Raw genomic sequence first — 115,343 nt, forward strand, 5'->3', positions numbered from 1 at the left:
CCGTAGGGGCCGTAGGGGCCGTAGGGGCCGTAGGGGCCGTAGGGGCCGTAGGGGCCGTAGGGGCCGTAGGGGCCGTAGGGGCCGTAGGGGCCGTAGGGGCCGTAGGGGAGGGTGCCATAGCTCGGGGCTGCGGGCGCCCGTCTGGGCGGCGTCTAAGAGGCCGGGAGCTGCTTGCCGTAGTCGACCGTGTCGCCCGGGGACGGCTCGGTCAGCGGGAAGTCCTTGCCCCACTCGGAGAAGGCCAGCGTCCCCGCGCCGCCCGCCCGCACCAGACGCAGCGGATAGGGCGTGCCCTCAAGGGAGACGTCCAGGGTCCCCCCGGAGCCGTTGCCGCCGGTGACGCGGATCGTGCGGACGCCGGACTGCTCGTGGTGGCCGTCCTTCGCCAGGGCGCCGTGCAGGGTCAGGAGGCCGTCCAGGAGGAGGTTCTTGTCGGTGAAGCCGCTGAACCGCTGGTAGGCCGGGTCGCCCTGGGGCACTTTCACGTACTTGCCGCCCAGTTTGCCGCCCGCCCCGGAGTCCGCGTCCGCGCCGCCTCCGCTCCCGGGCTCGGCGTGCTTCCAGAACCCGGCGTCCGCCTTCAGGTAGAGCTTGCTGCCCACTCTCAGCAGCCCGAACGTCCCGCCGCGCGAGGTGACCGAGCCGGAGCCGCCGCCGGACTTCAGACGCATGTCGAGCCGGTACGAGCGGCCGTTGCTCACCACGTCGCCGGACAGGTGCACGGCGCGCGCCGCGTCCGCGGCGGCCCTGGTCCTGGACTGGATCGTGCCGGCGGGCAGTGTGCCCACGCCGTTGGTGCCCGCGTCCGGATCGTCCGCCGAGCACCCCGTCAGGGCCGTCGCGGCGGCCAGCGCGCACACCGCGCCCGCCAGCACGGCCCGGCGGTCACGGCCCTGGGCAATCGCAGTCACAGGCAGGTCGCCTTCCTGACGGGGTCCTGAACGGCGTACGGCAGCGTACCGGGGCGGCGCGCGGGCGGCGGAGCCAGTCCGTCCGGACCCCTCACCAGGGCGTATCCGAACCGGACGGGCTAGCCTGAAGCGCACCTGGGCGGGCAGGGGGGAAGAGCGGCCGCCAGTCCTGCGACGTGCTCCGGGCGTCTTGGGGCACTCGCACCACGCGAGGCACACGACGCCCCGCGCAGACCGCCGGGCTCGCACGCGGCGCCGAGCAGCAGACCGAGCACGCCGAACAGCGGACAGAGCACAGAGCACAGAGCAGCAGCACCGAGCGGCACCGCGCACGAGCAAGAGCACCGGGCAAGAGCACCAGGCACCGAGCACGCAAAGGAGGGGCGGCCATGGCAGCGGGCACCCCCCGCATCTTCGTCTCCCACCTGTCCGGAGTCGCCGTCTTCGATCCGTCGGGCGACCAGGTCGGGCGGGTGCGCGACGTGGTCGTCATGCTGCGGGTCGGCCGCCGGCCGCCGCGCGTCCTCGGACTGGTGGTCGAACTGGCCACCCGGCGCCGCATCTTCCTGCCCATGACCCGGGTGACCAGCATCGAGTCCGGCCAGGTCATCACCACCGGCGTGCTCAACGTGCGGCGCTTCGAGCAGCGGCCCACCGAGCGGCTGGTCTTCGGCGAACTGCTCGACCGCCGGGTGACGCTGGTGGAGACCGGCGAGGAGGCCACGGTCCTGGACGTGTCCGTGCAGCAGCTCCCCGCCCGCCGGGACTGGGAGGTCGACCGGGTCTTCGTCCGTAAGGGCCGCAAGGGCGGCGCGTTCCGCCGCAGCAGGGGCGAGACGCTGACCGTGGAGTTCTCCGCGGTCACCGGCTTCTCCCTGGAGGAGCACGGGCAGGGCGCGGAGAACCTGCTCGCCACCTTCGAGCAGCTCCGCCCCGCCGACCTGGCCAACGTGCTGCACCACCTGTCCGCCAAGCGGCGCGCCGAGGTCGCCGCGGCGCTGGACGACGACCGGCTCGCCGACGTCCTCGAAGAGCTGCCCGAGGACGACCAGGTCGAGATCCTCGGCAAGCTCAAGGGCGAGCGCGCGGCCGACGTCCTGGAGGCGATGGACCCCGACGACGCGGCCGACCTGCTGAGCGAGCTGCCGACGGAGGATCGGGAGCGGCTGCTGGGTCTGATGCAGCCCGCCGACGCGGCCGACGTGCGCCGCCTGATGTCGTACGAGGAGCACACCGCGGGCGGTCTGATGACGACCGAGCCGATCGTGCTGCGCCCGGACGCGACCGTCGCCGACGCGCTCGCCCGCGTCCGCAGCCGGGACCTCTCCCCCGCGCTCGCCGCCCAGGTCTACGTCTGCCGGCCGCCGGACGAGACGCCGACCGGCAAGTACCTGGGCACGGTCCACTTCCAGCGGCTGCTGCGCGACCCGCCCTACACCCTCGTCAGCTCCCTCCTGGACGACGACCTCCAGACGCTCGCCCCGGACGCGGCGCTGCCGGTGGTCGCCGGGTTCTTCGCCACGTACGACATGGTCGCGGCGCCCGTGGTCGACGAGGGCGGCTCGCTGCTGGGCGCGGTCACCGTGGACGACGTGCTGGACCACATGCTGCCGCAGGACTGGCGGGAGACGGAGTTCCACCTCGCCGAGACCCCTGAGAACGCCGGGACCCCTGAGAACGCCGGGACCGGCGGGACCGGCGGGAGCGCTGACGGGCAGGCCGGCGAAGGGGTGAGGGCCCATGGCGGCTGAGCGCGAGAGCACCCGCGAGCGGACCCCCGCGGGCGCCACCGCGTCGGGCCGGCCCCGGGCCGCCCGCCTGGACCAGCCGCGCCCGGCGCGCCGTCGGCTGCTGCCCACGTGGGACCCGGACGCCTTCGGCCGCCTCTCCGAGCGCATCGCGCGGTTCCTGGGCACCGGGCGGTTCATCGTCTGGATGACGGTGGTGATCATCCTCTGGGTGGTGTGGAACATCACCGTGCCCCGCCACCTGCGCTTCGACCAGTACCCGTTCATCTTCCTGACCCTGGCGCTGTCCCTCCAGGCGTCCTACGCCGCCCCGCTGATCCTGCTGGCGCAGAACCGGCAGGACGACCGGGACCGGGTCAATCTGGAACAGGACCGCAAGCAGAACGAGCGGTCGATCGCGGACACGGAGTACCTGACCCGGGAGATCGCCGCGCTGCGCACGGGCCTGGGCGAGGTGGCCACCCGGGACTGGATCCGCTCCGAACTCCAGGATCTGATCAAGGAACTGGACGACCGGCACGCCGTCGACGGGCACGGGCGCCGCCCCGGGGTATTCCCGGCGGACCGGCCGCACGGACGTGACATGGACGACCGCTGACGGGGGTCCCGGGGCCGCTCCCGGGAGCCGTACCATCGTCCTTATGGCTACGGAAGACGCGGTGCGCGAGGCGCTGGCGACGGTTGACGACCCCGAGATCCACCGCCCGATCACCGAACTGGGCATGGTCAAGTCCGTGGAGATCGGCGCGGACGGAGCGGTCGCGGTCACCGTGTACCTGACGGTCTCCGGCTGCCCGATGCGCGAGACGATCACGCAGCGCGTCACCGACGCCGTCGCACGCGTCGAGGGCGTCACCCGCGTCGACGTCTCGCTGGACGTCATGAGCGACGAGCAGCGCAAGGAGCTGGCCAGCGCGCTGCGCGGCGGGCAGGCCGAGCGCGAGGTCCCGTTCGCCAAGCCGGGCAGCCTCACCCGTGTCTACGCCGTCGCCTCCGGCAAGGGCGGCGTCGGCAAGTCCTCGGTGACGGTCAACCTGGCGGCCGCGATGGCGGCCGACGGCCTGAAGGTGGGCGTGGTCGACGCCGACATCTACGGCCACAGCGTGCCGCGCATGCTGGGCGCGGACGGCCGCCCGACCCAGGTCGAGAACATGATCATGCCGCCGTCGGCGCACGGCGTGAAGGTCATCTCCATCGGCATGTTCACCCCGGGCAACGCCCCGGTCGTCTGGCGCGGACCGATGCTGCACCGGGCGCTCCAGCAGTTCCTCGCGGACGTCTACTGGGGCGACCTGGACGTGCTGCTGCTCGACCTCCCGCCGGGCACCGGCGACATCGCCATCTCCGTGGCCCAGCTCGTCCCGAACGCCGAGATCCTGGTCGTCACGACGCCCCAGCAGGCCGCGGCCGAGGTGGCCGAGCGGGCCGGCGCCATCGCCGTGCAGACCCACCAGAAGATCGTCGGCGTGGTCGAGAACATGGCCGGTCTGCCCTGCCCGCACTGCGGGGAGATGGTCGACGTCTTCGGCACGGGCGGCGGCCAGCTCGTCGCGGACGGCCTGACCCGCACGACGGGCGCCACGGTCCCGGTCCTCGGCTCCATCCCGATCGACGTCCGCCTGCGCGAGGGCGGCGACGAGGGCAAGCCGGTCGTCCTGACCGACCCGGACTCCGCGGCGGGCTCGGCCCTGCGCTCGATCGCGGGCAAGCTCGGCGGCCGCCAGCGCGGCCTGTCAGGCCTGTCCCTCGGCATCACCCCGCGCAACAAGTTCTGAGGCCCCGCAGGCGTTCTCCAGGCCCCGCACGCGGAGCCCGGGAGGGCCGGGGCGGCGTCCACGCGGACGCCGCCCCGGCCCTCCGCCGTGTCAGGCGTACGCGGCGATGTCCTCGACGACGGCGAAGCCGAGGCCGTAGGCGCTCATGCCCCTGCCGTACGCCCCCAGGTGGACGCCCTGCGGCGTCGTCCCGGCGAGCACCCAGCCGTACTCGGACTCGCGGTAGTGGAACGAGGCCGGCGTCCCGTCCACGGGCAGCGAGAGCGCCGACCAGTGCGCGCCGGACAGGTCGTCGGCGAGCACCCACGCCGTCTCCGTCTGCTGCTCCAGCCAGTCGTCGCGCAGGGCGTGGTCCATCTGGAGGGGCCAGGTGACCGACAGCAGGCCCACGCCCGCCAGCCACGCCGCCGAGGAGACCGAGGTCGCCTCCAGGTGCCCGGTGCCGTCGGCGAGGCGCCGCTCGGGGCTGGCGGCCACCGTGACGACGACCGCGAACTTCTCCTTGGGGTCGTCCGGGGAGCCGGACACGTACTCGTTGCGCACGGAGGGCTCGTCGCCGTGCCCGATCGAACCGTGCTCCACGGAACCGTCGGCCGAGGCGCCGACCTGCATCAGCCAGCGCGGTCCGGTGAACGCCTCGTCGAGGCCGTACCACGGGAAAGGCGCCGGCAGGTAGCCGTCGACCGTGGCCCGCGCGGAGGAGAGGCGCTGCCCGCCCTCCGCCGCCGGCCCCTGTGCGACCGCCCTACTTCTCGTCTCCATGTACCCGGACGCCTCCTCGCTCTCGTCGGACCGGGGCAGCCCGCCCCCCTTCGGGCGTACGCGTCCGGTCCGCACAACAACTCGGCAGCATATCCACCCCGGCCCGGTCAGCCGGGAAAGCACCCGGCGCGCGGGGCGCGGGAGGCGCCGGACGGGTTATGTGGCGTCCGCGTCGTAGGGCGGGCGCTCGTCGCCGGGGCCCTCCGGCCTCTTGGTCATGTCGACCCGGCCTCCGGAGGGTCCGGGGGCCGACGGGGAGGCGCCGTCGCGGCCGTGCACCGCCTCCGTGACCTCGGCCATCTCCCTCTTCAGGTCGAAGCCGTTGCGGATCTCCTTCAGCCCGAAGTCGTCGCTGTCCATCTGCTTGCGCAGGAACGTCTTCGGGTTGAGGTCCTCGAACTCGAAGTCCTTGAACTCCGGTCCCAGCTCCCGGCGGATGTCGTGCTTGGCGCTCTCCGAGAACTCGCGGATTTTCCGGATCGTGCGCATGACGTCCTGGATGACCTTCGGGAGCTTGTCCGGACCGAACAGGAGCACGGCCAGGACGACGATCGTCACCAGCTCGAGCGGTCCTATGTCATTGAACACCTGAAGCTCCTTGCGATGTCCGTGGTCCTCGGCCCTCGGGCGGTCCGGTCTGTGCGGGTCTATCCGTGGTCCGGGCCGCCACCACGGTACCCGGCTGAGGCGCCCGACCGGTACCTCCCACGGTGTCGCACTGCGTGTACACGCCGGGTTCGCCTGCCGGGCGCCGCGGGGGCGCGGCCGGGCGGGGGCGCGGGGACGGCCTCGTACGCCCCCGTACGCCCCTCCGGCCGCCCCAGCGGTGAGCCTGGGCAGGCGGACCCGCCGCCGGGCCCGGTGGCGTGTGCTCGGCCTGGCGGCCGCGCCTGGGCTCCCCAGACGCGCTCTGGCTGGCGGGCCCGGTGCGCGTGGGCTTGGCCTGGCGGGCGCGCTGGGCTCGCCAGGCGCGCTCTGGCCGGCGGGCGCGCTCTGGCCGGCGGGCGCGCTCTGGCCGGCGGGCGCGCCCGATCTGGCTGGGGTCTCGGCCCGGCGGGAGTACCCGGCCCGGCGGGAGCGCTCGGCTCGATGAGCGCGTCCAGCTCAGCGGGCGGGCGCGCCCGATCTGGCTGGGGTCTCGGCCCGGCGGGAGCACTCGGCTCGGGGGGAGCACTCGGCCCGGCGGGAGCACTCGGCTCGATGAGCGCGCCCAGCTCAGCGGGCGTGCTCGGCCGCCGACGCGTGGGCGGGGGGGGTGAGGGCCGCCGAGGAGACGCGCGTCCGTCACCGGCCGCTGCTCGACGAGCCCAGCACGAGCGTGATCCTCCGCTCGACGCCCGCACGCTTCACTGTCAGCTCCAGGCGGTCGCCGGGGCGGTGCGCCCGGGTCCGGGCGATCAGTTCGTCGCCGGAGCGGACCCTTTGGCCGTCCACCGCGGTGATCACGTCACCGGCCTTGACGCCCGCCTTGTCGGCGGGGCCGCCCGGCGTGACGGAGGCCCCGCCGCCCGCCTTGCCCCCGACTCTGGCGCCGTCGCCCGTGTAGTCCAGGTCGAGGCTCACACCGATCACGGGGTGGCTGGCCCGGCCGGTGTTGATCAGCTCCTCGGCGACGCGCCTGGCCTGGTTGACCGGGATCGCGAAGCCGAGCCCGATGGAACCGGCCTGGCCGGTCCGGAGATCGGAGCCGCTGTCGGCGGAGCGGATGGCCGAGTTGACGCCGACGACCCGGCCCCCCGCGTCCAGCAGGGGGCCGCCGGAGTTGCCCGGGTTGATCGGCGCGTCGGTCTGGAGCGCGTCGACGTAGGACACGTCGCTGCCGTCGCCCTTCTCGCCGCCGGCCGTGATAGGGCGCTCGGTTGCGCTGATGATGCCGGAGGTGACGGTGTTCGCCAGGTCGAAGGGGGCGCCGATGGCCACGACCGGGTCGCCCACCCGCACGCTGTCGGAGTTGCCGAGCGGCATCGGGGTCAGTCCGCGCACTCCGCGGACCTGGACGACGGCGAGGTCGTAACCGGTGTCCCGGCCGACGATCCTGGCTCCGGCGGTCTGGCCGCCGCTGAAGGTGACCGATATGCCGCCGCCGGAGGCGGCGGACTCGACCACGTGGTTGTTGGTGAGGATGTGGCCGAGGCCGTCCAGCACGATGCCGGTTCCGGTGCCCTCCTCGTCCGCGCCGGACACGTGCAGCGTCACCACGCTGGGCAGGGCGCGCGCGGCGATCCCGGCGACGCTGTCCGGGGCGCGGCCGGCCGGCTCCCTCCCGACCTGCGGCAGCCGTACGACGCTCACGCCGCCGTTGCGTTCCACGTACGCCCCCGCGAGACCGCCGAGCACGCCGGACGCCACCGCCAGCGCGACGGCCCCGCCGACCAGCGCCCGCCGTGCCCGCCGGCGCCGCTGCTCCACGGTGGGCACGCCGGCCCCGCTCTGCTGAAACGGGCCGACGGCAGGCAGGTCGTGCGGCACGGCGGGAGGCACGGCGGCCCAGGGGTCGTAGCGCCCCCAGGGATCGCCGGACCGCGCTCCCTCGGGGACCGCGTCGGCGGAAGCGACGGGAGCGGCAGCGGTCGCGTCTCCGGTGGGCTGCGCGGGAATCCGGGGCACGGCGTCCTGCGCGGTCGGGCGCGGCACGGGCGGGGCGGGGGCCCAGGGGCCCGGTTCGCCGTAGGGCGGGGTGTCGTAGGGATCGGGGTCGTGCAGGGGCCTCAGCGGCCGGGTGGCGGGGCGAGCGGCCTCGGGAGCGCCCGTCACGGGCTCTTCCCGGCCCGGCGGTGGGGTGTCCTCCGGTCGGCCCGGTGGTGCAGTGTCCTCCGACCGGCTCGGCGATGCGGTGTCCTCCGATGCAGGGACAGGGGGCGCCGTCGGGGGAAGGGGCCGGGCGAGCGGGAAGTCGCCTCCGTCTCCGTCCCTGTCACCGCCCTCCGCACCGCGCCCGGCACTGGGGGCGGCCGGGTCAGAGGGAGCGGCAGGGCGAGGGCGCGGCAACTCGTAGTCGCCACCGGCGCCCGCCGAGCCGCCGCCCTCGGCCCCCGCGGAGGACCCCGACTGCGCGCCGCCGTCCGGGGCGCCCCCGGCGACCCCCGCCGCGTCGCCCGACTCCGCACGGTCCTCCGGCTGGGTCGGCGCCGGGCGGGCTCGGAGCCACCGCCTCGGGCGGCCGGAGTTCGTGGGCTTGCCCTCGTCCATGTTCTCCCCCACAGATGCCCGCGGCGTGCCACGTCGGGCGGTGGCCGTCCCGCATCGTCGACGCCGCGCCCGGATGGGTGTCATGGGCGCGACCACCTGGATTCAACCAGGTTCGCGGGCCGCCGCGCAGAGGCCGCCGCCGGCCCCTGTCCCTGGACCGGGCCCGCCGGAGTTCAGTGCAGCATGCGGGAGGCGGGCGCAGTGGGCGCGGGGGCGGTGAGGGGAGCGGCGAGCACGCCGGGCGCCTGGGTGGCGGAGTCGGCGGACCCGGCGGGCAGGGTGATCGGCGGACGGGCGGCGAGCGAACGTATCAGCGGGGAGAGCAGCGCCGCTCCCCCGGCCGTCGGCGCGGCCTGCGGCCCTGCCGCCTGCTGGGCGGATCCGGCGGGCGCGGCGGGGGCGCCGGGGAGCTGGGAGGGCTGGGACACGGTGAGCGAGGTGGGCGCCGCCGGCGCCGCCCCGAACGAGCCGTCCCGGGCGAGCGGCGGTCCGGCCTGCTGCCGGCGCCGGGCGGCCTCAGAGCCCGTCGCCGCGCCCGCGGACGCGGCGGCCGGGCTCACGTTGCTGCCGGTCCCGGCGCCGCCGTGCCCCTCCGTGCTGGTGTCGCCCACCGCTCCGCTGGTCACGCCGCCCAGGGCCACCGCGGCCAGGGACACCGCGCCCGCGGCGACGAACGCGATCCGCAGGCCGCGCAGAGCCGACCGCTCGGCGTCGGGGCGGCCGACAGGATGGATGCGGAAGCCGCCGCCCCCGGCGCCCCCGCCCGGTTCCCCGGGCTCGCAGGCGTGCGGCCCGACCGGGACGTAGCCGAACTCGAACGGCGCCTCGCCCCCGACGCCGAACGCTCCCGGTCCGGCGGACCGGCCGGGGAGGCCGGGGCGCCTGCCGGGCAGCGGCCCGCCGTTCGGGTCCGGGCCGCCCTGCCCGGGGTCGCCTCCGGCGGGCAGGCCCTGGAGGCGGGCGAGGAAGCTCTCGGACGGAGGCGGCGGCGCCGTCTCGGCGAAGACGTTCTTCAGGCGGCGCTGGGCGTCGACCTCCGCCTTGCACTTCACGCAGGTGGCCACGTGCGCCAGCACGCGCTCACGGTTCTCATGGCCCAGCTCGCCGTCGACCAGCGCGGAGAGCCGGTCCCCCAGATGCTGTTCCGCGAGGCGGCTGGCGGCGCGGTCGGTTCGGGATCCACTCACGCCGTCGCGCCCCCTCCTCCCAGCGCGGGGACCCGGGGAAGGAAGCCGCGCCGCTCGGCCCGCGCCTGGGGCGAACGGTGCGCGAGCGCCTTGCGGAGCTGCGAGCGGCCGCGGTGGATGCGGGAGCGCACCGTGCCCAGCTTGACGCCCAGGGTGGCGGCGATCTCCTCGTAGGACAGGCCCTCGATGTCGCACAGGACGACGGCGGCGCGGAACTCGGGCGCGAGCGTGTCCAGCGCCTGCTGCACGTCGGCGTCGAAGTGCGCGTCGTTGAAGAGCTGCTGGGGCGTGGGCTCCCGGCTGGCGAGCCGGTCGGCGGCGTCCTCGCCCAGCGCGTCGAAGCGGATGCGCTGCTTGCGGCGGACCATGTCCAGGAAGAGGTTGGTGGTGATGCGGTGCAGCCAGCCCTCGAACGTGCCCGGCGTGTAGGTCGACAGGGAGCGGAAGACGCGGACGAAGACCTCCTGGGTGAGGTCCTCGGCGTCGTGCTGGTTGCCGGTGAGGCGGTAGGCCAGGCGGTACACGCGGCCGCTGTGGGTGCCGACGATCTCCTCCCAGGTGGGCGGAGTCCACGCCTGCCCGTCCGCGTCGCTGGAGAAGGTCGCGGTCGGGGCATGGTGCTCGGCGTGACTCGGGTCAGCAGCGGTGTCGTTCACGGATTTCGGCCTGCCCGCCGCTCCGAGGAGGCGCCGCAGCGCTCCTCCCCGGTCCCCGGGCGCAGCCGCACCTCCCCTGTCGGCTCTGGTGGTGTCCAGTGGAGCCCCTACCATAGCCACCTCGTCCGTTAGCTCCGGATAAGTGGTTTTCCGAGGAATTGGCGCGCCCTGCCACAGCTCATCCGGCTGCGCCGGTCCCCGCTCGCCGTCCTGTCCCATCCCGCACCCCCGTCACGTCCGCGGTCGCGCGCCACGGCGCTTCCACCCCGTCAAACGACCGGTCCCATCTGCGGGTTCCCGGGCCCAACGGATACAGTCACGCCCAGGCATCCACGGGACAGGAGAGGGCCATTACCGGCAACCGGCAGACGAGCTGGTCGTTCGCCGACGCCTTTGCCGCCGAGGACGACGCGCTGCACTGGGCCCGCGACCGGGCCCGTGAGGCAGGACTGCGCGCGGTCTCTCCCGGCGCGGGTGCGGCGCTGCGGCTGCTCGCGGCCGCCGTGGACGCCAAGGCGGTCGCGGAGATCGGCACCGGTACCGGGGTCTCGGGCATCCACCTGCTGCACGGCATGCGCCCGGACGGGGTGCTGACCACGGTCGACCCAGAGCCCGAGCACCAGCAGTTCGCCCGCCAGGCCTTCCGCGCCGCCGGCTTCGCCAGCAACCGGGCCCGGTTCATCCCCGGCCGCGCCCTGGACGTGCTGCCCCGGCTCGCGGACGCCGGATACGACCTGGTGTTCTGCGACGGCGACCGGCAGGAGGTCCTGGACTACTTGGACGAATCGTTGCGCCTGCTGCGCAGCGGGGGTCTGGTGGTGTTCGAGGGCGTGTTCGCGCACGGCCGGACGGTGGACTCCGGGCCGCAGCCCGCGGAGGTGCTGCGGCTGCGGGAGCTGCTGCGCACGGTGCGCGAGAGCGCGGACCTGTCGCCGTCGCTGCTGCCGCTGGGCGACGGCATGCTGTGCGCCGTCAAGCGCTGAGCCCGGTCAGGCAGTGAGCCCGGTACGGCATAAAGGCTGGTCAGGCACTGATTCCGCTTAAGCACTGAGCCCGCTCAAGCACTGAGGCTGGTCAAACACTGAGCCCGGTCAAGCGCTGGGCCCAGCCCCGGCGGCGCCCCCGGAGCACCGGACGCACCCCCGGAAAGCAGTTTCCCCGGCACCGCGTACGGCGCCGGGGAAACTGAAGAGGTATGGTCGCTCGCGCGTCAGCCGACGACCTTCTTGAGGGCGTCGCCCAGGGCGCCGGCCTCGTCCGGGGTCAGCTCGACGACGAGTCGACCGCCGCCTTCGAGCGGAACGCGCATGACGATGCCCCGCCCCTCCTTGGTCACCTCGAGCGGGCCGTCACCCGTTCGCGGCTTCATGGCCGCCATGCTCGTTCCCCTTCCTGAAACCCAGCTCACTCGTCACAGCCGACGGCGCACCGAACAGCGCGCGCAGTCCTCACCCGCAACGGCCCAGGACACACGACACCGGCATCGAACACATTGCTTCCCAGCCATTATCCCGCATCGCAGGACCCGATGACCAACATCAGTCGGCATCGCTTGGGCAACGCGCACGAGCAAAACCACCCAATTCGGGGATGTGACTGCGATACTGCGCCCCCGCGCGGACGCCTGACGCCGCCCGCCCCGCCGGAATTGTTAGACGCAGGTCACACACCGGCTCCGCGCCGCGGCCGATGATCTCCGTCATGCTGTCCTTCGGACACCGGACGTACCGAGCGGTACGTCCAGCGGCGACACCGGAGGGGATGACCCATGGCCGACACCGTGCTCTACGAGGTGAGCGACGGGCTGGCGACGATCACGCTGAACCGCCCGGAGGCGATGAACGCGCTGAACGTCGCGGCCAAGGTCGCCCTGCGCGACGCGGTCGAGGCCGCGGCGGCCGACGACGCCGTGCGGGCCGTGCTGCTGACCGCCGCCGGCGACCGGGCGTTCTGCGTGGGACAGGATCTCAAGGAGCACGTCGGGCTGCTGATCGCGGACCGGGAGCGCGGCTCGGGGCAGACGATGAGCACGGTGCGGGAGCACTACAACCCCATCGTGCGGGCGCTGGCCGGGGCCGCCAAGCCGGTGGTCGCCGCCGTCAACGGCGTGGCCGCCGGGGCCGGGCTCGGCTTCGCGCTGGCCGCCGACTACCGGATCGCAGCGGACACCGCGTCGTTCAACACCTCCTTCGCGGGCGTCGCGCTCACCGCCGACTCCGGCGTCTCCTGGACGCTGCCCCGGGTCGTCGGCCCCGGCCGCGCCACCGACCTGCTGCTCTTCCCGCGCAGCATCAGCGCCCGGGACGCGCTGGAGCTGGGCATCGCCAACCGGGTCGTCCCGGCGGCCGAGCTGCGCGCCGAGGCGGAGAAGACGGCGCGGGCGCTGGCCGAGGGCCCGACGCTGGCCTACGCGGCGCTCAAGGAGTCGGTCGCCCACGGCCTGACGCACTCCCTGGAGGAGACGCTGGAGAAGGAGGACGAACTCCAGACGCGGGCGGGCCGCTCCGAGGACCACGCCATCGCCGTCCAGGCGTTCGTGAACAAGGAGAAGCCCAGGTACCTGGGCCGCTGACGTCAGGGCAGGCGGCGCGCGACGCACTCCGCGAGATGGTCGTCGACCAGACCGCACGCCTGCATCAGGGCGTACGCCGTCGTCGGGCCGACGAAGCGCAGTCCGCGCCGCTTCAGGGCCTTGGACAGGGCCGTGGACTGCGGGGTGACGGCCGGGACGTCCGCGAGGGCCTTCGGCGCCGGGCGCCCGGCCGGGTCGGGGGCGTGGGACCAGATCAGGGCGTCCAGCTCGCCCGGGGACCAGGCGGCGAGCACGCGGGCGTTGGCGAGGGCGGCGTCGATCTTGGCGCGGTTGCGGATGACGCCCGTGTCGGCGAGCAGGCGCTCGCGGTCGGCGTCGGTGAACCGCGCCACCTCGGCGATCCGGAAGCCGGCGAAGGCGGCGCGGAAGCCGGGGCGGCGGCGCAGCACGGTGATCCACGACAGGCCGGACTGGAACGCCTCCAGGCTGAGGCGCTCGAAGAGCGCGTCGTCGCCGTGCACCGGGCGGCCCCACTCCTCGTCGTGGTAGGCCAGGTACTCCGGCGCGGACAGCGCCCACGGGCAGCGCGGCGCGCCGTCCGGTCCGGCGACCGCCGCGCCGGACGCCGGAACGTCAGCCGTCACTATGGGCGCCGGGCTCTCCGTCGTCGCGCGCTCGCTCACCGCTGGCCCTCTTGCTCGGGCGGGGCGGGACGGGCCGCGGCGGACCGGGCGCCGGCCAGCGCGGACTCCAGGTCCGCGATCCGGGCGTCGCGCTCGGCGAGTTCGGCGCCCAGCCGGCTCAGCGCGTCGTCCACGTCCGCCATCCGGTAGCCGCGGGCGGCCAGCGGCAGGCGCAGGCGCTCCACGTCGTCGCGGAGCAGCGGCCGGTCCGGCGGCAGCGGGTCGTGCAGCCGCTCGGGCGCCGCCTCCGGCAGCGGACCGGGGCCGTCGCCCCCGCCCACGACCGCGAGGGTCACCCCGGCGACCACGACGGCGAGCGCGACGACCAGGAACAGGAACATAACCATCGCTGAGGTCCCCAGGGAGTGCGGGCGTACGTGTCAGGGTCCGATCGTGCCATGCGAGGCTGACGGTTAGGGTCTCAGGCGGCCGAAACACCCGGCCGCGCGCGGAACCGCGACGCGGCACGAGGACCGCACGGACCGCGAGGGCCGTGCAGACCACGCGGGCCACGCAGACCACCAGGACCACGCGGACCACGAGCACGAGGAGAGGTCACAGGGGATGCTGAGGCTGGGCAGGCGCGAGTTCGACGCGCATGAGCCGGTGATCATGGCGATCGTCAACCGGACCCCGGACTCCTTCTACGACCAGGGGGCGACGTTCCGCGACGAAGCGGCCCTCGCGCGGGTGGAGCAGGCGGTCGCCGACGGGGCCGCGATCATCGACATCGGCGGGGTGAAGGCGGGCCCCGGCGCGGAGGTCACCGCCGAGGAGGAGGCCCGGCGCACGGTCGGCTTCGTGGCCGAGGTGCGCAAACGGTTCCCGGACGTGGTGATCAGCGTCGACACCTGGCGGGCCGACGTGGGCGACGCGGTCTGCGAGGCGGGCGCCGATCTGCTCAACGACGCGTGGGGCGGCGTCGATCCGCGGCTCGCGGAGGTGGCGGCGCGGCGCCGGGTCGGGCTGGTGTGCACCCACGCGGGCGGCGCCCGGCCGCGCACCCGGCCGCACCGGGCGGCCTACGACGACGTGATGGCCGACATCCTGCGGGTGACCGTGGGGCTGGCCGTGCGGGCGGTCGCCCTCGGCGTGCCCCGCGAGTCGGTGCTGATCGACCCCGGGCACGACTTCGGGAAGAACACCAGGCACAGCCTGGAGGCCACCCGGCGCCTGGACGAGATGACCGCCACCGGCTGGCCGGTGCTGGTGTCGCTGTCGAACAAGGACTTCGTGGGCGAGACGCTGGACCGGCCGGTCAAGGAGCGGCTGCTCGGCACGCTGGCGACCACGGCCGTCTCGGCGTGGCTCGGAGCGCAGGTGTACCGGGTGCACGAGGTCGCCGAGACCCGGCAGGTGCTGGACATGGTGGCGTCCATCGCGGGTCACCGGCCCCCGGCGGTGGCCCGCAGGGGGCTGGCGTAGGGCCCGGCGGCCTGATCCGCTGACGCGGCGCGCCGCTGACCTGGCGCGGGGCGCCGCCGGGGTGCTACCGGCCCGCCTCCTTCGACATCAGCGCGACCGCCTCGTGCACGTCGTCCGTCACGTGGAACAGGGTCAGATCCGTCTCGGCGGCCTTGCCCTGGGCGATGAGCGTGTGGGTGAGCCAGTCGACCAGGCCGCCCCAGTACGCGCTGCCGAACAGGACGATCGGGAAGCGGGTGACCTTCTCGGTCTGGACCAGGGTGAGGGCCTCGAACAGCTCGTCCAGGGTGCCCAGGCCGCCGGGCAGCACCACGAAGCCCTGCGCGTACTTCACGAACATCATCTTCCGGACGAAGAAGTACCGGAAGTTCAGACCGATGTCGACGTACGGGTTCAGGCCCTGCTCGAAGGGCAGCTCGATGCCCAGGCCGACCGAGGTGCCGCCGGCCTCGCAGGCGCCCTTGTTCGCCGCCTCCATCGCGCCCGGCCCGCCGCCCGTGATCACCGCGAAGCCCGCCTCCACGAGCCCGCGTCCGAGCCGCACCCCGGCGTCGTACTCCGGCGAGTCCACCGGCGTCCGGGCCGAGCCGAACACGCTGATCGCGGGCGGGAGTTCGGCGAGCGTGCCGAAGCCCTCGATGAACTCCGACTGGATGCGCAGCACCCGCCACGGGTCGGTGTGCACCCAGTCGGTCGGGGCGCGCTCGTCCAGCAGCCGCTGGTCCGTCGTGCTCGCCTGGACCTGGCCCCGTCGGCGCAGGACCGGTCCCAGGCGCTGCTCCTCCGGTGGACGCTTCTTGCCCTCGGGGTTGCCTGTAGCCATGTGCGCTCCCTCCGGTTGCCGTCTGTCCGCTTCAGCGTAGATCTACGCGGGTTACATGCGGGGGACCTCGGCATATCCGCCGTGCAGCGCCGCGACGCCGGGGCGGCCGAGGCCCCCGCGGCCGGGCTGTCAGCCGATCAGTCCGGTCAGCCGGTCAGCTCGTCAGCCGGTCAGCCAGCGCCGCAGCCGCTCCTCGCCCGCGAGGATCATGGCCGTGTCCACCCGCTCGTCCCGCTTGTGGGCCAGGAGCGGGTTGCCGGGGCCGTAGTTGACCGCCGGGACGCCCAGGGCCGAGAAGCGCGACACGTCCGTCCAGCCGAACTTGGGCCGCGGGACGGCGCCGACGGCCTCGACGAACGCCGCGGCGGCCGGGTGGCCGAGGCCGGGCAGCGCGCCGGGGCTGTGGTCGTCGACCACGAACTCCTCGACCCCGCAGTCCGCGAAGACCTCGCGGACGTGGGCGACCGCCTCCTCCTCCGTGCGGTCCGGGGCGTAGCGGTAGTTGACGGCGACCACGCACTCGTCGGGGATGACGTTGCCCGCGACCCCGCCCGAGACGCCGACCGCGTTGAGGCCCTCGCGGTACTCCAGGCCGTCGATGACCGGGTTGCGCGGCTCGTACGCGGCCAGCCGCCCCAGGATCGGCGCGGCGGCGTGCACGGCGTTGGCGCCCATCCAGCTCCGCGCGGAGTGCGCCCGCTCGCCCTTGGTCTTCAGCAGCACGCGCAGGGTGCCCTGGCAGCCGCCCTCGACCTCGCCGTCGGAGGGTTCGAGGAGGAGGGCGAAGTCGCCCGCCAGCCACTCCGGGCGGGCCTCGGCGACGTGCCCGAGGCCGTTCAGCTCGGCGGCGACCTCCTCGTTGTCGTAGAAGACGAAGGTCAGGTCGCGGTTGGGGGCGGGGACCGTGGCCGCGATGCGCAGTTGCACGGCGACGCCGGACTTCATGTCGCACGTGCCGCAGCCCCACAGCACGCCGTCCTCGTCGAGCCGGGAGGGGACGTTTCCGGCGATCGGGACGGTGTCGATGTGACCGGCCAGGATCACGCGTTCGGGGCGGCCGAGAGCCGTGCGGGCGACGACGTTGTTGCCGAGACGGTCGACCGTCAGGTGCGGCAGGCCGCGCAGCGCGTCCTCGATCGCGTCGGCGAGCGGCTTCTCCGTGCCGCTCTCCGAGGGGAAGTCGACGAGTCGCGCGGTCAGCCGCGCGGCGTCCAGCGTGAGGTCCAGCGAGGTGTCGGCCATGGCCTCGACCCTAACCTCCGCCCCCCGGCGCCGGCCGCCGCGCGCCGCCTCCCGGTCACCCCTGAGCGGTCGCCAACACCCGGCTCGGCGGCCCCGGCGGCCTCAAGTACCTTGTACGCGTGCCAGAGCCGTCCCTCACTCCGAAGCGTCGAGGCCGCCTCCTGAGGATCGGGGCGGCCTTGACCGTCCTGCTCGCGGTCGCGGGGTACCTCGTGGTGCAATACCTGACGGGCGGCGCGGGCGCGCCGGGCTGCAAGGTCGTCTCCGCCGACGGCCACGGCGCCTCCTACGAGTTCACCCCCGAGCAGGCGGTGAACGCGGCGACGATCGCGGCCGTCGGCACCGGGCGCGGCATGCCCGAGCGGGCGGTGACCATCGCGCTGGCGACCGCGCTCCAGGAGTCGGGCCTGCGCAACGTCGGGCACGGCGACCGGGACTCCCTCGGCCTGTTCCAGCAGCGGCCCTCGCAGGGCTGGGGCGCCCCGGAGCAGATCATGGACCCGGCGTACGCGGCGGGCGTCTTCTACCAGCACCTGGCCAAGGTCCCCGACTACGCGGGACTGCCGCTCACCGTGGCCGCGCAGCGGGTGCAGCGCAGCGGCTTCCCGGAGGCGTACGCCAAGCACGAGCCGGACGCCGCCCTGCTGTCCGCCGCGCTCACCGGGCGCGCGGGCGGCGCTCTCACCTGCCAGGGCCGTCCCGGCGCCGCCCGCGCCACCGGTCCGGACGCGGTACGGGCCGCGCTGGTGCGCGACTTCGGGCGCCAGGTGCTGGAGCAGACCGGCGCGCAGGCGGGCGGCCGCGCGGCGGGGCGGCCTTCGCCGAGCGGGTCGGCTGGGGCTGCCGGGGCGACTGGAGCTGCTGGGGCGGACGGGTCCGCCGGGGCGGACGGGCGGACGGTGACGCTTCCGGTGCGCTCCACCGCGGGCGCTTCGGGCGCCAAGGGCGGCGCGCGCGGCGGCGACGCGCGGCAGCGCGGCTGGCAACTGGCGCACTGGGCGGTGGCCAACGCCTCCGCGCTGCACATCGAGAGCGTCGCGTTCGCCGGACGGCAGTGGTCCGCCGGAGTCTTCGACGGCGGCTGGCGCCCGGCGGACGGGAAGAACGGCGACGCGGCCGGCGGCCCGGGGGCGACCTCGGTCCGCATCACCGCGGGGCGGTAACGCCCCGGAGCAGCCGCCGCACACCCGTACGGGCCGCCACTCGCCGGGGTTGCGCCCGGCGCCCGGGACGGTCGGGGCGCACGGGGTCAGGGATCCTCCCGTCGTGATCGCTCCCGCCCTTGGGAACGCGGCGCCGTAAGGATTCAGCAGGCCCACCGGGCATACGTCGTTCGTCCGTTTGTGGACCCACCTGATAATGCGACGCATTGCCAACTCTTTATGGGAGGCCGCCGCAACCTTCGCACGCTTCGAGCGGTAGTCAGTGCGTCAGTCACTGCGTCCGAGCCCGGCCGGGATCGGCGGCCTCCGCCCGAGGCGGCCGCCGCCCGCCGGGAGCGGTCGGACACGTCATCGCCCTCTCCCGTCGAAGGAGCACCATGTCCCTCCCCCTGACCCGCCGGATCGCCCGTGCCGCGCTGCTCGTCGCCGCCGGGGCGGCCGCCGGGGTCGGTGCGGCCGGCGCCGCCAGCGCCGCCCCCGAGCTGCCTGCCGCCCCGAACCTGGGCGGCGTGACCGCTCCTGACGGGGCGGGCGTCGGCGCCGCTGTGGACGGCGCGGCGCAGCACGTCACCGGGGTCGCGGGCGACACCGGCGGCAAGACCGTGCAGCAGGCTGCGCCGGTCACGGGCACGACCGGCGGCAAGACCGTCGAGCAGGCCGTGCCGGCCGTGGGGACGACCGGCGGCAAGGCAGTGCAGCAGGCGACGCCGGTGGCCCAGAAGGCCGCGGGCGACGCGACGGGGTCCGCCGCGGGCCTCGTCGGCGGCGCCGCCAAGACGGCGCCGAAGGGCGATCTGCCTGCGCAGAGCCTGCCCACGCAGAGCCTGCCGACCCAGAGCCTGCCGTCCCAGAGCCTCCCGCTGGGCGGCTGACGGCTCCGCACGCGCAGGGCGGGGCCCCCAAGGGCCCACCCTGGCCGTCCCCCGCCCAGAGCGCGGACTGGGACCGCTCCGCACGCGCGGGGCCCCCGGACGCGGCCGCCGCGGTCGACGCCTAGCTGACCGTTCCGCACGCGCGGGCGGGGTCCGGGGCCGGGCGCCGGACCCCGCCCGGTGTCAGGGGACGCGCGCGGGCGTCACAGCCGCCGTACGGCCGCCGCCACCCGCTCGTCCGTGACCGTCAGCGCGACCCGGACGTGCCGCTCCCCGGCCGGGCCGTAGAAGTCGCCCGGGGCCACCAGGATGCCGCGCTCGGCGAGGTGGGCCACGGTGTCCCAGCAGGGCTCGTCGCGGGTCGCCCACAGGTAGAGGCTGGCCTCGCTGTGCTCGATGCGGAAGCCGTGCCCGAGCAGGGCCTCGCGCAGCAGGGCGCGCCGGGCGGCGTAGCGCTCGCGCTGCACGTGCACGTGGGCGTCGTCGCCCAGAGCCGCCGCGACGGCCGCCTGGGTGGGCGCCGAGGTCATCATGCCGCCGTGCTTGCGGATCTCCAGGAGCGGGCCGAGCACCGCCGGATCGCCGGCCAGGAAGGCGGCACGGTAACCGGCGAGGTTGGAGCGCTTGGACAGCGAGTGGACGGCGACGAGGCCGTCGAAGGAGCCGCCGTTCACGTCGGGGTGCAGGACGGAGACCGGGTCGGCGTCCCAGCCCAGCTCCACGTAGCACTCGTCGGAGAAGACCAGGACGCCGTGCGCGCGGGCCCAGGCGACGATCCGCCTCAGCTCCTCCTTGGGCAGCACCTCGCCGGTCGGGTTGGAGGGCGAGTTGAGCCACAGCAGCTTCAGACCCGCCGGGTCCAGGTCGGTGGGGTCGTCGTAGACCTCGTGGTCCGCGCGGGCCAGCCGGGCGCCGACCTCGTAGGTCGGGTAGGCCAGGCGCGGGAAGGCGACCCTGTCGCCGGGGCCGAGACCGAGCTGGGTGGGGAGCCAGGCGACCAGTTCCTTGGAGCCGACGATCGGCAGGACGTGGCGGTGGGTGACGCCCCGGGCGCCGAGGCGGCGCTCCGTCCAGCCGGTGATCGCGTCGCGCAGCGCCGGGGTTCCCCAGACCGTCGGATAGCCCGGCGAGTCCGCCGCGTCGACGAGGGCCTTCTGGATCAGGTCGGGGACCGGGTCGACCGGGGTGCCGACCGACAGGTCGACGACGCCGTCCGGATGGGCCGCTGCCTTCTTCTTGTAAGGCTCCAGCTTGTCCCAGGGGAAGACGGGGAGCCGGTCGGAGACTGCGGACACGGTTGCTGGCTCACTTTCGTCGGTGCGGAAAACGCCTCGGTCCCGTGCGGCGGCGATCGGGGCGATCAGGCCGTACGGGACCGAGGCGGCGCGGCGCGGGCCGCGTGCGTGCTACTCGCCCTGCGGCGGCAGCGCGGCGACGACGGGGTGGTCGCGCTCGATCTGCCCCAGCTTGCTGGCGCCGCCGGGGGAGCCCAGCTCGTCGAAGAACTCGACGTTCGCCTTGTAGTAGTCCTTCCACTCCTCCGGCGTGTCGTCCTCGTAGAAGATGGCCTCGACCGGGCAGACCGGTTCACAGGCGCCGCAGTCGACGCATTCGTCCGGGTGGATGTACAAGGACCGCTTGCCCTCGTAGATGCAGTCGACCGGGCACTCTTCGATGCACGCCTTGTCCTTCACGTCGACACAAGGCTGCGCGATGACGTAGGTCACGCTGTCGTTCCTCCTCGATAGGGCGCCGGCGGGCCTCCTCAGGCTCCGCCGCCTGGCGCGCGGGAGCGCGGCGTCGTCGATGCCCGCCCCTAGTATCTCCGTTCCGGGACATGATCCGAACAGCAGGGGTGAACTGACCAGTGGAAATCTCGTCGGCAGGACGCTACGAAGTCCGTATCACCGCTGCTGACGTGGGAAAACGGGTCTCTGTACGGCGCTTGGGGGACGCTCGCGGAATGGGTGAGAAGTTCACCGACACGGTCGGTGTTCTCACATCATGGGACGACGGAGTGCTGCTGATCACGCGCCGGGGCGGCGAGTCCGTCCGGATAGCCGAGTCCTCGCTGGTCGCGGGGAAGGTGGTGCCCGCCGTCCGGGCGCGTCGCCGTGGACCCGCGGCGACGCGCGAGGAGCTGACGCGGGTGGCCGCGCGGGCGTGGCCGCCGGTCGAGAGCGAGCGGCTGGGCGGCTGGGAGCTGCGCGCCGCCTCCGGGTTCACCCGGCGGGCCAACTCCGTGCTGCCGCTCGGCGATCCGGGCCTTCCGCTCGACGAGGCGCTGTCCGCCGTACGACGCTGGTATGGCGAACGCGGGCTGCCCGCGTATGTCCAGGCCGCCGCCGACACCGAAGCCGAGGCCGAGGGCGGAGAGGAACCGCTCTGGGCGGAGCTGGAGCGGCGCGGCTGGGTATGCGAGGTGACCGCCGAGCTGTGGATCGGGGCGCTCGCGCCGGTCGCGGACCGGGCCGAGGGCGCCGGGGTCGTGCTGTCCCGCACGGCCGACGAGGCGTGGCGTGCGCGCTACCAGCGCAAGGGGGTGAGCGAGGTGGCCCTGAAGGTCCTGGGCGGCGGGCCCTCCGTGTGGTTCGCGGCGGCGCCCGGCGCGGCGGCCGGTGAGCCGCCCGCCGCGATCGGGCGGTGCGTCGTGGACGGGCGGTGGGCCACCTTCGCCGCCGTGGAAGTCGATCCGGCGCGGCGGCGGCAGGGGCTGGCGACGGCGGTCATGGCCGCCCTCGCCCAGCAGGCCCTGACCGAGGGCGCCTCGGCCGCCTGCCTTCAGGCAGAGGCGGACAACGCCGGGGCGCGCGCCCTCTACGCCGGTCTGGGCTTCGCCGCCCACCATGCCTACGGCCACTACCGCGATCCGGCCTCCCCCGCCCCCAGACCGTCGTAGCGCCCGCTGCCGCCCCCTGTCCGCTCCCCTGAGCCGCCGAATCACCGTGAAAGGCACCCGTCTCACCATGCGTCCCCCCACTCCCCCAGCGCCCGAACGGGCCGCCGCGCTGCGTCGGCGGTTCGCCGAGGAGGCACGGTCCGAGCGGCCCGACCTGTCCACGCTGTGCCTGCTGGTCGGCGCGGCGGCCGACGGGGCGCTGGACGAGGCCGGCCTGGACGCCGCGCAGATGGAGCTGGACCGGCTGGCCGGGCAGGCGCCGTTCCGGCCGGGCGGCCCCCTGGCGTGGGCGCGGGCCCTGTGCGAACTGCTCGGCGAGCGGCACGGCTTCCACGGCACGGCCGGGGACTACCAACGGCTGGAGTCCTCCCTGCTGCACGAGGTGTTGCGGCGGCGGCGCGGGCTGCCCATCCTGCTGTCGGTGGTGTGGATGGAGGTCGCGCGGCGGGCCGGGGCCCCGGTGTACGGGGTGGCGCTCCCCGGGCACTTCGTCGTCGGGTTCGGCGAGGCCGAAGAGCGGGTGCTCGCCGATCCGTTCGGCGGCGGCAGGGTGCTGACCGGGGCGGACGCGGAGCTGCTGGTCGTCGGGGCGACAGGAGCGCCGCCGCACCCCTCGACGCTCCGCCCGGCCGATCCGCTGGAGGTGGTGCTGCGGGTGCTGAACAACGTCCGGGCGTGGGCGGCGGCGCGGCCGGAGCACTCGGACGTGGCGCTGTGGGCCGTCGAGCTGTCCCTGCTGCTGCCCTCGCACCCGGCGCGGCTGCGCTACGAGTGGGCGCAGTTGCTGGTGCAGCGCGGCGACTTCGCCGCCGGGGCGCGGGAGCTGGAGGCGTACGCCGAGGCGGTGGCCGCGGTGGACGGCCCCGCGGCGCGGCAGGTGCGGGGACAGGCGCTGGCGGCGCGGGCGATGCTGAACTGACCGGCTGACCGGCTGACCGGCTGACCGGCTGACCGGCTGAGCGGCTGAGCGCCTGCCGTGTGCCCCGACCGCCCGATCTGTCCGACTGCCGGACCGCCTGCCCGCCCGGCCTGCCCGGCCTGTCCGACAGCCGACCGCGACCGCCTGACCTACCCGACGGCCCGACCACCCGCCCGACCGACTGCCGGACCTGCCCGACCGCCTCAGCGCCTGCCTCAGCCCGCCGCCTCCCCCGTCTTCGCGGAGCGGCGTGCGGGCCCCGCGGCGTGCGGGCCCCGCGGCGCGCGGAGACCCGCGGCGCGCGGGGACCCGCCCCCTACAGCCAGCCCTTCTCCCGGGCGATGCGCACCGCCTCGGTCCGGTTGCGCACCGCCAGTTTCTGGATCGCGGTGGACAAGTAGTTGCGGACCGTGCCCTGAGAGAGGTGTAACGCCCTCGCCAGCTCGGCGTTGGTGGCGCCGTCGGCCGCGGCGCGCAGGATCTCGCGCTCGCGGTCGGTGAGCGGGTTGGCGCCCTCGGCCAGGGCGGCGGCGGCGAGCGTGGGGTCGATCACCCGCTCGCCCGCCAGCACCTTGCGCACCGCCTCGGCGAGTTGGGCGGCGGGCGCGTCCTTGACCAGGAACGCGTCGGCGCCCGCCTCCATCGCGCTGCGCAGATAGCCGGGGCGGCCGAAGGTGGTGAGGACGACCAGCTTGACCGCGGGCAGCTCCCGGTGGAGCCGGGCGGCGGCCTCGATGCCGGTGCAGCCGGGCATCTCGATGTCGAGCAGGGCCACGTCCACGCCGTGGGCGCGGGCGGCCGCCACGACCTCGTCGCCGCGTGCGACCTGGGCGACGACCTCGACGTCGTCCTCCAGGCCGAGGAGGGCGGCCAGGGCCTCGCGGACCATCGACTGGTCCTCGGCGAGGAGGACCCTGATCGGACTGCTCATGCGGGGGATCCTATGCGCGGCGGGGCGCCCGTCGGCGCGCGGGCGACGAGCCGGAAGCCGCGCCCCTGCCTGCCCGCCTCCAGGGTGCCGCCGGCCGTGTGCAGGCGTTCGGTGAGGCCGGTGAGGCCGTTGCCCGGCGCCCCGACGGCACCGCCGACACCGCCTGCCCCGCCGGCGCCGTCGTCTTGCACGCTCAGTTCGAGCATCGGGCCGTCCAGGGTCTGGCGGCGCGCGACCTCCACCGCGCAGCGCCGGGCGCCGCTGTGCCGGACGACGTTGGTGACGGCCTCGCGCAGCGCCCAGGCCAGGGCGGACTCGCTCTCCTCCGGGACGCCGGAGAGGTCGGGTCCCTCGGGCAGCTCGGCCCGCACCCCGGCCGCCGCCAACGCGACCTGGGCCCCGGCCAGTTCCTCGGCGAGCCGAGGGCGCCGGTAGCCGGTGACGGCCTCGCGCACGTCCACCAGGGCCTGGCGGCTGACCCGTTCGATGTCGGCGACCTGCTGGGCGGCCTTGCCGGGCTGGTCGGGGAGCATCCGGCCGGCCAGCTCGCTCTTGAGCGTGATCAGGGAGAGCGAGTGGCCGAGCAGGTCGTGCAGGTCCCGGGCCAGGCGCAGCCGCTCCTCGTTGGCGGCGAGCTGCGCGACGGTGGCGCGGGCCCGGCGCAGCTCGACCGTGGTGCGCACGAGCTGCCGTACGCCGGTCATGGCGAAGCCGACGAGCAGCACCAGCAGGAGCAGGCTCCAGTCCTCGCCGGCGCCGACGAGGTACCCGACGCCCAGCATGGTCGCGGTGGTCAGCGGGATCGCCCAGTAGGCGGTCTTCAGCGCGACCGTCGACCCGCAGGCCACCGAGACATACACGAACAGGCCGGTCCACGCCTGGCCGAGGGTGAGGCACAGGAGGACGGCGAGGGCCCAGAGCGCGACGGCCAGGCCGGTGACGACCGGCTCGGGGAACGGGCGGCCCATGTTCCGGAAGACCAGAGCGAGATAGGTCGCGGTGAAGACCGCCAGGCCCGCCCAGCCGCCGACGGCGCCCGCCGCCGAGTGGGACCCGGAGACCAGGTCCCGCGCCGGCGAGCTGAGGAAGACCAGCCAGGGGAGGATCCAGACCATCTTGCGCACGGCCTCGCCCCGGTCGCGGGGCGGCCGGCCGATGGCCACCGTGTGCTCCGACTCGTCGCAGGAGCGGGGGGCGCGGGTCATCACGCTCACGCCTTCAGCGTGTCCTTGCGGTACAGCCAGGCCGCGCCGCCCGCGAACAGGGCGAAGAAGACCACCAGGACGGCGATGTCCTTCGTGTGCGGGGTCTGGCTCTGCTCGATGGCCTGGCCCAGCGCGGCGTAGGCGTGCGTGGGCAGCCACTTGGCGATGTTCTGGAGCCACTGCGGGAAGGTGGTCGTCGGCATCCACAGGCCGCCGAGCAGCGACAGGCCGAAGTACACGATCATCGTGATCGGACGGACGGCGTCCCCGGAGGCGAGGTAGCCGATGGCGACGCCGAGGGCGGCGAAGACCAGGCTGCCGGCCCAGATGGCGCCGGTGAGGGCGAGCCACTGCCAGGCGTCGAGCCGGACCTGCTTGACGACGGCGGCGACCACGAAGACGACGACGATGGACGGCAGGCTGACCACGGCGGCGCTGGCGGTCTTGGCGAAGACGTAGCCGCGGCCGGGCAGGCTGGTCAGCCGGAGCTGGCGCACCCACCCGCTCTCGCGCTCCTTGGCGATGCGCTCGCTGTTGCCCATGAGCACGGCGGTCAGGGCCCCGAAGGAGGCCATGGAGACCATCATGTACGTCGGCAGGGTCAGGCCGGTGCCGTCGACCTTCTCCGTGCTGTCGGCGTGTCCGGCGATGATCAGGAACAGGATCGACGGGTAGAGCACGGAGAAGAACAGGAACTTGCGGTTGCGCAGGGCGCGGGCGAGTTCGAGCTTGATCAGGCTGTTCACGACTGCTTGGCCTCCTCGGCCTCGGTGATGGCGACGAACGCCTGCTCGAGCCCGAGCCCGGCGACTTCGAGGTTGCGGGGGAAGACGCCGAGCCCGTACAGCGCGTGCACGGTCGCGTCGGCGTCGGCGGACTGGATGCGGACGGTCTGGCCGCTCACGTCGAGGGAGCTGAGGAAGGGCAGGTCGCGCAGGGCGGCCTCGTCGATCGGGCCCTCCAGGTCGAAGGAGACCCGTCGCGCCCCGGCCTTGGCCTTGATCTCGGCGGCGGTGCCGTCGGCCAGCAGCCGGCCCCGGTGCAGCACCAGCACCCGGTCGGCGACGGCGTCGGCCTCCTCCAGGTAGTGGGTGGCGAACAGGACGGTACGGCCCTGGTCGGCCTGCTCGCGCAGGGTGGACCAGAAGGCCTGCCGGGCGGAGACGTCCATGCCGGTGGTCGGCTCGTCCAGGACGATCAGGTCGCTGTCGCCGACGGTGGCCAGCGCGAAGCGGACCCGCTGCGCCTGGCCTCCGGAAAGCTTGTTGACCTTGCGGTCGGCGATCTGCGAGACGCCGGCGCGGGCCAGCACGTCGGCGGGCCGGTACCGCTTGGGGTGCAGCGCGCAGGCGAGCTTGACCAGCTCCGCGACGGTGACCTCGTCCATCAGGCCGCCGCTCTGGAGCATGGCGCCGACGCGACCGGCGACGATCGCCTCGCGGGGGCCGGCGCCGAACAGGGCGACCGAGCCGCTGTCGGGCTGCTTCAGCCCGAGGAGCAGGTCGAGCGCGGTGGACTTGCCGGCGCCGTTGGGCCCGAGCAGCGCCACGGTCTGTCCGGGGTACAGGGCGAGGGTCAGCCCGTCCACGGCCCGTACGTCGCCGTAGCTCTTGGTCACCTGGTCGAACGCCACCGCCGGGGCGGCGTTCGCGGTGGAGGTCTCCACTGTCGTCGTCATGCCCTCCATGGTGGCCGCCAGACCGGCGACAGGGCAGTGTCGGGGGTCCTGACTGCCGGATGACAGATGTCATACGCGCCGGGTGACCAGGGGGCGGCACGCGGGGTGAAGGGGGCGGCACGCCGGAGGCGGTGAGGGGGCGCCGGGCGCCCTCGCCGCCTCCGGGGCATGCGTTGGCGCTAGTTGGGGTTGGTGTCGATGACGCCCACCCGGTCGGTCGTGCTGACCAGGGCCGGGCGCAGGGCGCCGATCACGTCCTCCACGGTGACCGGCGTCTTCTGGCCGGTGCCCCGGGCGATGAGCACCCCGTCGAAGGCGCCGCCGTAGAGCTGCTTGAGCGCGTTCTTGTCGTAGTACTCCACGAGCTTGCCGTCCACCGCCTTGACGTGCAGGAACTTCCACAGCGACTTGCGCGGGCTGAAGGCGACGGTGTGCGCGGCGTCCGTGCGGACCGTCACCAGGCCCGACATCGCGGGCTGGGCGAACTGCTTCATCATCCGGTCGACCTCGGCGTTCGACACCGTGGGCCGACGGGTCGTGGTGGGCATCCGCACCGCCGCGGCCGTGCCGGTCTCCACCTGGGCGCGGTACGCCTGCTCCACCGCCTGGGTCGAGCGGGCGGCGTCGATGCCCTGGCCCGTCCTGCCGTACACGGCGACGGCCTTGCCCGGCTCGAACCTGATCGTGCCGTCGGCCGACGACGCGGCGCCGCCCGCCGCGTTCTGGAGCGCCGCCTGGAGCTTCTCCTCGTCGACCGGCATCTGCGGCTCGACCACCCGGTGGCTGCCGAACAGGGAGCCGATCACGGAGACGGGGTTGTAGTCGCTCTGCGCGGCCGCGCTGGCGGTCGCCTCGGCGTCGAGCTGGAGCCCGGCCTGGTCCGGCTTCAGCGCGACGGTCTTGCCGTCCACCGACAGCTTCAGCGGCTCGTCCACCCGCTTGCCGAAGGCGTCGTCGAGCTTCTTGACCGCGTCGTCGCGGGTGCCGCCGCCGACGTCGACGCCCAGCACGGTGGTGCCCTTGGGCACGTCGGCGTGGTTCATCAGCAGTCCGGCGCCGTAGGCGAGCCCGGCGACGACGACCGCGGCGACGACGAGCAGCGCGAGCTTGCTGCGGCCCTTCTTCTTGGCCGCCTTGGCCGAGCCGCCGCTCTTCGCGGCCGGCGCGGCCGGGCTGGGCGCCGGTGACGCGGCGGCGCCCTTGGCGCCCTCGGCGCCCGGCCGGAACGGCGAGGCGCCGGGGGACACCACGGGCATGCCGCTGGTGACGGTGTCTCCGGACACGTTGTCCGGGCGGCCGGGGTAGCCGGGGGCGCCCGGCTCGGGGGCGTGCTTCTGCGGGGTGAGGATCGCGGTGTCGTCGCTCAGACCGACCCCGGCGCCGTGCGGGCCGGACGCGTGGGAGCCGGGCACGTGCGGGCCGGGCGCGTGGGGGCCGGCCGCCGATCCGACGCCGGGGAACGGCAGGAGGGGTCCGTCGCCGGTCACCGGGCCGCCGGTCGGGCCCGACGGGCCCTGGGGGCCGCCCGGGAGGCCGGGCGCGCCGGGGACGCCCGGGACGCCGGATCCGCCCGGACCGCCGGGCGCGCCGGGGCCGCTCGGGGCGCCCGGACCGCCGGGGCGGACCTGACCGCCGTAGGGGCTCTGCCCGTTGGGCACGCCGGGGCCGCTCGCGCCGGGGCCGCCGTTCCGGCCGCTCGGGGCGTTCTGACCGTTGGGGACGCGGTGACCGCCGTGACTGCCCTGGCCGCCTTGGCCGCCCTGGCCGCCGTCGGCGAAGAACGGCAGGTCGTCGCGGCGCGGCTCGCCGCCGTCGCCGGGGCGCGGACCGCCGGGCCGGGGACCGGCGTTCAGCGCCTCGGTCACGTCGAAGGAGCCGGTGCCGCCGCCGTGGCCCGGGGCGACGGGGCCGCCGGTGGCGCCGGGGAGCCCGCCGCCGGGGCGGCCGGAACCGCCGGGCGCGTTCATGGCGCCGACCACGCCGCCGGGGCGCCCGGCGGCACCCGGGCGCGGACCGCCGGGCGGCGGCGCGGACGGACCGGGCGCGGACGGTCCGGCGCCGTTCGTCTGCGCTCCCGAACCGCCGGGCGTTCCGGCGCCGTTGGACGGGCCGCCGCCCTGCGGGGCGCTGCCCGCCTGGGGCTTGCGGGGCGCGAACCAGTCGCTGGTCGGCTTCTCGTCGGCCGCGGCGGCGGGTGCGGCGGCGGACGGGGCGTCAGGGGGCGTCCCGGCGCCTCCGCGCGCGCCGTCGCCGGTCTCGCCGTTCGGGCCGACCCTGCCGAAACTCCCGGTGTCAGCGGCCCCGTCGGCGCCGCCGAACGCCTCGCCCCCGTCGCGCGGGGCGTCGTTTCCGGACTCGGCGTCCGCGACGGTCTTGCGCATGACCACGGGCGGAATCGGCCGCGATCCGGGGATGTTGATCCGGATCCGGGTCGTCAGCGTGGTCTCGGTCTTGCGGTCCTCCGGCCGGGCGGCCGGACGGTCCCCGCCCGCGCCGTCGCCGGACGTCGCCGGCACACCGTACGGCGGGGTCCCCGAGGGGTAGGCGGCTCCGCCGCGCCCGTTGGGCCCGGAGGACGGAGTGTCAGTTTCACGACTCAAGGCAGGTTCTCCCGGTTGGCTCCGCCGTCCGTGACGACCTCACTGCGCGGGCGGCTCGGCGGCGCGCACCACCATACTGGCCACTTCCGGCCGGTTTCCCGGGACCGCCGGGGAAACCCACACCGGACTCCCACGAGGACACCGGGAAGAAGCGGTACGTCATTCGCCAAGCCGGACGTCCCGGGCGCCCTGCTCCCGGCCGCGCACCAGGGTGGCGCAGATCACAGCGAGGGCCATGCCGCCCAGCAGGAACAGGTAGGAGCCGCCGCCCGCGGCGAACATGAAGTCGCCTTCCGGGCGGCTGGCGGTGAGCAGCACGACGGCGACCATCCAGCCGGCCGCCCCCGCCGCCGCCCCGCCGCGGCTGCGGGCGGCCCGCGCCCCGCCGACGAACAGCCCGGCGGCCCCGGCGAGGGCCAGCAGCAGCCCGCCGGGGAACCAGGCGGCCTGAAGCAGCGAGCCCGCGGCGCCGGCCACCGCGCCCAGCACGAACAGCCCCAGGTAGGCGGCGGCCCGCCGGGCGGTCGGCGGCGCGAAGGGCCGGGCGAGCGGGGAGCCTTGTCCCGGCTCCCGTGCGGCCGGGGTCATGACGCCTCCTCGTCGAGCCCGGCGAACAGGTCGCCGGCGCCGCTCGGCACGCCGTCGCCGTGCACGAGTTCGTAGTACTCGGCGGCGAACAGGGGCTGCGCCAGTTCGTTGGAGAGCGCGAAGTACGGTCCGGCGACCTCGATCTGGGTGGCGTGGGCGCGCATCGCGGCGGCCTTGGCGGCGGCGTGGGCGGGGTCGCCCTCCACGCGCACGGCGATCCGCGCGTCGTCGACGACGCCGGGCACGTCGTCCACGGTCGCCGACTTGGCGAACGGCAGGCCGGGCAGGTCGTCCCGGAGCCGGGCGAAGGCGGCTTCGGCCACCGTGCGGGGCGCCCGGTTCCAGTACACCCGGGCGATCCGCCAGGGCGCCCCGAGGTCCGGCCGGACGGCGGAGTCGGCGGCCAGCTCGGCGGCGCGCGAGGCGACGCGGTGGGCCTGGACGTGGTCGGGGTGGCCGTAGCCGCCGCCGTCGTCGTAGGTGACGAGGACCTGCGGGCGCACCTCGCGGATCACGGCGGCGAGGCGTTCGGCGGCCTCGTCGAGGTCGGCCTGCCAGAAGCAGGCCGGGTCGTCGTTGTCGGGCAGGCCCGTCATGCCGGAGTCCTGGTACCGCCCGGCGCCCCCGAGCAGCCGGTGGTCCGCGACGCCCAGTTCGGCCATCGCCGCGGCCAGCTCCTCCCGCCGACGGGCCCCGAGCGCGACGCCCTCCAGGTGCCGCAGTTCCGGCGGGATGACCTCGCCCCGCTCCCCCAGGGTGCAGGTCACCAGGGTCACCTGAGCGCCCTCGGCCGCGTACCGGGCCATGGTCACACCGTTGTTGATCGACTCGTCGTCGGGATGCGCGTGCACCAGCAGCAGCCGCCGAGCGGGCAGTTCCGTCATGCCCCCACCCTACGAGGCGCCGCCCGCCCGGTCGCCGCAGCGGTTCGGCCCGGCCCGCGCTCCTGGACCTCCTGCGGCACGAGATCCGGCGCCCGCACTCGCGACTCACCCGCTCGCCGCGTCGGCGGGCAGCGGCGAGTGCACACCTCGGTGGAGGGTCAGGCGGGCGCCGTGCCAGCGGCGGAGCAGGCGGCGGTCGTGGCTGACGATCACCAGGGCGCCGTCGTAGGCGTCCAGGGCAGCTTCCAGCTCCTCGACGAGGGCGGGGGAGAGATGGTTGGTGGGCTCGTCGAGCAGCAGGACGTCCGACGGTTCGCTGACCAGCCGTGCCAGGGCGAGACGCTGGCGCTGCCCGGTGGACAGGGCGCCCACCCGCACGGTGAGCTGGTCGTGGCCGAACAGGCCGAGGGAGAGCAGCCGCTCGGCGTGCTCGGCCGGGTGTCCCGCTCGGCCGCGGGCGAAGGCGGCCAGCAGCGTGTCGTCCGGTCGGCCGGGCCGCGGCTCCTGCGGGAGGAAGCCGACCCTGCCCCGGCGGACGACGGTCCCGCCGCCGGGCGCCACGTCCCCGGCCAGGACGCCCAGCAAGGTGCTCTTGCCCGCTCCGTTCGGCCCGGTGATCAGCAGGCGCTGCCCGGCGGCGACCGTGAGCGACGTACGGCCGAGCCGGGCCGGGACGCTGACGCCGGCGGCCTCCAGCGCGACGCCCGGCGCGTGGTCCGCCCGCAGCACCGCGGCGAAGCGCAGCGGCTGCGGAGGCGGCGGGACGGGGTCCGCCAGCAGACGGCGCAGGCGTTCCTCGGCCTGGCGCACCCTGCTGGCCACCGACTGCTGCACGCGGCCCGCCGCCCGGCCGTAGGCCATCTTGTTGCCGTCCTTGATCGGCCGCCCCGGCGCCACCCGGCGGGCGGTGGTCGCGGCGGCCTCCCGGAACCGGTCCACGTCGTCCTGCCACTGGGCGTGCGCCTGGGCCCAGCGCCGGCGGCCCGCCGCCTTCTCGGCGAGGTAGCCGGCGTAGCCGTCGCCGTACCGGACCACGCTGCGCCGGTCGGCGTCCACCTCCAGCAGGCTGGTGGCCACGCGTTCGAGGAAGACGCGGTCGTGGCAGACCGCCACCGTGGCGCCCTGCCGGGCGCGCAGGTGCTCCTCCAGCCAGCCGAGGGCGTCGTCGTCGAGATGGTTGGTGGGCTCGTCCAGCAGCAGCACCTCCGGGCTCGGCGCCAGCACGGCCGCCAGGCGCAGCCGGGCCTGCTCGCCGCCGGACAGGCTGCCCACCGCGCGGGCGTGGTCCAGCGCCCCCAGGCCGAGGCCGTGCAGGGCGCGCTCCACGCGGGCGGCGGCCTCGTAGCCGCCGCGCAGTTCGAAGACGGTCAGCAGCTCGCCGTACTCGGCCAGGCCCGACGTGTCGCCGTCGGCCATCGCGGCCTCCAGGCGGCGCATCCGCCGCTCGATCGCGCGCAGTTCCCCCAGCGCGCGGTCGACGACCTGCCGCACGGTCGCGCCGGGCGGCAGGCGTCCCTCCTGCGGGAGGAAGCCGACGCCGCCGTCGGCGTGGACGACGACCGCTCCCTGGTCGGGCCGCTCCAGCCCGGCGAGCAGGCGCAGCAGGGTGGTCTTCCCGGACCCGTTCTCACCGACGATCCCGGTGCGCTCACCAGCGGCGAGGGCGCACGTCACCGAGTCGAGGACGAGCCTGCCGCCCAGGGATTTACTGACGGAGAGGGCGGTGATCTGTGTGGGCATACGAGGACTCCGAAGCATTCGGGGACGAGACGGCCCGCATGGGCCGCTGAACCGGATGAACGCTTCGGAAGATCATCGACTGCTCCACTGGTGCGACAGCAAGTACGGGGAAGACGCTGACATGCCGCCGAGCCGCCGGGCAACCGAATTCCAGGCCCAAGGGCCCTCGGCCGCGGTCGGCGGCGCGGTGCGGCGAGGCCGACGAGACGCGTGTGCCTGCGCCAAGTCCCTGTCAGGGAACGCCGTTTGACCGGCCGACCGCACCGTCGCCGGACGTCCGCACAGGACCGTGCGGGCGCCCGGCGACGCCGAGGCACCGAGGCACCGAGGCACCGAGGCACCGAGGCACCGGGCGCGCCTGCTCAGAACTTGATGCTGCCGATCATCCCCGCGATGTTCGTGGTGAGTTGGTGGATCGTCGGGGCGATCGTGGAGGACGCGAGGTAGAAGCCCAGGAGCATGCACACGATCGCGTGGCCGGCTTTGAGGCCGGACTTCTTGATCATCAGGAAGACGATGATCGCCAGCAGCACCACCGCCGAAATCGAGAGCGCCACGGCGGCTCACCTCCAAAGATCCCTGAACACGGGAGGGTCGGGGGTCGGGGGGGCAGGGTCGGACGAGCGAACGCAAGTGAATCCGGTGAATCCGATGACGCCGCACAGCGGGCAGCAGGTTCATACCCACCGTGCGGTAGTGATCATAACGATCCACACGCGCGCACCGTCCCGCGCACGGCCGCACGAGGGGGCGCATGGCCAATATGGTCGGGGCATGACCACCGAGCCTGTCTCCTTCCCCCGGCGCCACGCGCGCACCCAGCGGTTCACGCTCGGCGCGCCGCGTGCGTTCACCGTGGCGCCCGACGCCTCCCGCGTCGTGTTCCTTCGCTCCGACTCCGGTACCGACACGGCCGGTTCGCTGCGGGTCCTGGACCTGCCCGGCGGGCGGGAGCGCGTGGCGGCCGATCCGCGCGCCCTCCTCGGCGGCGCCGGGGAGGACCTCTCGCCCCAGGAGCGGGCCCGCCGCGAACGCAGCCGCGAGGGCGGCGCCGGGATCGTCGGCTACGCCACCGACGCGGCCGTGGAGTTGGCCTCCTTCGCCTTGTCGGGGCGGCTTTTCACAGCCGAGTTGCGGGCCGGAACCGCCCGGGAGCTGCCCGTGCCGGGGCCGGTGATCGACCCGCGCCCCTCCCCGGACGGCCGGCACGTCGCCTACGTCGCCCAGGGCGCGCTGCGGGTCGTGGGCGCCGAGGGCGAGGGCGACCGGGCGCTCGCCGAGCCGGAGTCCGAGGGCGTCGCCTACGGGCTCGCCGAGTTCGTCGCGGCCGAGGAAATGGGGCGCTCGCGCGGCTTCTGGTGGGCGCCGCAGGGGGACCGGCTGCTGGCGGCGCGGGTGGACGACACGCCGGTGAGGCAGTGGTGGATCTCCGATCCCGCCCACCCCGAGCGGGAGCCCGTCCAGGTCCGGTACCCGGCCGCCGGGACGGCCAACGCCGACGTGCGGCTGTTCGTGATCGGGCTGGACGGGACGCGGACCGAGGTCGTCTGGGACCGGGACCGCTACCCGTATCTGGCGCGGGCGCACTGGTCGGCGGCGGGCGCTCCGCTGCTGCTCGTGCAGGCGCGGGACCAGCGCGGCCAGGCGTGTCTGGCCGTGGACCCGGACTCGGGGGCGACCCGGATGGTGCACGCCGACGAAGATCCGGTCTGGCTTGATCTTTTTCCCGGCGTGCCCTGCTGGAGTCCGTCCGGACAGCTCGTGCGGGTGGCGGACGAGGGCGGCGCCCGGGTCCTGACGGTCGGCGAACGGCCGCTCACCGGCGCCCAGTTGCACGTCCGCGCGGTGCTGGACGTGGGCGACGAGGACGTTCTGGTCACCGCGTCGGCCGGGGCCGAGGCCGCGGACCCGGAGACCGGCGAGGTGCACGTCTACCGGGTCAGCGAGCTGGGCGTGGAGCGGGTGAGCCAGGAGCCGGGCGTGCACACGGCGGTGCGCTCCGGGGAGGTGACCGTGCTGGTCTCCGCGACGCTGGACCGGCCCGGCGCCCAGGCCCGGGTGCTGCGGGACGGCGCGCGGAGCGCGGTCATCGCCTCGCACGCCGAGGATCCGGGTCTCACCCCGCGCGTGATCCTCACCCAGGGGGGCGCACGGCAGATTCCGTGCGCCGTGCTTATGCCTAAGGACTACCCCCGTGACACTGCCGCCGCGCCGCTGCCGGTCCTCCTCGACCCCTACGGCGGCCCGCACGGCCCCCGCGTGCTCGCCGCGCACAACGCGCACCTCACTTCCCAGTGGTTCGCCGACCAGGGGTTCGCCGTGGTCGTCGCCGACGGCCGCGGCACCCCGGGCCGCTCCCCCGCCTGGGAGAAGGCCGTCCACCGGGACTTCACGGTCACCCTGGACGACCAGATCGAGGCGCTGCGGGACCTCGCCGAGACCCATCCGCTGGACCTCGGCCGGGTGGCGATCCGCGGCTGGTCCTACGGCGGCTACCTCGCCGCCCTGGCCGTGCTGCGCCGCCCCGACGTCTTCCACGCCGGCATCGCGGGCGCCCCGGTCACCGACTGGCGGCTGTACGACACCCATTACACCGAGCGCTACCTGGGCGATCCGGCCGCCGACCCGGAGTCGTACGCCCTGAGTTCGCTCGTCACCGACGACGGGCTGTCCGCGGCGGCCGAGCCGCACCGTCCGCTGATGATCGTGCACGGTCTCGCCGACGACAACGTGGTCGTCGCGCACGCGCTGCGGCTGTCCTCCGCGCTGCTGGCAGCGGGGCGCCCGCACGAGGTGCTGCCGCTGTCCGGGGTCACCCACATGACGCCGCAGGAGCAGGTCGCGGAGAACCTGCTGCTGCTCCAGGTGGACTTCCTGAAGCGGTCCCTGGGTCTGGCCTGAGCGACGGGCGCCGGACCCGGGCGCTGGGACCGGGGAGCGGGATCGGACGCCGGAACCGGGGAGCGGGACCGGACGCCGGGACCGAGGAGCGGGCACGGCAACGGGCCGGGGCGACATGACGCGCCCCGGCCCGTTTCACGGCACCCGCACGGCCGTACGTCCTTCACCGTGCCGCGCGCGTATATCGGCCGCGCTTCCGCCGAGTTGCCGATGCGTTAAGCCGGCGTCCGCCGCTCCTCCGCGAAGAGGCAGGCGGAGTCGTGGGCCGCCGGGCCGCCGGCGCCGCGGAACCGTTCCGGCACGGCCAGCGCGGGGACCTCGCGGGCGCAGCGCTCCCGGGCCTTGAAGCAGCGGGTGCGAAAGCGGCAGCCGGAGGGCACGTCGGCCGGGGAGGGCACGTCGCCGGTGAGGACGATCCGCTCGCGGCGCTCGCGCCCCTCCGGGTCGGGCGCCGGCACGGCGGACAGCAGCGCCTGGGTGTAGGGGTGGGTGGCGTGGTCGTAGATCTCCTCGTCCGTGCCCGTCTCGACGACGCGGCCCAGGTACATGACGGCGACCCGGTCGGAGATGTGCCGGACGACCGACAGGTCGTGCGCGATGAAGACGTACGACAGGTCGAACTCGTCCTGGAGCCGCTCCATCAGGTTGATCACCTGCGCCTGCACGGAGACGTCGAGCGCGGAGACCGGCTCGTCGGCGACGATGATCTCGGGGCGCAGCGCGAGGCCGCGGGCGATGCCGATGCGCTGGCGCTGGCCGCCGGAGAACTGGTGCGGGTAGCGGTTGACGTACTCCGGGTTCAGGCCGACGACGTCGAGCAGTTCCCGCACTCTCCGGCGCCGGTCGCCCTTCGGGGCCGCCTCGGGGTGGATCTCGAAGGGCTCGCCGACGATGTCGCCCACCGTCATGCGCGGGTTGAGCGAGGTGTACGGGTCCTGGAACACCATCTGGATGTTGCGGCGCACCGCCTTCAGCGCCCGCCCGGACAGCGTGGCGACGTCCTCGCCGCGATAGCGGATCTCGCCCGCCGTGGGCCGCTCCAGGCTGCACAGCAGCCGCGCCACGGTCGACTTGCCGCAGCCGGACTCCCCCACGACGCCCAGGGTCTCGCCCCCGGCGAGGTCGAAGTCGACGCCGTCCACCGCCCGGACCGCGCCGACCTGTCTGCGGAAGAGGACGCCCCGGGTGAGCGGGTAGTGCTTGACCAGCCCCCGCACCCGCAGGATCGGCTCGGACCGCGGCTCAGCCATCCAGGCACTCCCTCCAGAAGTGGCAGGCGGCGCCGCGCCGTTCGTCCACCGGGTACAGCGGCGGCCGGTCGGTGCGGCACACGTCCCGGGCGAGCGGGCAGCGCGGGTGGAAGGCGCAGCCGGAGGGGATGCGGGCGAGGCTGGGCGGCAGGCCCTTGATCGCGTACAGCTCCCGGCCCTTGCGGTCCAGGCGCGGCACGGAGTCGAGCAGGCCGCGCGTGTAGGGGTGGGCGGGGCTCTTGTAGAGGGCGTGCACGGGGGCGGACTCGACGATCCGGCCCGCGTACATCACCGCGATCCGGTCCGCGACGTCGGCGACCACGCCCAGGTCGTGGGTGATCAGGATCAGACCTATGGCGTAGGACCGCTGCAACTCGGCGAGCAGGTCCATGACCTGGGCCTGGACCGTCACGTCCAGCGCGGTGGTCGGCTCGTCCGCGATGACCAGCGCCGGTTCCAGGGCCAGCGCCATGGCGATCATGACGCGCTGGCGCATGCCGCCGGAGAACTGGTGCGGGTAGTCGCGCACGCGCTGCGCGGCCGCCGGGATGCGCACCCGGTCCATCAGCTCCACCGCCCGCCCGCGGGCGTCCTTGCGGGACATGCCCCGGTGCACGGTGAACATCTCCGCGAGCTGGGCGCCGACGGTCATCACGGGGTTCAGCGCGGACAGCGCGTCCTGGAAGATCATCGCGAGGCCGGCGCCGCGCAGCCTCCGCCGCTCCTCCTCCTTGAGCGCCAGCAGGTCCCGGCCCTGGAAGAGGATCCTTCCGCCGGCGATCCGGCCGGGAGGCGTGTCGAGGATGCCCATGACGGCCTGCGCGGTCACCGACTTGCCGCAGCCGGACTCCCCGAGCACGGCCAGCGTCTCGCCCGCCTCCACCTGGAAGGAGACGCCGTTGACCGCGTGCGCGACGCCGTCCCGGAGGCGGAACTCCACGCGCAGGTCGTCGACTTCGAGCAGCACGCGGCCGTCACCTCAGCTTCGGGTCGAGGGCGTCGCGCACCGCGTCGCCGAGCATGATGAAGGCCAGCACCGTGATCGCCAGCGCCCCGGCGGGCCACAGCAGCGCGTGCGGGGCGTTGCGGATGTAGGGCGAGGCGGCGGAGACGTCGATGCCCCAGGACACGCTCGGCGGCCTCAGCCCCACGCCGAGGTAGGACAGGGTGGCCTCCAGGGCGATGTACGTGCCGAGCGCGAGGGTGGCGACCACGATCACCGGGGCGACCGCGTTGGGCGCGATGTGGCGCAGCAGGATGCGGGCGGGCGAGGCGCCCAGGGCGCGGGCGGCCTGCACGTAGTCGTGCTGGCGCGCGGCGATGACCGAGCCGCGGGCGATGCGGTAGATCTGCGGCCAGCCCAGCAGCACGATGAACCCGACGACCGGCCAGACGGTGTCGCTGGTCACCACCGACAGCAGCACCAGTCCCCCGAGGACGACCGGGACGGCGAAGAAGACGTCGGTGAGCCGCGACGCCACCGCGTCCCACACTCCGCCGAAGTACCCGGCGAGGCCGCCCAGCACGGACCCGAGGACGGCTGCTCCGAGGGTGGCGCAGACGCCGACCGTGACGGAGGCGCGGGCGCCGTGCACGGTGCGGGTGTAGACGTCGCAGCCCTGGCCGTCGAAGCCGAACGGGTGGCCCGCGCGCGGCCCGTCCTGTGCGCGGGCCAGGTCGCACCGCAACGGGTCGCCCGGGGCGATCAGCGAGGGCCAGAGGGCGATGAGCAGCAGGAAGCAGATCACCAGCGCGGAGAGCAGGAAGACGGGGTTGCGGCGCAGGTCGTGCCAGGCGTCGGACCACAGCGACCGCGGCCGGTCCCGCGGTCCATCCCCGCGCGGACCGCCCGGCCGCGCGTCCCGTTCCCGGCTGGTCGCCTCGCTCGCCGCCAGGTCCGTCCCGCCGCCCGTCCCGGCGCCCGCGACGGCGCGTCGGGGCTCGTGAGGCTCGTGGGGCTCCTGCTCAGGCATAGCGGATCCTCGGGTCGAGCACGGCGTACAGCAGGTCGACCAGCAGGTTGGCGACCAGGAAGACGAGCACCAGGACGGTGACGAAGCCGACGACCGTCTGCGTGTTCTGGCGCAGGATGCCCTGGTAGAGCTGGTAGCCGACGCCGTGCACGTTGAAGATGCGCTCGGTGACGACGGCGCCGCCCATCAGCGCCCCGACGTCGGTGCCGACGAAGGTGACCACGGGGATCAGCGAGTTGCGCAGCAGATGCCGGACGATCACCCGGCGCCGCGGCAGGCCCTTGGCGACGGCCGTGCGGACGTAGTCGGCGCGCAGGTTCTCCGCGAGCGAGGTGCGGGTCAGCCGGGTGACGTAGGCGAGGGAGACGGAGGCGAGGACCAGGCCGGGCACGATCAGCTCGTCGAAGGACGCCTCCGGCGGCGCCGAGGGGCGGATCCATCCCCACTGGACGCCGAGCAGCAGTTGCAGCAGCAGGCCGGTGACGAAGGTGGGCACGGAGACGACCACGAGGGTGCCCAGCAGGACCGCGGTGTCCACCGGCCGGCCGCGGCGCAGCCCGGTCACGACGCCCAGGCCGACGCCGACGACGACCTCGAAGACGACGGCGACGAGGGTGAGCCGGACGGTGACGGGGAAGGCGGCGGCCATCAGCGCGGTGACCGGCTGGCCGTTGAACGCGGTCCCGAAGTCCCCGGCGAAGACGTTCCCCAGGTAGACCGCGTACTGCCGCCACAGCGGCTGGTCGAGGCCGAACTCCCGGGTGAGCTGGGCCGCGGTGGCCGAGTCGCAGGCGCGTTCGCCGCACAGCCCGGCGACGGGGTCGCCCATCACGTTGACCATCAGGAAGATCAGCAGCGTGGCCCCGAAGAACACCGGGACCATCTGGAGCAGGCGCCGTGCGACGTAAGGTCCCATGGCGGCTCAGCCGACCGTGATCTCGTCGTAGACGGGGACGCTGAAGGGGTTCAGCGCCACGTGGTGCAGCCGGTCGGAGTAGCCGGCGCTGCCGTTCTGGTACCACAGCGGGATGGCGGCCATCTCGTCGCGGACCACGCCCTCGGCCTGCTGGAACAGGCCGATCGCCCGGCGCCGGCCGGTCTCGGCGTTCGCCTGGTCGACGAGCCGGTCGAAGCGCTGGTCCGACCACCTGCCGTCGTTGGAGGAGGCGCCGGTGTAGTACAGCGGCTGGAGGAAGTTCTGGATCAGGGGGTAGTCCATCTGCCAGCCGGCCCGGAACGGCCCGGTCATCCGGGAACGCGAGATCTGGTCGCGGAAGTCGGCGAAGGTCCCGACCGGACTCCCCACGCAGGCCCGGTCGTCGCCGAGCGCGTTGTCGATGGAGTGGCACACGGCGTCCACCCACTCCTTGTGCGAGCCCGAGTCGGCGTTGTACGCGATGCGCACCTGGCCGCCGGGCAGGCCGCCGCCCTCGCGGATCAGCTTGCGCGCCCCGGCGGGGTCCCAGGCGCAGGCGTGTCCGCACAGCCCGGCCCGGTAGCCGCCGTCCGCGCCGAGGACGGGCGAGGTCCAGTCGGTGGCCGGGGTGCGGGTGCCCCGGAAGAGCGTCCTGGTGATCTGCGCCCGGTCGACGGCCATGGACAGCCCGGTGCGGACCTTGCGCGCCCCGGCGCTGCGCCACGCCGGGTCGTAGTACGGGAACGCCAGGGTCTGGAGGATGCCGGCCGGCGTGTCGATGTAGCGGCCCGCGAGGTCGGAGCGCACGTTCTTGAGCTGGCCGGCGGGGATGTCGTCGACCAGGTCGAGGTTGCCGGCGAGCACGTCGGTGTAGGCGGTGTCGGCGTCGGTGTAGACCATCAGGGTCACGCCGTCGTTGCGCGCCTTGTCCGGCCCGGGGTAGCCGTCCCACTTCTTCAGGTACATCTGCGCGCCCTGGGTGTACGACGCGATGGTGTACGGCCCGTCGCCGACGGGCTTGTCCAGCCACGCCCGGTGGTGGGTGAAGAAGGTCCGGGGCAGCGGGGCGAAGGCGGCGTATCCCAGGGTGTCGGGGAAGCCGGAGAACTTCTGGTTCAGCCGGACGGTGAAGGTCCGCGGGCCGGTGACGCGCAGCCCGGACAGGGTGTCGGCGCGCTGCGCGCCGGTGTCGGGGTGGACCTGGTCGTAGCCCTCGATGTAGCCGAAGAAGTAGGCGTTCTTCTGGTGGTCGCGCAGGCTCGCGCCGTAGTTCCAGGCGTCGACGAAGGACCGCGCGGTGACCGGTTCGCCGTCGCTGAACCGCCAGCCGTCCTTGACGGTGACGGTGTAGGTGCGCGCGTCGGAGGCGGCGATCCGCTCGGCGAGCATGTTCTCGGCCTTGCCGGTCCTCGGGTCGTACCGCTTCAGGCCGCGGAAGACCATGTCGAGCACCTTGCCGCCCTGCACCTCGTTGGTGTCGGCCGGCTCCAGCGGGCTCTGCGGGTCGCCCCAGGACGCGCTGAGCACGCTGCCCCCGGCGGGGCCGGGGCCGCTTCCGCAGGCGGCGAGCGGCAGCGCGGCCGCCGCCAGCCCCGCGGCGCACGCCACGCGGAGACCTGCGCGCATGGGCGGCTCCTGCGGGGACGGCGGGCGGGCGGCGGCCGGGGCGCCGCGCCCGGACGGACCGGCGACCCTTTCCCATATCAGCAGACAAGCCGCGTATCGGATGGTCGCCGCACCGGCCCGGGACCGCGGTGCAGCCGTACGGCGCGCAGCCGCACGGGTCAGCCGTGCGGCTCCCCGGCGCGGGTCGGCGCGGGTCGGCCGTACGGATCGCCGGCGCGAGTCAGCCATACGGGTCGTCGGCGCAGGTCACCGGCGCAGGTCAGCCGTACGGGCCGTCGGCGCAGATCAGCGTACGGGCCGTCAGCGCGGGCGCGCGCTCCACGCACGGACGCCGGTCCCCGGCGCCCTGGGGAGGGCGCCGGGGACCGGCGTCGGTGTGCGCTCCGTCGTCGCGGCGAGGGACTACACCGCGTGGACGACGTCCTTCTCCTCGGCGAAGTGGCAGGCCGACTCGTGGGCCGCCGGGGTGTCCAAGCCCTTGAACACCTCGGGGACCGCCAGCACGGGCACTTCCTGCGCGCACTTGTCCTGCGCCTTCCAGCAGCGGGTGCGGAAGCGGCAGCCCGAGGGCGGGTTGGCCGGGGAGGGCACGTCGCCGGTGAGGATGATCCGCTCGCGGTGCTCGCGGGCCTCCGGGTCGGGCACCGGGACCGCCGACAGCAGCGCCTGGGTGTAGGGGTGCGTCGGGTGGTCGTAGATCTGCGTGTCGGAGCCGATCTCGGCCATCTTGCCGAGGTACATCACGCCGACCCGGTCGGAGATGTGCCGGACGATCGACAGGTCGTGCGCGATGAAGATGTAGGACAGGTTGAACTCGTCCTGGAGCCGCTCCATCAGGTTGATCACCTGCGCCTGCACGGACACGTCCAGCGCGGAGACCGGCTCGTCGCAGATGATGATCTCGGGGTTGAGCGCGAGGCCGCGGGCGATGCCGATGCGCTGGCGCTGGCCGCCGGAGAACTGGTGCGGGTAGCGGTTGAGGTACTCCGGGTTGAGGCCGACGACGTCGAGCAGTTCCTGCACCTTGCGGCGCCGGTCGCCCTTCGGCGCGGCCTCCGGGTGGATGTCGAACGGCTCGCCGATGATGTCGCCCACCGTCATGCGCGGGTTGAGCGAGGTGTACGGGTCCTGGAACACCATCTGGATGTTGCGCCGGACCGCCTTCAGCGCGCGCCCGGACAGCTTGGTGATGTCCTGGCCCTTGTAGAAGATCTCGCCGGAGGAGACCCGCTCCAGGTTCATCAGGAGCTTGGCCACCGTCGACTTGCCGCAGCCGGACTCGCCCACGATGCCCAGGGTCTCGCCCTGGTGCAGGTCGAAGGAGATCCCGTCGACGGCCCGCACCGCGCCGATCTGGCGCTTGAGCAGGATGCCCTGGGTCAGCGGGAAGTGCTTGACCAGGTCGCGCACCTGGAGGATGGGCTCGCCCCGCTCGACGGGCGCCTCGACCGCGGCGACCGCCTCGTCCTCGGTGGCCGCGGCGACCACCTCGACCTCGGAGACGTTGGGCGTGGCGTCGACCCCGTCGTCCTTCGTCAGCTCAGCCACGGATCGTCTCCTTCCAGAAGTGGCACGCCGAGCCGCGGCCGGGCAGCTCGGCGCCGTCCGGCTCGGTGACCGGGTGCAGCGGCGGGACGTCCGTGCGGCAGATGTCCTCGGCCTTGGGGCAGCGCGGGTTGAACGCGCAGCCGGCGGGGGTGCGCAGCAGGTTGGGCGGCAGACCCTTGATCGCGTACAGCTCCTGGCCCTTCTGGTCCAGGCGCGGGATCGAGTCCAGCAGGCCCCGCGTGTACGGGTGCGCCGGCCGCTTGTACAGCTCGTGCACCGGGGCGGTCTCCACGATCCGGCCCGCGTACATCACCGCGATCTTGTCGGCGACGTCCGCGACCACGCCGAGGTCGTGGGTGATCAGGATCAGACCCATGTTGTACTCGCGCTGCAAATCGGCGAGCAGGTCCATGACCTGGGCCTGGACCGTCACGTCGAGCGCCGTGGTCGGCTCGTCGGCGATGATCAGGTCGGGTTCCAGGGCCAGCGCCATGGCGATCATGATGCGCTGGCGCATGCCGCCGGAGAACTGGTGCGGGTAGTCGTTCACGCGGGCGGCGGCGCCCGGGATCTTCACCCGGTCCATCAGCTCGATCGCCCTGGCCTTGGCCTCCTTCTTGGAGAGGCCGAGGTGGATGCGGAACATCTCGCCGAGCTGGTAGCCGACGGACAGCACCGGGTTAAGGGAGCTGAGCGCGTCCTGGAAGATCATGGCGATCCGGCGGCCGCGGATCTTGCGGCGCTCCTCGGCGGACATCCGGAGCATGTCCTGGCCGCGGAAGAGGATCTCGCCGCGCGGGATCTTCGCGGGCGGCATGTCGAGGATGCCCATGACGGCCTGCGCGGTCACCGACTTGCCGGAGCCCGACTCGCCGAGCACGGCCAGGGTCTCGCCGGCGCTCACGCTGTAGTTCACGCCGTTGACGGCCCTGGCCACGCCGTCCCGGGTGTGGAACTCCACGTGCAGGTCGCGCACTTCGAGCAGGGGGCCCTGGTAGCTCTCGTCGGAGACGGGGGCGGGGGCGGTGTCTTCGATGGTGGTCACGTACGCCTCCCTCAGCGCAGCTTCGGGTCGAGGGCGTCGCGGACCGCGTCGCCGAGCATGATGAACGCGAGCACGGTGAGGCTCAGCATGGCGCTGGGGAAGAACAGCACGTGCGGCGCGGTACGGATGACGGTCTGCGCGGACGAGATGTCGTTGCCCCAGGAGACCGTGCTGGCCGGCAGGCCGATGCCCAGGAAGGACAGGGTCGCTTCCAGCGAGATGTAGCCGCCGAGCGCGATCGTGGAGATCACGATGACCGGGGCCACCGCGTTGGGCAGGACGTGTCGCACCAGGATCCGTCCGGTGCCGGCGCCGAGCGCCCGCGCGGCCTGCACGAAGTCCTGCTGCTTGACGGTGATCACCGAACCGCGCATGACACGGGTGATCTGGGTCCAGCCGAGGAAGACCAGTGCGGCCACCACGGTCCACACCGTGCGGTGGGTGAAGGCGTTGAGGACGACGATCGCGCCGAGCAGCAGCGGGATGCCGAAGAACACGTCGGTGACGCGGGACAGCACGGCGTCGAGCCAGCCGCCGTAGTAGCCGGCGAGCATGCCCGTCACGCTGCCCAGGAGGGCGACGCCGAGGGTGGTGAAGATGCCGACGACGATCGAGGCGCGGGCGCCGTAGAGGGCACGGGAGTACACGCTGCGGCCCTGGCCGTCGTAGCCGAACCAGTCGGCCTGGCCCAGGTGGCTCCAGTTCGGGCCGGTCAGGTAGTGGTGCGCGAGGTCCGCGTGCTTGGGGTCGGTGGAGGTGAACAGGCCCGGAGCGATCGCGATGACGATCAGCACGACGATCAGCACACCCGAGATCACGAAGAACGGGTTGCGGCGCAGGTCCCGCCATGCGTCCGACCAGAGGCTGCGCGGCTTCTCCGGGGAGGGGTTCGGCGGCGCCGCGGCGGTCACCGCGCTCTCCAGGGCCGCTTCGGTGGTGAGTGCCTCAGACATAGCGGATCCTCGGGTCCAGGACGGCGTAGAGCAGGTCGACGAGGAGGCTGGAGACCAGGTAGACGATCACCAGGACGGTGACGATGCCGACCACCGTGGTGTTGTCGGACTGGTTGATCGACCGGTACAGCGTGTTGCCGATGCCGTGCACGTTGAAGATGCCCTCGGTGACGATGGCGCCGCCCATCAGGGCGCCCAGGTCGGTGCCGAGGAAGGTGACCACCGGGATCAGCGAGTTGCGCAGCAGGTGGACGCCGATGACGCGGCGGCGCGGCAGGCCCTTGGCCACGGCCGTGCGCACGTAGTCGGCGCGGAGGTTCTCGGCGATGGAGGTCCGGCTGAGCCGCGCGACGTACGCGAAGGACAGCGAGCCGAGGATGATGCCCGGCAGCAGGAGCTGACTGATGTCGTTGGAGTCCTGCACGGTCGGGGTCACCCAGCCGAGCTGGTTGCCGAAGACGGTCTGCGCGACGAAGCCCAGCACGAAGATCGGGATGGACACCAGGAAAAGGGTGATGACCAGGACGAGCTTGTCGTAGAACTTGCCGCGGTGCAGACCGGACAGCAGGCCCAGGGCCAGGCCGACCACGATCTCGATGGCGAAGGCGACCAGGGCGAGCCGGACCGTCACCGGGAAGACCTCGGACATGACGTCCACGACCTTGCGTCCGGTCACGAAGCTGGTGCCGAAGTTCCCCTGGAACACGTTGCTGATGTAGTGCCAGTACTGCTCCAGCACCGGCCGGTCCAGCCAGTACTCGTGACGCAACTGTGCCATCGCCTGGGGATCGGCGGGCCGGTCGCCCCACAGCGCCCGCACGGGGTCGCCTGGCAGGGAGTAGACCATCAGAAAGATGAGCAGAGTGGTCCCGAAGAAGACCGGGATCATCTGGAGCAGTCGCCTCGCGACGTAGCGCCCCATCGAGCCTCCATTGTGAGCCGTTCAGACGGCCGCACCTGCCGCGGTCACCTGGGTGTGGGAGGTGCGGCCGTCGATCGTGAACGGTGGGGCGCCCGCGGCCAGCGCGGGCGCCTCGGTGAATCGACCGTAACGGCCCTTTACTTCTTGAAGACCTCGACGTCCGCGTAAACCGGCTTGCCGAAGGTGTCGTAGCTGACGTCCTCGACGTTCTTCGAGTAGCCAGCGTTCGTCTTGTAGTACCAGAGCGGGATCGCCGGCATGTCCTTGTACAGGGCCGCCTCGGCGTCCTGGTACAGCTTGACCGACTCGTCCAGCGTAGCGGCCTTGTCAGCCTTGGCAGCGAGCTGGTCGAACGTCTTGTTGGAGTAGCCGCCCTCGTTGCCCGCCGCGGTGGTGCCGTAGAGGTCCTTGAGGAAGTTGGCGTTCAGCGGGTAGTCCTGCACCCAGCCGGAGCGGTAGAGGCTCTGGACCTTCTTCTTGGTGCGGACGTCGAGCGCCGTCTTGAAGTCGGCCTTCGAGTCGCCGTCGCACTTGACGCCGGTGTTCTGGGTGATGTTGGCGCACACGGCCGTCACCCACTCCTTGTGACCGCCGTCGGCGTTGTACAGGATCGAGATGGTCGCGTTGGCGCCGCCCGCCTCCTGCACGAGCTGCTTGGCCTTCGTCGGGTTGTAGACGCAGGCGTCGCCGCAGGCGTTGGCCTTGTAGCCCTCGACGGCCGGCGGGACGTAGCCGGTGGCGGGCTCACGCGAGCCGGCCAGCACCGTCTTGGTGATGGTGGCGCGGTCGATGGCCATGGACAGGCCCGCGATGAACTTCCCGCGGTCCTTCAGGCTCTTGATCGTCGGCGCGTACTCGGCCACGGCGATCGTCTGGATCGCGTTCTGCGGGGCGTCGACGGCGCGCTTGCCGAGGTCCTGGTGGTACTTGGCCATGTCGGTCGGCGCGACCTGGTCCAGCACGTCCAGGTTGTCGGAGACGGCGTCCTGGTAGGCGGCCTCAGAGGTCGTGTAGAACTTGAAGTCGATGCCGCCGTTCTTCGGCTTCGGCCCCATGTACTTGTCGTACCGCTTGACCTGGAAGTCCTGGTTGTGGTTCCACTTCACGAACTGGTAGGCGCCGTTGCCGATCGGCTCCTGGCCGAACTTCTTCGGGTCCGAGTAGAACGCCTTGGGCAGCGGGTAGTAGGCGCTGTAGCCCAGCTTGTAGGTCCAGTACGGAACCGGGTTGGCCAGCTCGACCTTGATGGTGTAGTCGTCCGGCGTGGTCAGACCGGACATCTTGTCGGTCTTCGGGGCGCCCTTGTCCGGGTGGACGTCGGTGAAGCCCTTGATGTCCGAGAACCAGGACGCGTTCTGCTGCGCGTTCTTGGTGTCGGCGGCCCAGTTCCAGGCGTCGACGAAGGAGTGGGCCGTGACCGGCTCGCCGTTGTGGAAGGTCCAGCCCTTCTTCACCGTGATGGTGTAGTGGCTGGCGTCGTCCTGCTTGAGGGATTCGGCGACCAGGTTCTCCAGCTTGCCCGACTTGGCGTTGTAGTCGGCGAGGCCGCTGAAGAGGGCGTCGGTGATGTGGCCGCCGCCGGTCTCCATGACGTTGGCCGGCAGGATCGGGTGCTGCGGCTCGTTGCTCTGGTAGCTGAACGTGCCGTTCGGGTCGACCTTGCGCGAGCCGCCGTCGCCCGAGTCGCTGCTCCCGCCACCGCAGGCCGTGACTCCCAGCGCCACAACCGCGGCCATCGCCACCCACTTGGCACTCTTGGCACCGCGCATGGGTTCCTCCTCATGAGTCCATTGGTTCACCGCATGGAGGGGTACGCGACGCGTCACCGTCACCGGTGCCTGAAACGGTCAGGTACCCCGCGCTCGTGAGTCGGCGGCGCCTTCAGCGCTTGACCCGTTCACCCGAGCTCTACGCGCCTAACTATCTGCCATGCCCAGCGGGACGAACCACACCTTCGAGGTCTCGGTTCGATCACACCTGCCGCCCACTTCTTCCAAAATCCGGACAAAGGGTTTGGTGAAAGATCCATGCGAAACGGACTTGTTACACAACTATCGGGCATAGCTGTCCGTACAGCGGACAGAACGGCTGGAAAACCGGTTGCGCGAACGGCGGAGCGGATGCAGTCGACGCCGTGGGCATGCGGCGGGGTCCGGTAAGGCTCCGGTAAGGGGACAGACCGGCCCGCGAGGCCCGATAAGGCCCCAGTTAGGTGACTCTAACAACGCATCCCGGCCCACCGGACCCCGAGCGGGTGACCCGGCGCACGTTTGTAGGGAAAACCCTGTACGGCCGTGACGACCCGGGCGGGGCCGCCTGTGACGACGAGGGGCCCGCACGGCATGTGCCGTGCGGGCCCCTCGTTCACGTCGTCGGCCAGCCGCTCAGCGGCGCTCGGGCGGCCGGCGCGGCTCAGCCGTGCTTGGCGCGGCTGGCGGCGCGGGCGCGGTCGCGCTGGTCGAGGACGACCTTGCGGATGCGGACCGCCTCCGGGGTCACCTCCACGCACTCGTCGTCGCGGCAGAACTCCAGGGACTGCTCCAGGGAGAGCTTGCGCGGCGGGACGATCGACTCGGCCACGTCGGCGGTCGAGGACCGCATGTTGGTGAGCTTCTTCTCCTTGGTGATGTTCACGTCCATGTCGTCGGCGCGCGAGTTCTCGCCGACGATCATGCCCTCGTACACCTCGGTGCCCGGGTCGGTGAACAGCACGCCGCGCTCCTGGAGGTTGGTCATCGCGAACGCGGTGACCGAGCCGGAGCGGTCGGCGACCAGGGAGCCGTTGTTACGGGTCTGGAGCGTGCCGAACCAGGGCTCGAAGCCCTCGTGGAGGGAGTGGCCGATGCCCGTGCCGCGGGTCTGGGTGAGGAACTCGGTGCGGAAGCCGATCAGACCGCGGGAGGGCACGACGAACTCCATGCGCACCCAGCCGGAGCCGTGGTTGGACATGTTGTCCATCCGGCCCTTGCGCACGCCCATGAGCTGCGTGACGGCGCCCATGTGCTCCTCGGGCACGTCGACCGTCATGCGCTCGACCGGCTCGTAGACCTTGCCGTCGATCTCCTTGGTGACCACCTGCGGCTTGCCGATGGTCAGCTCGAAGCCCTCGCGGCGCATCTGCTCGACCAGGATGGCCAGCGCCAGCTCGCCGCGGCCCTGCACCTCCCACGCGTCGGGGCGCTCGGTCTCCAGGACGCGCAGGGACACGTTGCCGACCAGCTCGCGGTCCAGGCGGTCCTTGACCTGACGGGCGGTGACCTTGCGGTCCTTGACGACGGCCTTGGCGTCGGCGCCCTTGCCGGTGCCGCCGCGGCCCACCAGCGGGGAGGTGTTGGTGCCGATGACCATGGAGATCGCGGGCTCGTCCACCGTGATCAGCGGCAGCGCGACCGGGTTCTCCGGGTCGGCCAGCGTCTCGCCGATCATGATGTCCGGGATGCCGGCGACGGCGCAGATGTCGCCCGGCCCGGCCTTCTCGGCGGGCTTGCGGGTGAGCGCCTCGGTCATCATCAGCTCGGAGATCCGCACGTTCTGCACGGTGCCGTCGCGCTTGATCCACGCGACCGTCTGGCCCTTGCGCAGCTCGCCCTGCTCCACGCGCAGCAGCGCGATGCGGCCGAGGAAGTTGTCGGCGTCGAGGTTGGTGACGTGCGCCTGGAGCGGCGCGTCCTCCTCGTACGTCGGGGCCGGGATGTGCGCCAGGATGGTGGAGAAGAACGGCTCCAGGCTGTCGCTGTCGGACGGGACCGTGCCGTTGTCCGGCTTGGTCAGCGACGCGACGCCGTCACGGCCGCAGGCGTAGACGATCGGGAACTCGATCTGCTCCTCGTCCGCGTCCAGGTCGAGGAAGAGGTCGTAGGTCTCGTTGACGACCTCGTCGATGCGGGAGTCCGGACGGTCCGTCTTGTTGATGCACAGGATGACCGGCAGGCGCTGCTGGAGGGCCTTGCGCAGCACGAAGCGGGTCTGCGGCAGCGGACCCTCGGAGGCGTCGACCAGCAGCACCACGCCGTCCACCATCGACAGGCCGCGCTCGACCTCGCCGCCGAAGTCGGCGTGGCCCGGCGTGTCGATGATGTTGATCGTGATCGGGTCCCCGCCGTCCTTGGGGTGGTACTTCACCGCCGTGTTCTTGGCGAGGATCGTGATGCCCTTCTCACGCTCCAGGTCGTTCGAGTCCATCATGCGGTCGTCGACGGTGTCGAGCTGGTGGGCGGCGAAGGCGCCGGCCTGCTTGAGCATGCCGTCGACGATGGTCGTCTTGCCGTGGTCGACGTGAGCGACGATGGCGACGTTGCGGATGTCGTGACGCGTAGTGGACGCGGCCATATTGAGGCGTACTCCCGGAGTGTGCGGACGGCTGCGCGTACGTCCTCGGCACGCGCGCCCTGCCGGGCTGAACATGCCACGGCCTCACCCCATGCTACGGGGCCGCCGCCGCGAAGGCCCAAGGAGGACCTCGGCGGCGGCCCGGAGGGCGTCAGGACGAGGGCGACGGCGACGCCTTGGCTCCCTTCTTGAGGAAGCCCATGTCCTCGAAGACCGGGGTCTGGTAACCGAAGGCGCCCACGTTGACCAGGGAGGCGCGGGCGGCCACGAGCTGGGGCCGCTGGTAGAGCGGGATGGAGCCGGCGTTCGCCCAGATGCGCGCGTCGGCCTTGCGGACGAGGTCCCTCTCCTGGTCCTCGTCGAGCGCGGCGGCCGCCTGGTCGAAGAGCTGGTCGATCTGGTCGGTGCCGACGCGGGTGTAGTTCTGCTGGACGTTCAGGGAGCCGTCGGCGGCCGGGAGGGGCTTGGCGTAGACGGGGCGGGCGTCGGTGGCCGGGTAGGGCGAGGAGGGCCAGGAGTACAGGGCGAGGTCGTACTGCCCGGCGGCGATGTGGTCGCGGAAGTAGCTCTCGTCGGCGACCTTGGTGATCTCCGTGCCGATACCGACCGCGTCGAGCATCGCCGAGATCCGGCCGGCGACCTTGGCCAGCGTGTCCGAGCCGGGGCCGGAGGGCAGCACGAAGCGGAGCGTGAGCGGCTTGCCGTCCTTGGCCAGCGGCGCGGTCCTGGCGTCGGCGGGGGCGGCGGTGCCGCGCGGGGCGTACGCGCCGGGCGCGTGCCCCTGCCGCACGCGCTCCCGGGCGTACTGCCGGCCGTCCTGGACGAGCTGACGGGCGCCGCCGCCGTCTCCGCTCTTCTCCTGGGCGCCCCCCGGCGCGTCGCCCTTGTGCCGGCGCGGCGCCTTGTCGTCCTCCACATGGTCGTTGACGCCGACGATGTACGTGCCGTCGTTCGCGGCGCCCGGGGAGCCGGGCGAGCCGTCCGTGCCCGGGACCGCCGGGGCGCCGGCCGCCTTGCTCCCCTGCTTCTGGTCCTTGACCGCACCGGGGACCCAGCCGGCGTCCGCGAGCAGCGCACGGGCCTGCGCGGTGTCCTGCCCGCCCAGCGCGTCGCTGCTGTCGGCGTAGGCGTCCTGGCCGGACAGGGCGAGGTGGCTGCCGACCGGGACGGCGGGCAGGCCGAGCGGCTTCAGCACCAGCTCGGCGAGTTCCGTGCGGTTCAGGGCGCGCGCCACCGCATGCCGGACCCGTTCGTCGGCGAGCGGGCCGCCGGCGCCGTTGAGGGCGAGCTGGGTGTAGGCGGGCTCCAGGGACTTGCGCACGGTGACGTCGCGCAGCCCGAGCTGCTGCCGGAGGGAGACCTCGGCGTCGGGGGCGCCGGACCCCTGCGCGAGCGCCCCGGAGCGCGGCGCCTTGGCGGCGGTGCGTCCGCCGGCCGGCCCCTGGAACGGGGCGCCGGCCTGGCCGGCGCCCCGGGTGACCCGGTCGGCGTCGGAGGGGTCGAGGTCGGCCACGTCCACGGCGCCGTCGGCGAGCGCGTCGGCCCGCTTGCCGGGGTCGACCTGGTGCAGCACGATCTGGTCCAGCTTGGCCGGACGGCCCCACCAGCGCGGGTTGCGGGAGAGGACGACGTCCTTGTCCTTGGTGTCGATGTCGCGCACCGTGAAGGGGCCCGCGGTGGCCTTGAGCTTCTTGCGGGCGCCGTCGTTGAACTCGTTCGCGGCGCCGGTGACGTCCTTGGGGTACAGCGGCGAGAACAGCGACCGCCAGTCGGCGTAGGGGCGGCTGAAGGTGACCTTGACCTCCAGGCCGTTGGCGCCGCGCTCCACCTTCTCGATGCGGTCGTAACCGGCGTTGCGCGCGGTCCAGAACGCGGAGTCCTTGCCGGACAGCGCGCGCCACTGGGCGGCGAAGTCGTCCGCGCCGATCTCGCGGCCGTCGCTCCAGACCGCCTGCTGGTTGAGCCGGTAGACGACCACCTGCTGGGGCTCGGTCTCCGTCACCCGGGCCGAGTCGAGGTAGTCGGCGTCGCGCTGCGGGCGCCCGTCGGCGCCGACGCGGAACATGGCGGGCAGCACGGCCTGGGCGATCCGGGCGGTGCCCGCGTCGGCGTCCGCCTGGTAGGCGTTCAGCGTCTGCGGCATCGCGTCCACGGCCCAGCGCAGCGTGCCCCCGTCGGCGACGCTGGCGCGGGCGGCGGGCGCGATGTCCTGCCCGGCCAGCGGCTTGCTGCCCTCGTCGTCGGAGCCGCAGCCGGCCAGCAGGGGCGCCGCGAGGACGCCTGCGGTCAGAAAGGCGACCGAGCGCATGACCGAGCGCACGGCCGTGCCCGGTTTGACACCGTCGTACGACATCTGTGCTACCTCCGAAGAGCCGCCCCCGCCGGTGGGCACGGGTGGCGGCACGGGTAGGGCCATCCATGGGGCGTGTTCACGTTTGGCGGTATTTGGTGCTGATCAGATCTATGGCCCACTGAAGGCGAAAGGGTTCGCCGCTCGCCGCCGACACGGCGAGGGGTGGGGGGAATGTCACTCGGGGGGAGTAGGGGGGCGGGGCACGTGTGACGGGGGGTGGTGCGGGCAAGAGGTCTGTGGCGCGGTGCGATGCGGGGGCCGGGTGCCGGCCGACCGGGCCGGGGAGCGTGCGGCGCGGTGCCGGCAGCCGAGCGACGGTCCCGGTCGGTCCCCGGGCGGAGGCGTGCGGTGGGGCGGGATGTGGGGGCCGCGCGTCGGCCGGGTGGGGTGGCGGGCGCGTCTGTGGGTGCATGCGCCCCCTCCGTACCGTTCCGCCCCGCGTCGGTGGCGCCGGCGCGGACACCGGCGCGAACGGCGCTCGCCTGGCCGGTCGGGCGGTCCTACGCTCCCCCGTGTGACGTCACCCCAGCCCCGAACGGTCCTACGGCGCGCGACCCAGCGGCGGGCGGCCCGACGACGGGCGGGCCTGCGAGGCGTGGCCCTGCGGCGGGCGGCCGGACGGTACGCGGGCCGGGGGCGAGCGGCTCGGTGGTGGGCGGCCCGACGGCGGGCGGCCCTGCGAGGCATGGCCCTGCGGCGGACGGCACGGCGGTACACGGGCCGGGGGCGAGCGGCTCGGCGGTACGCCGCCCTGCGGCAGGCGGGCCTGCGGCACGCGGCGCGACGGTGTGCCGTACAGGCGTGCGCGGTGGGGGTCGGGTGGCTGGTCCTCATGGGGGCGGCGCTCGACGGCGCCGGGGCAGTGACCGCCGTGGCGGCGATGCCGCGAAACGGGCCGGTGGTTCGTAACGAGCAGGTGGTCGGGAGCGGGCCGGTGGTCGGCGCTGGACCGGTGATCCTGATCGAGCCAGCGAACCGGGGCGGCACGAGGCGCCCGGCCGCCGCACCGGCTCGGGACGAGACCTCGCGCGCCGACCTCGCCTTGCCGCTGGTCGCCGCGGCGGCGGCCGCCGTGCTCGCCGGATACGGCTCCGTACGGCGCACCCGGCGGAAGAGGAGGCGTACGACCCCGGGCGGCGGCCGACCCAACCCGACCGGCAGGCGCCCCCGCCGAGCGCGAGGCGGCCGCGCCGCGAAGGCCGCTCGCCGGGGACGGCGGAGGCCGGGGCGGCGGCCCCGGTAGTCGCGGCACGCCCAGCGGCCGCAGCCGCAGCCGCACCGAAGCCTCGCCGCCTCCGCGCCGCGGATCGCGTACACGCTGCCGCCGACGCCGCCCTCCGCAGCGGCCCCGGCACCGTGGTGGCCTTGGTGTCACGACGGGCCAGGCACCACGGCGGACCCGGCGACACGACGGGCTAGGCACCACAGCGGACCCGGCGCCTCGGTGAGCCCCGCGCCTTGGTGAAACGGCGCCGCGATCGACGGCGCCGGTGAGCGCGGGCGGGTTTCGCGGCCGTGCCCGACTCGGCGGCGTTCGACGGCTCGCGTCCGCGCCCCGCGGCGGGGTCAGAAGAGGCTCAGCAGGGCCTCCGCCGGGTCCGTCAGCGTGTTCTCGCCGTCGGGGAGCGGGAGTTCGAACCAGACCGTCTTGCCGAGCGGGGTGCGGCGGGAGCCCCAGGCGGCGCTGAGCAGGCCGACCAGTTGCAGGCCCCGGCCGCCCTCGTCCGTGTCGCGGGCTCGGCGGCGGCGCGGCTGGACGAGCCCGGAGTCCCACACCTCGCACACCAGGGTGCGGTCCAGCAGCAGCCGCAGTCTGATCTCGCCCTCGCCGTAGCGCAGCGCGTTGGTCACCAGTTCGCTGACGAGGAGTTCGGTGGTGTCGACCAGCGGTTCCATGTCCCAGGCGAGCAGTTGCGAGCGGGCGTACTCGCGCGCGCGGCCGACGCTGCGCGGCTCGCGGGGCAGCGTCCAGTCGCCGACGGACTCGGCGGGCAGCCCCTGCACGCGCGCCATCAGCAGGGCGATGTCGTCCTCGCCGTGGTGGCTGCCGAGGGTGTGCAGGACGTGGTCGCAGACGTCCTCCAGCGGCTGATGGGGGTCCGTCAGCGCGCCCACGAACGCCTGGAGGCCCTCGTCGAGCGGATGGTCGCGCGACTCGACCAGACCGTCGGTGTAGAGGGCGAGCAGCGCGCCCTCGGGGAGTTCGACCTCGACCTCCTCGAAGGGCTCGCCGCCGACGCCCAGCGGCAGGCCGGGCGGCACGTCCAGCATCAGCGCCGACTCGCCCGGCTCGACCAGGACGGGCGGCAGGTGGCCCGCGTTGGCGAACGTGCACCTGCGGGTGACCGAGTCGTAGACGGCGTAGACGCAGGTCGCCAGGTAGACCTCGGAGAGGTCGGCCTCGCGGGGGCGGCGGGCGGCGCGCGTGGCCTGCTGCACGCCGCCGGGCGCGCCGAGGCCGCGGGCGATCTCGTCCAGTTGCGAGAGCACTTCGGCCGGTTCGAGGTCGAGCAGCGCCAACGTACGGACAGCGGTGCGCAGTTCGCCCATGGCGACGGCGGCGCGCAGGCCCCGGCCCATGACGTCGCCCACGACCAAGGCGGTGCGGTGGCCGGGCAGTTCGATGACGTCGAACCAGTCGCCGCCGACCTCGCTGGGCCGTCCGGTGGCCGCGTTGCCGGGCAGGTAGCGGCAGGCGATGTCCAGTCCGGACGCCTCGGGGTCGCCGGGCGGCAGCAGGGAGCGCTGGAGTATCAACGCGCGTTCGTGCTCACGCCGGTAGAGGCGGGCGTTGTCGATGCAGACGGCGGCGCGGGCGGCCAGTTCCACGGCCAGGGCGCGGTCGCGGTCGCCGAACGGCTCGCTGCCCTTGGTCCGCGCGAACTGCGCGATCCCGACGACTGTGTCGTGGGCGACCATGGGCACGGCCAGCGTGGACTGCACCGGACCGCCCTCCTCGCCGGGCACGAGCTGCGGGCGGCCGGTGCGCAGGGCGTCGGCGCAACGGGAGTTGAAGGAGTAGTGGTGTACGGCGCCGACCTCGACGGGTTCGCCGCCGCCGGGCAGGGGCGCCCCGGAGACGGCGCTGGCGAAGGCGACGCGGCGCAGTTCGGCGCTGCCGTCGGCGAGGCCGGGCGGGGTCTCGTCACCGGCCAGCAGCCCCTGGTAGAGGTCGACGGTGGCCAGGTCGCAGAAGCCGGGGACCACGACGTCGAGGAGTTCGCGGGCGGTGGTCTCCAGGTCCAGGGAGGTGCCGATGCGGGCCCCGGCCTCGTTGAGCAGGGCGAGGTTGCGCCGGGCGGCGGCCGCCTCGCGGGCGGCGGCGCGGCGGGCGGTGACGTCGGTGCCGAGCCAGGCGATGCCGATGGGCCGGCCGCTGCCGCCGTGCACGCGGTAGAGGTTGATGGACCAGTGGCGGCGCTCGTCGGACCCGGGGACGTAGCCGGTGACGTGCATGTCCGTGATGGACTCGCCGTTCTCCAGCACGAGGCGCAGGGTGGCGGTGACCCGGTCCGCCTCGGCTCGCGGGAGGTAGTCGTGCACGCCCTTGCCCCGGTGGCGGTCCGGCGTGCCGCCGAAGATGGAGGCGAAGCGCCGGTTGGCGCGGCGGATCCGCAGCTCGGGGTCGAGCAGCAGGAAGCCGAACGGAGATTGACCGAAAATCGCCTGAGATGCGGCGAGGTCCGTTTCGATGCTGCGCAGGGTGCGGACGTCGACGACGATGCAGACGGCGGCCTTGTCGCCCTCAGCGGTGCGGGTCGGCATGACGTAGACCTCGGCGAGTCCGCTCCGGGCGCGCGACGAGGCCGCGTCCGGGCCTTGCGCGCTGCCGCCCCGGCCGTTTCCGCCGTCTTCCCGGCCGGCGCCGCCCTCGCCCCGACTGGCTCCGTCGTCGTCGGCCAGGGCGGGGAGCCGGACGGGCACCACGCCGGTCCACTCGCGTCCGTCCAGGATCTCGGCCATCTTGCGCTGGCCCTGCTCGCGCAGACTGGGCTCGACGAACGCGTCGATGGGGTCCATGCCGACGGCCCGCTCGGCGGGAATGCCCAGCAACTGCTCGGCGCGCAGGCTCCATTGGTCGACGTGCCCGTCGGGGCCGATGGAGAAGGACGCGACCTTGATGTAGTCGTAGATGGAGCCGGGCGGACTGCTCTGCCACATCGCGTCCACGGGCGGCCGGACGCGGGCAGCGGCGCCCACAGACCCCGTGCCCGCGCCGTCCGACGGGTCCTCGGACTCCGTGGCCTTCGCTGGTATCTCGCTCACGCGAACCGTCCCCTCCAGCTCACCGCGTCCGGCACCGGTCGCCGGGGGCGGCTGACCGCAGTATCCAGCACTACGGCAGCGCACAACACGGTGTTCACGATCACAGCACCTTCCCGACGCTTTTCGGTCCGGCCTGCGATAACACACTGAGTCTTCTAACCAGGCGACACCCAGTCGAATCCCCCGGTTCTCTCGGTTTCCCGCAGCCACGTCGTACAGCCACTTCCCGCAGCCACGGCCGGGCGTCACGCGGAAGCCTCGCGCGAGGGGCGCGCCAGGACGCCAAAGGTGAGCGCCGCGCGGGGGCGTCAGGTCAGGGGCACGCCTCACCGGCGCGCTGCCGGTGCTCGACCGTGCCGCCGCCCGGACGGCGGCCGTTCCCGGCCGGTACGGCCAGTTCGAACCAGACCGTCTTGCCGGCGGCGTCCGGCCGGGTGCCCCAGCGGCGGGACGCGGAGGCGACCAGTTGCAGGCCGCGCCCGCTCTCCTCGTCGAGGCGGGGCCTGCGTTCGCGGGGCAGTTCCGGAAGCGGGTCGGAGACTTCGACCAGCAGCACGCGGGACAGTCCTGCGGGACGGACCAGCCGCAGACCGATGGGACCGCTGGCGTGCCGCAGCGAGTTGGTGACCAGCTCGCTCACCAGCAGCGCCGCCGTGTCGCCCACGCTGTCCAGCTCCCACCGGCGCAACTGCCCGCGCACGGCGGCCCGAGCGGTGCGCACCGCGCTGGGGTCCGCGCGGAGGGTCCACTCGGCGCAGTCGTCTTCGGTGTCGATCACACCGATCACTTCCCAGGCCAACGAGCCCGCCCATGCCCTTTTTCATGGGGTTACGGGGCCCATACCCGGTATCGGACGGCCACTACCGCTCCGGACGCGAGCGCGTGAGCCGGTTCACGCACCCCGCGGGGCGCCGGTGAGATACGGCAGGACGGCCCGTACCGCGGGAACGTCCTGATCCAGCCACGGGACCGTCCAGATCTCGGACATCGTGAGCCAGCGCAGCTCGTCGTGGTCCTCCAGCGGCTCGGGAGCGGCGGAACCGGGACGCAGACGCGCGGTCCACACCCGCAGTTCGTACGGGGTCCGCAGCGGCCAACTGCCCGGAACCCGCTCGACGGTCTCGGCCTCCACGCCCAGTTCCTCGCGCAGTTCGCGCACGAGCGCCGCCTCGGGCGACTCGCCCGGCTCGACCTTGCCGCCGGGCAGCTCCCAGCGCCCCGCCAGCTCCTCGGGCGCGCTGCGGCGCGCGGCGAGCAGACGGCCGCCGTCGAGCAGGGCGGCGCCCACCACCACGATCCGTTGGGTCATGCGCCGGAGCCTACGCGGGGCGCGGCGAGGGAGCGGACGGCAGACGACGGGCTGGGGCTGCGGACTGCGGACTGCGGACTGCGGACTGCGGACTGCGGCAGACCAAAGGAGTCGACGGGCTCGCGGCCGTCGCGAGCGTCAGCGGCGAGGGAAGCGAGGAGGCGCAGGGGAACGGGAGGCGAGGAGGCGCAGGGGAACGGGAGGCGAGGATGGAGTCCGGTCGGCGGCTCTACGGGGATCAACCGGCGGCGCCGTCTTCCCCGTTCCCCTCAAGGCGCTCGACCCAGTAGAGCTGCTTGTGCCCGCGGCTGTCGAAGCTGTCCGCGATCCGCTGGGCCTCGGCCTCGGTGGCGAACCGGCCGACGCGGTAGCGGTTGCCGTTGTCGTCCTGCCGCACGACGAGCCAGGGAAGAGTGATCGCGCTGTCGTTCATCCCGCCCCACTGCTCCTTCCCGCTGTACGGGTCCCGTCACGGCCCCCCTCGCGCCCCCGCCGCCCCGAAAGCCGCGTCGCGCATATGCCCGAGCCTACGCCCTACCTTCACTCAGCGAACACGACTTTTCACCAAGGGGTGGGCAACCGGCCAGGACGCGGGGAGCGCACGGCGACGAACGCGCCGTGCGCGAGGACGGTGTACACGGTCAGCGGCGTGCCGCGGTCAGGGCGGACGACCTGCGAGAAAGGCCGGAATCCCCCGCCCGGCGCCCGCCCGGCCGAGGGCGGCCGCGCGGATAGAGTCCTTCGGGGCGCACGCCCGCGCGCGAGAGCAGAGTCTCGCGGGGTGCGCACCACCGCGCGCGGATCCACGGGTCGAGGCGACGTGGGCGGGCGCGGGCCGGCGACGTCGGGACGGCCCCGGCGGCGGACCGCGCGGCGACGCCCCAGCCGCCCCGTCCTAAGCGGGCGCGGGCCGACGACATCGGGGGGCCCCGGCGGCGGACCGCGCCGCAGCGGCGCCTCCCGCCGCCCCGTCCTACCTCACCGGGAGGTGGTAGGCCACCCGGAACCGGTCGGCGGGGATCACGACGTCGGCCGTCTCCACGGGGCGGCCGGAGGCGTAGAAGGTGCGCTGGACGACCACCACGACATGGCCCGGGACGCCGCCCAGGGTGAACAGCTCCTCGGCGAGGCCGGGGCGGGCGCCGACCTCCTCGGTGACGTTGTCCACGATGACGTCGATGGCGCGCATCCGCTCGACGACGCCCATGCCGCCCAACGGGCCCTCCTCGGGGAGCATGACGGGCGTGCGGCCGGTGAGCGCGAGCGGCTCCCAGGAGGTGGAGAGCATCATCGCCTCGCCGGCGTCCCGGAAGACGTACATGGTGCACATGACGCGCTCGCCGGGCTGGATGCCGAGCCGCTCGGCGATGGCCCCGCTCGCCGCGGTCTGCGCGCTGCTCGACTCCCAGGTGCCGCGCGCCTCGGCGTCGGCCTGCTCCTGCCGGAACGGCGTGGCCCCGAGGGTCGGCCGGTAGCCGGAGCGGGCCACCCGGCGCGGCACCGGCCGCTCGCGCACGTACGTCCCCGAGCCGGACCGCCCCTCGACCAGTCCCTCGGCCATCAGCACCTTGCGGGCCTCCAGAGCGACCGTGTCCGAGACGCCGTACTCCTCGCGGATCCTCGCCTGGGAGGGGAGCCGGGTGTGCGGGGGGAGCTGACCGTCGACGATCTTCTTGCGAAGGTCGCCCGCGACGCGCAGATACGCCGGCTGCTCACCGAAAGTCACTGGCCACTCCCATCAGGTTGCACAAACAGCAACAGCCTGACAACCGAGGGTTTGAACGTGCAAGCAAAGGCCAGAGAATCACTCGATGCAGTGACTCACGCGGTCGGGACGCATCATCCAGGCGTTTTCGCCCCGCTCCCCCACGCGTCACACCTGTGCGCCGACTCGGCGGCCGCGCGAGCGCGGCGGAGCCCCGCCGACGGCGGAGACCGCCGGACGCCGTGCCGGGGCCGACGAGGCGCCGTCAGGTCGCCTCCACTCCCTCGACGAGCGCGCGCCGTCATGCTCGTACGCGGACGTAACCGCCGCATAACCTGCGCACATGACACCTCTGCCGGACCGTTACTGCCCCCTCGACGGCGTCCGCGTCCCCGGCGCCTCCCTCGCCTGGTGCTGCCCGTCCTGCCACGGCCCTCTGGACCTCGACTTCTCCCCGACCCCGGCCACACTGAAGTCCCTCACCGGGCGGGTGAACTCGCTGTGGCGCTACGCCGAGACGCTGCCGCTGTCGCAGCCGTCGATCTCCCTGGGCGAGGGGCGCACTCCGCTGGTGTCACTGACGGACACGGTCTCGGCGAAGCTGGACTACATGACGCCGACGCTGTCGTTCAAGGACCGGGGCGCGGTGATGCTGGCCGAACTGGCGCTGCGGGCCGGACCGCGCCGGGTGGTCGCGGACAGCAGCGGCAACGCGGGCACGTCCGTCGCGGCGTACTGCGCCCGCGCCCGACTGCCCTGCACCGTCTACGTCCCGCTGGGCACGTCGGCGAAGAAGCTGGAGCAGATGGAGGCGCACGGCGCCCGGGTGGAGACAGTCGACGGCGGCCGCGAGGCGGCGGCCGCGGCCGCACGGCGCGCCGCGGACGAGCCCGACACGTTCTACGCCTCGCACGTCTACAACCCGTACTTCCTGCACGGCACCAAGACCTACGTCCACGAGCTGTGGGAGGACCTCGGCGGCCGGCTGCCCGACGTGCTGGTGCTGCCGGTGGGCAACGGCACGCTGCTGCTCGGCGCGGCGCTGGCGGTCTCCGAGCTGTTCGGGGCGGGGCTGCTGGACCGGCGGCCCGCGCTGTGGGGCGTGCAGGCGGCGGCCGTCGCACCGCTGGCCCACGCGTGGGAGGCGGGCGCCGAGGAGCTGACCGGGACGACGGCCGCGGCGCCCACGCTCGCCGAGGGCATCGCGATCACCCGGCCGCCCCGGGCCCGTCAGATCCTGCGCGCCGTACGGGACTCGGGCGGCGCCTTCCTGACCGTGACCGAGGATCAGATCCGCCACGCCCAACTGGACCTGGCCTCGCGCGGCCTCTACGTCGAGACGACGGGCGCGGCCAGTTGGGCGGCCGCGCGGCAGGGCGCCCTCGGCGGCAAGTCGGCGGTGGTGCCGCTGTGCGGAGCGGGGCTGAAGTCGGGGCTGGCGCGGGCGTAGGGGAGGTCTCCGCGCTAGCGGGCGAGCGCGCGGGGCGCAGGGGGCACGGGCCGTCCTCCCCCTCGCCTCCCGCTCGTCCTCCATTCGCCCTCCTTCGATTTGTCGTGCTTATGCTGAAAGGACGGTTCAGAGACCCGGCGCCTGGAGAGGATCCCTCGGATGAAGATCGCTGTCATGGGGGCGGGCGGTTTCGTCGGATCACGGCTGGTGGAGAAGCTGCGGAGGACCGAGAACGAGATCACGACGCACGACCGTTCCACCGGAGTGGACCTCCTGACCGGCGAGGGCGTGCCGGAGGCGCTGGCCGACGCCGGCGCGGTCGTCAACGCCATCGACGCGCCCAGCTTCGACGAAGCCGCCGTCGCCTTCTTCCGGACGACGACGGAGACGCTCCTGCACGCGGCGGCCCAGGCGGGCGTGCGCAACGTGGTGCTGCTGTCCATCGTCGGGATCGATGACGCAGCGGATGTGCCGTACTACGAGGCAAAGCTGCTCCAGGAGCGCCTGGTCGAGGCGGGCCCGGTTCCGTATTCGATCGTGCGGGCCACGCAGTTCATGGAGTTCATCGAGTCGATCCTGTCGTGGACCAGCGACGGCGACGCCGTGCGGCTGCCCACGACCCGGATCCAGCCGGTCGCCGTCGACGACGTGGTCGACACGCTGGCCGAGGTCGCGACCGGGCCCGCGCTGAATGGCGTGATCAACGTCGCGGGCCCCACGGCGTACCCGCTCGACGCCCTCGGACGCCTCACCCTCCAGGCCCGCCCCGACGGACGCCACGTGGTCGTCGACGAGACGGCGGGACTGTTCGGGCAGGTCCCGCGGGACGCCGTCGTCGCGCCGCCGGGCGCCCGCCTCGGCTCCACGTCCTACCCGCAGTGGCTGAAGCACGGCGCCTGAGACGCGTGAGACGCCGGACAGGGAGCGAGCGGCCGAACGAGCGGCAGGAGTCGCCGCTCCGGTCGCACTGCTCCGGCCACGCCCCTGACCGACCGATCGGCTCCCCGTCCGGGAGCCTGGACGGAGGTAGCGCGATGTCCCGGAACGACGAGTCCACGCCGCGCCCGTCCGCGCGGCACGAGCACGGCTCCGACGCCTGGAAGAGCGCGGTGACCGTGATCCACGAGGCGGCGCCCCCCGCCTTCCCGGAGGGCGCGCACGTCTGCACGGCGCGGGTCGAGTTTCCCCCCGGAGACCCCGGAACCCCTCCCCACCGGCATTCCGGCCCGGTCTTCGGCTACGTGCTGGAGGGCGAGATGCTCTTCGAACTGGAGGGAGAGCCGGCGAGGGTGATCCGCGCGGGCGAAGCCTTCTGGGAACCGGGAGGCGACGTGATCCACTACTCAGACGCCAACCACCGCACCGACACCCCCCTCCGCTTCCTCGCCACCATGGTCTGCCAACCCGGCAAGCCGATGCTCGAACTCGTGGAGGAGCAGGAACTGGAAGAACGAAAGCCCAGACGAGCACCTCGAACCACGTAACGGACTGCGCCCCCTCGGTGATCGTTCCCGTTCGCGTTCACCAGCGACCGCGAACGAACCTGCGGCGAAGAAGCCTGATGAGCTGGCGGCCTCGCTTCCACGAAGGTGCTCTCTGTACACCCATGGAACACTTTGCACTGGTGAGCACATGACGCAACCGCTCCCCACACAGTCCATGCGCGTGCCCCAGTCCGAACGCCTGCACCGCCACCTGCGCGTCGGCTATTACCGCGTCGTCTCCACGATCGACGAGGGAGGAGTGGCGGTATGGATCGCCTCCGTCGGGCACCGCTCCACCGTCTACGAGGACCTGACCCATTTATGACATCTACGTCAGGCAAGCCGACACCGATCGCCATGGTGATGGCGCAGAAGCCGACTCCCGAGGAGCCGGCCCCTTTACACCCGCGACAGCGGCAAGCAAGTGACAGGGCTAGGCCGCGTGAGCGTGCCGTCATTTGCGATCTCGAAGACGACCATGGTCATCCGGAACGGGATCGCGGCGGTGATATCCGCCCCGACCTCGTACCGCCTGGCCTACGCACCCGCGAGGCCGTGCCGCCCTGTGCGACCCGGAACCCAGTCCCCTACTACGGGAACCCCACATCCTGACGTCGCCCCACGGGAAGTGCCGAGCAACCCCTTGAACCGCCTGCGCAGTCCGGTAGGGCGTCCCATTACTGACCTCCCGCCAGCGCCGCGCACCTGCCGTCAGACCTCATCTTCCGCCTCTTCGCCGTAGATCCGCTGAGCCAAGTTCCACAGACTCAAACCATCCGACTGGTACCAGCGAGCCGTTCCCTGATTGGCCACGGGGCGCTCGTCCCAGTCGGCATCCGCCCACATCTTCGACACCAGACCGGACGGCGAGTACTGCTGCTCGTCGTACGCCCACAAGATCGGTTTGGTTCGGTGATTAACCCAGGTGGCCTGGGGTCGCTTTTCGTCTTCAACAAGCCACTCTTCCATGGCGTCACGCTCGGGCTCGTTCAGGGCTTCGTACCGGAGCGGGGCTCCATCCTTGATGACACGCCGGTCGACCAGGAGCGGAACGGTGTTCCGGCGACGCGGCTTGCGCTCCTTCGTGGAAGGTTCGGGAACGGCGACACCATCGGCCAAATCGCCGAGAACACTCTTCGCCAGTTCCCTGCATGTCTCCGCGGTCTGGAAAGCAGTCCTGATCTGGGGACGCGACCCATAACCAGTCACGATCTGATGGGTCAGTCGGCGGACCAGTTCCGGCACCAGGGCAGGAATTTTCTCCAACACCTCGCTGTCCCAGTCGAAGTCGGGGTCATCTATACTCGTGGCACCGAGGTGCTGGAATATCAAGTGGGTGACCAGAAAGCCTCCATGCTCTGCAGTCGCAGCCTCGCGGCTGTTCTTCCCACTGCCCAGTTCGTAGACCGCGCTCCGTGCCGCGCGCAGCGTGAGTACGGAGCGCCACACCTTCTGCGGGGAGGGTTCGCGTTTGAACAGTACAGTGTGGCTGCCTTTGGAACCCTGCTCCCAAAGATTTTCCATGGAACTGGCAGCCCGGGCGGCCTGTTCTGCCTCCGGGTGTAGACAGGCCAGGGCAAGGGCGAGTTCGTCCAGTGAACAACCGGTCTCGGGCGCGGCGACCGGCTCGCCCCGCTTGATCACGTACTGCTTGCGCAGCTCGGCGCGTAGGTTGGCCTTGATCGCCTGGTGTACGGGTTCGAGCGCGATGTGATCGCGCTGCTCAATGGCGTTCTGCCGGTTCGCCGCCTGCGAGACCTGCACGCCGAACTTCCGGTCCTCGTGTGTATTGATGACCTTGATGCTCAAAGTGGCATGAGCCGCCGCCTCACCGTCGTCATGAATGGCTCTGGCGACTGCCCGCACTGTCTGAGCACCGTTGACGATGCTCGCTCCTGTCACGGTGAGAGTGGTCGGCCTGCTCTGCGGTGCCTTGGCGCTGTCGTGCTTAGCCGTAAGCGAGTCGCAGATCATGGTGATGCCGTTGTTCAAGTGCCAGAATCTGGTGGGATCGGACGTAAGGGTCTGACCGATCTCCACATTGGTGACGGTGGTCCCGAGCGGGGCCCGGAGATTCTGTTCGAACAGACCGGTACCGTGCGTCTCGTACCACTCAGCGACGCTCTCTGCGGAGACCGTTCCCTGATAGGCCTCGAGCGGGCCTTTCTGCTGGTACCAATCATCAAGGCGTACGGCCAGACGGATCGGCTCGGGCCGAAGATCCGCATGGATTTGGTCATGGAAGTCCGCGGCATACAGCACCTCGATGCTCAATCGGGCACCGTGCTTGTTGAACTCGTCCAGAGCATTGTCGAGAACCTCGCGTGCGGGCGGAGAGGGCTCCACGGTACCCATCAGCGCGATGACTAGAGTGGCTCTCTCGTTGACAATGAACGGCCTGGCCTCCAGGGCGAGGGTGCCGGCACGCTCGTTGAACTGGTCGTACAGCTCGTTCTCGATTCGGTTAAGACCGTCAACCATCGCTTTGGCCGCGTCTACATCAAAGGTCGCCGTACCCTTATCGCTCCACTTCGCTTGTACCAGCAGAGCCTGCTTGCTCTCCGGCAGGGGAGCGATGGCATCCATTCCCTGGTCTGCTATGCCATCCGTCACGAACCGAGCCGCCTCGGCCACGCTGCACTTGGCCACGCGTCGTACCGCTAGGGCGGCGAGGGCACGGGAGAGGAAGCGCTGTTCGTAGTTGCCCCCGCGGAAGTGGGCAATATCGCTGTCATCTATCACTCCGTCAAATGTCTCGTACAGTTGCTCGCGCACCTGCGTTACCTGACGAGGTATGTCCGCCCCCGAGGTGGCCATGGATGGTTGCCTTCCCACTGGTAGTGTCCTCATGATCGCCTACACCCGCGTCTTGATACCCGAGCCGTTGCCACGCTGCTGGAGACTGAAGTTTACGACCATCAACGCAACACCAGCCGTGTCGATCATGGCCTCTACCCAGCCCAAGGCCACCTTGAGGGGTAAACGCCTCGTGCCAAGCCAACCGTCGCGCACCATCTGGGCGAAGTCGGTCAGTGCCGGGAGGCAGGTGAGTGCGCCCACGGATGGACCTGGGAAACCGGTCTCCACTGCGACCAAGATCGCAGCGGCGACCTGGCCGTACGGGGAAATCGCACCGGAACTCGTCTGGTGCAGAGCGACGGTGAAGGGAACCGACTCACGAATGCGGAGAAAGAAAAGGTCGTCCAGGAAGCCGCAATCGCTAGCGCTCTGCCGGGCGCGTCTCAGGAGGCGGCGAACAAAGTTATGGAACCTGTCTAGCCTCTTCCTGGCGTCAGACAAAAGGATTCCGTTCGAGCCGGGACGCATCTAACGTAGTTCGACGAGCGCCTGAGTGTTGAAAAGATAGTGGACGTCGGAGGAGTCATCCCCGCCCTTCGCCACCCGCCGATCGGTTGTCGACATGACCTCAAAGGCGCAGCTTGAATCACCTGCGCGGGTTATGAACGTTTGAACGACGGTCCCACCGATGCCGCTGAACCTCGTCGCTGCTCGCCGAATTGGTGCCGCGCCGTGCCGTCTTCGCCATAAAACTGGACAACGGGTCAACCTTGGCTCCAGAGACCGGGTTCCCGTTCTGCTGAAGAACGCCGGCCCGTGATTGTTGCAGGCCCCGCTGGAGGCGCAGGTGTGGTCCACAGGTGCGTCGGGTCAGTACGCGGCGTTGGCCGTCGTCATCTTGGACGAGGCGCAGTCAAGGCCGGAATCGGGCAGGCAGTGGTCGGAGATGTCGAAGAAGACTCCACGCCGAGGGGTCCTGCCTCGTCACCACACCCGCCGCCCAGTCCATTTCACCTGGCAAAACAGAATGCAAAAAGGTGCAGTGCTCGCTCGGGCGAGGACGAATTAGTTCTGAGGCTCTGATCCCCTTCTGGGAGGAAAGACTGATCGCCTAGCAGGGTTCCAGAATGGGACCTGCGACGACTCCATCGCTTCCATGAGGCCATTAACCCCATGTTCGGAAGCATATTCAAGCTCGTCCCGAAAGGCGGGAATCGCCATGAGGAATTCAACGTGCCGACCATCGAGAAGATTAACCGGTGCAGGCACACCATCAAGTGGCGCAAGAAGGACGAAGCCGCTGAATTCAGTCCCTTCCACGAGGCCTTGCGGAGCACTGTAGACGTGACCGGCACCTAGACTCTTGCCAGCCATCTGCGCGTAGATTCCAAGCCTGGCGAGCGGGCTGGCGATATCGTCGCACTCAGGAGCTAGCCCAACGAAAAATTCTTGACGATGCTCCACTTCGAAGCTTGGCAGCGAATAGTCGCTCGCCCCCATGGTGGCATATATATTCACACCCTGAGTAGAAGCACTTGCTCGCCATTTGAGTACGCCAATTACATACTCATCTTTTTGAAACTCAGCCTCCCTCTCCGGATCGCCCCAATTCTCTCTGTAGTAGGACTGAACATTGACGTGACTGATCATGGTTTACCTCCGAAAGGCCACCATACACCGGACGGCCATGCATTGGGCCACCATTGCCCAGATCCTTCACCCAGCGACTTGTCCTGCTTGCTTGCATTACACGGCCTGCAAGCTCCTGTTGTGTTGCCTGGGTCATTTACTCGCCGAGAGCGAACGTCTCGACTGCTAAGCCATCCGCCTCGGTCCCAGTCACCCTTTTGGGGATCGACGTGCTCAAACTCGGTTGAGGGAGAAGCGTCGCAGTACGGACAGGTTGGAGACTTTGCAATTGCCGCGTTGCGAACTCCCGTCGTTGGACGCTTATATGCCTTTCTCGCATAGTCAGGCGTCAAGTCTTCCGGGCAGTTGTGCACCAGAATCGGCGTCGCCCCCGCCAGCACATAGTACGTGTGGAGTCGATCGACCGTGAGGTTGTAGGTCACGGACGTGCGGTGGTAGTTGCGTACGGCGGTGATGGTGAGGGGAGCGGCGTCGGGCTGGCGGAGGTGTTCGCCGGGCTTCAGGTCGGCTGCGTTGACCCACTGACGGCGGGTGCTGTCCCAGTAGGGGTGGTGCTGAGTGGAGGTGAGGGTGCTGTCGCCGGCCTCGGTGTGGACGGTGAGGTCGGTGAAGTCCTTGTCGGCCTTGGTGACGATGACGTCGGTGACCTTCTCGGCTTTCGCTGTTCCCGAGACGGGGTCTGTGGCGAGGACTCGGTCGCCGATCTTGACTGACGCGATGTCCTTCTTCGTGCCGTCGGCGAGGAGTACATCGGCTGCGGGAAGGAAGCTGTTGCACGAGCCGCGTGCGGCCCGCATCGCCAGCTTCTCGGCGGCGAGTTCGCCGCCCAGTGCGAGGGTGGCGCCCCAGGCCATCGAAGTGGCCTGATCCTTGAGGGAGTCGCTGGTGCTGACGCCGCCGCTGAGCCATTCCTCGGTCACTGTGCCGGCGTCCGCGGCGGCCGCACCGCACAGGGCCACTCCGGCCAGACTCGCTCCGCCCGTCTCCGGCGCACCGGCTACGCTGCCGGCGTAGCAGCCGGCGCCGGTGAGAAGCTCGGCGCCCATGCCCCCGAGTGCCGGCCCGTGCTCGGAGATCCAGTGCCCCGCGCCACCGAAGTGGTCCAGCCAACTGCCGTGGTGGTCTTGGTGCTTTCCGTTTCCGCTGCGATGGCCGGTCCCGCCACTGTTCCGACCGCCGCTGTTTCCGCTGCTGCTGCCACTCGACGGGGAACCGCATGAATGCGTGGTGCAGTAGCTGTGGTCGTCGTCTTCGTTGGTGGAGCGGTCGTTGTCCTGGTTCGGGGAGCCGTCGTTGTTCCAGTCGTCCGGGTAACAGGCGGTTCCGTAGGCGCCGCATGTCTCCATCAGCCCGGTGGGGTCGCTGCTGGTGACGGGGTTGTCCCCGGCGTAGGCGTAGCCGCCGATCTGGTTGGGGTCGGTGGCTTCGAAGAGGGGGTCGGCGGAGACGAAGCGGCCGAGGGCGGGGTCGTAGTCGCGGGCGCCGAGATGAGTGAGACCGGTCGTCTCGTCCTCGGTGCCGCCGATGAAGCCCTTGTCGCCGGGCCAGGAGCCGGGCTGGGAGCCGCGGGGGTTGCCGTAGGGGTCGAAGAGACGGAAAGTCGGGGTCTGTGCGGTGGAGTTGAGGCTGGCCGTGCCGGTGGCTTGGTCGTTGGAGGCGACGTAGTTGTAGGCGGCGCCGGCGCCGGTGCGGGTGCAGGTGACGCCGCCGGGCAGGGATATGTACCGGGTGCCGGAGAGGGCGCCGCCGCCCGCGGGGTCGTAGGTGACTTCCTGGCCGGGCAGGAAGAGAGTCTTCTTGCCGTCGGGGTCCGTGCGCAGGAGTTGACTGCCGTCGGCGTCGTAGGCGTAGGTGGTGGGGTTGTCCTGGCCGGTGGACTTCAGGCTGGTCAGTTTGCCTTCGTCGTCCCAGTGAAGGGTGTCGGTGCCGGGTGTGGTGGTGCGGGTGGCGGTGTTGCCCGAGTCGTCGTAGGTGTAGGCGTCGTCGGTGACGGTGTGGTCGGCGTGAGTGGTGCTTGTTCCGGTGAGCGTGTCCGGCTGCTGCGTCGGGGCGCCGGGCTTTCCGTAGCTGTAGTCGGTGGTGGTGTCCCCGGTCTGACCGGCGACGGCGTGCTGGACCTGGGTGGCGCGGTTGCCGTTGGCATCGAAGGTCCAGGTGCTCCAGTAGGGGTCGGGTCCGCCGACGGTGGGGGTGGCGCCCGTGGTGCTGGGAGCACCGGCGCAGGCGTCGGTTCCGGTCCAGGCGTCGGTCATGCGGCCGAGCAGGTTGTAGCGGAAGCACTGGGTGTCGCTGGCTGAGCCGAGCCGGTTGTCGGTGATGCGGGTGACGTTGCCGGCCAGGTCGCGGGTGTAGGTGGTGTCCTGGACGGTCTGGGGCGCGGTGCTGCGGCTGACGTTGGCGTTGTTGAGTGCGCCGGTGTGGTCGTCGTAGGTGTCGGTGAACGCCGCGGTGTTGGCCAGGGTGCCGACCGACGTCTGGGAGACGCGGGAGTAGGCGTCGTAGTGGGTGTCGGAGGTGTAGGTGGACAGGCCGCCGACGCTGGTGGGCAGGCCGAGGCTGTTGTAGCCGGTGTAGACCTTCTCGGCGGGCAGGTTGCCCGCGGCCGGGTAGCTGGTGGACAGCGGCAGGCCGAGCGTCGGGGTGTAGCTGAAGGCGTAGGTGTAGGCGCCGGCCAGTCCGGTGACGCTGTCCGGGACGGTGGTCGTGGTGCCTGTCGGGTCGCCGTGGACGTTGTAGCCGGTGACTGCCGTGGTGAAGGCGTTGTGGTCGGCGTCGTAGTGCGTGGAGGAGGTCTCGTGGCCGGCGCTGTTGGGGACGGTGGGGGCGTCGTAGGCCCAGTCGGCCAGCTTCGGGGCGGAGGAGTCCGCTCCGTCGTATTCGGCGGTCTTGCGTCCCAGGACGTCGTAGTCCAGCGAGACCGTGCTGCCGCGGCCGTCCTTGGTCCACTTCAGGCGCCCGTCGGCGTCGTAGCCCATGGACGTGGTGCCGGTGTCGGGGTCGGTCTGGCGGACCTTCTGGCCGAGAAGGTCGTAGGTGAACGTGCGCTGGTTGAGCGCGGGGTCGGTGATGGCCGTCATCTTGCCGTGGCTGCCGACGGCGTCGTAGGTGAAGGTCGTCGCCTCGGGGCTGCCGCCGGTGACCTGATCGCCGGTGACGGTGGGCATGCTCGCGTAGGCGTCGGTCTCCACGGTGCGGCCCCGGCCGTCGGTGACGGTGGTGGTGGGGGTTCCGCCGGTGGGCGGGATGACTGTGACCTGGTCGCCGCCGTAGACGGTGCGGGTGGTCTCCTTGGCCGTGCCCTTGTACTGGGAAACGGTTCTGACCGGCTGGCCCAGGCCGTCGAAGGTAGTGATCTCCTGGTTGGTGACCTGGGGATCGGTCGTGGCGACCAGGGTGGTGTTGGGGCTGCTGGAGCCGTCCCAGTAACCGTGGTTGGTCTTGTAGGTCCAGCCGTGGCTGTCGTAGTAGGCGTCGGTCAGCAGGCGTCCGCCCTGCGGGGTCTGCGACTGGGTCTGACGCAGTCGCAGCAGGCCGTCGTAGAGCCGGGTGCCAGTGGCGTAACCGCCGTCCTCTTGCAGTTCCTTGGTGGTGACGGAGGAGGGGCTGGTGGCCGATACCTGGTAGGCGTACGTGTAGTCGGCCGACTGCGTGGCCTTGTCGCGGCCCGGAAGCCAGGTCGCGGTGACGCGCCCGAGGCCGTCGTAGGCGGTGTCCGTCTCGGCGTTGTTCGCGTCGGTGGTGGCCGTGGTGGAGCCGCGGGCCGGGTCGAGGGTGGTCGAGGAGGTCTGGAGCTTGGCGTTGGTCACCGTGACCTTCGTCGTCTGACCATTGGCGGTGGTGTAGGCGGTTCGCGTCCTGTCGCCCAGCGCGTCCCAGGCCGAGGTCGGACGTCCCCAGGCGTCGTAGTCGGAGACGGAGTTCACCTCGTAGGTGAAGGAGCCGCTGCTGTAGCCGTCCGCGGTCGCGACGAGGGTGGGCTCGCCCAGGGTCGGCGTGGACTGACTGGCCGGGATGTTCATCGGCCATACGGTGGTGTCGGTGGGGGCGGGTGTGTCGTAGTACGTGCGGATGTCGGAGACGACGTCCGCAGGGCGGTTCGCCGACGGGTAGCCGAGGCCGTCGGAGGTGCTGGAGTCGCCGGCGCCGCACGGTCCGGCGTCCATCTCGACTTCGCCGACGAGGTCGGTCAGGTTCCAGCTATCGAGTCCGGGCGCGTACTTGTCGGTGGTGCACGTCTCCTGCGCGGGGACGCTGACGTCGCCCTTGTCGTCGACGTAGCGGAGCAGGCCGCTGGTCTTGTCGTAGGAGCTGGTGGCCTGGGTGGTCCGCCAGGTCGCGGTCGACTTCGACGTGATCGCCGTGGTGGTGATGGTCTGGGCGGGGCGCACCATGTTCGCCGTCAGGGCCGGCAGTCCGCTGCGGCTACGGGTCGCGGTGGGGCCGCTGACCCAGTAGGAGCTGACCGTCGCGTTGGCCGGCGATCCGCCGCTGCCCTTGTAGACGATGGATTCGCGTGGACTGCCGGCGAGCTGGGCGGTGTCGGGGACGGACTTCACAGCGCCGGGCACGGGGACGTCGTTGGACAGCACGACGCTTGCGGAGCGGGTGCCGGAGGGCATGGTGTCGCCGTTCATGCCCTGGTAGTAGATGGTGTGGGTGAGGGTCTGACCGTCGGTGGACGTGCCGGTACGGGTCTCCACCTCGGAGTAGCCACGCCACTGGGCGTAGGTACGGAACTTGGGCTTGACGATCTCGTTGTCGTCGTAGTGCCAGGCCGCCTTGCCGGTGTACTTGTACGAGGTGACGGTACCGGCGGAGGCGCCAGTGTTGTCGTTGTCGCTGACCGAGGCGACGACGTATTTGTCGAACCAGTCCAGGATCGGCGTCGTCTGGCCGTACGGGGTCCAGTACACCGGGAAGCACTGGGTGGTGTTCGTCGACGGGACGGTGCTGGTGCTGCAACCGGTGGGCGCTTGGTAGTTGACGCTGATGGCGTCGCCGCTCTCGGTCGCGATCCCGGATATGCGGAACTTGTTGAGGTTGGCGTAGCCGCTGCGGACGTTGAACCGGTTGGCCAGATTGATCGGCGTGAACTTCACCGCGGGCAGGGTGATCGGCGTGCCGTTGGCGCCGGTGTGCGTGATCGAGTCCAGCCACAGTGCCGGCTTCTCGTTGCCGTCGTTCGGGTTCGGGAAGCTGTGCGCGAGGGCGTAAGTGTCGACGTCGCTGTACGTCTTGGCCGTCGGGTCGGACAGGATCTGCGTCTTGATGGACGTCAGGCGCTTGGTCGAGAAGAACGTCGGCGAATGGATCGAACAGGCGGCGCCGCTGTTGCAGTTCAGGTCCCAGGGGACGTCCGGCCAGCTCGAGGTGTGGGAGTCGATGGGAAGGCAGGTGGAGGCGGTGCAGCGCCAGTCGGTGACGAACTGCACGCGCTGCGGGGCGACGGTGGAGCCGTTGCCGAGCCCGTAGTCGATGTGGTCCAGCCAGCCCGCGCGGGTGTACTTCACGCCGGTGGTGGCGCCGTCGGCGCCGTAGTAATTGGTGTGGGTGCCGTAGTAGTAGACCATCGCGTTGCCGTGGACATCGACGACCTCGTCGAGGTTCCACTGCCATGCCTGCTTGCAGGACGCCTTGGCGAAGGTCGCGTTGTAGCACGGGTCACCGGAGTGGGCGCCGTAGACCGGAGCGGTCCACGCGGAGTTCGTGGCGCCGTAACCCGGAATGGTGTTGCGGCCGTAGTAGTAGATCCGGCCGTTGGAGGTGATCTTCCAGTAGTCGCCGTCGTAGGTGTCGTTCTGCGTGGTGTTCCCGGCGACGACGAACTCGACCTTGGCCGTGGTGTCGTCGGACAGCTTCCAGTGCGTGGGCACGGAGGCGTCGTAGACGATGTCCTGGGAATGGCCGTCGAAGACGATGTGCAGGATCTGCCCGTCCCAGCACAGGTCGGAGGTCTTCGGAGCCGTGCCGGCCGGGTCGTCCTTGCACGGCACGTACGAGCGGGTCACCGCGCCCGGAGAGTAGTCCCAGCCCTCGCCGACCCAGCTCGGCTGGTTGTCCGTCGAGGTCATCCGGCCGTCGACGGACTGCGCGGAGTAGCTCAGGCCGACGTCGGGCGTCAGGCCACCCGGCGACGGGGGCACGCTGACGGGGTAGGAGTAGGTGAAGTCACCGCTGTTGCCCCCCGCGCTCCACGACCCGGAGGGCGCGAAGGGAGTCGCCGAGTAGTCGCCCGCGCCGCTGGAGCTGTCGGAGGTCGCGGCCATCACCGTGACCGCGGAGGCGGACGCCGCGCTTCTTGCGGTCGCGGACACGCTTGGCTTCGCGAGTTCGACGGTCCCGGTGAGCCGCGAGGCGGCGGCGTCGTTGGCGCCGCGGACGGGTGTCTGCACGCGGCAGGCGGGCTTGGCCGGCGTGGTCAGGGCACAGGCCGGCAGCTCGACCAGGCGCAGCCGCGAGGACCAGTCACCACCGAAGGCATCCCCGAACGCGGAGTAGTCGACCGACACCGCGACCTTGCCGCCGCCTCCGCCTCCGCCCTTCGGGACTCCCGCAGTGAACAACAAGCCGTTGACGCCCAGGCGTTGCGCGGCGGCCCGATCTCGGAGTTGGAAGGTCACCTTCGCCGGGACCTGCACTGCGTCCTTGGGCGCACTCACTGCCGGTGCGGCCTCGATGGGCAGTCCGCCGGCCCAGGACCAGCCCCCCACGGTGGAGGAGCTGGGCGACTTACCCGCTTCGCCAGCCGACGACGCCGGCCGAGAGGCGGGCTCCTTCAAGGCGACGGTCGCCGTTCCCACCGCGGGCCACGAGACCTTGCGGGGTTTCCAGCTCGGTATGTTCCGTGTCAGGCGCCGCCCGACGGCGGGGACGTCGTGAACGGTCACCGAGTGGACCCGAGGGGCCTGGGGCAAGTGCGAGCCGACTGCTTCGGCCACCGTGGGGGCGACGAGCGTGGACGCCAGCAAGCTGAACAGCGCGACCGCAGGGACGGTCACCCTTCGCCTCAACTCCCCGCCGTGTCCACCGAGTCGATGGACGACCCCTCCCCGTGCGGGCATCACCACGAAGTCCCCTCTATTGATCACAGAAACCAGCGCACCGTACACATCCGTGAAGATGACACGGAAGACGTGTGAAGATCCTTGATCATCCTTTGGCGATCTCTTGGTGAACCGGCAGCGAAGATCTACCGGCACGGCAAGTTCGCACATGCACTACAAGGCATCACACGCCATGCGAGCTGCGCCACGTGTCGTGCGTGCCGCCGACTGCCCGCACAGCACGCATCGCTGGTTCGATCGAGGGGGGCGCATGCCCGTATCCATCCGTCTGTCACGACGCCGCAGCAGAGGTTCAGCACCCGGCCTGACGAGCGCACTCACCGCGGCGTTGCTGACCGCAGGGCTCGGACTGCCGTCCGCAGGAACCGCGTGGGCGCTCTCCGACGGCACCCCGAACTCCGCGTCGACGGGCACGGCCAGTCCGACCCCCGCCGAAGCGATCGCAAAGGCTGAGGAGACGGGCAAACCGGTAGACATTCCGGATCTCACCACGCCCACCGAGACGGTCACGGCGAACCCCTCGGGGACACTGACGCTGAATCAGTCCCTCTATCCGACCAGGATCCGGAAGGACGACGGATGGGAAGCGGTCGATCCCTCACTGCGTCCCGCCTCCGACGGCAGACTCGCACCGGCCGCGGTTCCCTCAGGGATCGATCTCTCCGACGGCGGGAACGGCCCTTTGGCTGTGCTGACCTCGATGGGCAAGCGCCTGGAGATCTCCTGGCCAGGGTCCCTGCCCACGCCCACGGTGTCCGGCGACACCGCCACCTACTCCGAGGTGCTCCCAGGCGTTGATCTGCGAGCGACCGTCAGCCCGCTCGGTGGGTTCTCCGAAGTGCTCGTGGTCAAGAACGCAGCAGCGGCGGACGACCCGCAACTCGCCAGCGTCGTCCTCAAAACCAGTGCCACCGGCCTGACCGTGACCGCAGACGCGGCCGGCAACCTCAAGGCCAGCGACTCCACCAGCGCCGTCTTCTTCACGTCACCCGCCGCCATGATGTGGGACTCCAGCACCACTTCGACCGGCGACACCGGCTCAGCCCCGACCACTCCCGCCGCTCTGAAGACCCTGGCCGCCGCTGCCACGTCGTCCGGTCGCCCATCGAGCACGTCGCCTTCCGGCGCGGAACGCTCCGGAGCCGAAGAATCCGGAGCCGAGGCCCCTGGGCAGGGAGCGCACGTCGCGCACATTCCTGCGAGCGTGTCCGCCGGCCGTCTGACGCTGAAGCCTGACGGCAGCATCCTGCACGGATCACAGACCCGCTATCCGGTCTACATCGACCCGTCCTGGAACCCGACCTACGCCTCGGACCCCAAGACGGCGTACGACGAGGTGCAGCAAGGGTGCCCCGACAAGAACGCCCTGAACTCCTCCACCGTTCCGTACAACACGCCCGGTGTCGGCATGAACGACTACAGCGGCTGTATGGGGAAGGAAGAGGCGTACTTCCAGTTCCAGGTAGACCCCCGCTTGTGGAACAGCCAGGCACACGTGGTCAATGCCACGTTCAAGGCCATGGAAGTGTATTCAGCCTCCTGCTCGGTCTCCTCCGACGTCCGCACCTACTTGACCGGCGCCATCGACGGCAGCACCACGTGGAACACCAAGCCGAGCCTGGGAACATCGCAGGACACGCAGAGCTTCGGGTCGGCCTGTGTCAACGCGCAGTCCAAGGGCTTCGACGTCACTGACGCCCTCACCAAGGCCGCCTCCGGGAACTGGCACGCCGTCGCGTTCGCCATGGTCGCAGCCGACGAGTCCAACGACGTCTACTTCCGACGCTTCTCGAACAACCCCACGCTGAGCGTGGAATACGACACGGCCCCCGTGGTCTCCTCCGCCAGCACGAGCCCAGACGGCGCCACGATCGGCCACACCACGGTCACCCTCAACGCCTACGTCACCGACGCCGACCAAGGTGCACCGATTCAGGCGAAGTTCACGCTGAGAGGCAAAGACACCAGCGGCAACACGGTCTACCCGGTAAGCGGCTCCCCTTCCCAGCCCGTCGTACCGTCCACCACCGTCACGCAAAGCGGGACCATCGGCTGGAAGGTCGGCTACCTTCCCACCGGTAACTACACCTGGACCGCGCAGGCCGACGACGGCAAGTACACCTCCGCGGTGAAGACCTATGCCTTCAAGGTCGACGCCACAGCCCCCGGCACGCCCACCGTCGACTCTCCCGCCATCCCAGATGGCGCTCCTGCGCCGCCCGCCAGGTCGCAGATCGAATTCGACATCCACCCTCCCTCAAACGGCAAGGACACCGTCAAGTACGCCTATAACTGGGGCACGGCGCCTCCGACGGTCAATCCGCCGCACACCATCACCGCGAAGCCCAACGGACAGACGACCCAACTGTTCGCAGTGCCACTTGGGTTTATTTACGACGTTTTGTACGTGTACGCGATCGACGGCGCCGGCAACCAGTCGGGCCCCTTCGGTTTCGCCTTCAACACTCAATCGCCCACGACAACGGACGTCACCGGCGACCTGTCCGGAGACGGCAAACCCGACCTCATCACCTCCGGAGCCGACGGAAATCTGCGACTGTACCCGGCCACCGGCACCGGAGACCTCGCTGGTCCCGTGAACCTCGTCGATCGTGACGGAGACAGCACCGACTTCACGGACGCGAAAATCGCCGTCGGGACATTTCTCCATGGTTTTGAGCAGGACATCCTGTTCGTCACGAAAACCGGGCGGGCGGGCATTTACGCGGGTAACGGCGACGCTGAGCCACTGCCTTGTTCGATGACACAAGGGGGTTGCTCACTCGACTCGGGCATAACACATGCGGCGACCCTCGACAACGCACCCTTCACGTGGTCCGATGTGAAGCAGGTTGCCGCCGATGACTCCCAGTACGCCACCGCCGCTGAACCGAATCTGTGGATCGTCACTAACGAAGGCAAGCTCTACTGGCTTCGTGGGACTGCGGCGTCGGGCGACTTCGGCAGCGCCGACCTCCTGGCCACTGGCTGGCAGAACAAGACCATCGCCTACGCAGGCGTCGTCGGCGGCTACCCGGCACTGTGGGCCAGGGACACCTCAAGCGGCGAACTTGATCTGTTTACTGCACGGGACGACGCCCCCGCCGGCTCTGCTCTCAGCACAAAGACCGTCACTGCCACATCTGGCTGGTCCTCAGCCGCTCATTCCGCACTCTTCTCCGCCGGAGGCGCCAATGCCGGCAACGGCTCCCCCACTCTGTGGGCAGTCGACTCGCAAGCCGTAGAAAATGTTTTCTACTACGCTGCCGACACTGGTGCAGGAACCCTGTCAGCCGGCAGCCGTGTGCAGACCATCAATCCCAGTGACGATTTCACCAGCGACGGTCAGGCCGACATCCTCGCTGAATGGAACGACGGCACCCTGCACCTTTACACCGGCGAAGGGGAGGGCCAGCTCACCGCCGGCAAACAGATCTGGGACTCCACCTGGAGCGCCATCAAAATCATGGTCTCCGGAGACTTCAACGGCGACGGAAAAGGCGATGTCGTCGGCGAATGGGCAGACGGCTCCCTACGGCTGTACACCGGCACCGGCACCGGTGGTCTGAACACCGCCAGTCAGGCTCTGTACGGCTTGCAGACATGGGGGACGGTCAAGCAGATCATCTCCGGTGACTTCAACGGCGACGGTAAGACCGACCTCGTCGCGATATGGGGCGACGGAACCCTCCACCTCTACCGTGGTGACGGCCAGGGCAACATCTCCGCACCAATCTCCATGTGGAGCAACGACACGTGGAGCGGGGTGAAGCTCATCGCTGCAGGCGATTACACGAGCGATGGCAACGCCGACATTCTGGCCGAATGGAGCGACGGCACCCTGCACTCTTACATCGGCGACGGCAACGGCAAACTGACCGCCGGCAAGCAGATGATCGACGGCGCCACCTGGGCCCCCATCACCCACCTCATCCCCGGCGACTTCTCTGGAGACGGCAAAACAGACCTCGCCGCCGTCTGGGGTGACGGGACCCTGCATCTCTACAACGGCGATGGAAGGGGCAACCTCACCGCTGGCGCGCGCATGTGGGACGACGACAGTTGGTCAGCCGTCAAGCTGACGGCCTGACCCTTCTCCAGTTCGGTGGTGGCCCTTCGAAAGGAAGAGCCACCACCGAACTGACTACCTCTCCATTCGTAGACCCCGGACCCCAGCGAACCCTTCAGCCTTACGCTGCGGCCGCGTCCAGTCGCTTACTCGTCCGCCTAGACATCTCCGAGAGGAACGCCGCGTGCGCAGAGCATGCCGTCACCGCACCGCCATCGCCATCACCGCCTTGGGTGCGAGCATCGGTCTCACACCGATGCAAAGCGCGACGGCGGACCCCGAAGCTCCCGCCGTCGCGGTGCACATGGACCGGGGAATCGAGCTGTGGGGACCTGCGGGGGACATGGACGTCACCGTCACCTCGCCACCGGTCACCGACAGCTACATACGCCTCCAAGTGTCCGACAATGCCTCGGACAACCTGCATGTCACCGACGACGCCGGGAACACGCTCCCCCTCGTCCAAGACCGGCAGAACGGCAAGTACGCGCTCATCGGCGCCGAGGACAGCGATCACAACGGCATCGCCGGCACAGCGCTCGCCGACGGAGTGATCCGTCTTCACGTCAGCGCCGGCTATCCCGCCGTCGCCAACATCACCCTGCGGGCCTACCTGATCGACGGCGCCACCGGCGCCGTCATCACGCACTCGGCTCTCGCAACTAACGGCCAACTTCAGGTCTGGCAGCCCTATTTCAGCACCTACTGGCTGACGCCCCAGGGCCATGACCAGCACAGCGGCCCGGTCGAGGTCGCCACCGGCGCCGGCAATTCCGTGGACCAACGGCTGTACATCCAAATGCGGATGCTGACGCCGCCGACGACGACTCGTACGCGCATCGTCTTCACCGCCCAGCAGATCGCTTCCGCCGGCTACACCCCCGGCCAACTCACCGACGCGGTCACGGTGGACTACTCCGATGACGCCGGGCACTTCGCCCCTCTCGCATGGACTTCAGGCGACGACGGCTCGCTGAGCATCGACCTGCCGACCCTCGGCGGCTGGAAGAGCGACGACGTGAAGGATCAGAATCTCCACTTCAAAGCAGCCTGGGGGCTGCCCGCCGGTACCTTGAACGGGACCTTCGAGGTGCGCGACGGGCAGGACAGGCAGTACGCGGGCTGGCGGGAGGGTCTGAAGTTCACCGCCGACGTCGTGCCGTCCTTCGCCCGAGCGGCGTTCTACGGACGCGACGGCTCCGGCGTGCTGTGGCAGTACCAGGCCGACGCCTACGGAGCCGGCGCCCACTACCCTTCGCGCGTCAAGGTCGGCGGCGGCTGGCAGATCTACAACGCCGTGACCAAGCTGTCCGCTCTGAAGGCGAACGGCACCGGTGATCTCGTCGCCCGCGACGGCTCCGGCGTGCTCTGGCACTACCGCGGCACCGGCCACATACAGGCCCCCTTCGCCCCACGCACCCGCATCGGCGCGGGCTGGCAGGTCTACGACGCTCTCACCGGCGCGGGCGACCTCACCGGCGACGGCCGCCCCGACCTGCTGGCTCGCGATCGAGACGGCGTGCTGTGGCTCTACAGGGGCACCGGCGACCCGGCCGCCCCCTTCGCCGCCCGCACCCGCATCGGCGCCGGCTGGAACACGTACGACACGCTCGTCGGATCCACGGACCTGACGGGCGACGGCCGCCCCGACCTCCTGGCCCGCGACCACGACGGCGTGCTGTGGCTCTACAAGGGCACCGGCGACCCGGCCGCCCCCTTCGCCGCCCGCACCCGCGTCGGCGCCGGCTGGAACGCGTACGCCTCCCTGGTCAGCACATACGACATGAACAACGACGGCCGGTGCGACCTGCTCGCCGTCGACCACGACGGCGCGCTGTGGCTGTACGAAGGCACCGGCAACCCGGCCGCCCCCTTCGCGACCCGCGTCAAGGCGGGCACGAACTGGAACATCTACAACACACTGCTCTGAGATCCGGACCAGGGGCGGGCCGCCCCGTCAGAACGAGCTTCAAGTGAGCGTTACGGGCGTCATCTCAGTGGCGAGAAGTCGCCCGTAACAGCCATACAACACGCGACGCACTCCACCGAAACCGCAGCTCAGAAGTGCTCCCCAGCGACATCAAGGGTCCAACTTCAGCAATGGCTCACGACGCCGTGCTGGACGAGTTCGGCGTCGAGGGTCACCCTTGTGCCTTGGTGTCTTATTGCACCAGGTCAGCGACGTGGTGATGCGTCAACGGCTACACGCTGAAGCGGAACGCGCAGCACAGGGCTCCCACCTGCGGAAACATAGTTCTGAGGGGTCCGAGTCAGCACAGAATCAGCACGGGGTCACGTCATCCATCACGCGAGAGCGTCGCCATCACCCAGCGGCTCCACGGGGATCGGCTGGACGGCGGACTCCACCGAGCTGAGGGCCCCGACGTCCGCCCCGCATTCCGAGTTCTGACGTTCCAGTGCCCTGTGAATCCGGCGGCTCAGCGCTTCGACGGAGCGCGACTGCCCCTCCTGCGCATCCGCACTTCTCTTGAGCTGCTCGGCGATCCGGTGCGCGCTCCACTCCGCCGAATCGGTCTCAAGGGCACTGTCCCTGAGAGCTTCGAGATCCACCGTGTAGGTGAGCGGCTCCACGCGACCGAAGGGGCCGTCCGACTCCACACGGAACTCGTAGACCTTGGGCAGCTCCGAGGGGAACAGTTGATGGCCTACGTCCATGACGAAGGGAATGCGGCGCGTCGGAGGCAGGGCGGCGATGGGGCGACCAACAACCCGATGGAGAGTCTCGGCCCGCTCCGCCCCCAGAGTGGTCTGTATCGGAGGGCTCACCGAGATGCGTACGTTGCGGACCAGGGTTTGACCGATGTTCTCGATCACCAGCACGAGCAACGATGACCCAGGGACGGTTGTGGTGCGGCAAGTCGCCGAAAGACTTCCGGCCGGGGGATGGTCGGCTCTCCAGCCTCAGATGCGAGCCGCTACCGTGAAGCCATGACCGCACTGCCCGACTGGATGCGCCCGCCGCGCGCGGAAGGCTGGTTCGCGGAGGACCTCGACCGCCTCCCCGAGGCACCCCGCCACACCGAGCTGATCGATGGAGCCCTCGTCTTCATGATGTCGCCCCAGAGGTGGTGGCACGGCCACCTCGTGACCATGCTCACTGTCGCACTCATGGAGCAGGTGCCCGCCGACACCAGAGTCGGCCGCGAAATGACCATCAAGCTCGACTCGCGGAACCGTCCCGAACCGGACCTGCTGGTGACGACGGCCGATTTCGACGGCGACCGTACCTGGTTCGCACCGGAGGACGTCCAGCTCGTCATCGAGGTCGTCTCCCCGGAGTCCGCCCATCGCGATCGCACAGTGAAACTCCGCAAGTACGCAGAGGCCGGCATCCCGCACTACTGGTGCATCGAGGACGGGGACGGGGCACCCGTCGTCCATGTCTACGAGCTCGACGAACCCACCGGCGCCTACGCGCCCGCGGGGATTTTCCGGGGCACCCTCCAACGCCCGGTGCCCTTCCAGGTCAGCCTGGACCTCGACAAGCTCACACCGCCCCGGAGCGGCTGAAAAGTCAGCACCAAGTCAGCAGGGGAATGCAGAAGGGGTCGGACTCGTCAGAGTCCGACCCCTTCTGACCTGCACGTTTGGCGAGCTATCCAACATAGAGTAGCGAAACGACTACAGGTTGAACCGGAATCTGTAGTACAAGGCTCCCACCTGCGTAAACGCAGTACTGGAAGTGGCTGTCCAGCATCTATCCAGCACGGTGACGAGTCACCCAGCTCATCCAGCACGGCACAACCCGCTCCACCCGGAGCAGATTGTGTACACATGGCACACTCAGTACACTTGAGCGCATGACGCAGCCACTGCCCATAGAGTCCATCCGCGACGTGCGTGCGCACCTAGCCGAGGTCGTGGAGCGCGCCGATCGAGATGACATGCCCACCGTGATCACCCGACGGGGCAAGCAGATTGCCGCCGTGGTCTCCATCGAGGTGCTGCGCAAGTACCAGGAATGGGAAGAGCGCGAGATCAACCGGATCATCGACGAACGCATGGCCAACCCGGCACCCGGCATCCCGATCGAGGACATCATGAGGGAGACGCTGGCGCGCGGTGAGTGAATACCGAACCTTTTTCCGGCCAGAGGCACAGGCCGAGCTCCGGAAGATCCCTCGCGACATGGCCCTACGCATTCTGACCAAACTGACCGAACTGGAGAGCGACCCCCTCGGCTTTAACACCACCGCGCTCGTGTCACAGCCAGAACGCCGTCGACTGCGGGTCGGCGACTACCGGGTCGTCTACACGATCGACAAGGGAGAGCTCGTGGTGTGGGTCGTCCACATCGGGCATCGCTCCACCGTTTACGACACCTGATCCCGACTGATCCAGCGTCTGAGCATCCAGCACAGGTCCAGCAGAGGAACCTTTAGCCTTCTACACTTACCTGCGGGCGCTATTCCGTCTCACTACTCCGTTCCCACTGAGCGCTGTTCCAAAGCGCCGTGATGACAGGAACCATGTGCTCGGGATCCTGATAGGGCGCCATCTCCGACAGTGCTCTAACAAACTTGTGCAGCATGCTGAGAGAGAAATTTTCAGGCTGCATGAAGTTCTTGCGCAGCGTCTCGCGCGCGTTCGGCGCAAGGCCCATGGCAGCGATTGCTTCGGCGAACGTTGGCGTGCCGGCATCGATGTACAAGAAATACAGGCAGCGCCCTAGATTCCTTCTGGCGCCCAGGGAAGCCGCATGGAGCGCCCATGGTCTCCTCGAAGAGTTTATCGGCTGAGTAGCGTGAGCGAGGCGAACCTCGACCACTGCGCGTGACATGTGTCTGATCCCGTCCAGTGACGTCTGATGTTGTCCAACGCTGTCCAGAACTGTCAAAACTGCGCGCGCGGCGGGCCACGCTTGATGCGTCAACATCGAGCGAGAGGACGCGACATGGCTCTGCAACGGCTTCTAATCGAGGGCCTGCTCACTCAGCTACCTGCATCCCTGATCGCTGGCGGCTTGGCAGCGGCAGGCATCTGGGCCGTCCGCCGCTGGCGGCGCCGGAAGGCAGGGGCTGACGCAACCGATCAGGTCGTCACAGCGGTTCCATTCTCAGGGCCCAGCAGAAGTGACTAGTCGTCAGAAAATCCAGCACCGAACCAGCACGGTATGGACGAAGGGGCCGGGCTCTCGCGAGCCCGGCCCCTTCTGATCTGCTTGTTTGCCACATCAGCGACGTGGTGTTGTTTCATCCGCTCAGACGTTAAAGCGGAACGTATCCGAGCCGGACCTGACCTGCGGCGGAGCACCGATCACGGCTCTGACCAGGCATTCCGACGTTGGCGTGCGTTGGCCTCCGACGGGAGTTTACGGGTGTCCTGCGGACTGTCTGCGGACTGGCACTGAAGCCCCGGCTCGCGCCGAATCTGACTGAACGAGACCGCGCTGCGCGTGGACGCCGCATCGTTTACCCAGCGGCCCTTGCCGGGACACCGCCGATGCGGGCGAGCATCAGCCCTGCTCTCCCAAGAGCACAAGGGCACGTGGAGTAAGTGAGCAACAGTAAGCGCCTGAAGTCAGAATGATCGTTTTCTCAAACGTGATAGATCCACACCATAGATATGCCACTCATCTGGGATGACGTCGCATTGACAACCTCCTATATAGGCGTCATAGATGTCATAGGTGTTTATAGGCCACGGCCTGGTCGGGCACAGGGCCCCTGCTTCCCGTAGGACAACCACGTTGGCGCGCAAGGCCGTTGGGCAGCACCATGGGTGCCATGAACCGAACTTTCTCCGCCCCCAGGGAGGCGGAGGGTCTTCGCATGACCCAGCAGGAGACAATCGAGTGGCTGCTGAAGCGCTCCCAGCGTTACAGCGAGGCCGTGCCAATCCGCCGCGCCTTCGTACAGGACACGGAGGCTGTGCGCGGCCTGGTAACGAAGCCGGGACCGCTGCGGAAGCTGATGCGCAGCCCCCGTGCTCTTGACCTGCTGCTCATCACCTACGCCGTCACGGCTGGCGGCGACTTCGCGATTACCGAAAGGTCAGAAACGTGGGGCCGTGCGGCTGGCATTAGCTTCGACACCACCGGCTCGGCCAGCGCCGCGGTCTCCCGCCAGTGGGCAAAGCTGGAAAAGGCCGGGCTCATCAAACGCAGCACTGACGGCCGCAGGACGCGGATCACCAAGCTGCTTGAGGACGGCCTCGGGAATCCGTACACGCTCCCCTCTGGAAGCGAGACGGGCTCGCGCAAGGACGTCTACTTCAAGCTGCCCTTCGCCTACTGGTACGACGGTCTCCACAACCGCCTGGAGATGCCCGCGAAGGTCGTGATGCTGATCGGCATGAGCCAGCGCAAGGCCCGGTTCGCGCTTCCTCGGACCCAAACCTTCGCCGACTGGTACGGCCTGTCGGCGGCCACAATGCGCCGGGGTATCGAGGAACTGTCCAAGGCCGAACTCCTGGATCAGGTTGGCAGCGAGCCGTACATCACTGGCGAGACAGCAACCGGCTGGGGCATACGCACCCTGTACGCGTTCCGGCCGCCGTACCACCTGAACGTAAACAAGACCGACCGAGAAAGCGCCGCCGCCGGCCTCTCGGACAGCGGCCAGCCCGTCCCGGCGACGCCGATGCCGCTGGACTTCTCCTGATGAGTGGGCACGCCCAATGCATGCGGGCAGTCAGAACGGCGGCTCGTCCCGGTACGACGTGCGCACTGGAGTCGCCCACGGATCCGTCCCTCCCCATCCCGAGCGCCGGGAAGCAGGTACCGGCCCGGGGGCATCCAGGGCCTCATTCCACAGATCACGAAGGCTCTTGCGGTGCGAGGGCCCCTCGCCGTACCCGCCTTCCCAGCGCTCTGAGTCCGGGTCAATCTCAGCCCGCGCGCACAGCACCGTCAGCGTGGCATCCACTACCTGCCAGCTGACAGGGACGGTCTTGCCCCGCAACATCCTGCGAATGGTCTCCCGGCTCGCGGTGAACGTGTCGAACCGCGCCTCGATGTCCTCGGTGATGAGCCGCAACGCCGGGCGCCCCGCCTCCCGGTAGTAGAAGAACAGCTCCTCCACGAACTTGCGCTGCGGGCTCGCCGGCAGCTCCGACTCATCCGGCATCTTCAGAACCTGTGCCATCGCACCTCCCCCGTTCGTCATGGCCACGAAAGTCTACTGACGACAACGCTTGACGCACCAGAAACCCGCAATGACCCACGATGGCAACCGATAATCCCACACTGACCAGCACAAACCTGAGTGGCCAACCACTCCCGCTGCGCTATCAGACTGGTACCGAGACACCTCAACGTCACCAATTGCCCGGCCGTGGAGACGTCACACGGAGCCACTACCTAACTCTGTATGCCGACGAACACGCCCAGCGGCGCCGGCCGTTGCCCGGAAAAAGGCGACGGCCCCCTGTTCCAGCAGGGAGCCGCCCATTTGAGGGAACCGACCGAACCGAACCTAGGAGGATGACCCGATCAGCACCAATAACGAACCTACGTCCAAGAAGCAGCCCCGGGAACCCGAGCAGCAGCAGACCGCTGTGTCCAAGGGCGCCAGCCGGTCCGCCTCTCGCAAGCTCACCGCGCTGGCCAAGGACACGGGGCGCCAGATAATCCGAGGCGCCGCCACCGCCCTCGGCGGCCTCATCATCACCGGATTCACCTACTGGATCAATCACCGATGAGCTGAGGGTGCCGGTCACGCGTCGCTGGCGGGACCGGCACCCTCAGTTGTCCGCTGCAGACTCACATGCCGCCAGCACGCAGAATGTCTCCAAGAGAGCTCTCGGGCGTGCAGCATCGGAAGCCCGTGTCGTCGTCGAGCATGGTGGACGCGGCATCGTTTAAGGAGGAGGGGATGGCGCGGGCGAAGGGGCTGGTGAAGGCGCCGGCCTTGAGTTCGTAGCGGCTCTGGGCAGTACGGGTGCTGGTCCATTCCCAGGTGTTGCCGCACAGGTCGTAGACGCCGTAAGGGCTGACGCCGCTGTGGTAGCGACTGACGGGGGTGGTGGTACCGATGCCGCTTTCGCGGGAGTTGCATTTGGCGGGGGTGGGCTGGTTGCCCCAAGGGTAGGTGTCGCCGCGGACTCCGCGGGCGGCTTTTTCCCATTGCTGGGCGGTGGGGAGTTCTTTGCCGGTCCAGGAGGCGTACGAGGTGGCGTCGTGCCAGGTGACGTACGTGACGGGGTGGTCGAAGAGGGTGTCGGGGCATTTGCCCTTCGGCCAGTGCTGCGGGGGCTGGTGGCCGGTGGCGGCGACGAAGCGGGCGTAGTCGGAGTTGGTGACCGGGAAGGTGTCGATGTAGAAGGCCGGGAGCCAGATGGGCTTGTTGTCGGGGCCGCCGAGGTGGACGCCGGCGTCGATGAGGGCCATCTGCTTGCCGTCGTGGGGGTGGCGCTCGTGGCGTTGCACCGGCGATTCGTAGACGGCTGTGTCGCTGTGGTCGGGCAGGACGGTCTCGAAGGCGTCTGTCAGGCGGATGAAGCGTTCGTGGACGTCGGGGCCGGAGACGCGCAGCGATGTGTCCAGGGCGGCCTGGTTGACGGCGCGGATGGTGATGTGCTCTCCGCGGCTTTCCCAGGTGGACAGGGTGCGTTCGCTGATTCCGAGGTGGGCGGCGAAGGCTTCGAGGCTCATGCGTTTGGCCGTTCGTAAAGCTTTGGCTTCCCGCCCCGTCCAGCGATCTACCGTGGCCACGTGTCCCCTCCGGCTGTCCTGCTGTTCAATCCTGGCGACGAGGCTGCTCGCGGGCCTTTGCTTCAGATCGGCTCACCGGGCACGTCCATGTATCGCTTGCGGAGGATGTCGTGGATCGGGTGGTCCGCGAGAAGCTGAACGTCGTCGATACGGGCGATGGCGCGGACACCGATGGCCGCGTTGGTGGCGAAGGCGGCCTGCACCCGGCCGACGTCCGCGAGCGTGATTCGGGCGGTGCGGTACTCGTGGACGTTCTGGAGAAGGAGCATGGTCACGCCGGGCAGTGCGGGCGCGTCCGGCCAGATCACGTGGTCACCGTCGAAGAAGCCGATGTTCCAGGTGCCGCCTTCACTGATGGCGCCCTCGGCGTCGACAAAGAGGGCGTCGTCGTATCCGTTGAGTTGGGCAATCCTGCGGTGGTGGAGGGTGCCGAAGAGGCCGACGCTCTTCACCTCGGGCAGGTCGCGCTCGTAGACCGTCGACTGGACGGAAAGGGGCGGCAGCGGCAAGGCGCCGGCAGAGCGTTGAGTGACGAGGATATGGGGGGCGGTGGCGCGGTCGGGGTGCCCGAGATCCGTTGACGGGTCGAAAACGGTGACACGGATCGTGGTCGAGCCTTCCGGCGGCGCCACCTTCCGGGTGAGTTCGCGTACATGCTCGGCGTCCAGGTCGACGCCAAAAAGGATCCGGCTGTCCCGGACCAGCCTCTCCAGGTGCATGGCCAGGCCCCGCACGCGGCCGTCGTCCACTCGCAGGCTGGTGAACGAGCCGTAGTTCGTCAGGGCGAGGGTCTGGAGTTCGTCCAGGGTGACGGGACGTCCGTTGAGTTCTGCCATGCGATCAGCATGGCATCCGTCCCCCTGTCCAGTCGGCTCATGGACGGCCGAAGCAGCTCGAACTGCGGTGAAACTTCAGGGTCTCCTCAGCAGAACCACGTTCCACGTACATCACCGTGCGCGCCAGTCTGGTAACTCGCCGTTGGGGACGAGATTCCACCGATGCGCGAGCGAGGCCGATTCTCCGAACACGAGGAGGCGTGACGATGGTCATCGAGTCATCCCCTTTCCACAGCAGGCTGGACCTGGCCTCGAAGCCGTCTGCCGCGCGCTGGGCACGGTTTCACGCCCGGGACGTCTTCACGACGTGGCAGATTCCGCCGGCCGCCGCCGACGACGCGCTGCTGATCGTCTCCGAGTTGGTCACAAACGCTGTGCGCCACGCAGGCCCGCTGCCGGTTTCGGCGAGCCCGGGTGCCGGGCAGCCAGTACGCGCGTGCGGCCTCGCCTTACAGCGCATGCCTGGCCACCTCTTGATCTGCGTCTACGACCAGGACCGCCGGCCTCCCGTCCTCAAGGAAGCTTCCGAGGACGGGGAGAGTGGTCGTGGCCTCCATCTGGTCGATGAGCTCTCGGCGGCGTGGGGCTACGCGTACCCGCATCCCTCGGTCGGCAAGGCCGTGTGGGCGAAGGTCACGACGGACGACAGCGCAGAACGAGAGGCGCCAGGAGCTCCTGATCGCGGTCAGCGGGCTTCATCCCGGGCGCGGCCGTGGTTATTGCGGCATCGGGTCACGGCAGAGAGCTTCCGCGCAGGGGCGGCGGTGAGCGCATGAGTACCGCCCTCAGCCCTTGGTCCGGTCAGTTCTCTGGCTGGCGCATTGCCCGCCTTCCGCCGTCCGCCGAGCAGGACGACGGCAATGGCTGGACCACGAGCAGGTGCTGGCTGTGGTGCGGCCGGGACGCCGCCCGAGTCGTGTGAATCGGCCCTGGCACGGCCCACGGCATCACCGCGGACCTGTTCGCCTGCGAAACATGTGCACGGTCCCTTGCCGACCAGATCATCGACACCCAGCTCTCGACTGATCTCGGCCGCCAGGAACTGACCGGCTACGCGGACGTCGGAACAGTCGCCGACCCGGCACACCCACGCCCGCCTCAAGGCCGGCACCGCCGCCGCTGAGCCCCGCCCTCGAACACCGACGGCATCCCATCCCCAGCGAGGAGCGCTTCATGCCCGCAACCCATGTCCCGTTATCCGCCCCCAGCGTCGACTGGACGGCCCTGCACAACTTCGCCGCGCTGCGCGGCCAGCTCCGCGTCTCGTTCTCCCCGCGCTGCAACATCGCCTGCTGGTTCTGCCACAACGAAGGCGACGTACCGCCGCCCCTGACCCGGCAGGACCGGTCCCAGCAGCCGCGCTCCCGGCAGCTTGACGCCACCGCCTACCTCGCCCTGCTCGGTTCCCTCATGAACGCCGGGCTGAAGCGCGTGTACTTCACTGGCGGCGAACCGCTGGCCTCATCGATGGCGCGGCCGGTCCTGGAAGGGCTGACCGAGCCCGGCCCGGACTCCTCGTACACGCTGATCACGAACGGGACGCGGATCCGCACCCACCGCTCGTGGCTGGCCAGAACGCACCTGGACAAGGTGAAGGTCTCCCTGCACTACTTCTCCGACGCCTCGCTGCGGGCCATCGCCGGAACCCGCCTCGGGATCGACACGGTCCTGGACGGCATCGAGGTGGCCCGGGACATCTTCGAACGGGTCGAATTGAATACGCTCCTCCAGCGGGAGAACGCCCACGAGGTCCGGCAGATCCTGGACTACGCGCTGGAGCGACGACTACCCGTGCAGTTCATCGAGCTCGTGGGCACCGACTTCAACGAGGGCCGCGCCGCTTCGGCGATGCCGGCCGACGACATCATCGCGCACCTGCGGACCCTCACCAGCGACGAGCACACCGAGGTCGCCGGCGTCGGCCAGGGCCGCAGGGTCTTCCGCGTCGACGGCGTGGAGATCGACGTCATCCACCGCGACCTCGGCCGCCACCACGTCGGCCAGTGCGGCACCTGCCCTGTGCGCTCACAGTGCGTCGAGGGCTTATGGGCCCTGCGGGTCGACCACGGCGGCGGCGTGCAGCCATGCCTGCTCCGCGACGACCTGCGGCTCGACGTGAACGGCCTGATCGCCGACCCGGCCCGGCTCGCCCAGGCGGTAGCTGGCCACGTGGCGGCCTTCACGGAGGGAACCCTGTGAGCCTGCCAGCTCCGTACCGGCCGGTGTACTTCGATGAGCCGCCGTATCCGTTCATCGTCCTCGAAGGTATCTCCGGCATAGGGAAGTCCACGCTCACGCAGGCCCTGACGAAGCGCCTGCGCGCGAACCCGCTGCATACTCTTCCCGCTCCCCACACCGACTGGTCCCCCCTCGTGAACCAGCGGCTCCGCGCCCTGCCCCAGTTCGCCTTCTACCTGTCCGGGCTCCTGCACGCCGCCGATGCGGTGCGCGTTGCCCGGACGGTCGGGCCTGTCGTCGCCGACCGCTACGCCTCTTCCGTGGTCGCGTGTCACGCCGCCGTCCATGAGGTCGCCGTCGAGGAGGTCGCCCACCTCCTCGAACCCTTCCGCCCCTACCTGGAGACTCCCACCCATACCTTCTACCTGGGCTGTTCCAAAGCCGTCCTGCGGGAACGTCTCGCGGTCAAGAGCGACACCAAGCAGGACGACCTCGACCTGTTCGCGGTACCCGGCCGGCTGACCCGCCTGCTTGCCAACTTCCAGGCAGTCCAAGCAGCCGACCCCACGGCCATCGCCCTCGACACCGACGGCAAGTCCCCGGCTGACCTGGCCGACTGGATCACCGCCCACCTGGAGGCCCAGGGTGCTTAACCCCATCGACACCGAAGCCGTCATCCGCGACGGCGGCGCGGTCGGCCGCTTTCCCGGCGAGATCCACGAGGGCGTCGCCTGGTGGCTCGGCGCCTGCTTCGTCGCCCTCACCTCCGCGGCGCGGCTGGCTGTAAGCAGCGACGGCCAGCCGGTCACGGCTGAGTTCTTCCGACGCCTGTGCAACGGCGCGGTCAACGCCCGCCACCACGCCTGCAAGGTCACGGCCATCAGCGGGATCACCGAGGAAGCCTTCCTTGCCTTCGCCCGACTCCAGCAGCCACTCGCCGGCGCGTACCTGACCACGGCACCCGGTACGGACGGCGGGGACATCGTCCGCATCCGTCTCTACGGCGCGGATGGCCGGCTGATCCAGGAAGACACCGGGCTCGCCCTCATCCGCCGGATGATCGCCGAGGACCGCGTACCGATCCCGGTCAGTGACAGTGCCCGAGGAACCATCGAGCATTTTTCCCCCACAGCCCTGGAGACCGCGCAGTGATCGACGCAGCCGAGATCATCCGCACCGAGACCAGCATCCTGTTCGTCACGCTGGACTCCCTGCGCTACGACACCGCCCGCACCGCCTACGACAACGGGCTGACCCCGCACGTCGCCTCACTGCTCCCCAAGGGGGGTTGGGAACGACGCCAGACGCCGGGCACCTTCACCCTCCCCGCCCACATCGCCTTCTTCTCTGGCTTCCTTCCCAAACTGCCGCAGCCCGAGCAGCCGCCCCGGTTGTGGGAGTGCCGTTCGCCCGTGTTCAAGACCGTCCCGCCGCAGACTTTCGTCTTCGACGCACCCAACCTGCTGGCCGGTCTTGCCCAGCACGGCTACCGCAGCATCTGCGTCGGCGGCGTCACGTACTTCTCCCGCGAGACACCACTCGGTTCGGTCCTGCCCGACCTGTTCGACGAGGACCACTGGCGGCCAGAGTTCTGCTCACCCGAACCCGACTCCACCCGCCACCAGGTCGACCACGCCCTGGAAATCGCCGAAGGCTACGAGGGCCGGCCGGTGTACCTGTTCGTCAACATCTCAGCCACCCACGTCCCCCACGGCCACTACCTCGGCGACAGCCGCGACACCCTCGCCTCCCAGCAAGCCGCCCTCGCCTACGCCGACTCCCACCTCAACCGCCTGATCACCACCCTCACCGCCAAGCACCAGTGGCTGATCATCCTGTGCGCCGACCACGGCGACGCCTTCGGCGAAGACGACTACCACGGCCGCGGCATCGCCCACCCCGTCGTCATGAACGTCCCCTACGCCGCGATGCTCCGCTGAACCCCCGCTAACCTCGCCGGATATGAGCCACGCACACCCCGGCCAAGGCCCCACCCGCGACGCCTCCGTCATCGTCGCCCGCGACACCAACGGCCTCGTAGCCCTCCTCAGCGCCCACTTCCCCGACCACGGAGGCGACTACCTCTTCCTCCCCGGCGGCCGCAAAGAACCCGGGGAAACGGACGAGGGATGTGCACGCCGGGAGCTGCGCGAGGAAGCCGGCATCACCGCCACGACGTGGCGCCCCCTCGGCTCCTACGCGCTCACCCTAGCTTCGACCGCCCGCATCCACCTCTACGAAGCCCGCGATCTCACCTGCGGCTCCCAGCAACTCACCCCCACCGAGCTCGACTTCAAACTCGCCTGGTGGCCCATGGACGAAGCCCTCGACGCTGCCGCGGAAGGCCGCTTCCTCCTCCCCGCGGGGCCACTCGCGCTTCTCCTCGCCGAGCGAGCCGCGCAGGCATGAAGATCAACCGCCGCTCATTTGCCTGGTTGCGGAGGTTGCTTCGCCGACGCTGAGGTGAGTGGCAAGGTCGCCAGCCTGATCGGTCAGGCGTTGGAGCTGCTTCAGCGCCTGTGGTGCTGCCGGGGCTCGGTTGCCGGGCTCGTGGCTGGTGCGGCTGGCTGGGGGTAGAGGGGTCGGGGCAGGCTTCCTACGGCTGGGGAGCGCAGGCGGGCGGCCTCAGCTCGGGGGTTGGGGGCGGGGTTGCGGCTGCTGTGTTGGATGCGGCCGAGGAGGACTTTGGCGGGCATTCGGGCTGAGTCGAGTTCGCGGCGTGCGGCCGCTTCGGTGAGGAGGGTGCGGGGGTGGTGGCCGCCGGCTTGGGCGTCGGCCAGGACAGTGGCCAGGGCGGGCCAGTTGGGGTCGGTGAGGATGCGGTCGGCGTGGTCGGGGACGGCGGAGCGGACCGCGCCGGCAAGGGTGTGGGTGACCTCCAGGGTGGGTTGGCGATGGGCGAGCGCGGCGAACTCCTCGGCGGCTGTCTGGTCGTAGGCGGCCTGCAGATGGGTTGCGGTGGTTCGGGCGGCTTCGGCTTGTTGCTGGTGGCCTTGGGCCTGGTGCCAGCGTGACGCGAGGATCGCCGACCAGACCAGGGCGGTGAGCAGGACGGCGAACGCGCTGCCGTCGGGGCCGTCGCCGGCGTGCACGATGTCGCGTGCCGCCTGGCGCAGTCCTGCGGCGGTGTGGTGGTCGGCGCGGATGCGAGAGCGCTGGGCGCGGGCGAACTCCCGGCTGGCGGCGCGCGGCTGGTCCCGCAGCTCGGCCGGTCCGGCCTGGGCTGTGGCGTCGATGAGTTCTCCGAGGGCGGTGATCTGCGCCTCGGCCTCCTCCCCCGTACTCCGGCTGTCCCCGCTCCCAACGTCGGCGAGGTGGTCGTGGAGGATGTCGAGGGCGTCGGTGGCGCGCTGCCATCTGGTGCTTGGCCGATTGCGGCGTGCCGTCGGGTACTCCTCGGGCTGCCCGACGTCGAGGCGGGCTTGGAGTTTAGGCAGGGACAGGTCGGGGGCGATCTTGCTGCCGGAGATATACACCTGCTCGCCGTTGGCCTTCACGTCTCCAGGGCGGCCGACGCTGTAGCCCAGGAAGTCGCCGGAAGGGTAGCGGCGGACCTTGACCTCGACGCCATCGGCCTCAAGGTAGGCGAGAAGTTCCTCGACGCTGGCGGCGTGCGGGATCGCGGCCCGGATGCGCTCCTGGAGCCATGCGCGGCTGGTCTGTTCCCAGCCGAGGCGGTCAGCCTTGTGCATCTCGGCCTGGGCGGGGCGGCGGTCCCCGGTCCGGTCGCCCGGAGCGATCTGGTGGAGGCCGAGTTCCTTCTCGATCACGCGGGCTTCGGCCTGGGCGCGCATGCCGCAGTTGTGGAGTTTGGGGCGGCGGCCGTCTTCGCGGACGGTGGTGGCCAGGATGTGGATGTGGTCGTCCGCGTGCCGCACCGCGATCCAGCGGCAGGCCAGTGGATCGCCGTCAGGGGCGATGCCGGCGGCGTGGACGATCCTGCGAGCGACCTCGCCCCATTCGGCGTCGGACAGGTGCCGGTCGCCGGGAGCGGTGCGGACGGGGCAGTGCCAGAGGTGATCGGTGACGGGCCTGCCGAAGCCTTCGTTGCGGAGCTTCACCGGGGCGTAAGGATGCCCGTGTGCAGGATCAGGTGCGGAAACGCTTCAGGGCCGCGGCGGTCGTGTGGTCCGATGTAGACCGATTCCTCGTACAGGATGCCGAGGCGCTCGCGGCTGACTAATACGGCAAGGTGCAGAAGCAAAGCGGTATGGGCGCCGCCGACGCCCTTCACTTAGCCGCTGCCGTCCGACTGGGCTGCGATTACCTGTTGACCCAGGACTCTGGATTCCCCATCGGTGACACGGTGCAGAGAGTGAAGGTTCGGTACACCGAAGTCGTGTGACATGAGTCCCTGGATGATGTCAGGTAGCGATCACCGACACGCGCGCCCAGTGGATACAAACACCGATCCGCCTCTATCCCCTGCTACGCCTCCGTCCAGCCTTCGATGCCTCGCCAGCTCTCTCTCGCGGACCCTGTGCGGACTGCATGACCGCCCAACCCGCTTTGCCGCAGGTCAGGCGGCCTACCGCGAGACCCACTAGACGTTGAACCGGAACTCCACCACATCCCCGTCCTGCATCACATAGTCCTTGCCCTCCATGCGGGCCTTGCCCTTGGCGCGGGCCTCGGGGACTGAGCCTGTGGTGAGGAGGTCGGTGAAGGAGATGACCTCGGCCTTGATGAAGCCCTTTTGGAAGTCCGTGTGGATGACGCCCGCCGCCTCGGGGGCCGTCGCGCCCTTCTTGATCGTCCAGGCGCGGGACTCCTTGGGGCCGGCCGTCAGGTAGGTCTGGAGGCCCAGGGTGTCGAAGCCGACGTGGGCCAGCGTGGCCAGGCCCGGCTCCTCCTGGCCGACGGACTGGAGCAGCTCCAGCGCCTCCTCCTCGTCCAGCTCGGCGAGGTCCGCCTCCAGCTTGGCGTTCAGGAAGATCGCCTCCGCGGGGGCGACCAGGGCGCGCTGCTCGTTCTTGAAGTCCTCGTCCGTCAGCTCGTCCTCGTCGACGTTGAAGACGTACAGGAACGGCTTGGCGGTGAGCAGGTGCAGGTCGTGCAGCAGCTCGGCGCGCTCGCTGCCCTGGACGATGCCGTGCGCGAAGAGCGTGTCGCCCTTCTCCAGGATCTCCTTGGCCTCCTCGACCGCCTTGACCTTGGGCTGGACGTCCTTCTTGATCCGCGACTCCTTCTGGAGGCGGGGCAGGACCTTCTCGACGGTCTGGAGGTCGGCGAGGATCAGCTCGGTGTTGATCGTCTCGATGTCGTCCTTGGGCGAGATCTTCCCGTCCACGTGCACGACGTTCTCGTCCTTGAAGGCCCGGATGACCTGGCAGATGGCGTCCGACTCGCGGATGTTCGCCAGGAACTTGTTGCCCAGGCCCTCGCCCTCGCTGGCGCCGCGCACGATGCCGGCGATGTCGACGAAGTCGACCGTGGCCGGGAGGATCCGCTCCGACTTGAAGATCGAGGCGAGCTGGGCGAGGCGACCGTCCGGGACGCCCACGACCCCGACGTTCGGCTCGATCGTGGCGAACGGGTAGTTGGCCGCGAGCACGTCGTTCTTGGTCAGGGCGTTGAACAGGGTCGACTTGCCGACGTTCGGCAGACCGACGATTCCGATCGTGAGCGACACGTTGCGACTTCCCGTACATGAGGAGACTGAGGGCCAGGCGGCCGATCCACCAGTCTACGGCGTGTCGCGCCCGTGCCTCCCGACAGTGTGAACGCTTGGCCAAGCTGCGCCACGCGGCGTGTCAGACGGCCTATTCAGCACATAAGCAGACCTAGGTTGGTGCGGTGGAGCAACGCAGGACGCATCCCCAGCAGCACGGACCGCGACGCGGCAAGCCGCCGCTGCCCCCGCAGGGCGCGCGCGGCAGACCGTCGTCCCCGCCCCCGCAGCAGGCCAGGGCGGGGGGCAAGCAGGCGCTAGGACAGCAGGCACGAGGACCGCAGGCCCGAGGACAGCAAGGGCGGCCGCAGCAAGAGCGGGCGCAGCAAGAGCGGGCGCAGCAAGAGCGGGCGCAGCAAGGAGGGCCGGGCGGGCGCCGTCCGGCCGCCGCCGCGCCGCCCGTCTCCGCCGCGGCCCGGGACGCGGCGCCTCGCGGATCGCTGCCCGGTCCCCGGCTGCCCAATCCCCGGCTGACGGGCCTGGGCGCCGGACTGTTCTGCGGGGCGGTGATGTGCGCGCTGGGCTTCCTCGTCTCGGTCCTGTGCGACGACTCCCCTGTCGTGTACGGCGTGCTCTTCCTGCCGGTGTGCGTGCTGACCGCGCTGTGGGTGCGCCGCGGCGACCTGCTGACCGCGCCCATGGTGGTCCCCATCGGTTTCGCGGTGGGACTGCTGCCCGTGGCCGAGGGCGACGGGTTCCCCGCCACGATGATGGGCCTGTTCACCGTCCTCGCCACCCAGGCGCTGTGGCTCTACGGGGGGACGCTGGTCGCGGCCGCGGCGGTGCTGGCCCGACGGGTCGCGGGCGCGGGCTCGCCGCGTCTCGTCGGCGGGGGCTCACCACGTCTCGGCGGCGCGGGCTCGCCCCGTCCCGTCGGCGCGGGCTCGTCGCGTCCCGTCGTACGGGTGCCCGCCCCGCCGCGCGGCCGCAGGTGACCGACGAACGGCCCCTCGTGTCGCCCACCGGGCCTGCGGGGGTCGCCCACCGGCCCCATGTGTCGCCCGCCCGCCGCCGGCCGGCGACACGGAAGCCGACGGCCGGTGGGCGATACGGAGGCTGACGGCCGGTGAGTGACACGGGCACGGGCTGCCGGTGGGCGACACGGGAACTGGCTGGTCGGCGGGCGAAGGCGGCCGTCAGCCGCTCGGGGCGGGCTGCGAGGCGGCCGCTGGCCGCCCGGTGGGTGCGGCGCGCATCAGCCGCCCGGCGGTGCGAGACGAGCAGCGGCCGCCCGGCGGGCGAGGCGCGCGTCAGCCGCCCAGCGGTGCGAGGCGGGCAGCGCCCGCCCGGCGGGTGACGCGCGCCGCGCCCCCCTCACATCACGCGCCCTCCGCCGCCCGCATCGCCGCGCCCACGATGCCCGCGTTGTTCTGCAGCTCGGCCGGGACCACCGGCGCTCTCAGGTCCTTGATGAGCGGCAGGAACTTCTCGGCCTTGCGGCTGACGCCGCCGCCGAGGATGAACAGCTCGGGCGAGAAGAGCATCTCCAGGTGGGCGAGGTACTTCTGCACCCGCCGCGCCCACTGCTCCCAGGACAGATCGTGATCTTCCTTGGCCTTGCTGGACGCCCGCTTCTCCGCCTCGTGGCCGTCCAGCTCCAGATGGCCCAGCTCGGTGTTGGCCACCAGGACGCCGTCGACGAAGACGGCGCTGCCGATGCCGGTGCCGAAGGTCAGGAGGATGACGGTGCCCCGGCGGCCCCGGCCCGCGCCGAAGCGCATCTCGGCGAGTCCCGCCGCGTCCGCGTCGTTGACCACGGTCACCGGCAGGCCGCCCAGCCGCTCGCTGAACAACGCGCGCGCGTCCGTGTCGATCCAGGCCCTGTCCACGTTCGCCGCCGTCAGGATCAGCGCGCCGCCCGTGACCACGCCCGGGAAGGTCAGCCCGACCGGTCCCGACCAGCCGAAGTGCTCCACGACCTGCACCACGCCGTCGGCCACCCCGCCGGGCGTCGCCGGGTGCGGGGTGAGCACCTTGCACCGCTCCTCGACGAGGCCGCCCGTCTCCACGTCCACCGGGGCGCCCTTGATCCCCGACCCGCCGATGTCCACACCGAAGATCTGCATGGCAACAACCGTACGACGGGCGGGGGACGGTCAGGTGCGGATCAGTCCTGTGCGGCGCCCGAACCGCCGCGCTCGGCGACCAGGGCCGCCGCCTCCTCGCGCAGGTCCCGACGCAGTTCCTTGGGCAGCGAGAAGGTGATCGACTCCTGCGCCGCCTTGACGATCTCCACGTCCTCGAAGCCGCGCGGCGCGAGCCATTCGAGCACCTGCTCGACCAGCACCTCCGGCACCGACGCGCCCGAGGTCACGCCGACCGTGGAGACGCCCTCCAGCCATGCCTCGTCGATCTCGTCGGCGAAGTCCACCAGGTAGGACTGGGCCGCGCCGGCCAGCTTGGCGACCTCCACCAGCCGCTTGGAGTTGGAGGAGTTGCGCGAGCCCACCACGATGACCAGGTCCGCCTGGGCGCCCATCTGCTTGACGGCGAGCTGGCGGTTCTGCGTGGCGTAGCAGATGTCGTCGCTCGGCGGGGAGAGGAGCTGCGGGAACTTCTCCTTCAGCGCGTCGACCGTTTCCATCGTCTCGTCCACCGACAGCGTGGTCTGGGACAGCCAGACCACCTTCGACGCGTCGCGCACCTCGACGTTCGCGACGTCCCCGGGGCCGTCGACGAGCTGGATGTGCTCGGGGGCCTCGCCGGAGGTGCCGATGACCTCCTCGTGGCCCTCGTGCCCGATCAGGAGGATGTCGTAGTCCTCGCCGGCGAAGCGGACGGCTTCCTTGTGCACCTTGGTGACCAGCGGGCAGGTGGCGTCGATGGTGGCCAGGCGGCCCCGCTCGGCCTCCTGGTGGACGACGGGCGCCACGCCGTGCGCCGAGAACATCACGATGTTGCCCGGCGGCACCTCCTCCGTCCGCTCGACGAAGACGGCGCCCTTCTTCTCCAGGGTCTGCACCACGTACTTGTTGTGGACGATCTCATGCCGGACGTACACCGGAGCACCGTACTGCTCCAGGGCTTTCTCGACGGCGATCACGGCGCGGTCCACCCCCGCGCAGTAGCCACGGGGGGCGGCGAGCAGGACACGGCGGCCAGACGTAGCGGTCATGGCCCCATCGTAAGGCCGCCCCGGGCGCGGGAAGATCTCGCCGCCGCGGCAGAGCGACCGGCCCGGCGCGACCGGGCGACCGTGCGACCGGCCCGGCGCGGTCTGCGCCGCCGCGGGCCGTCCTGCCGCGGTCTGCGCCGTCGTAGGCCCCCCCGCCGCCCCGCCGCGGTCGGCGCCGTCCGCGCGGATCGGCGCTGTCGGCGCCGGCGGCTACTCTCGCGGGCATGGCGCTTTCCACGTCTCCCGAAGCCCCCGTGCCCGTCGGGGAGGTCTCGCGGCTCATCGGCGGCTGGATCGACCGGCTCGGCGCGGTGTGGGTGGAGGGGCAGATCACCCAGCTCTCGCGGCGGCCGGGCGCGGGGATCGTCTTCCTGACGCTGCGCGATCCGTCGTACGACGTCTCACTGCGGGTGACCTGCCACCGGCAGGTGTTCGACGCCCTCGCCGACATGGTGGGCGAGGGCGCCCGGGTCGTGGTGCACGCCAGGCCGGAGTGGTACGCCCCGCGCGGGCAGCTCTCGCTGAGGGCCGTCGAGATCAGGCCGGTGGGCGTCGGGGAGCTGCTGGCGCGCCTGGAGCAGCTCAAGAAGACGCTCGCGGCGGAGGGGCTGTTCGCGCCCGAGCGCAAGAAGCCGCTGCCGTTCCTGCCCCAGCTCGTCGGCCTGGTCTGCGGACGCGCCTCCGCCGCCGAGCGGGACGTGCTGGAGAACGCCCGGCGCCGCTGGCCCGCCGTCCGCTTCGAGGTGCGCAACGTCCCGGTGCAGGGCGTGCACGCCGTGCCGCAGGTCGTGCAGGCCGTCAAGGAGCTGGACGCGCTCGACGAGGTCGACGTGATCGTCGTCGCGCGCGGCGGCGGCAGCGTCGAGGACCTGCTGCCGTTCTCCGACGAGCAGCTCGTCCGCGTGGTGGCCGCCTGCCGTACGCCGGTCGTCTCCGCGATCGGCCACGAGCCGGACACGCCGCTGCTCGACTACGTCGCCGACCTGCGCGCCTCCACCCCCACCGACGCCGCCAAGAAGGTCGTGCCGGACGTCGGCGAGGAGCTGGAGCGGGTACGGCAACTGCGCGACCGCGCGCGGCGCTGCGTGCGGGCCGCGGTGGAGCGGGAGGAGCGGGGCCTGGCCCACGCGCTGGCGCGGCCCTGCATGGAGGACCCGCATCGCATGATCGACGAGCGGGCGGACCATGTGGCGTCGTTGCTGGAGCGCAGCCGGCGCACCCTGCGGCATCTGCTGGACCGGGCCGACTCCGAGCTGGCGCACACCCGCGCGCGCGTGGTGGCCCTGTCCCCGGCGGCCACGCTGCGGCGCGGGTACGCGGTGCTGCAACGGGCCGACGGCCACGTGATCCGGGACGCGACTGAGGTGACGGCGGACGAGTCGCTGCGCGCGCGGGTGGCCGAGGGCGAGTTCACGGTCCGTGTCGACATTTAAGGTGGGCGCATGACGAGCAAGGCAGCGGCGGAGGAGACCCTCGGCTACGAGCAGGCGCGCGACGAGCTGATCGACGTCGTCCGGCGCCTGGAGGCGGGCGGCACCAGCCTGGAGGAGTCCCTTGCGCTGTGGGAGCGCGGCGAGGAACTGGCCAGGATCTGCCGGCGCTGGCTGGAGGGCGCCCGCGCCCGCCTGGACGCAGCGCTGGCGGAGGAGACGGCCGACGACGAGTCGCCGTCCGACGACGACTGAGCGCAGCGGCGATCCGCGCCGCCCCGCCGGGACCGAAGCCGCCCAGCGTGCCGACGGCGGCGACCCCGCCTGGCGTTCGGGGCTGGGCCGCATTACGCACGGGACTGGCCCGCCTGGTGCTCGGGACTGCCCCGCCTGACGCACGGGACCGGCCCGCCTGACGCTCATGACTGCCCCGCCTGATGCACAGGGCTGGGCCGCATCACGCACGAGACTGCCCCGCCCGACGCTCGGGGACGGTCGCGCGGGACCGGTCTCCCGTCTGCGCGACGAGACCCGCGCCGCGTCAGGCCGTCTTCAGCGCCTGCGCCATCTTCGTGAGCTGGTCGAACGACGCCGTGCCCGCCACGACCGTCGTGGAGCCCTTGGGGCCCTCTGTGACGAGCGCGGCGTAGCGGCCGCCGGTGTAGCGGGTCCAGGTGCGGCCATCGATGCGCTGGGTGGACCGCGTGGCGTGGCCGCCCTGGCTCGCGTCGTCGACGAAGTCCTTGCGGCGCTGCGTGGACTGCTCGATCGCGACGTATTGACCGGCCGGATCCTGGAAACCCAGATGCCAGCGGTCGTCCTGGTCCGCCCGGTAGCGGACGGAGGTCGCCTTCCACGTCCCGGGCAGGCCCTCGGGGGCGGCCACCGGGTACGGGGCGACGCGCCGGGCGGTGAGCAGTTCGACGCGGTAGTCGACCCGCTGGACGTCGGGCGCGTGGTCGTCGTGCGGGACGAAGAGGTAGACGACCGCCGCCACGAGCACGACCACGCCGAGGGAGAGGACGATGCTGCTGACGGACTTCTGCTTGCCGCTGGAACCTGCCACGCCCCCTATCGTCGCAGGTGCCCGGGGCGCTCATCCGTGGGGGCCCCTGCTCATTCTGTCTGCCCGGCGATAGAGTCGTGGCCATACCCTCATCCGGCCGTCGTCGTATCAGAAAGGTGCGCTCCGATGACCGAGCACCATCACCTGCCCTCCGAGTTGGAAGTTCCCGAAGAGGCTCCCGACCGCAACATCGCTCTCGAACTCGTCCGGGTCACCGAGGCCGCCGCGATGGCCGCGGGCCGCTGGGTCGGGCGCGGCGACAAGAACGGCGCCGACGGCGCCGCGGTCCGCGCCATGCGCACCCTCGTCTCCACCGTGTCGATGAACGGCGTCGTCGTCATCGGCGAGGGGGAGAAGGACGAGGCCCCGATGCTCTTCAACGGGGAGCGCGTGGGCGACGGGACCGGACCGGAGGTCGACATCGCCGTCGACCCGATCGACGGCACCACGCTGACCGCCAAGGGCATGACCAACGCCATCGCGGTGCTGGCCGCCGCCGAGCGCGGCGCGATGTTCGACCCGTCCGCCGTGTTCTACATGGACAAGCTGGTCACCGGGCCGGACGCGGCCGACTTCGTCGACATCGACGCGCCGGTGTCGGTGAACATCAGGCGCGTGGCCAAGGCCAAGCGGGGCACCCCCGAGGACGTCACCGTCGTCATCCTGGACCGGCCGCGACACGAGGGCGTCATCCAGGAGATCCGCGAGACGGGCGCCCGGATCAAGCTCATCTCCGACGGCGACGTGGCCGGCTCGGTCCTGGCGCTGCGCGAGGGCACCGGCATCGACCTGCTGCTCGGCGTCGGCGGCACGCCGGAGGGCATCATCTCGGCGTGCGCCGTGAAGTGCCTGGGCGGCACCATCCAGGGCAAGCTGTGGCCCAAGGACGACGAGGAGCGCCAGCGCGCCCTGGACGCGGGGCACGACCTGGACCGCGTGCTGACCACGGACGACCTGGTCTCCGGGGAGAACGTCTTCTTCGTCGCCACCGGCATCACCGACGGCGAGTTGCTGCGCGGCGTGCGCTACGGCTCGGCGAAGGCGACGACGGACTCGATCGTCATGCGCTCGAAGTCGGGCACCGTGCGCCGGATCGACTCCGAGCACCGGCTGAGCAAGCTGCGCGCTTACAGCGCGGTCGACTTCGACCGCGCCAAGTAGCCGGGCGAGGCCGCGGCTCACGGCGGCGGGTCCGGACCCTGCATCAGGCAGACCGTCGGCAGGGTCGGGGACGGCGGCCCGCGGCGGCGGGTCTGGGCCGCGGCCGCGGTCCCGTACGGCTTGGCGGCGCTCCCCGTGCGGGGGGAGCGCCCGGGAGCCTGCCGGTGCCGGAACGCGCCGTCTGCGCCAGGAAGCGCCCCCGCCGTGCCGTCACGGCCCACGGGGGCGCCCCAGAGAGCTTTGGCTGGGCCGCAGGAAGGTCCCGAGGCGCTTCGACCCAGCCGCGGGAAGGCCTCGGGACCGGCTGACTGGCAGGCGCAGGCGGTCAGCCGGCCGCCGCTATGCGGTCGGACGTGCGGGCCGCCTGCTTCAGCTCCAGCTCGCGGCGGCGCCTTCGGGCCAGGACGACGCGGCGCTCGGCGGCGGTGAGGCCGCCCCAGACGCCGTAGGGCTCGGGCTGGAGCAGCGCGTGCTCGCGGCACTCGACCATGACCGGACAGCGGGCGCAGACCCGCTTGGCCGCCTCCTCGCGCGAGAGCCGTGCCGCGGTGGGCTCCTTCGACGGTGCGAAGAACAGGCCGGCCTCGTCGCGTCGGCACACCGCCTCGGTGTGCCAGGGTGCGTCTTGGTCCCTGTCCCGCACTGGCTCCCGCTGGGCCGGAACGGCAGCGACCTGCAGGGACGAATGCGGCGGTTGCAGCACGGTCTTCTCCTGACTACGGCTTCGCGAGCGAGCGAGGATGCAGCAAGCCCTACCCGCTGTGCGCGCGCCTATGCACTGAGTTCCCGACCGCCCGGTGCGTCACAGACGCTTGCGCACCTGCCTGTCGACCCTGTCCTGCACCCTGTCGACCTTGCGCTGCACACGGTCCAGGATGTCCGCGACGCTCTTGCCGCGGGCGGCCCGCGCCTCCACGTTGCCGAGGATGGCCCAGCCGTCGACGTAGACGACGGGGGCGTCGGCGTCGGCCGAGTCGCGGGAGTCCACCTCGAAGTTGCCGAGCACGCCGCCGCCGACGCCGCGCAGCGACACGTTCTCCGGGACGCGCACCTGCACGTCGCCGAAGACCGAGAAGGCCTTGACGACGACATGCTGGTACTCGAAGAGGGCCTCGCTGAGGTCGATCTCGACGCTGCCGAAGACCGCGTACGCGTGCAGCCGCCGCCCGGCGCGCCAGCGGCCCCTGCGCGCGGCCGCGCTGAAGACGGCCACCACGCTGTCGTCGGCCTCGACGGGGAGCCCGCCGGGCTCGGGACGGTTCGGCACGGCGCCGTATCCCTGCGCCGTGCGGCCGGAGTGCGCGGCGGGCAGGTCCTGTATGAAGGTCTCCAGCTCGCCGGCCGTCTTGGCGGTCAGCACGCCCTCGACGCGCTCGGCGTGCTCCTCGGCTGTCAGGCGGCCCTCGGCGAGGGCGTCGCGCAAGATGTCGGCGATGCGGTCACGGTCGGCGTCCGAGGCGCGCAGCTCGGCGGCGCGGCCGGAGACGGCCGTGCGCGAGGCGGCGGCCGCACGCGGTTCGGTCTGCTTCTGAAGGTCCACGGCAGCAGCGTACCCAAACGCGATAGATCGCGACTAGCCCCCGGCGGGGCCCTGTGGACAACAGCTCCCGAAGCTCCCGATCCCGCCCCCGGGTCCACGCCCTGTCCCCGCGCGCGGGTCCACGCCTCGCCCCCGCGCCCACGCCCCGTCCCCGCGCGCCGCGACTGAGTGAGACCTCACCACCGCGCCGCCCGCGGCACGTCCTACGCTGGTCGGTGCCCGCCGACGGAGGCGGGCAGCCTTCTGCCGAGTGAGGAATGGGCGACATGCCGCGTACTTCCCCCCCTGCCCGCCCTGCCGCCGCGTTCGCGTACACCGATCTGCTCCCCCAGGGCGAGGACGTCACGCCGTACCGGCTGGTGACGTCCGAGGGCGTCTCCACCGTCGAGGGGCCGGACGGGCGCACGTTCCTCAAGGTCGAGCCGGAGGCGCTGCGCAGGCTCGCCGAGGAGGCGGTCCACGACATCCAGCACTACCTGCGCCCGGCCCACCTCGGCCAGCTCCGCCGCATCATCGACGACCCGGAGGCCAGTGCGAACGACAAGTTCGTCGCCCTGGACCTGCTGAAGAACGCCAACATCGCGGCGGCGGGCGTGCTGCCCATGTGCCAGGACACCGGCACCGCCATCGTGATGGGCAAGCGCGGGCAGAACGTGCTGACCGAGGGCGGCGACGAGGAGGCGCTGTCGCGCGGCGTCTTCGACGCGTACCAGAACCTCAACCTGCGCTACTCCCAGATGGCCCCGCTGACCATGTGGGAGGAGAAGAACACCGGCTCCAACCTGCCCGCGCAGATCGAGCTGTACGCGACCGACGGCGGCGCCTACAAGTTCCTGTTCATGGCCAAGGGCGGCGGCAGCGCCAACAAGTCCTTCCTGTACCAGGAGACGAAGGCCGTCCTGAACGAGTCCTCCATGATGAAGTTCCTGGAGGAGAAGATCCGTTCGCTGGGCACGGCGGCCTGCCCGCCCTACCACCTGGCGATCGTGGTCGGCGGCACCTCGGCCGAGTTCGCGCTGAAGACCGCCAAGTACGCCTCCGCGCACTACCTGGACGGGCTGCCGTCCGAGGGCTCCCCACTCGGCCACGGCTTCCGGGACGAGGAGCTGGAGCAGAAGGTCTTCGAGCTGACGCAGAAGATCGGCATCGGCGCGCAGTTCGGCGGCAAGTACTTCTGCCACGACGTGCGCGTGGTGCGGCTGCCCCGGCACGGCGCGTCCTGCCCGGTGGCCATCGCGGTGTCCTGCTCGGCCGACCGCCAGGCGGTCGCGAAGATCACCGCCGAGGGCGTCTTCCTGGAGCGGTTGGAGACCGACCCGGCGCGCTTCCTGCCCGAGACCACCGACGAGCACCTGGACTCCGACGGCGACGTCGTGCGCATCGACCTCAACCAGCCGATGGAGTCGATCCTCGCCGAGCTGACCAGGTACCCGGTCAAGACCCGGCTGTCGCTGACCGGCCCCCTGGTGGTGGCCCGCGACATCGCGCACGCCAAGATCAAGGAGCGCCTGGACGCCGGCGAGGGCATGCCGCAGTACCTGAAGGACCACCCGGTCTACTACGCGGGCCCGGCCAAGACCCCCGAGGGCTACGCCTCCGGCTCCTTCGGCCCCACCACGGCCGGTCGCATGGACTCCTACGTCGAGCAGTTCCAGGCGGCGGGCGGCTCCAGGGTGATGCTGGCCAAGGGCAACCGCAGCAAGCAGGTCACCGACGCGTGCGACGCGCACGGCGGCTTCTACCTCGGCTCCATCGGCGGCCCGGCGGCCCGGCTCGCCCAGGACTGCATCAAGAAGGTCGAGGTCCTGGAGTACGAGGAGCTGGGCATGGAAGCCGTCTGGAAGATCGAGGTCGAGGACTTCCCGGCGTTCGTCGTCGTCGACGACAAGGGCAACGACTTCTTCCAGGACCCCTCCCCCACGCCCACGTTCACCAGCATCCCGGTGCGCTCCTCCTGACCGCGGCGGCGGCCCGGCGGCCGCCGCCCGTCCACCGCGGCCCGGCGCCCCGCCGGGCCGCACGCGCGCGGGCAGGCGGCCGGCCGGCCGTCGCGAGGCGACACGCGCTCACCCGCGTGTCGCCGGAACATCCGGCCCGGCCTGATCGCTGTACCGGGTATGAGCGACGACTACCGCATCGAGCACGACTCCATGGGCGAGGTCCGGGTGCCCGCCGGCGCCAAGTGGCGCGCGCAGACGCAGCGGGCCGTGGAGAACTTCCCCGTCTCCGGCCAGCGCCTGGAACGCGCGCACATCGAGGCGCTGGCACGCGTCAAGGGCGCCGCCGCCAAGGTCAACGCCGAACTCGGCGTGCTCGACGAGGACGTCGCGCGGGCGATCCAGGAGGCGGCCGAGGAGGTCGCCGAGGGGAAGTGGGACGAGCACTTCCCCGTCGACGTGTTCCAGACGGGCTCCGGCACCTCGTCGAACATGAACGCCAACGAGGTCCTGGCCACCCTGGCGAGCGAACGGCTCGGGCGCGAAGTGCACCCCAACGACCACGTCAACGCCTCGCAGTCCTCCAACGACGTCTTCCCCTCCTCCCTGCACATCGCCGCCACCGCCGCGGTCACCCGCGACCTGATCCCGGCCCTGGAGCACCTGGCGGCCGCCTTGGGCCGCAAGGCCGACGAGTTCGCGGACGTGGTCAAGTCCGGGCGGACGCACCTGATGGACGCCACTCCGGTGACCCTGGGCCAGGAGTTCGGCGGGTACGCGGCCCAGGTGCGCTACGGCGTGGAGCGGCTGAACGCCTCGCTGCCCCGGCTCGCCGAACTGCCGCTGGGCGGCACCGCCGTGGGCACCGGCGTCAACACCCCGCCCGGCTTCTCCGCCGCCGTCATCGAGGAGACCGCCCGGGTCACCGGGCTGCCGCTGACCGAGGCCCGCGACCACTTCGAGGCGCAGGGCGCGCGGGACGGCGTCGTCGAGACCAGCGGCCAGCTCCGCACCATCGCCGTGGGGCTGACCAAGATCGCCAACGATCTGCGGTGGATGTCCTCCGGTCCGCGCACCGGGCTCGCCGAGATCTCCCTGCCCGACCTCCAGCCCGGCTCCTCGATCATGCCCGGCAAGGTCAACCCGGTGATCCCCGAGGCCGTGCTCATGGTCGCCGCCCAGGTGATCGGCAACGACGCGGCGGTCGCCACCGCCGGGGCCGCGGGCAACTTCGAGCTGAACGTCATGCTGCCGGTCATCGCCAAGAACGTCCTGGAGTCGGTCCGGCTGCTCGCCAACGTCTCCCGGCTGCTGGCCGACCGGGCGGTCGACGGGATCGTGGCGCACCGCGAGCGGGCCCGCGAGTACGCCGAGTCCTCGCCGTCCGTGGTCACCCCGCTCAACCGGTACATCGGCTATGAGGCGGCCGCGAAGGTGGCCAAGAAGGCGCTCGCCGAGCAGAAGACGATCCGTCAGGCAGTCCTGGAGAGCGGCCATGTGGAACGCGGCGACCTGACGGAACGACAGCTCGACGAGGCGCTGGACGTGCTGCGGATGACACGCCCGTGACGGGCCGTCGACGGGGGCGCGCACCCTCGTGGACCGTGACGCGGACCGCAGCGTCGTGTGCTTCTGACACCTAATATCTGCGCATGGCAGACGACGGAGCGATCAGACGTGTGACGACGGGCGGTGCGACGGACCGCTGGGCCCCGGGGACCCCGATCCTGTGGCGGTACCGGGAGAACGGCGGGTCGGGCTTCCACATCGCGCGGCCCGTGACCGTCGTGCGCGACGACGCCGATCTGCTGGCCGCGTGGATGGCGCCGGGCACCGAGTGCGTCAAGCCGGTGCTCGCCGACGGCACGGCGGTGCACCTGGAGCCGCTCGCGTCGCGCTACACCAAGCCGCGCACGGTGCAGCGCGACCGCTGGTTCGGCACCGGCGTGCTGAAGCTGGCCCGGCCCGGCGAGCCGTGGTCGGTGTGGCTGTTCTGGGAGCCGGGCTGGCGGTTCAAGAACTGGTACGTGAACCTGGAGGAGCCGCTGGCCCGTTGGGCGGGCGGGGTGGACTCCGAGGACCACTTCCTGGACATCTCCGTGCACCCGGACCGCACCTGGCACTGGCGGGACGAGGACGAGTTCGCGCAGGCCCAGCGGGACGGACTGGTGGACGCCGCGCTGGCCGAGCGCGTGCGGGCGGCCGGCCGCTCGGCGGTGGAGGTGGTCCGCGCGTGGGGGCGGCCGTTCCGCGAGGACTGGCAGCACTGGCGCCCGGACCCGTCGTGGGCGGTACCGTCACTGCCGGAAGACTGGGACCGCACACCCGCGCACCTGTCCTCGTGAGACCCTTGATGCACCCCCGGGCGGGAACCGTAGGATCGTCCTCCGCAAGGGCGCGGAGAGGCACGCCGAGGGACAACCCCCCAAGCGGGCAACGAGTCTGACCTAACGTCACCGAGGGGCGGCAGGACGTGAGCGAGGGGTACCAGCGCACCACCCGAGCGGGCCGCGGACGGCCCGCCGGCGGCACGGCGACAGCCCCTGACCACGCCGGAAATCCGTTCCCGAGGCGCCTAATACGGGTATCGGGTCTTCGGCGGGACCGACTGCGCGCCCGGTGCGCAGCCCCGGACGGATGGATGCGACACGCGTGACGGAGCAGCCGACCTCCTTCGAGCGCCCCCAGGCGGGCGCCGACCCCGCGGACGCCCGCGGGGCCCTTCCGCGCGCCTCCCGGCCCCCGGCCTTACCGGTGCAGCCGCGCCCCGCGGACGGGCCCCCGCGCCCGGTCCAGGCGCGAAGCGCCGACGGCGAGCCGCCGCGAGGCGCCGGCCCGGACGCCCCGCCCGGCGGCGAGACGGCGCCCGCGGCCGGGTTCGAGCACGCCCAGCCGCGGTCCGCGGAGCCCGGCGCGTCCCGCCGGCGCCCGGCGCCCGACGGCATCCCGGCCCAGCCGGACGCCGGCGTGAGGACCGGCCAGGAGGCCGAGGCGTCCCGGTGGCCGGACGGGCAGGAGCGGCGCTCGCCCGGCGCCCAGGACGGGCGCGAGCCCGGCGTGCGGGAGCGGCGCGGCCCGGACGGGCGGGAGCGCAGGACCGGCCAGGGGCTGCCGCCCGGCCGCCCGCTGCCGATGCGCCGGGACGGCGACCGGCTGCGGTTCGTGGGCGCGGCCACCCGGCGGATCGCCCGCGGCATGGACCTGGACGAGATCGTGATGGGGCTGTGCCGGGCGACGGTGCCGACGTTCTCCGACGCCATCCTCGTGTACCTGCGCGAGCCGCTGCCGGTGGGCGACGAGAGGCCCGTCGGCCCGCTCGTGCTGCGGCTGCGCCGCACCGACCGGATACCGGCCGAGCGCGACGGGGAGGTCGGGTTCATGCCGGCCCCCGTCCCCGAGCAGCCGGCCGAACTGTCCGTCGCCGCGACCGAGTTGTGCGAGGTGCGCCCCGGCAGCGCCCTGGGCGAGGTGCTGCGCGGGGTGCGCCCGGTGTTCACCGACGCCCAGCCTGCGGCCGCCGCGCTGGCCGAACTCCTCGGCGGGGACGGGCGCCCGGCCGTGCCCGACGGGCAGCGCGCCATCCTGGCCCCGCTGCGCGGCCGGCGCCGGGTCATCGGCGCCGCGCTGTTCCTGCGCCGCCCGGAGCGCCCGGCGTTCGAGCCCGACGACCTGCTGGTGGCCGCCCAGCTCGCCACGCACAGCGCCCTGGGCATCGACAAGGCGGTGCTCTACGGGCGCGAGGCGTACATCGCCGACGAACTCCAGCGCACCATGCTGCCCGAGACGCTGCCCCGCCCCACCGGCGTACGGCTGGCGTCCCGCTATCTGCCGGCCGCGGAGACCGCGCGGGTGGGCGGCGACTGGTACGACGCGATCCCGCTGCCCGGCAGCCGGGTCGCGCTGGTGGTCGGCGACGTGATGGGCCACTCCATGACGTCAGCGGCGATCATGGGCCAGTTGCGCACCACCGCGCAGACCCTCGCGGGCCTGGACCTGCCGCCGCAGGAGGTGCTGCACCATCTCGACGAGCAGGCGCAGCGCCTGGGCACCGACCGCATGGCGACCTGCCTGTACGCGGTCTACGACCCGGTCTCGCACCGCATCACCATCGCCAACGCCGGACACCCGCCGCCGGTGCTGCTGCACCTGGGCGGCCGGGCCGAGGTGCTGCGGGTGCCGCCGGGCGCGCCGATCGGCGTCGGCGGGGTCGACTTCGAGGCGGTGGAGCTGGACGCGCCGGCCGGCGGCACGCTGCTGCTGTACACCGACGGCCTGGTGGAGTCCCGGCTGCGGGACGTGTGGACCGGCATAGAGCAACTGCGGGAGAAGCTCCAGGCGACCGCGCAGCTCACCGGCCCCGACCACCCGCCGCCGCTGGAAGCCCTGTGCGACGAGGTGCTGGACATGCTCGGGCCGGGCGACCGGGACGACGACATCGCGCTGCTCGCCGCCCGGTTCGACGGGATCGCGCCGAGCGACGTGGCGTACTGGTTCCTGGAGCCGGAGGACTCCGCGCCCGGTCGGGCCCGCCGCCTGGCCCGCCGCGCGCTGTCGCGCTGGGGCCTGGAGGAGCTGACGGACTCAGTCGAGCTGCTGGTCAGCGAGGTCGTCACCAATGCCGTGCGGTACACGTCCCGGCCGGTGACCCTGCGTCTGCTGCGCACGGACGTGCTGCGCTGCGAGGTCGGCGACGACGTGCCGCAACTGCCCCGGCTGCGCCAGGCCCGCGCCACGGACGAGGGCGGCCGCGGGCTGTACCTGGTGAACAGGCTGGCCCGGCGCTGGGGCGCGACCCGGCTGAGCACCGGGAAGGTGGTCTGGTTCGAACTGAACCGGACCTGATCCGCGCCGCCCCGCCGTCCGCAGGTAGCAGAGAGGGGCGCCCACCGGTCGGTGGGCGCCCCTCTCTGCGCTGCGTGCGGCTACTGCGCCTGCTGGGTGCCGCCCCGTTGCGGCTGGTCGCCGAGGACGGGCGGGTTGGGCGTGACGCCGCCGGACGGGCCGGGCGGCGGTCCCGACGTCTGGCCGCTGGGCGACTGCGAGGGCGACTGGCTGCTGGGCGACTGCGTCGGCGTCCGGGTGGGCGTCCGGCTCGGCGTCCGCGTCACCGACGGCGGGGCGCTGCTGGGCGTCGAGGAGGGGGTCTGGGTCGGGGACGGGCTGAGCGAGGGGGTCAGCGTCGGCTCCACGGCCGCGCCCTGCTTGGTCTCCAGGTCGAACCGCCCGGGTCCGTCCATCACGCCGAAGGTGTACGCGGCCCAGATCTGGGCCGGGTAGCCGCCGCCGTTGACGCGCCCGCTGCCGGGGAGCTGTCCCGTGGCGCCGCTCAGCGTAGTGTGCGCGTGGGACTTGGCGTTCTCGCCGAACAGGCCGATCGAGGTGACCAGGTCCGGGGTGTAGCCGGTGAACCAGGCCGACTTGTCCTCGTCGGAGGTGCCGGTCTTGCCCGCGACCTGCTGGCCGTCGCGCATCGGGTTGTCCCGTACCGACGTCTTCGCCGTGCCGTCGTCGACCACGCCGGTGAGCACCGAGGTGACCGTGTCGGCGGCCTCGCGGCTGATGACCTGGCCGCCGATCGGGTCGGGCATCTTGACCGAGCGGGTCTTGTTCTCGGCCTTGGCGACGACGGTCGGGGTGACCTTCTTGCCGTGGTCGTCGAGGGTGGCGTAGATCCCGGCCATCTCCAGCGGGCTGGCGCCCATCGAGCCGAGGGTCTGCGCGGGCACCGCCTGCATGCCCTGGGTGTCCATGCCGAGCTTGTCGGCGACGCCCATCACGTTCCGCATGCCGACGTCCACGCCCATCTGCGCGAAGACGGAGTTGACGGACTTGTTCATCGCCGTCTGGACGGTGATGTCGCCGTAGTCCTGGTCGTCCTCGTTGGGCGGGCCGAAGCCGACCTTGGCGCCGTGGTCGACGACCTGCCGGCCGCTCGTGCCGTCGTACCGCGTGTCGGCGGTGATCGGCAGGCCCTCCTGGGTGCGGGCGCTCTGCTCCACGGCGGCGGCGAGGATCACCGGCTTGAAGGTGGAGGCGGGCTGGTAGTCCTGCCGGGCGGCGTTGTCGTAGTAGTGCTCGAAGTAGTCCTTGCCGCCGTACAGGGCCACGATCTCGCCGGTCTTCGGGTCGACGGACACGGCGCCGGCCTGGACGTCGCCGTCGACCTTGCGCTTCTTCGGGTCCAGCTTGTCGGTGAGCTGCCGCTTGACCGCGGCCTCCAGGGCGGCCTGCTTCGTCTTGTCGATGTTCAGGGTGATGGTCCAGCCTCGGTCCACCACCTCGGCCTCGGCCTGGGCCTGCGTGACGCCCTCTTCCTTCATGAGCTGCTTCTCGAGCTGCTTGTTGGCGAGGTCGATCAGGTAGCCCTTCTGGCCCTCCAGACCGGGCGCCCCCTTGGGGTCCTTGGGCACGGGGAACTTCATCGCCTGCCGCTTGCCGGGGTCGAGCCAGTGCTGCTGCACCATGTTGTTCAGCACGTAGTTCCAGCGCGCCTGCACCAGCCTCTTGCCGGTCGGGGTGGCGGCCGCCCAGTCGTACTGGCTCGGCGCCTGGAGCAGGGCCGCGAGGTAGGCGCCCTGCTCGACCGTGAGCTTGGAGGCGTCGGTGCGGTAGTAGGCCTGCGCGGCGGCCTGGATGCCGTAGGCGCCGCGGCCGTAGTAGCTGGTGTTGACGTAGCCGGCCAGGATGTCGTCCTTGGACAGCTTCTGGTCCACCTTCAGCGAGATGACCAGTTCCTTCAGCTTGCGCGTGACGGTCTGGTCCTGCGAGAGGTAGTAGTTCTTGACGTACTGCTGGGTGATCGTCGATCCGCCCTGGGCGCCCTTGCCGGAGAGCGTGTTGAGCAGGCCGCGGGCGGTGCCCCGCAGGTCGACGCCGGAGTCGTGGTAGAAGGTCTTGTTCTCCGCCGCGACGAAGGTGTGCTGCACGTCCTTCGGCACCTTGTCCAGGGACACGCTCTCGCGGTTGACGGTGCCCTTGCGGGCCAGCAGCGAGCCGTCGCTGAACTTGTAGACGTTGCTCTCCTGCTGGGCGACCGCGTTGCCCTCGGGCACGTTCACCGTCATGTAGAGCACGGCGAAGGCGGCTATGCCGAGCAGGCAGAGGCCGAAGAACGTGCCGAGGATCTTCTTCCAGGTGAACATCCGGCGTATGCCGCTCTTGCGCGCCTTGCCGGGCCGTGCGGCGCGGCGGGCCGCGGCACGGCCGCCGGGTATCGGGCCCGCGGCGCCGGAGGCCGCGCCCGCGGCGGCCGGCGTTCCGGACGAGCTCCGGGGCGCCGCGCGGCGGCCCTCGCGCTGCCGCGCTCGTCTCTCTTCCGCTCGTCCCATGCGTCCGTCCGCTCCGCTTCCGTATCGGCTGTCACTCGCGTGAGTGGCCCAGGTCAGCTCAGAAAACTAACACCGCTCTCCGCGCCGAAGGGCCCTCGGTCCCCGCATTCGCGGACGTGACAATCAGCACCCGCTCCGACGGAACCGACGCCCCGCGGGGGTTGAAGGTTGCCCGGCGGGGAAAAGTGCTAGCACTTCCTGCTGCGCCGCGCCCTGGCGGAGGCGGGCCGCCTGCCCGGCGACGCGGGCCCGCTGCCCCGCCGGGGCCGTCCGCCCCGCGACGAGCCTCGGCAGCCCCGCGACCCGCGCCCGCCCGGCGCCTCCGGGTAGCGAACGGCGCCTGAGAGGCGCCCCCGCACGCCTCGTAGCACAACCGTGACAATCCCCTCCCACCTGCGCCGCGACCCGGCGGAGGGATGCACGGGGAGGCGATCTACACACGGTGTATACACAACACGTATACACGCTATGTAGAGTCCTGCCATGTCCATCGGTCACACCCTCCTGGGGATCCTGGAGTCCGGGCCGCGCCACGGCTACGACCTGAAGCGCGCCTTCGACGAGAAGTTCGGTCACGACCGGCCGCTGCACTACGGCCAGGTCTACTCGACGATGTCCCGCCTGCTGAAGCACGGGCTCGTCCAGGTCGACGGCATCGAGGCCGGCGGCGGACCCGAGCGCAAGCGCTACGCCATCACCGACGCCGGCGTCACCGACGTCCAGCGCTGGCTGGCCACGCCCGAGAAGCCCGAGCCGTACCTCCAGTCGACCCTCTACACCAAGGTCGTCCTGGCCCTGCTCACCCACCGCGACGCCTCTCACATCCTCGACACCCAGCGCGCCGAGCACCTGCGCGGGATGCGGATCCTGACCGACCGCAAACGCAAGGGCGACCTCGCGGACCAGTTGATCTGCGACCATGCCCTGTTCCACCTCGAGGCCGACCTGCGCTGGCTGGAGCTGACCGCCGCACGGCTGGACAAGCTCCGCGAGGCGGTGACCCGGTGACCCCTCCCCCCGGCTCCCTGCTCGCCGCCGAGGACCTGCGCAAGGCGTACGGTCCCACCACCGCCCTGGACGGCGCCGAGTTCTCCATCCACCCCGGCGAGATCGTCGCCGTGATGGGACCCTCCGGCTCCGGCAAGTCCACGCTGCTGCACTGCCTGGCCGGGATCGTCACCCCGGACTCGGGCTCCATCGCCTACGACGGCCGCGAGCTGACCGCCCTGTCCGACGCCCAGCGCAGCGCGCTGCGCCGCTCGGAGTTCGGGTTCGTTTTCCAGTTCGGCCAGTTGGTGCCCGAGCTGACCTGCGTGGAGAACGTGGCGCTGCCGCTGCGGCTGAACGGGTCCCCGCGCAAGGCGGCCGAGCAGGCCGCGCTCTCCTGGATGCGGCGGCTGGAGGTCGACGACCTGGCCGGGAAGCGGCCCGGCGAGGTGTCCGGCGGCCAGGGGCAACGGGTGGCCGTCGCCCGGTCCCTGGTCACCGGTCCGCGCGTGCTGTTCGCCGACGAGCCGACCGGCGCGCTCGACTCCCTCAACGGCGAACGCGTGATGGAGCTGCTCACCGAGACCGCCCGGTCCTCGGGCGCCGCCGTCGTGCTCGTCACGCACGAGGCCCGGGTGGCCGCGTACTCGGACCGCGAGATCGTCGTGCGCGACGGACGGTCCCGGGACGTGGAGCGCCTGGTATGAGCGATCACGGCATGCGCCAGTGGGCCCGCGACCTGCGGATGGGCGCCAAGTTCGCCTTCACCGGCGGGCGCGAGGGATGGACCCGGGCGGTGCTGACCGCCGTCGGGGTGGGGCTCGGCGTGGCGCTGCTGCTGCTGACCACCGCGATACCGAGCGCGCTGGCGGTACGGCACCAGCGCGACGAGGCCCGCGCGGACCACACCTACAGCCGGGAGGTCCCGCCCCGGGCCGACGACACCCTGGTGATCGCCGACGTCGACACGACCTACCGCGACGAGGACGTGCGCGGGCGGCTGGTGGAGCCGGAGGGGCCGCGCGCGCCGCTGCCGCCGGGGCTGTCGGCATACCCGGCGCCCGGTGACATGGTCGTCTCCCCCGCCCTGAAGAGACTCCTGGACTCCGCCGACGGGAAGCTGCTGCGCGCACGGCTGCCGTACCGGCTGACCGGGACGATCCGCGAGAGCGGGCTGATCGGCTCCAGCGAACTCGCCTACTACGCCGGGGCGCGGAACCTGGCCCCGTACATCAACGGCTGGCAGACGGCCCGGATCCGCGGGTACGGATCTCCGTCCCCGACCCCGGAGAGAGCCGACCCGGTGCTGATCCTGCTGGTGCTGGTGGTGTTCACGGTGCTGCTGATGCCGGTCGCCGTGTTCATCGCCGCGGCCGTGCGGTTCGGCGGCGAGCG

The 115,343-nt window shown here is 71.5% G+C and carries 95 protein-coding genes (1 of these 95 running past the window's edge); 39 read left to right on the forward strand and 56 right to left on the reverse strand.

Going from position 1 to position 115,343, the window contains the following annotated elements; translation table 11 throughout:
• Nucleotides 1-152 precede the first annotated feature (152 nt).
• Nucleotides 153-911, reverse strand: coding sequence for a hypothetical protein (locus tag ABZ861_RS01195; protein WP_361621613.1), 759 nt, complete (start codon nucleotides 909-911; stop codon nucleotides 153-155).
• Nucleotides 912-1,300: 389 nt separating this feature from the next.
• Here ABZ861_RS01195 and ABZ861_RS01200 point away from each other — a divergent pair, with 389 nt between their 5' ends.
• From ABZ861_RS01200 to ABZ861_RS01210, 3 genes are read left to right on the forward strand one after another with little or no spacing between them, the layout of a single operon-like run.
• Nucleotides 1,301-2,662 carry a CBS domain-containing protein gene (locus tag ABZ861_RS01200; RefSeq protein ID WP_361621616.1) on the forward strand — a complete coding sequence of 454 codons (1,362 nt, stop codon included), beginning with the start codon at nucleotides 1,301-1,303 and terminating at the stop codon, nucleotides 2,660-2,662.
• Nucleotides 2,652-3,257: a DUF1003 domain-containing protein gene (locus ABZ861_RS01205; protein WP_361621619.1), complete on the forward strand. Its 606-nt coding sequence runs from the start codon at nucleotides 2,652-2,654 to the stop codon at nucleotides 3,255-3,257. Before ABZ861_RS01200 ends, ABZ861_RS01205 begins: the two co-directional genes overlap by 11 nt.
• 43 nt (nucleotides 3,258-3,300) lie before the next feature.
• Nucleotides 3,301-4,434 (forward strand): Mrp/NBP35 family ATP-binding protein, encoded by a 1,134-nt coding sequence (locus ABZ861_RS01210; protein ID WP_361621622.1) that lies wholly within the window; start codon nucleotides 3,301-3,303, stop codon nucleotides 4,432-4,434.
• A gap of 90 nt (nucleotides 4,435-4,524) precedes the next feature.
• Here ABZ861_RS01210 and ABZ861_RS01215 read toward each other — a convergent pair whose 3' ends face one another.
• The 5 genes from ABZ861_RS01215 to sigE all read right to left on the reverse strand — a co-directional run bounded on the left by ABZ861_RS01215 (nucleotide 4,525) and on the right by sigE (nucleotide 10,342).
• Complete coding sequence (locus ABZ861_RS01215; RefSeq protein WP_361621625.1) at nucleotides 4,525-5,196, reverse strand: hypothetical protein; 672 nt, start codon at nucleotides 5,194-5,196, stop codon at nucleotides 4,525-4,527.
• Nucleotides 5,197-5,352: 156 nt separating this feature from the next.
• On the reverse strand, nucleotides 5,353-5,784 hold the full coding sequence (locus ABZ861_RS01220) for a sec-independent translocase (RefSeq protein ID WP_361621628.1): 432 nt from the start codon (nucleotides 5,782-5,784) through the stop codon (nucleotides 5,353-5,355).
• A 696-nt stretch (nucleotides 5,785-6,480) separates the two neighbouring features.
• Nucleotides 6,481-8,385 carry a trypsin-like peptidase domain-containing protein gene (locus tag ABZ861_RS01225; protein WP_361621631.1) on the reverse strand — a complete coding sequence of 635 codons (1,905 nt, stop codon included), beginning with the start codon at nucleotides 8,383-8,385 and terminating at the stop codon, nucleotides 6,481-6,483.
• Between the two features lie 173 nt (nucleotides 8,386-8,558).
• The gene (locus ABZ861_RS01230) at nucleotides 8,559-9,572 is read right to left on the reverse strand and encodes a zf-HC2 domain-containing protein (RefSeq protein WP_361621634.1); all 1,014 of its coding nucleotides are present in this window, start codon (nucleotides 9,570-9,572) and stop codon (nucleotides 8,559-8,561) included.
• The gene (gene sigE / locus ABZ861_RS01235) at nucleotides 9,569-10,342 is read right to left on the reverse strand and encodes an RNA polymerase sigma factor SigE (RefSeq protein WP_361621637.1); all 774 of its coding nucleotides are present in this window, start codon (nucleotides 10,340-10,342) and stop codon (nucleotides 9,569-9,571) included. The genes ABZ861_RS01230 and sigE overlap by 4 nt, the downstream gene beginning before the upstream one ends.
• Nucleotides 10,343-10,515: 173 nt before the next feature.
• Between sigE and ABZ861_RS01240 the strand changes: the two genes are divergently transcribed.
• Nucleotides 10,516-11,211, forward strand: coding sequence for an O-methyltransferase (locus ABZ861_RS01240; protein WP_361622426.1), 696 nt, complete (start codon nucleotides 10,516-10,518; stop codon nucleotides 11,209-11,211).
• 227 nt (nucleotides 11,212-11,438) lie between these two features.
• Here the strand turns inward: ABZ861_RS01240 and ABZ861_RS01245 are convergent, their stop codons facing one another.
• Nucleotides 11,439-11,606: a DUF3117 domain-containing protein gene (locus ABZ861_RS01245; RefSeq protein WP_069086806.1), complete on the reverse strand. Its 168-nt coding sequence runs from the start codon at nucleotides 11,604-11,606 to the stop codon at nucleotides 11,439-11,441.
• 390 nt (nucleotides 11,607-11,996) lie between these two features.
• On the opposite strand from ABZ861_RS01245, the gene ABZ861_RS01250 reads away from it, so the two are divergent.
• The gene (locus ABZ861_RS01250; RefSeq protein WP_361621641.1) at nucleotides 11,997-12,800 is read left to right on the forward strand and encodes an enoyl-CoA hydratase-related protein; all 804 of its coding nucleotides are present in this window, start codon (nucleotides 11,997-11,999) and stop codon (nucleotides 12,798-12,800) included.
• Nucleotides 12,801-12,802: 2 nt separating this feature from the next.
• Here the strand turns inward: ABZ861_RS01250 and ABZ861_RS01255 are convergent, their stop codons facing one another.
• Both ABZ861_RS01255 and ABZ861_RS01260 read right to left on the reverse strand, forming a co-directional pair.
• Entirely contained in the window at nucleotides 12,803-13,405 is a 603-nt protein-coding gene (locus ABZ861_RS01255; protein ID WP_361622429.1) for a DNA-3-methyladenine glycosylase I, read from the reverse strand.
• 35 nt (nucleotides 13,406-13,440) lie between these two features.
• A complete protein-coding gene (locus ABZ861_RS01260) occupies nucleotides 13,441-13,791 on the reverse strand; it encodes a DivIVA domain protein (RefSeq protein WP_361621644.1) in 351 nt (116 codons plus the stop codon).
• A gap of 217 nt (nucleotides 13,792-14,008) precedes the next feature.
• On the opposite strand from ABZ861_RS01260, the gene folP reads away from it, so the two are divergent.
• The gene (gene folP / locus ABZ861_RS01265; RefSeq protein WP_361621647.1) at nucleotides 14,009-14,869 is read left to right on the forward strand and encodes a dihydropteroate synthase; all 861 of its coding nucleotides are present in this window, start codon (nucleotides 14,009-14,011) and stop codon (nucleotides 14,867-14,869) included.
• Between the two features lie 64 nt (nucleotides 14,870-14,933).
• Here the strand turns inward: folP and ABZ861_RS01270 are convergent, their stop codons facing one another.
• Both ABZ861_RS01270 and dapE read right to left on the reverse strand, forming a co-directional pair.
• Complete coding sequence (locus tag ABZ861_RS01270) at nucleotides 14,934-15,692, reverse strand: TIGR00730 family Rossman fold protein (protein ID WP_361621650.1); 759 nt, start codon at nucleotides 15,690-15,692, stop codon at nucleotides 14,934-14,936.
• Between the two features lie 162 nt (nucleotides 15,693-15,854).
• The gene (gene dapE / locus ABZ861_RS01275) at nucleotides 15,855-16,934 is read right to left on the reverse strand and encodes a succinyl-diaminopimelate desuccinylase (protein WP_361621653.1); all 1,080 of its coding nucleotides are present in this window, start codon (nucleotides 16,932-16,934) and stop codon (nucleotides 15,855-15,857) included.
• Nucleotides 16,935-17,053: 119 nt separating this feature from the next.
• On the opposite strand from dapE, the gene ABZ861_RS01280 reads away from it, so the two are divergent.
• Both ABZ861_RS01280 and ABZ861_RS01285 read left to right on the forward strand, forming a co-directional pair.
• Entirely contained in the window at nucleotides 17,054-18,097 is a 1,044-nt protein-coding gene (locus tag ABZ861_RS01280) for a heavy metal transporter (protein WP_361621656.1), read from the forward strand.
• Nucleotides 18,098-18,474: 377 nt separating this feature from the next.
• Nucleotides 18,475-18,969: an ATP-binding protein gene (locus ABZ861_RS01285; RefSeq protein ID WP_361621659.1), complete on the forward strand. Its 495-nt coding sequence runs from the start codon at nucleotides 18,475-18,477 to the stop codon at nucleotides 18,967-18,969.
• Nucleotides 18,970-19,172: 203 nt separating this feature from the next.
• Here the strand turns inward: ABZ861_RS01285 and ABZ861_RS01290 are convergent, their stop codons facing one another.
• Entirely contained in the window at nucleotides 19,173-20,264 is a 1,092-nt protein-coding gene (locus ABZ861_RS01290) for a bifunctional succinyldiaminopimelate transaminase/glutamate-prephenate aminotransferase (protein WP_361621662.1), read from the reverse strand.
• A gap of 111 nt (nucleotides 20,265-20,375) precedes the next feature.
• Nucleotides 20,376-20,696 (reverse strand): ferredoxin, encoded by a 321-nt coding sequence (gene fdxA, locus ABZ861_RS01295; RefSeq protein ID WP_361621665.1) that lies wholly within the window; start codon nucleotides 20,694-20,696, stop codon nucleotides 20,376-20,378.
• A gap of 140 nt (nucleotides 20,697-20,836) precedes the next feature.
• On the opposite strand from fdxA, the gene ABZ861_RS01300 reads away from it, so the two are divergent.
• Both ABZ861_RS01300 and ABZ861_RS01305 read left to right on the forward strand, forming a co-directional pair.
• Nucleotides 20,837-21,868, forward strand: a complete 1,032-nt coding sequence (locus tag ABZ861_RS01300; protein WP_361621668.1) for a GNAT family N-acetyltransferase — start codon at nucleotides 20,837-20,839, stop codon at nucleotides 21,866-21,868.
• Between the two features lie 67 nt (nucleotides 21,869-21,935).
• Nucleotides 21,936-22,787, forward strand: a complete 852-nt coding sequence (locus tag ABZ861_RS01305; RefSeq protein ID WP_361621670.1) for a transglutaminase-like domain-containing protein — start codon at nucleotides 21,936-21,938, stop codon at nucleotides 22,785-22,787.
• Between the two features lie 316 nt (nucleotides 22,788-23,103).
• On the opposite strand, the gene ABZ861_RS01310 is transcribed toward ABZ861_RS01305, so the two are convergent.
• From ABZ861_RS01310 to ABZ861_RS01350, 9 genes are all read right to left on the reverse strand, one after another.
• Nucleotides 23,104-23,718, reverse strand: coding sequence for a response regulator transcription factor (locus ABZ861_RS01310; RefSeq protein WP_361621673.1), 615 nt, complete (start codon nucleotides 23,716-23,718; stop codon nucleotides 23,104-23,106).
• Nucleotides 23,715-24,923, reverse strand: coding sequence for a histidine kinase (locus ABZ861_RS01315; protein WP_361622432.1), 1,209 nt, complete (start codon nucleotides 24,921-24,923; stop codon nucleotides 23,715-23,717). Before ABZ861_RS01315 ends, ABZ861_RS01310 begins: the two co-directional genes overlap by 4 nt.
• Nucleotides 24,924-24,928: 5 nt before the next feature.
• Complete coding sequence (locus ABZ861_RS01320) at nucleotides 24,929-25,669, reverse strand: ABC transporter permease (RefSeq protein ID WP_361621676.1); 741 nt, start codon at nucleotides 25,667-25,669, stop codon at nucleotides 24,929-24,931.
• Entirely contained in the window at nucleotides 25,666-26,601 is a 936-nt protein-coding gene (locus ABZ861_RS01325) for an ABC transporter ATP-binding protein (RefSeq protein WP_361621679.1), read from the reverse strand. The genes ABZ861_RS01320 and ABZ861_RS01325 overlap by 4 nt, the downstream gene beginning before the upstream one ends.
• A gap of 179 nt (nucleotides 26,602-26,780) precedes the next feature.
• Nucleotides 26,781-29,201, reverse strand: a complete 2,421-nt coding sequence (locus ABZ861_RS01330; protein WP_361621682.1) for a hypothetical protein — start codon at nucleotides 29,199-29,201, stop codon at nucleotides 26,781-26,783.
• 159 nt (nucleotides 29,202-29,360) lie between these two features.
• Nucleotides 29,361-29,789 carry a DUF6113 family protein gene (locus tag ABZ861_RS01335; RefSeq protein WP_361621685.1) on the reverse strand — a complete coding sequence of 143 codons (429 nt, stop codon included), beginning with the start codon at nucleotides 29,787-29,789 and terminating at the stop codon, nucleotides 29,361-29,363.
• On the reverse strand, nucleotides 29,786-30,673 hold the full coding sequence (mshB, locus tag ABZ861_RS01340; protein ID WP_361621688.1) for an N-acetyl-1-D-myo-inositol-2-amino-2-deoxy-alpha-D-glucopyranoside deacetylase: 888 nt from the start codon (nucleotides 30,671-30,673) through the stop codon (nucleotides 29,786-29,788). Before mshB ends, ABZ861_RS01335 begins: the two co-directional genes overlap by 4 nt.
• A gap of 105 nt (nucleotides 30,674-30,778) precedes the next feature.
• Nucleotides 30,779-32,413, reverse strand: coding sequence for an ABC-F family ATP-binding cassette domain-containing protein (locus ABZ861_RS01345; RefSeq protein ID WP_361621691.1), 1,635 nt, complete (start codon nucleotides 32,411-32,413; stop codon nucleotides 30,779-30,781).
• Nucleotides 32,414-32,775: 362 nt separating this feature from the next.
• Complete coding sequence (locus ABZ861_RS01350; RefSeq protein ID WP_361621694.1) at nucleotides 32,776-32,970, reverse strand: hypothetical protein; 195 nt, start codon at nucleotides 32,968-32,970, stop codon at nucleotides 32,776-32,778.
• 217 nt (nucleotides 32,971-33,187) lie between these two features.
• Here ABZ861_RS01350 and ABZ861_RS01355 point away from each other — a divergent pair, with 217 nt between their 5' ends.
• Nucleotides 33,188-35,314 carry a prolyl oligopeptidase family serine peptidase gene (locus ABZ861_RS01355; RefSeq protein ID WP_361621697.1) on the forward strand — a complete coding sequence of 709 codons (2,127 nt, stop codon included), beginning with the start codon at nucleotides 33,188-33,190 and terminating at the stop codon, nucleotides 35,312-35,314.
• A 215-nt stretch (nucleotides 35,315-35,529) separates the two neighbouring features.
• Here ABZ861_RS01355 and ABZ861_RS01360 read toward each other — a convergent pair whose 3' ends face one another.
• The 17 genes from ABZ861_RS01360 to ABZ861_RS01440 all read right to left on the reverse strand — a co-directional run bounded on the left by ABZ861_RS01360 (nucleotide 35,530) and on the right by ABZ861_RS01440 (nucleotide 59,530).
• Nucleotides 35,530-36,564: a dipeptide ABC transporter ATP-binding protein gene (locus tag ABZ861_RS01360; protein ID WP_361621700.1), complete on the reverse strand. Its 1,035-nt coding sequence runs from the start codon at nucleotides 36,562-36,564 to the stop codon at nucleotides 35,530-35,532.
• Nucleotides 36,557-37,531, reverse strand: coding sequence for an ABC transporter ATP-binding protein (locus tag ABZ861_RS01365; RefSeq protein ID WP_361621703.1), 975 nt, complete (start codon nucleotides 37,529-37,531; stop codon nucleotides 36,557-36,559). The genes ABZ861_RS01360 and ABZ861_RS01365 overlap by 8 nt, the downstream gene beginning before the upstream one ends.
• 7 nt (nucleotides 37,532-37,538) lie before the next feature.
• Nucleotides 37,539-38,537 (reverse strand): ABC transporter permease, encoded by a 999-nt coding sequence (locus ABZ861_RS01370; RefSeq protein ID WP_361621706.1) that lies wholly within the window; start codon nucleotides 38,535-38,537, stop codon nucleotides 37,539-37,541.
• Nucleotides 38,530-39,453 carry an ABC transporter permease gene (locus ABZ861_RS01375; RefSeq protein WP_361621709.1) on the reverse strand — a complete coding sequence of 308 codons (924 nt, stop codon included), beginning with the start codon at nucleotides 39,451-39,453 and terminating at the stop codon, nucleotides 38,530-38,532. The genes ABZ861_RS01370 and ABZ861_RS01375 overlap by 8 nt, the downstream gene beginning before the upstream one ends.
• A 6-nt stretch (nucleotides 39,454-39,459) precedes the next feature.
• Nucleotides 39,460-41,079, reverse strand: coding sequence for an ABC transporter substrate-binding protein (locus ABZ861_RS01380; RefSeq protein WP_361621712.1), 1,620 nt, complete (start codon nucleotides 41,077-41,079; stop codon nucleotides 39,460-39,462).
• A 402-nt stretch (nucleotides 41,080-41,481) separates the two neighbouring features.
• Entirely contained in the window at nucleotides 41,482-42,627 is a 1,146-nt protein-coding gene (locus tag ABZ861_RS01385; RefSeq protein WP_361621715.1) for a dipeptide ABC transporter ATP-binding protein, read from the reverse strand.
• On the reverse strand, nucleotides 42,620-43,672 hold the full coding sequence (locus ABZ861_RS01390) for an ABC transporter ATP-binding protein (protein WP_361621718.1): 1,053 nt from the start codon (nucleotides 43,670-43,672) through the stop codon (nucleotides 42,620-42,622). Before ABZ861_RS01390 ends, ABZ861_RS01385 begins: the two co-directional genes overlap by 8 nt.
• 11 nt (nucleotides 43,673-43,683) lie before the next feature.
• The gene (locus tag ABZ861_RS01395) at nucleotides 43,684-44,625 is read right to left on the reverse strand and encodes an ABC transporter permease (RefSeq protein WP_361621721.1); all 942 of its coding nucleotides are present in this window, start codon (nucleotides 44,623-44,625) and stop codon (nucleotides 43,684-43,686) included.
• Nucleotides 44,618-45,547 carry an ABC transporter permease gene (locus ABZ861_RS01400; protein ID WP_361621724.1) on the reverse strand — a complete coding sequence of 310 codons (930 nt, stop codon included), beginning with the start codon at nucleotides 45,545-45,547 and terminating at the stop codon, nucleotides 44,618-44,620. The genes ABZ861_RS01395 and ABZ861_RS01400 overlap by 8 nt, the downstream gene beginning before the upstream one ends.
• 137 nt (nucleotides 45,548-45,684) lie before the next feature.
• Entirely contained in the window at nucleotides 45,685-47,316 is a 1,632-nt protein-coding gene (locus ABZ861_RS01405; RefSeq protein ID WP_361621727.1) for an ABC transporter substrate-binding protein, read from the reverse strand.
• 643 nt (nucleotides 47,317-47,959) lie between these two features.
• The gene (gene typA, locus ABZ861_RS01410) at nucleotides 47,960-49,876 is read right to left on the reverse strand and encodes a translational GTPase TypA (protein ID WP_361621730.1); all 1,917 of its coding nucleotides are present in this window, start codon (nucleotides 49,874-49,876) and stop codon (nucleotides 47,960-47,962) included.
• A gap of 151 nt (nucleotides 49,877-50,027) precedes the next feature.
• Complete coding sequence (locus ABZ861_RS01415) at nucleotides 50,028-52,229, reverse strand: ABC transporter family substrate-binding protein (RefSeq protein WP_361621733.1); 2,202 nt, start codon at nucleotides 52,227-52,229, stop codon at nucleotides 50,028-50,030.
• A gap of 1,566 nt (nucleotides 52,230-53,795) precedes the next feature.
• Nucleotides 53,796-56,495: a SpoIIE family protein phosphatase gene (locus ABZ861_RS01420; RefSeq protein WP_361621736.1), complete on the reverse strand. Its 2,700-nt coding sequence runs from the start codon at nucleotides 56,493-56,495 to the stop codon at nucleotides 53,796-53,798.
• A gap of 313 nt (nucleotides 56,496-56,808) precedes the next feature.
• On the reverse strand, nucleotides 56,809-57,282 hold the full coding sequence (locus ABZ861_RS01425; RefSeq protein ID WP_361622435.1) for an ATP-binding protein: 474 nt from the start codon (nucleotides 57,280-57,282) through the stop codon (nucleotides 56,809-56,811).
• 105 nt (nucleotides 57,283-57,387) lie between these two features.
• A complete protein-coding gene (locus tag ABZ861_RS01430) occupies nucleotides 57,388-57,804 on the reverse strand; it encodes a (deoxy)nucleoside triphosphate pyrophosphohydrolase (RefSeq protein ID WP_361621739.1) in 417 nt (138 codons plus the stop codon).
• 238 nt (nucleotides 57,805-58,042) lie between these two features.
• Nucleotides 58,043-58,237 carry an SPOR domain-containing protein gene (locus tag ABZ861_RS01435; RefSeq protein WP_361621742.1) on the reverse strand — a complete coding sequence of 65 codons (195 nt, stop codon included), beginning with the start codon at nucleotides 58,235-58,237 and terminating at the stop codon, nucleotides 58,043-58,045.
• Nucleotides 58,238-58,777: 540 nt separating this feature from the next.
• On the reverse strand, nucleotides 58,778-59,530 hold the full coding sequence (locus ABZ861_RS01440; RefSeq protein ID WP_361621745.1) for a GntR family transcriptional regulator: 753 nt from the start codon (nucleotides 59,528-59,530) through the stop codon (nucleotides 58,778-58,780).
• 322 nt (nucleotides 59,531-59,852) lie between these two features.
• Here ABZ861_RS01440 and ABZ861_RS01445 point away from each other — a divergent pair, with 322 nt between their 5' ends.
• The 4 genes from ABZ861_RS01445 (at nucleotide 59,853) to ABZ861_RS01460 (ending at nucleotide 62,768) form a co-directional block, all read left to right on the forward strand.
• Nucleotides 59,853-60,959 (forward strand): threonine synthase, encoded by a 1,107-nt coding sequence (locus ABZ861_RS01445; protein WP_361621748.1) that lies wholly within the window; start codon nucleotides 59,853-59,855, stop codon nucleotides 60,957-60,959.
• 159 nt (nucleotides 60,960-61,118) lie between these two features.
• The gene (locus tag ABZ861_RS01450; RefSeq protein WP_361621751.1) at nucleotides 61,119-61,859 is read left to right on the forward strand and encodes an NAD(P)H-binding protein; all 741 of its coding nucleotides are present in this window, start codon (nucleotides 61,119-61,121) and stop codon (nucleotides 61,857-61,859) included.
• A gap of 134 nt (nucleotides 61,860-61,993) precedes the next feature.
• Entirely contained in the window at nucleotides 61,994-62,443 is a 450-nt protein-coding gene (locus ABZ861_RS01455; protein ID WP_361621754.1) for a cupin domain-containing protein, read from the forward strand.
• Nucleotides 62,444-62,591: 148 nt separating this feature from the next.
• Nucleotides 62,592-62,768, forward strand: a complete 177-nt coding sequence (locus tag ABZ861_RS01460; protein WP_361621757.1) for a hypothetical protein — start codon at nucleotides 62,592-62,594, stop codon at nucleotides 62,766-62,768.
• A gap of 386 nt (nucleotides 62,769-63,154) precedes the next feature.
• On the opposite strand, the gene ABZ861_RS01465 is transcribed toward ABZ861_RS01460, so the two are convergent.
• From ABZ861_RS01465 to ABZ861_RS01480, 4 genes are all read right to left on the reverse strand, one after another.
• Nucleotides 63,155-65,218 carry an AIPR family protein gene (locus ABZ861_RS01465; protein ID WP_361621760.1) on the reverse strand — a complete coding sequence of 688 codons (2,064 nt, stop codon included), beginning with the start codon at nucleotides 65,216-65,218 and terminating at the stop codon, nucleotides 63,155-63,157.
• A gap of 81 nt (nucleotides 65,219-65,299) precedes the next feature.
• Nucleotides 65,300-65,503, reverse strand: a complete 204-nt coding sequence (locus tag ABZ861_RS01470) for a hypothetical protein (RefSeq protein WP_361621763.1) — start codon at nucleotides 65,501-65,503, stop codon at nucleotides 65,300-65,302.
• A gap of 804 nt (nucleotides 65,504-66,307) precedes the next feature.
• The gene (locus ABZ861_RS01475; RefSeq protein WP_361621766.1) at nucleotides 66,308-66,892 is read right to left on the reverse strand and encodes a suppressor of fused domain protein; all 585 of its coding nucleotides are present in this window, start codon (nucleotides 66,890-66,892) and stop codon (nucleotides 66,308-66,310) included.
• Complete coding sequence (locus ABZ861_RS01480) at nucleotides 66,889-73,530, reverse strand: RHS repeat-associated core domain-containing protein (RefSeq protein ID WP_361621769.1); 6,642 nt, start codon at nucleotides 73,528-73,530, stop codon at nucleotides 66,889-66,891. The genes ABZ861_RS01475 and ABZ861_RS01480 overlap by 4 nt, the downstream gene beginning before the upstream one ends.
• Before the next feature lie 676 nt (nucleotides 73,531-74,206).
• Here ABZ861_RS01480 and ABZ861_RS01485 point away from each other — a divergent pair.
• Entirely contained in the window at nucleotides 74,207-78,046 is a 3,840-nt protein-coding gene (locus tag ABZ861_RS01485; protein WP_361621772.1) for an FG-GAP-like repeat-containing protein, read from the forward strand.
• A gap of 235 nt (nucleotides 78,047-78,281) precedes the next feature.
• The gene (locus ABZ861_RS01490) at nucleotides 78,282-79,955 is read left to right on the forward strand and encodes a VCBS repeat-containing protein (protein ID WP_361621775.1); all 1,674 of its coding nucleotides are present in this window, start codon (nucleotides 78,282-78,284) and stop codon (nucleotides 79,953-79,955) included.
• Between the two features lie 374 nt (nucleotides 79,956-80,329).
• On the opposite strand, the gene ABZ861_RS01495 is transcribed toward ABZ861_RS01490, so the two are convergent.
• The gene (locus tag ABZ861_RS01495) at nucleotides 80,330-80,866 is read right to left on the reverse strand and encodes a hypothetical protein (protein WP_361621778.1); all 537 of its coding nucleotides are present in this window, start codon (nucleotides 80,864-80,866) and stop codon (nucleotides 80,330-80,332) included.
• A 108-nt stretch (nucleotides 80,867-80,974) separates the two neighbouring features.
• On the opposite strand from ABZ861_RS01495, the gene ABZ861_RS01500 reads away from it, so the two are divergent.
• The 3 genes from ABZ861_RS01500 (at nucleotide 80,975) to ABZ861_RS01510 (ending at nucleotide 82,372) form a co-directional block, all read left to right on the forward strand.
• On the forward strand, nucleotides 80,975-81,556 hold the full coding sequence (locus tag ABZ861_RS01500) for a Uma2 family endonuclease (RefSeq protein WP_361621781.1): 582 nt from the start codon (nucleotides 80,975-80,977) through the stop codon (nucleotides 81,554-81,556).
• A 290-nt stretch (nucleotides 81,557-81,846) separates the two neighbouring features.
• Nucleotides 81,847-82,116: a type II toxin-antitoxin system Phd/YefM family antitoxin gene (locus tag ABZ861_RS01505; protein ID WP_015578585.1), complete on the forward strand. Its 270-nt coding sequence runs from the start codon at nucleotides 81,847-81,849 to the stop codon at nucleotides 82,114-82,116.
• A complete protein-coding gene (locus ABZ861_RS01510) occupies nucleotides 82,109-82,372 on the forward strand; it encodes a type II toxin-antitoxin system RelE/ParE family toxin (protein WP_361621784.1) in 264 nt (87 codons plus the stop codon). The genes ABZ861_RS01505 and ABZ861_RS01510 overlap by 8 nt, the downstream gene beginning before the upstream one ends.
• Nucleotides 82,373-82,451: 79 nt before the next feature.
• On the opposite strand, the gene ABZ861_RS01515 is transcribed toward ABZ861_RS01510, so the two are convergent.
• Nucleotides 82,452-82,697: a hypothetical protein gene (locus ABZ861_RS01515; RefSeq protein ID WP_361621787.1), complete on the reverse strand. Its 246-nt coding sequence runs from the start codon at nucleotides 82,695-82,697 to the stop codon at nucleotides 82,452-82,454.
• A gap of 1,120 nt (nucleotides 82,698-83,817) precedes the next feature.
• Between ABZ861_RS01515 and ABZ861_RS01520 the strand changes: the two genes are divergently transcribed.
• The gene (locus tag ABZ861_RS01520; protein ID WP_361621789.1) at nucleotides 83,818-84,648 is read left to right on the forward strand and encodes a hypothetical protein; all 831 of its coding nucleotides are present in this window, start codon (nucleotides 83,818-83,820) and stop codon (nucleotides 84,646-84,648) included.
• 30 nt (nucleotides 84,649-84,678) lie between these two features.
• Here the strand turns inward: ABZ861_RS01520 and ABZ861_RS01525 are convergent, their stop codons facing one another.
• Entirely contained in the window at nucleotides 84,679-85,131 is a 453-nt protein-coding gene (locus ABZ861_RS01525; protein ID WP_361621792.1) for a hypothetical protein, read from the reverse strand.
• Between the two features lie 412 nt (nucleotides 85,132-85,543).
• Here ABZ861_RS01525 and ABZ861_RS01530 point away from each other — a divergent pair, with 412 nt between their 5' ends.
• Nucleotides 85,544-85,687: a hypothetical protein gene (locus ABZ861_RS01530; RefSeq protein WP_361621795.1), complete on the forward strand. Its 144-nt coding sequence runs from the start codon at nucleotides 85,544-85,546 to the stop codon at nucleotides 85,685-85,687.
• A 61-nt stretch (nucleotides 85,688-85,748) separates the two neighbouring features.
• Here ABZ861_RS01530 and ABZ861_RS01535 read toward each other — a convergent pair whose 3' ends face one another.
• Together ABZ861_RS01535 and ABZ861_RS01540 are read right to left on the reverse strand one after the other, a co-directional pair.
• A complete protein-coding gene (locus tag ABZ861_RS01535; protein ID WP_361621798.1) occupies nucleotides 85,749-86,639 on the reverse strand; it encodes a formylglycine-generating enzyme family protein in 891 nt (296 codons plus the stop codon).
• 122 nt (nucleotides 86,640-86,761) lie between these two features.
• Complete coding sequence (locus tag ABZ861_RS01540) at nucleotides 86,762-87,535, reverse strand: aminotransferase class IV family protein (protein WP_361621801.1); 774 nt, start codon at nucleotides 87,533-87,535, stop codon at nucleotides 86,762-86,764.
• Nucleotides 87,536-87,741: 206 nt separating this feature from the next.
• On the opposite strand from ABZ861_RS01540, the gene ABZ861_RS01545 reads away from it, so the two are divergent.
• From ABZ861_RS01545 to ABZ861_RS01570, 6 genes are all read left to right on the forward strand, one after another.
• Nucleotides 87,742-88,311, forward strand: coding sequence for an ATP-binding protein (locus ABZ861_RS01545; protein WP_361622438.1), 570 nt, complete (start codon nucleotides 87,742-87,744; stop codon nucleotides 88,309-88,311).
• Nucleotides 88,312-88,708: 397 nt separating this feature from the next.
• Complete coding sequence (locus ABZ861_RS01550; RefSeq protein ID WP_361621804.1) at nucleotides 88,709-89,734, forward strand: radical SAM protein; 1,026 nt, start codon at nucleotides 88,709-88,711, stop codon at nucleotides 89,732-89,734.
• Nucleotides 89,731-90,366: a thymidylate kinase gene (locus ABZ861_RS01555; RefSeq protein ID WP_361621807.1), complete on the forward strand. Its 636-nt coding sequence runs from the start codon at nucleotides 89,731-89,733 to the stop codon at nucleotides 90,364-90,366. Before ABZ861_RS01550 ends, ABZ861_RS01555 begins: the two co-directional genes overlap by 4 nt.
• Nucleotides 90,359-90,865 (forward strand): hypothetical protein, encoded by a 507-nt coding sequence (locus ABZ861_RS01560; RefSeq protein WP_361621810.1) that lies wholly within the window; start codon nucleotides 90,359-90,361, stop codon nucleotides 90,863-90,865. Before ABZ861_RS01555 ends, ABZ861_RS01560 begins: the two co-directional genes overlap by 8 nt.
• Nucleotides 90,862-91,653, forward strand: coding sequence for an STM4013/SEN3800 family hydrolase (locus tag ABZ861_RS01565; RefSeq protein ID WP_361621813.1), 792 nt, complete (start codon nucleotides 90,862-90,864; stop codon nucleotides 91,651-91,653). The genes ABZ861_RS01560 and ABZ861_RS01565 overlap by 4 nt, the downstream gene beginning before the upstream one ends.
• Nucleotides 91,654-91,675: 22 nt before the next feature.
• Nucleotides 91,676-92,122: an NUDIX domain-containing protein gene (locus tag ABZ861_RS01570; protein WP_361621816.1), complete on the forward strand. Its 447-nt coding sequence runs from the start codon at nucleotides 91,676-91,678 to the stop codon at nucleotides 92,120-92,122.
• 101 nt (nucleotides 92,123-92,223) lie between these two features.
• Here ABZ861_RS01570 and ABZ861_RS01575 read toward each other — a convergent pair whose 3' ends face one another.
• Together ABZ861_RS01575 and ychF are read right to left on the reverse strand one after the other, a co-directional pair.
• Entirely contained in the window at nucleotides 92,224-93,774 is a 1,551-nt protein-coding gene (locus ABZ861_RS01575; protein ID WP_361621819.1) for a mobilization protein, read from the reverse strand.
• 482 nt (nucleotides 93,775-94,256) lie between these two features.
• Complete coding sequence (gene ychF, locus ABZ861_RS01580; RefSeq protein WP_361621822.1) at nucleotides 94,257-95,345, reverse strand: redox-regulated ATPase YchF; 1,089 nt, start codon at nucleotides 95,343-95,345, stop codon at nucleotides 94,257-94,259.
• Nucleotides 95,346-95,824: 479 nt separating this feature from the next.
• Here ychF and ABZ861_RS01585 point away from each other — a divergent pair, with 479 nt between their 5' ends.
• Nucleotides 95,825-96,319 (forward strand): DUF6542 domain-containing protein, encoded by a 495-nt coding sequence (locus tag ABZ861_RS01585; protein ID WP_361622440.1) that lies wholly within the window; start codon nucleotides 95,825-95,827, stop codon nucleotides 96,317-96,319.
• Between the two features lie 384 nt (nucleotides 96,320-96,703).
• Here the strand turns inward: ABZ861_RS01585 and ppgK are convergent, their stop codons facing one another.
• Both ppgK and ABZ861_RS01595 read right to left on the reverse strand, forming a co-directional pair.
• Complete coding sequence (gene ppgK / locus ABZ861_RS01590; protein WP_361621825.1) at nucleotides 96,704-97,450, reverse strand: polyphosphate--glucose phosphotransferase; 747 nt, start codon at nucleotides 97,448-97,450, stop codon at nucleotides 96,704-96,706.
• A 41-nt stretch (nucleotides 97,451-97,491) separates the two neighbouring features.
• Entirely contained in the window at nucleotides 97,492-98,499 is a 1,008-nt protein-coding gene (locus tag ABZ861_RS01595) for a 4-hydroxy-3-methylbut-2-enyl diphosphate reductase (protein ID WP_361621828.1), read from the reverse strand.
• 224 nt (nucleotides 98,500-98,723) lie between these two features.
• Between ABZ861_RS01595 and xseA the strand changes: the two genes are divergently transcribed.
• Nucleotides 98,724-99,932 (forward strand): exodeoxyribonuclease VII large subunit, encoded by a 1,209-nt coding sequence (gene xseA, locus ABZ861_RS01600; RefSeq protein WP_361621831.1) that lies wholly within the window; start codon nucleotides 98,724-98,726, stop codon nucleotides 99,930-99,932.
• Between the two features lie 9 nt (nucleotides 99,933-99,941).
• A complete protein-coding gene (locus ABZ861_RS01605) occupies nucleotides 99,942-100,184 on the forward strand; it encodes an exodeoxyribonuclease VII small subunit (protein ID WP_361621834.1) in 243 nt (80 codons plus the stop codon).
• Nucleotides 100,185-100,470: 286 nt separating this feature from the next.
• Here ABZ861_RS01605 and ABZ861_RS01610 read toward each other — a convergent pair whose 3' ends face one another.
• Nucleotides 100,471-100,995: a DUF4245 domain-containing protein gene (locus ABZ861_RS01610; protein WP_361621837.1), complete on the reverse strand. Its 525-nt coding sequence runs from the start codon at nucleotides 100,993-100,995 to the stop codon at nucleotides 100,471-100,473.
• A gap of 126 nt (nucleotides 100,996-101,121) precedes the next feature.
• Between ABZ861_RS01610 and glpX the strand changes: the two genes are divergently transcribed.
• Nucleotides 101,122-102,156 carry a class II fructose-bisphosphatase gene (gene glpX, locus ABZ861_RS01615; RefSeq protein ID WP_361621840.1) on the forward strand — a complete coding sequence of 345 codons (1,035 nt, stop codon included), beginning with the start codon at nucleotides 101,122-101,124 and terminating at the stop codon, nucleotides 102,154-102,156.
• Nucleotides 102,157-102,481: 325 nt separating this feature from the next.
• On the opposite strand, the gene ABZ861_RS01620 is transcribed toward glpX, so the two are convergent.
• Both ABZ861_RS01620 and ABZ861_RS01625 read right to left on the reverse strand, forming a co-directional pair.
• A complete protein-coding gene (locus ABZ861_RS01620; protein ID WP_361621843.1) occupies nucleotides 102,482-102,859 on the reverse strand; it encodes a WhiB family transcriptional regulator in 378 nt (125 codons plus the stop codon).
• Between the two features lie 99 nt (nucleotides 102,860-102,958).
• On the reverse strand, nucleotides 102,959-103,696 hold the full coding sequence (locus tag ABZ861_RS01625) for a DUF1707 domain-containing protein (RefSeq protein WP_361621846.1): 738 nt from the start codon (nucleotides 103,694-103,696) through the stop codon (nucleotides 102,959-102,961).
• 266 nt (nucleotides 103,697-103,962) lie between these two features.
• Between ABZ861_RS01625 and ABZ861_RS01630 the strand changes: the two genes are divergently transcribed.
• The 4 genes from ABZ861_RS01630 (at nucleotide 103,963) to ABZ861_RS01645 (ending at nucleotide 110,475) form a co-directional block, all read left to right on the forward strand.
• Nucleotides 103,963-105,654 carry a fumarate hydratase gene (locus tag ABZ861_RS01630; RefSeq protein ID WP_361621849.1) on the forward strand — a complete coding sequence of 564 codons (1,692 nt, stop codon included), beginning with the start codon at nucleotides 103,963-103,965 and terminating at the stop codon, nucleotides 105,652-105,654.
• A 159-nt stretch (nucleotides 105,655-105,813) separates the two neighbouring features.
• Nucleotides 105,814-107,202, forward strand: coding sequence for a class II fumarate hydratase (locus ABZ861_RS01635; RefSeq protein WP_361621852.1), 1,389 nt, complete (start codon nucleotides 105,814-105,816; stop codon nucleotides 107,200-107,202).
• A gap of 83 nt (nucleotides 107,203-107,285) precedes the next feature.
• Complete coding sequence (locus ABZ861_RS01640) at nucleotides 107,286-107,978, forward strand: DUF402 domain-containing protein (protein ID WP_361621855.1); 693 nt, start codon at nucleotides 107,286-107,288, stop codon at nucleotides 107,976-107,978.
• A gap of 292 nt (nucleotides 107,979-108,270) precedes the next feature.
• Nucleotides 108,271-110,475, forward strand: coding sequence for a SpoIIE family protein phosphatase (locus tag ABZ861_RS01645; RefSeq protein WP_361621858.1), 2,205 nt, complete (start codon nucleotides 108,271-108,273; stop codon nucleotides 110,473-110,475).
• A gap of 80 nt (nucleotides 110,476-110,555) precedes the next feature.
• Here ABZ861_RS01645 and ABZ861_RS01650 read toward each other — a convergent pair whose 3' ends face one another.
• Nucleotides 110,556-112,961: a transglycosylase domain-containing protein gene (locus tag ABZ861_RS01650; RefSeq protein WP_361621861.1), complete on the reverse strand. Its 2,406-nt coding sequence runs from the start codon at nucleotides 112,959-112,961 to the stop codon at nucleotides 110,556-110,558.
• 483 nt (nucleotides 112,962-113,444) lie between these two features.
• Here ABZ861_RS01650 and ABZ861_RS01655 point away from each other — a divergent pair, with 483 nt between their 5' ends.
• The 3 genes in view from ABZ861_RS01655 to ABZ861_RS01665 are tightly spaced (each overlapping or abutting the next) and all read left to right on the forward strand, a layout consistent with a single transcriptional unit that may run on beyond the window.
• Entirely contained in the window at nucleotides 113,445-113,969 is a 525-nt protein-coding gene (locus ABZ861_RS01655) for a PadR family transcriptional regulator (RefSeq protein ID WP_361621864.1), read from the forward strand.
• Nucleotides 113,966-114,655 carry an ABC transporter ATP-binding protein gene (locus ABZ861_RS01660; protein WP_361621867.1) on the forward strand — a complete coding sequence of 230 codons (690 nt, stop codon included), beginning with the start codon at nucleotides 113,966-113,968 and terminating at the stop codon, nucleotides 114,653-114,655. Before ABZ861_RS01655 ends, ABZ861_RS01660 begins: the two co-directional genes overlap by 4 nt.
• On the forward strand, nucleotides 114,652-115,343 hold the 5' end (the start) of the coding sequence (locus ABZ861_RS01665; protein WP_361621870.1) for an FtsX-like permease family protein. It continues 1,654 nt past the right edge of the window; 692 of the gene's 2,346 nt are visible here — the first part of the coding sequence; the start codon lies at nucleotides 114,652-114,654; its stop codon lies beyond the right edge, outside the window. Before ABZ861_RS01660 ends, ABZ861_RS01665 begins: the two co-directional genes overlap by 4 nt.

Origin of the sequence: Streptomyces sp. NPDC046985, assembly GCF_040644415.1 — a bacterium.
GTDB lineage: Bacteria > Actinomycetota > Actinomycetes > Streptomycetales > Streptomycetaceae > Streptomyces.

Coding starts and splice junctions, on each gene's coding strand:
- ABZ861_RS01285 (WP_361621659.1), top strand. CDS start 18,475: ATGTCCCTCCCCCTGACCCGCCGGATCGCCCGTGCCGCGCTGCTCGTC.
- mshB (WP_361621688.1), bottom strand. CDS start 30,673: ATGACGGAACTGCCCGCTCGGCGGCTGCTGCTGGTGCACGCGCATCCC.
- ABZ861_RS01345 (WP_361621691.1), bottom strand. CDS start 32,413: ATGCCCACACAGATCACCGCCCTCTCCGTCAGTAAATCCCTGGGCGGC.
- ABZ861_RS01245 (WP_069086806.1), bottom strand. CDS start 11,606: ATGGCGGCCATGAAGCCGCGAACGGGTGACGGCCCGCTCGAGGTGACC.
- ABZ861_RS01405 (WP_361621727.1), bottom strand. CDS start 47,316: ATGCGCGGTGCCAAGAGTGCCAAGTGGGTGGCGATGGCCGCGGTTGTG.
- ABZ861_RS01360 (WP_361621700.1), bottom strand. CDS start 36,564: ATGGCTGAGCCGCGGTCCGAGCCGATCCTGCGGGTGCGGGGGCTGGTC.
- ABZ861_RS01460 (WP_361621757.1), top strand. CDS start 62,592: ATGACGCAACCGCTCCCCACACAGTCCATGCGCGTGCCCCAGTCCGAA.
- ABZ861_RS01535 (WP_361621798.1), bottom strand. CDS start 86,639: ATGAGCCTCGAAGCCTTCGCCGCCCACCTCGGAATCAGCGAACGCACC.
- ABZ861_RS01435 (WP_361621742.1), bottom strand. CDS start 58,237: ATGAACGACAGCGCGATCACTCTTCCCTGGCTCGTCGTGCGGCAGGAC.
- sigE (WP_361621637.1), bottom strand. CDS start 10,342: ATGGTAGGGGCTCCACTGGACACCACCAGAGCCGACAGGGGAGGTGCG.
- ABZ861_RS01485 (WP_361621772.1), top strand. CDS start 74,207: ATGCCCGTATCCATCCGTCTGTCACGACGCCGCAGCAGAGGTTCAGCA.
- glpX (WP_361621840.1), top strand. CDS start 101,122: ATGACCGAGCACCATCACCTGCCCTCCGAGTTGGAAGTTCCCGAAGAG.
- ABZ861_RS01520 (WP_361621789.1), top strand. CDS start 83,818: ATGACCCAGCAGGAGACAATCGAGTGGCTGCTGAAGCGCTCCCAGCGT.
- ABZ861_RS01605 (WP_361621834.1), top strand. CDS start 99,942: ATGACGAGCAAGGCAGCGGCGGAGGAGACCCTCGGCTACGAGCAGGCG.
- ABZ861_RS01335 (WP_361621685.1), bottom strand. CDS start 29,789: ATGACCCCGGCCGCACGGGAGCCGGGACAAGGCTCCCCGCTCGCCCGG.
- ABZ861_RS01630 (WP_361621849.1), top strand. CDS start 103,963: ATGCCGCGTACTTCCCCCCCTGCCCGCCCTGCCGCCGCGTTCGCGTAC.
- ABZ861_RS01305 (WP_361621670.1), top strand. CDS start 21,936: ATGCGTCCCCCCACTCCCCCAGCGCCCGAACGGGCCGCCGCGCTGCGT.
- ABZ861_RS01200 (WP_361621616.1), top strand. CDS start 1,301: ATGGCAGCGGGCACCCCCCGCATCTTCGTCTCCCACCTGTCCGGAGTC.
- ABZ861_RS01645 (WP_361621858.1), top strand. CDS start 108,271: ATGGATGCGACACGCGTGACGGAGCAGCCGACCTCCTTCGAGCGCCCC.
- ABZ861_RS01655 (WP_361621864.1), top strand. CDS start 113,445: ATGTCCATCGGTCACACCCTCCTGGGGATCCTGGAGTCCGGGCCGCGC.
- ABZ861_RS01395 (WP_361621721.1), bottom strand. CDS start 44,625: ATGTCTGAGGCACTCACCACCGAAGCGGCCCTGGAGAGCGCGGTGACC.
- ABZ861_RS01375 (WP_361621709.1), bottom strand. CDS start 39,453: ATGGGACCTTACGTCGCACGGCGCCTGCTCCAGATGGTCCCGGTGTTC.
- ABZ861_RS01370 (WP_361621706.1), bottom strand. CDS start 38,537: ATGCCTGAGCAGGAGCCCCACGAGCCTCACGAGCCCCGACGCGCCGTC.
- ABZ861_RS01490 (WP_361621775.1), top strand. CDS start 78,282: ATGCAAAGCGCGACGGCGGACCCCGAAGCTCCCGCCGTCGCGGTGCAC.
- ABZ861_RS01415 (WP_361621733.1), bottom strand. CDS start 52,229: ATGTCGTACGACGGTGTCAAACCGGGCACGGCCGTGCGCTCGGTCATG.
- ABZ861_RS01635 (WP_361621852.1), top strand. CDS start 105,814: ATGAGCGACGACTACCGCATCGAGCACGACTCCATGGGCGAGGTCCGG.
- ABZ861_RS01210 (WP_361621622.1), top strand. CDS start 3,301: ATGGCTACGGAAGACGCGGTGCGCGAGGCGCTGGCGACGGTTGACGAC.
- ABZ861_RS01380 (WP_361621712.1), bottom strand. CDS start 41,079: ATGCGCGCAGGTCTCCGCGTGGCGTGCGCCGCGGGGCTGGCGGCGGCC.
- ppgK (WP_361621825.1), bottom strand. CDS start 97,450: ATGCAGATCTTCGGTGTGGACATCGGCGGGTCGGGGATCAAGGGCGCC.
- xseA (WP_361621831.1), top strand. CDS start 98,724: ATGGCGCTTTCCACGTCTCCCGAAGCCCCCGTGCCCGTCGGGGAGGTC.
- ABZ861_RS01310 (WP_361621673.1), bottom strand. CDS start 23,718: ATGAGCAGTCCGATCAGGGTCCTCCTCGCCGAGGACCAGTCGATGGTC.
- ABZ861_RS01505 (WP_015578585.1), top strand. CDS start 81,847: ATGACGCAGCCACTGCCCATAGAGTCCATCCGCGACGTGCGTGCGCAC.
- ABZ861_RS01475 (WP_361621766.1), bottom strand. CDS start 66,892: ATGATCAGTCACGTCAATGTTCAGTCCTACTACAGAGAGAATTGGGGC.
- ABZ861_RS01430 (WP_361621739.1), bottom strand. CDS start 57,804: ATGACCCAACGGATCGTGGTGGTGGGCGCCGCCCTGCTCGACGGCGGC.
- ABZ861_RS01445 (WP_361621748.1), top strand. CDS start 59,853: ATGACACCTCTGCCGGACCGTTACTGCCCCCTCGACGGCGTCCGCGTC.
- ABZ861_RS01260 (WP_361621644.1), bottom strand. CDS start 13,791: ATGGTTATGTTCCTGTTCCTGGTCGTCGCGCTCGCCGTCGTGGTCGCC.
- ABZ861_RS01325 (WP_361621679.1), bottom strand. CDS start 26,601: ATGACGACGACAGTGGAGACCTCCACCGCGAACGCCGCCCCGGCGGTG.
- ABZ861_RS01595 (WP_361621828.1), bottom strand. CDS start 98,499: ATGACCGCTACGTCTGGCCGCCGTGTCCTGCTCGCCGCCCCCCGTGGC.
- ABZ861_RS01540 (WP_361621801.1), bottom strand. CDS start 87,535: ATGGCAGAACTCAACGGACGTCCCGTCACCCTGGACGAACTCCAGACC.
- ABZ861_RS01545 (WP_361622438.1), top strand. CDS start 87,742: ATGGTCATCGAGTCATCCCCTTTCCACAGCAGGCTGGACCTGGCCTCG.
- typA (WP_361621730.1), bottom strand. CDS start 49,876: ATGGCCGCGTCCACTACGCGTCACGACATCCGCAACGTCGCCATCGTC.
- ABZ861_RS01270 (WP_361621650.1), bottom strand. CDS start 15,692: ATGGCTACAGGCAACCCCGAGGGCAAGAAGCGTCCACCGGAGGAGCAG.
- ABZ861_RS01640 (WP_361621855.1), top strand. CDS start 107,286: ATGGCAGACGACGGAGCGATCAGACGTGTGACGACGGGCGGTGCGACG.
- ABZ861_RS01450 (WP_361621751.1), top strand. CDS start 61,119: ATGAAGATCGCTGTCATGGGGGCGGGCGGTTTCGTCGGATCACGGCTG.
- ABZ861_RS01570 (WP_361621816.1), top strand. CDS start 91,676: ATGAGCCACGCACACCCCGGCCAAGGCCCCACCCGCGACGCCTCCGTC.
- dapE (WP_361621653.1), bottom strand. CDS start 16,934: ATGGCCGACACCTCGCTGGACCTCACGCTGGACGCCGCGCGGCTGACC.
- ABZ861_RS01215 (WP_361621625.1), bottom strand. CDS start 5,196: ATGGAGACGAGAAGTAGGGCGGTCGCACAGGGGCCGGCGGCGGAGGGC.
- ABZ861_RS01550 (WP_361621804.1), top strand. CDS start 88,709: ATGCCCGCAACCCATGTCCCGTTATCCGCCCCCAGCGTCGACTGGACG.
- ABZ861_RS01500 (WP_361621781.1), top strand. CDS start 80,975: ATGACCGCACTGCCCGACTGGATGCGCCCGCCGCGCGCGGAAGGCTGG.
- ABZ861_RS01400 (WP_361621724.1), bottom strand. CDS start 45,547: ATGGGGCGCTACGTCGCGAGGCGACTGCTCCAGATGATCCCGGTCTTC.
- ABZ861_RS01225 (WP_361621631.1), bottom strand. CDS start 8,385: ATGGACGAGGGCAAGCCCACGAACTCCGGCCGCCCGAGGCGGTGGCTC.
- folP (WP_361621647.1), top strand. CDS start 14,009: ATGCTGAGGCTGGGCAGGCGCGAGTTCGACGCGCATGAGCCGGTGATC.
- ABZ861_RS01525 (WP_361621792.1), bottom strand. CDS start 85,131: ATGGCACAGGTTCTGAAGATGCCGGATGAGTCGGAGCTGCCGGCGAGC.
- ABZ861_RS01355 (WP_361621697.1), top strand. CDS start 33,188: ATGACCACCGAGCCTGTCTCCTTCCCCCGGCGCCACGCGCGCACCCAG.
- ABZ861_RS01205 (WP_361621619.1), top strand. CDS start 2,652: ATGGCGGCTGAGCGCGAGAGCACCCGCGAGCGGACCCCCGCGGGCGCC.
- ABZ861_RS01650 (WP_361621861.1), bottom strand. CDS start 112,961: ATGGGACGAGCGGAAGAGAGACGAGCGCGGCAGCGCGAGGGCCGCCGC.
- ABZ861_RS01315 (WP_361622432.1), bottom strand. CDS start 24,923: ATGACCCGCGCCCCCCGCTCCTGCGACGAGTCGGAGCACACGGTGGCC.
- ABZ861_RS01250 (WP_361621641.1), top strand. CDS start 11,997: ATGGCCGACACCGTGCTCTACGAGGTGAGCGACGGGCTGGCGACGATC.
- ABZ861_RS01455 (WP_361621754.1), top strand. CDS start 61,994: ATGTCCCGGAACGACGAGTCCACGCCGCGCCCGTCCGCGCGGCACGAG.